At 28.9% G+C, this 115,343-nt stretch carries 119 protein-coding genes and 2 pseudogenes (2 of these 121 cut by a window edge); 66 read left to right on the top strand and 55 right to left on the bottom strand.

Going from position 1 to position 115,343, the window contains the following annotated elements:
- From BN2409_RS14115 to BN2409_RS14055, 13 genes are all read left to right on the top strand, one after another.
- Positions 1–1,947, top strand: the 3' portion of a protein-coding gene (locus BN2409_RS14115) for a toprim domain-containing protein (protein WP_053957253.1). 42 nt of this gene lie to the left of the window's left edge; only the last 1,947 of its 1,989 coding nucleotides appear in the window; its start codon lies beyond the left edge, outside the window; it ends in the stop codon at positions 1,945–1,947.
- A gap of 13 nt (positions 1,948–1,960) precedes the next feature.
- Positions 1,961–4,126, top strand: a complete 2,166-nt coding sequence (locus BN2409_RS14110; RefSeq protein WP_053957252.1) for a DNA gyrase/topoisomerase IV subunit A — start codon at positions 1,961–1,963, stop codon at positions 4,124–4,126.
- Positions 4,127–4,651: 525 nt separating this feature from the next.
- The gene (gene abc-f / locus BN2409_RS14105) at positions 4,652–6,292 is read left to right on the top strand and encodes a ribosomal protection-like ABC-F family protein (protein ID WP_053957251.1); all 1,641 of its coding nucleotides are present in this window, start codon (positions 4,652–4,654) and stop codon (positions 6,290–6,292) included.
- Positions 6,293–6,534: 242 nt separating this feature from the next.
- Positions 6,535–7,377 (top strand): TraX family protein, encoded by an 843-nt coding sequence (locus tag BN2409_RS14100; protein WP_053957250.1) that lies wholly within the window; start codon positions 6,535–6,537, stop codon positions 7,375–7,377.
- Between the two features lie 15 nt (positions 7,378–7,392).
- Complete coding sequence (locus tag BN2409_RS14095; RefSeq protein ID WP_053957249.1) at positions 7,393–8,076, top strand: response regulator transcription factor; 684 nt, start codon at positions 7,393–7,395, stop codon at positions 8,074–8,076.
- Positions 8,061–9,512, top strand: a complete 1,452-nt coding sequence (locus BN2409_RS14090) for a sensor histidine kinase (RefSeq protein WP_053957248.1) — start codon at positions 8,061–8,063, stop codon at positions 9,510–9,512. The genes BN2409_RS14095 and BN2409_RS14090 overlap by 16 nt, the downstream gene beginning before the upstream one ends.
- 79 nt (positions 9,513–9,591) lie before the next feature.
- Complete coding sequence (locus BN2409_RS14085) at positions 9,592–9,873, top strand: hypothetical protein (RefSeq protein WP_053957247.1); 282 nt, start codon at positions 9,592–9,594, stop codon at positions 9,871–9,873.
- A gap of 123 nt (positions 9,874–9,996) precedes the next feature.
- Complete coding sequence (locus BN2409_RS14080) at positions 9,997–10,629, top strand: DUF3841 domain-containing protein (RefSeq protein ID WP_199873043.1); 633 nt, start codon at positions 9,997–9,999, stop codon at positions 10,627–10,629.
- Positions 10,630–10,712: 83 nt separating this feature from the next.
- Positions 10,713–11,684 (top strand): hypothetical protein, encoded by a 972-nt coding sequence (locus BN2409_RS14075; RefSeq protein ID WP_053957245.1) that lies wholly within the window; start codon positions 10,713–10,715, stop codon positions 11,682–11,684.
- 40 nt (positions 11,685–11,724) lie between these two features.
- The gene (locus BN2409_RS14070; RefSeq protein WP_053957244.1) at positions 11,725–12,123 is read left to right on the top strand and encodes a bacteriohemerythrin; all 399 of its coding nucleotides are present in this window, start codon (positions 11,725–11,727) and stop codon (positions 12,121–12,123) included.
- A 395-nt stretch (positions 12,124–12,518) separates the two neighbouring features.
- Positions 12,519–14,528: a methyl-accepting chemotaxis protein gene (locus tag BN2409_RS14065; RefSeq protein WP_053957243.1), complete on the top strand. Its 2,010-nt coding sequence runs from the start codon at positions 12,519–12,521 to the stop codon at positions 14,526–14,528.
- Between the two features lie 210 nt (positions 14,529–14,738).
- Positions 14,739–14,933 (top strand): hypothetical protein, encoded by a 195-nt coding sequence (locus tag BN2409_RS14060; protein ID WP_053957242.1) that lies wholly within the window; start codon positions 14,739–14,741, stop codon positions 14,931–14,933.
- Between the two features lie 238 nt (positions 14,934–15,171).
- On the top strand, positions 15,172–15,369 hold the full coding sequence (locus BN2409_RS14055) for a cold shock domain-containing protein (RefSeq protein WP_053957241.1): 198 nt from the start codon (positions 15,172–15,174) through the stop codon (positions 15,367–15,369).
- Positions 15,370–15,430: 61 nt separating this feature from the next.
- Here the strand turns inward: BN2409_RS14055 and BN2409_RS17340 are convergent, their stop codons facing one another.
- Positions 15,431–15,589, bottom strand: a complete 159-nt coding sequence (locus BN2409_RS17340; RefSeq protein WP_199873042.1) for a hypothetical protein — start codon at positions 15,587–15,589, stop codon at positions 15,431–15,433.
- Between the two features lie 240 nt (positions 15,590–15,829).
- On the opposite strand from BN2409_RS17340, the gene BN2409_RS14050 reads away from it, so the two are divergent.
- From BN2409_RS14050 to BN2409_RS13970, 17 genes are all read left to right on the top strand, one after another.
- Positions 15,830–17,773 (top strand): sigma-54-dependent Fis family transcriptional regulator, encoded by a 1,944-nt coding sequence (locus BN2409_RS14050; RefSeq protein ID WP_110943150.1) that lies wholly within the window; start codon positions 15,830–15,832, stop codon positions 17,771–17,773.
- A 291-nt stretch (positions 17,774–18,064) separates the two neighbouring features.
- On the top strand, positions 18,065–19,051 hold the full coding sequence (gene pdhA, locus BN2409_RS14045) for a pyruvate dehydrogenase (acetyl-transferring) E1 component subunit alpha (RefSeq protein ID WP_330375469.1): 987 nt from the start codon (positions 18,065–18,067) through the stop codon (positions 19,049–19,051).
- The gene (locus BN2409_RS14040; protein ID WP_053957239.1) at positions 19,048–20,016 is read left to right on the top strand and encodes an alpha-ketoacid dehydrogenase subunit beta; all 969 of its coding nucleotides are present in this window, start codon (positions 19,048–19,050) and stop codon (positions 20,014–20,016) included. The genes pdhA and BN2409_RS14040 overlap by 4 nt, the downstream gene beginning before the upstream one ends.
- 55 nt (positions 20,017–20,071) lie before the next feature.
- Positions 20,072–21,373 (top strand): dihydrolipoamide acetyltransferase family protein, encoded by a 1,302-nt coding sequence (locus BN2409_RS14035; RefSeq protein ID WP_053957238.1) that lies wholly within the window; start codon positions 20,072–20,074, stop codon positions 21,371–21,373.
- A gap of 14 nt (positions 21,374–21,387) precedes the next feature.
- Entirely contained in the window at positions 21,388–22,779 is a 1,392-nt protein-coding gene (gene lpdA, locus BN2409_RS14030) for a dihydrolipoyl dehydrogenase (RefSeq protein WP_053957237.1), read from the top strand.
- A gap of 84 nt (positions 22,780–22,863) precedes the next feature.
- A complete protein-coding gene (locus BN2409_RS14025) occupies positions 22,864–23,859 on the top strand; it encodes a lipoate--protein ligase (RefSeq protein WP_053957236.1) in 996 nt (331 codons plus the stop codon).
- Between the two features lie 160 nt (positions 23,860–24,019).
- Positions 24,020–25,003 carry a helix-turn-helix domain-containing protein gene (locus BN2409_RS14020; RefSeq protein ID WP_053957235.1) on the top strand — a complete coding sequence of 328 codons (984 nt, stop codon included), beginning with the start codon at positions 24,020–24,022 and terminating at the stop codon, positions 25,001–25,003.
- Positions 25,004–25,216: 213 nt separating this feature from the next.
- Positions 25,217–26,962: an ABC transporter ATP-binding protein gene (locus tag BN2409_RS14015; RefSeq protein ID WP_053957234.1), complete on the top strand. Its 1,746-nt coding sequence runs from the start codon at positions 25,217–25,219 to the stop codon at positions 26,960–26,962.
- A 1-nt stretch (position 26,963) separates the two neighbouring features.
- Entirely contained in the window at positions 26,964–28,688 is a 1,725-nt protein-coding gene (locus BN2409_RS14010) for an ABC transporter ATP-binding protein (RefSeq protein ID WP_053957233.1), read from the top strand.
- 92 nt (positions 28,689–28,780) lie between these two features.
- Positions 28,781–30,133: an MATE family efflux transporter gene (locus tag BN2409_RS14005; RefSeq protein WP_053957232.1), complete on the top strand. Its 1,353-nt coding sequence runs from the start codon at positions 28,781–28,783 to the stop codon at positions 30,131–30,133.
- 159 nt (positions 30,134–30,292) lie between these two features.
- Positions 30,293–31,270 (top strand): glycosyltransferase family 2 protein, encoded by a 978-nt coding sequence (locus BN2409_RS14000; protein ID WP_053957231.1) that lies wholly within the window; start codon positions 30,293–30,295, stop codon positions 31,268–31,270.
- The gene (locus BN2409_RS13995) at positions 31,212–31,616 is read left to right on the top strand and encodes a GtrA family protein (RefSeq protein WP_207642569.1); all 405 of its coding nucleotides are present in this window, start codon (positions 31,212–31,214) and stop codon (positions 31,614–31,616) included. Before BN2409_RS14000 ends, BN2409_RS13995 begins: the two co-directional genes overlap by 59 nt.
- Positions 31,613–33,061 carry a glycan biosynthesis hexose transferase WsfD gene (gene wsfD / locus BN2409_RS13990; protein ID WP_053957229.1) on the top strand — a complete coding sequence of 483 codons (1,449 nt, stop codon included), beginning with the start codon at positions 31,613–31,615 and terminating at the stop codon, positions 33,059–33,061. The genes BN2409_RS13995 and wsfD overlap by 4 nt, the downstream gene beginning before the upstream one ends.
- A gap of 16 nt (positions 33,062–33,077) precedes the next feature.
- Complete coding sequence (locus BN2409_RS13985; protein WP_053957228.1) at positions 33,078–33,941, top strand: diguanylate cyclase domain-containing protein; 864 nt, start codon at positions 33,078–33,080, stop codon at positions 33,939–33,941.
- A 46-nt stretch (positions 33,942–33,987) separates the two neighbouring features.
- Entirely contained in the window at positions 33,988–35,199 is a 1,212-nt protein-coding gene (locus tag BN2409_RS13980) for a DUF2334 domain-containing protein (RefSeq protein WP_207642568.1), read from the top strand.
- Between the two features lie 12 nt (positions 35,200–35,211).
- Positions 35,212–36,468: a glycosyltransferase family 2 protein gene (locus BN2409_RS13975; protein ID WP_053957226.1), complete on the top strand. Its 1,257-nt coding sequence runs from the start codon at positions 35,212–35,214 to the stop codon at positions 36,466–36,468.
- Between the two features lie 19 nt (positions 36,469–36,487).
- On the top strand, positions 36,488–38,593 hold the full coding sequence (locus BN2409_RS13970; RefSeq protein ID WP_053957225.1) for a cellulose biosynthesis cyclic di-GMP-binding regulatory protein BcsB: 2,106 nt from the start codon (positions 36,488–36,490) through the stop codon (positions 38,591–38,593).
- A gap of 37 nt (positions 38,594–38,630) precedes the next feature.
- On the opposite strand, the gene BN2409_RS13965 is transcribed toward BN2409_RS13970, so the two are convergent.
- Entirely contained in the window at positions 38,631–39,782 is a 1,152-nt protein-coding gene (locus tag BN2409_RS13965; protein ID WP_053957224.1) for a glycosyl hydrolase family 8, read from the bottom strand.
- A 287-nt stretch (positions 39,783–40,069) separates the two neighbouring features.
- Between BN2409_RS13965 and BN2409_RS13960 the strand changes: the two genes are divergently transcribed.
- The 3 genes from BN2409_RS13960 (at position 40,070) to BN2409_RS13950 (ending at position 43,001) form a co-directional block, all read left to right on the top strand.
- Entirely contained in the window at positions 40,070–41,242 is a 1,173-nt protein-coding gene (locus BN2409_RS13960) for an ATP-binding response regulator (RefSeq protein ID WP_199873040.1), read from the top strand.
- A 132-nt stretch (positions 41,243–41,374) separates the two neighbouring features.
- Positions 41,375–42,646 carry a PP2C family protein-serine/threonine phosphatase gene (locus BN2409_RS13955; protein WP_053957222.1) on the top strand — a complete coding sequence of 424 codons (1,272 nt, stop codon included), beginning with the start codon at positions 41,375–41,377 and terminating at the stop codon, positions 42,644–42,646.
- A gap of 136 nt (positions 42,647–42,782) precedes the next feature.
- Positions 42,783–43,001, top strand: a complete 219-nt coding sequence (locus BN2409_RS13950) for a hypothetical protein (protein WP_053957221.1) — start codon at positions 42,783–42,785, stop codon at positions 42,999–43,001.
- A 756-nt stretch (positions 43,002–43,757) separates the two neighbouring features.
- Here the strand turns inward: BN2409_RS13950 and BN2409_RS13945 are convergent.
- Positions 43,758–44,984 (bottom strand): IS110 family RNA-guided transposase, encoded by a 1,227-nt coding sequence (locus BN2409_RS13945; RefSeq protein WP_053957220.1) that lies wholly within the window; start codon positions 44,982–44,984, stop codon positions 43,758–43,760.
- Between the two features lie 745 nt (positions 44,985–45,729).
- Between BN2409_RS13945 and BN2409_RS13935 the strand changes: the two genes are divergently transcribed.
- The 9 genes and pseudogenes from BN2409_RS13935 to BN2409_RS13900 all read left to right on the top strand — a co-directional run bounded on the left by BN2409_RS13935 (position 45,730) and on the right by BN2409_RS13900 (position 50,077).
- On the top strand, positions 45,730–46,137 hold the full coding sequence (locus BN2409_RS13935) for a hypothetical protein (RefSeq protein WP_207642567.1): 408 nt from the start codon (positions 45,730–45,732) through the stop codon (positions 46,135–46,137).
- A 500-nt stretch (positions 46,138–46,637) separates the two neighbouring features.
- The gene (locus BN2409_RS13930) at positions 46,638–46,925 is read left to right on the top strand and encodes a hypothetical protein (protein WP_053957217.1); all 288 of its coding nucleotides are present in this window, start codon (positions 46,638–46,640) and stop codon (positions 46,923–46,925) included.
- 164 nt (positions 46,926–47,089) lie between these two features.
- Entirely contained in the window at positions 47,090–47,512 is a 423-nt protein-coding gene (locus tag BN2409_RS13925; protein WP_053957216.1) for a hypothetical protein, read from the top strand.
- Positions 47,513–47,547: 35 nt separating this feature from the next.
- Positions 47,548–47,973, top strand: a complete 426-nt coding sequence (locus BN2409_RS13920; RefSeq protein WP_053957215.1) for a hypothetical protein — start codon at positions 47,548–47,550, stop codon at positions 47,971–47,973.
- Between the two features lie 55 nt (positions 47,974–48,028).
- A pseudogene (locus BN2409_RS17855) lies at positions 48,029–48,313 on the top strand (RHS repeat-associated core domain-containing protein); the annotation flags it as partial.
- Positions 48,314–48,774: 461 nt separating this feature from the next.
- Positions 48,775–49,131: a hypothetical protein gene (locus tag BN2409_RS13910; protein WP_053957214.1), complete on the top strand. Its 357-nt coding sequence runs from the start codon at positions 48,775–48,777 to the stop codon at positions 49,129–49,131.
- Between the two features lie 13 nt (positions 49,132–49,144).
- Positions 49,145–49,402, top strand: a complete 258-nt coding sequence (locus tag BN2409_RS17735) for an RNA 2'-phosphotransferase (RefSeq protein ID WP_330375468.1) — start codon at positions 49,145–49,147, stop codon at positions 49,400–49,402.
- Complete coding sequence (locus tag BN2409_RS17730) at positions 49,371–49,688, top strand: RNA 2'-phosphotransferase (protein WP_330375506.1); 318 nt, start codon at positions 49,371–49,373, stop codon at positions 49,686–49,688. Before BN2409_RS17735 ends, BN2409_RS17730 begins: the two co-directional genes overlap by 32 nt.
- A 101-nt stretch (positions 49,689–49,789) precedes the next feature.
- Positions 49,790–50,077, top strand: a complete 288-nt coding sequence (locus BN2409_RS13900; RefSeq protein ID WP_053957213.1) for a transposase — start codon at positions 49,790–49,792, stop codon at positions 50,075–50,077.
- Here BN2409_RS13900 and BN2409_RS13895 read toward each other — a convergent pair.
- Together BN2409_RS13895 and BN2409_RS13890 are read right to left on the bottom strand one after the other, a co-directional pair.
- Positions 50,076–50,474 (bottom strand): annotated as a pseudogene (locus BN2409_RS13895) (transposase); the annotation flags it as partial. The gene BN2409_RS13900 and the pseudogene BN2409_RS13895 sit on opposite strands and share 2 nt — an antisense overlap.
- A gap of 94 nt (positions 50,475–50,568) precedes the next feature.
- Positions 50,569–50,991, bottom strand: a complete 423-nt coding sequence (locus BN2409_RS13890) for a COG1361 family protein (RefSeq protein ID WP_053957211.1) — start codon at positions 50,989–50,991, stop codon at positions 50,569–50,571.
- A 741-nt stretch (positions 50,992–51,732) separates the two neighbouring features.
- On the opposite strand from BN2409_RS13890, the gene BN2409_RS13885 reads away from it, so the two are divergent.
- Positions 51,733–53,058, top strand: a complete 1,326-nt coding sequence (locus BN2409_RS13885) for a hypothetical protein (protein ID WP_053957210.1) — start codon at positions 51,733–51,735, stop codon at positions 53,056–53,058.
- Between the two features lie 649 nt (positions 53,059–53,707).
- Entirely contained in the window at positions 53,708–55,720 is a 2,013-nt protein-coding gene (locus tag BN2409_RS13880; protein ID WP_053957209.1) for a methyl-accepting chemotaxis protein, read from the top strand.
- Between the two features lie 146 nt (positions 55,721–55,866).
- Here BN2409_RS13880 and lexA read toward each other — a convergent pair whose 3' ends face one another.
- Positions 55,867–56,475 carry a transcriptional repressor LexA gene (gene lexA, locus BN2409_RS13875; RefSeq protein ID WP_053957208.1) on the bottom strand — a complete coding sequence of 203 codons (609 nt, stop codon included), beginning with the start codon at positions 56,473–56,475 and terminating at the stop codon, positions 55,867–55,869.
- A gap of 147 nt (positions 56,476–56,622) precedes the next feature.
- Between lexA and yneA the strand changes: the two genes are divergently transcribed.
- Positions 56,623–56,922, top strand: coding sequence for a cell division suppressor protein YneA (yneA, locus tag BN2409_RS13870; protein WP_053957207.1), 300 nt, complete (start codon positions 56,623–56,625; stop codon positions 56,920–56,922).
- 107 nt (positions 56,923–57,029) lie between these two features.
- On the opposite strand, the gene BN2409_RS13865 is transcribed toward yneA, so the two are convergent.
- Positions 57,030–58,163 (bottom strand): tyrosine-type recombinase/integrase, encoded by a 1,134-nt coding sequence (locus BN2409_RS13865; protein ID WP_053957206.1) that lies wholly within the window; start codon positions 58,161–58,163, stop codon positions 57,030–57,032.
- A 183-nt stretch (positions 58,164–58,346) separates the two neighbouring features.
- Here BN2409_RS13865 and BN2409_RS13860 point away from each other — a divergent pair, with 183 nt between their 5' ends.
- Complete coding sequence (locus BN2409_RS13860; RefSeq protein ID WP_053957205.1) at positions 58,347–59,951, top strand: peptide chain release factor 3; 1,605 nt, start codon at positions 58,347–58,349, stop codon at positions 59,949–59,951.
- 64 nt (positions 59,952–60,015) lie between these two features.
- Here the strand turns inward: BN2409_RS13860 and BN2409_RS13855 are convergent, their stop codons facing one another.
- Positions 60,016–61,389: an FAD-dependent oxidoreductase gene (locus BN2409_RS13855; protein WP_053957204.1), complete on the bottom strand. Its 1,374-nt coding sequence runs from the start codon at positions 61,387–61,389 to the stop codon at positions 60,016–60,018.
- Between the two features lie 76 nt (positions 61,390–61,465).
- A complete protein-coding gene (locus BN2409_RS13850) occupies positions 61,466–61,750 on the bottom strand; it encodes an ArsR/SmtB family transcription factor (protein ID WP_053957203.1) in 285 nt (94 codons plus the stop codon).
- 276 nt (positions 61,751–62,026) lie between these two features.
- Here BN2409_RS13850 and BN2409_RS13845 point away from each other — a divergent pair, with 276 nt between their 5' ends.
- Entirely contained in the window at positions 62,027–63,415 is a 1,389-nt protein-coding gene (locus BN2409_RS13845; protein WP_053957202.1) for an MATE family efflux transporter, read from the top strand.
- Positions 63,416–63,475: 60 nt separating this feature from the next.
- Here the strand turns inward: BN2409_RS13845 and BN2409_RS13840 are convergent, their stop codons facing one another.
- Entirely contained in the window at positions 63,476–64,834 is a 1,359-nt protein-coding gene (locus BN2409_RS13840; protein WP_053957201.1) for an MATE family efflux transporter, read from the bottom strand.
- Positions 64,835–64,921: 87 nt separating this feature from the next.
- Between BN2409_RS13840 and BN2409_RS13835 the strand changes: the two genes are divergently transcribed.
- Positions 64,922–65,731: a MerR family transcriptional regulator gene (locus BN2409_RS13835; RefSeq protein WP_053957200.1), complete on the top strand. Its 810-nt coding sequence runs from the start codon at positions 64,922–64,924 to the stop codon at positions 65,729–65,731.
- A gap of 50 nt (positions 65,732–65,781) precedes the next feature.
- Here BN2409_RS13835 and BN2409_RS13830 read toward each other — a convergent pair whose 3' ends face one another.
- A complete protein-coding gene (locus BN2409_RS13830) occupies positions 65,782–65,994 on the bottom strand; it encodes a hypothetical protein (RefSeq protein ID WP_053957199.1) in 213 nt (70 codons plus the stop codon).
- Between the two features lie 196 nt (positions 65,995–66,190).
- On the opposite strand from BN2409_RS13830, the gene BN2409_RS17680 reads away from it, so the two are divergent.
- The gene (locus tag BN2409_RS17680; protein WP_278320229.1) at positions 66,191–66,322 is read left to right on the top strand and encodes a hypothetical protein; all 132 of its coding nucleotides are present in this window, start codon (positions 66,191–66,193) and stop codon (positions 66,320–66,322) included.
- A gap of 47 nt (positions 66,323–66,369) precedes the next feature.
- On the opposite strand, the gene BN2409_RS13825 is transcribed toward BN2409_RS17680, so the two are convergent.
- A complete protein-coding gene (locus BN2409_RS13825) occupies positions 66,370–67,635 on the bottom strand; it encodes a hypothetical protein (protein WP_053957198.1) in 1,266 nt (421 codons plus the stop codon).
- Between the two features lie 316 nt (positions 67,636–67,951).
- On the opposite strand from BN2409_RS13825, the gene BN2409_RS13820 reads away from it, so the two are divergent.
- From BN2409_RS13820 to BN2409_RS13775, 10 genes are all read left to right on the top strand, one after another.
- Positions 67,952–68,824, top strand: coding sequence for an STM4015 family protein (locus BN2409_RS13820; RefSeq protein ID WP_053957197.1), 873 nt, complete (start codon positions 67,952–67,954; stop codon positions 68,822–68,824).
- Between the two features lie 8 nt (positions 68,825–68,832).
- The gene (locus tag BN2409_RS13815) at positions 68,833–69,834 is read left to right on the top strand and encodes an STM4014 family protein (protein WP_053957196.1); all 1,002 of its coding nucleotides are present in this window, start codon (positions 68,833–68,835) and stop codon (positions 69,832–69,834) included.
- Positions 69,835–69,851: 17 nt separating this feature from the next.
- Positions 69,852–70,727 (top strand): STM4013/SEN3800 family hydrolase, encoded by an 876-nt coding sequence (locus tag BN2409_RS13810; RefSeq protein ID WP_242847968.1) that lies wholly within the window; start codon positions 69,852–69,854, stop codon positions 70,725–70,727.
- Positions 70,720–72,024 (top strand): STM4012 family radical SAM protein, encoded by a 1,305-nt coding sequence (locus tag BN2409_RS13805; protein WP_053957195.1) that lies wholly within the window; start codon positions 70,720–70,722, stop codon positions 72,022–72,024. Before BN2409_RS13810 ends, BN2409_RS13805 begins: the two co-directional genes overlap by 8 nt.
- Positions 71,993–73,528, top strand: coding sequence for an STM4011 family radical SAM protein (locus tag BN2409_RS13800; RefSeq protein ID WP_053957194.1), 1,536 nt, complete (start codon positions 71,993–71,995; stop codon positions 73,526–73,528). Before BN2409_RS13805 ends, BN2409_RS13800 begins: the two co-directional genes overlap by 32 nt.
- 60 nt (positions 73,529–73,588) lie before the next feature.
- Positions 73,589–73,876, top strand: coding sequence for a DUF5713 family protein (locus BN2409_RS13795; protein ID WP_053957193.1), 288 nt, complete (start codon positions 73,589–73,591; stop codon positions 73,874–73,876).
- Between the two features lie 302 nt (positions 73,877–74,178).
- Positions 74,179–74,625 (top strand): GNAT family N-acetyltransferase, encoded by a 447-nt coding sequence (locus tag BN2409_RS13790; RefSeq protein ID WP_053957192.1) that lies wholly within the window; start codon positions 74,179–74,181, stop codon positions 74,623–74,625.
- Positions 74,626–74,862: 237 nt separating this feature from the next.
- On the top strand, positions 74,863–75,699 hold the full coding sequence (locus tag BN2409_RS13785; RefSeq protein ID WP_053957191.1) for an MBL fold metallo-hydrolase: 837 nt from the start codon (positions 74,863–74,865) through the stop codon (positions 75,697–75,699).
- A 72-nt stretch (positions 75,700–75,771) separates the two neighbouring features.
- A complete protein-coding gene (locus BN2409_RS13780; RefSeq protein ID WP_053957190.1) occupies positions 75,772–76,065 on the top strand; it encodes a stalk domain-containing protein in 294 nt (97 codons plus the stop codon).
- A gap of 280 nt (positions 76,066–76,345) precedes the next feature.
- Entirely contained in the window at positions 76,346–77,500 is a 1,155-nt protein-coding gene (locus BN2409_RS13775; protein WP_053957189.1) for a DUF362 domain-containing protein, read from the top strand.
- 121 nt (positions 77,501–77,621) lie between these two features.
- Here BN2409_RS13775 and BN2409_RS13770 read toward each other — a convergent pair whose 3' ends face one another.
- The 3 genes from BN2409_RS13770 to BN2409_RS13760 form a co-directional block, all read right to left on the bottom strand.
- Positions 77,622–77,846 (bottom strand): hypothetical protein, encoded by a 225-nt coding sequence (locus tag BN2409_RS13770; protein ID WP_053957188.1) that lies wholly within the window; start codon positions 77,844–77,846, stop codon positions 77,622–77,624.
- Between the two features lie 150 nt (positions 77,847–77,996).
- Complete coding sequence (locus tag BN2409_RS13765; protein WP_053957187.1) at positions 77,997–79,316, bottom strand: YjiH family protein; 1,320 nt, start codon at positions 79,314–79,316, stop codon at positions 77,997–77,999.
- A gap of 47 nt (positions 79,317–79,363) precedes the next feature.
- On the bottom strand, positions 79,364–80,038 hold the full coding sequence (locus BN2409_RS13760; RefSeq protein ID WP_053957186.1) for a class I SAM-dependent methyltransferase: 675 nt from the start codon (positions 80,036–80,038) through the stop codon (positions 79,364–79,366).
- Positions 80,039–80,307: 269 nt separating this feature from the next.
- Between BN2409_RS13760 and BN2409_RS13755 the strand changes: the two genes are divergently transcribed.
- From BN2409_RS13755 to BN2409_RS13735, 7 genes are all read left to right on the top strand, one after another.
- A complete protein-coding gene (locus BN2409_RS13755) occupies positions 80,308–80,598 on the top strand; it encodes a hypothetical protein (protein ID WP_053957185.1) in 291 nt (96 codons plus the stop codon).
- A 4-nt stretch (positions 80,599–80,602) separates the two neighbouring features.
- Positions 80,603–80,737: a hypothetical protein gene (locus BN2409_RS17675; protein WP_278320227.1), complete on the top strand. Its 135-nt coding sequence runs from the start codon at positions 80,603–80,605 to the stop codon at positions 80,735–80,737.
- A gap of 496 nt (positions 80,738–81,233) precedes the next feature.
- Positions 81,234–81,554, top strand: coding sequence for a CD3324 family protein (locus BN2409_RS13750; protein ID WP_053957184.1), 321 nt, complete (start codon positions 81,234–81,236; stop codon positions 81,552–81,554).
- Positions 81,547–83,454: an endonuclease MutS2 gene (locus BN2409_RS13745; protein ID WP_053957183.1), complete on the top strand. Its 1,908-nt coding sequence runs from the start codon at positions 81,547–81,549 to the stop codon at positions 83,452–83,454. Before BN2409_RS13750 ends, BN2409_RS13745 begins: the two co-directional genes overlap by 8 nt.
- Before the next feature lie 158 nt (positions 83,455–83,612).
- Entirely contained in the window at positions 83,613–83,768 is a 156-nt protein-coding gene (locus BN2409_RS17330) for a hypothetical protein (protein ID WP_199873038.1), read from the top strand.
- A 690-nt stretch (positions 83,769–84,458) separates the two neighbouring features.
- Positions 84,459–84,803, top strand: a complete 345-nt coding sequence (locus tag BN2409_RS13740; RefSeq protein WP_053957182.1) for a PadR family transcriptional regulator — start codon at positions 84,459–84,461, stop codon at positions 84,801–84,803.
- The gene (locus BN2409_RS13735) at positions 84,791–86,098 is read left to right on the top strand and encodes an FtsW/RodA/SpoVE family cell cycle protein (RefSeq protein ID WP_053957181.1); all 1,308 of its coding nucleotides are present in this window, start codon (positions 84,791–84,793) and stop codon (positions 86,096–86,098) included. Before BN2409_RS13740 ends, BN2409_RS13735 begins: the two co-directional genes overlap by 13 nt.
- A gap of 252 nt (positions 86,099–86,350) precedes the next feature.
- Here the strand turns inward: BN2409_RS13735 and BN2409_RS13730 are convergent, their stop codons facing one another.
- The 40 genes from BN2409_RS13730 to BN2409_RS13560 all read right to left on the bottom strand — a co-directional run.
- Complete coding sequence (locus tag BN2409_RS13730; RefSeq protein ID WP_053957180.1) at positions 86,351–86,896, bottom strand: site-specific integrase; 546 nt, start codon at positions 86,894–86,896, stop codon at positions 86,351–86,353.
- A gap of 417 nt (positions 86,897–87,313) precedes the next feature.
- Positions 87,314–88,729, bottom strand: coding sequence for a potassium/proton antiporter (locus BN2409_RS13725; RefSeq protein ID WP_053957179.1), 1,416 nt, complete (start codon positions 88,727–88,729; stop codon positions 87,314–87,316).
- An 86-nt stretch (positions 88,730–88,815) separates the two neighbouring features.
- Entirely contained in the window at positions 88,816–89,700 is an 885-nt protein-coding gene (locus BN2409_RS13720; RefSeq protein WP_053957178.1) for a tyrosine-type recombinase/integrase, read from the bottom strand.
- 92 nt (positions 89,701–89,792) lie between these two features.
- Positions 89,793–89,963, bottom strand: coding sequence for a hypothetical protein (locus BN2409_RS17325; protein ID WP_199873037.1), 171 nt, complete (start codon positions 89,961–89,963; stop codon positions 89,793–89,795).
- Positions 89,964–90,097: 134 nt separating this feature from the next.
- Entirely contained in the window at positions 90,098–90,706 is a 609-nt protein-coding gene (locus tag BN2409_RS13715; RefSeq protein ID WP_053957177.1) for a DUF998 domain-containing protein, read from the bottom strand.
- A 966-nt stretch (positions 90,707–91,672) separates the two neighbouring features.
- Positions 91,673–92,380 carry an endonuclease domain-containing protein gene (locus BN2409_RS17320; protein WP_053957176.1) on the bottom strand — a complete coding sequence of 236 codons (708 nt, stop codon included), beginning with the start codon at positions 92,378–92,380 and terminating at the stop codon, positions 91,673–91,675.
- Positions 92,381–92,676: 296 nt separating this feature from the next.
- Positions 92,677–93,297: a peptidoglycan recognition protein family protein gene (locus tag BN2409_RS13705; protein WP_053957175.1), complete on the bottom strand. Its 621-nt coding sequence runs from the start codon at positions 93,295–93,297 to the stop codon at positions 92,677–92,679.
- 1 nt (position 93,298) lies between these two features.
- Complete coding sequence (locus BN2409_RS13700; RefSeq protein WP_053957174.1) at positions 93,299–93,721, bottom strand: phage holin family protein; 423 nt, start codon at positions 93,719–93,721, stop codon at positions 93,299–93,301.
- 203 nt (positions 93,722–93,924) lie between these two features.
- Complete coding sequence (locus BN2409_RS16970; RefSeq protein ID WP_110943141.1) at positions 93,925–94,056, bottom strand: XkdX family protein; 132 nt, start codon at positions 94,054–94,056, stop codon at positions 93,925–93,927.
- A gap of 1 nt (position 94,057) precedes the next feature.
- Positions 94,058–94,234: a hypothetical protein gene (locus BN2409_RS17315; protein WP_199873036.1), complete on the bottom strand. Its 177-nt coding sequence runs from the start codon at positions 94,232–94,234 to the stop codon at positions 94,058–94,060.
- A 1-nt stretch (position 94,235) separates the two neighbouring features.
- Positions 94,236–94,691: a hypothetical protein gene (locus BN2409_RS13695; RefSeq protein ID WP_053957173.1), complete on the bottom strand. Its 456-nt coding sequence runs from the start codon at positions 94,689–94,691 to the stop codon at positions 94,236–94,238.
- A gap of 11 nt (positions 94,692–94,702) precedes the next feature.
- Positions 94,703–97,375, bottom strand: coding sequence for a BppU family phage baseplate upper protein (locus tag BN2409_RS13690; protein WP_053957172.1), 2,673 nt, complete (start codon positions 97,373–97,375; stop codon positions 94,703–94,705).
- A gap of 17 nt (positions 97,376–97,392) precedes the next feature.
- Positions 97,393–97,578 (bottom strand): hypothetical protein, encoded by a 186-nt coding sequence (locus tag BN2409_RS13685; protein WP_053957171.1) that lies wholly within the window; start codon positions 97,576–97,578, stop codon positions 97,393–97,395.
- Positions 97,578–98,681: a hypothetical protein gene (locus BN2409_RS13680; RefSeq protein WP_053957170.1), complete on the bottom strand. Its 1,104-nt coding sequence runs from the start codon at positions 98,679–98,681 to the stop codon at positions 97,578–97,580. Before BN2409_RS13680 ends, BN2409_RS13685 begins: the two co-directional genes overlap by 1 nt.
- On the bottom strand, positions 98,681–100,630 hold the full coding sequence (locus BN2409_RS13675) for a fibronectin type III domain-containing protein (RefSeq protein WP_053957169.1): 1,950 nt from the start codon (positions 100,628–100,630) through the stop codon (positions 98,681–98,683). Before BN2409_RS13675 ends, BN2409_RS13680 begins: the two co-directional genes overlap by 1 nt.
- Before the next feature lie 20 nt (positions 100,631–100,650).
- Complete coding sequence (locus BN2409_RS13670) at positions 100,651–102,669, bottom strand: phage tail tape measure protein (RefSeq protein WP_053957168.1); 2,019 nt, start codon at positions 102,667–102,669, stop codon at positions 100,651–100,653.
- Positions 102,670–102,714: 45 nt separating this feature from the next.
- Positions 102,715–102,897 carry a hypothetical protein gene (locus BN2409_RS13665; RefSeq protein WP_053957167.1) on the bottom strand — a complete coding sequence of 61 codons (183 nt, stop codon included), beginning with the start codon at positions 102,895–102,897 and terminating at the stop codon, positions 102,715–102,717.
- Positions 102,898–102,908: 11 nt separating this feature from the next.
- Positions 102,909–103,298, bottom strand: coding sequence for a hypothetical protein (locus BN2409_RS13660; RefSeq protein ID WP_053957166.1), 390 nt, complete (start codon positions 103,296–103,298; stop codon positions 102,909–102,911).
- A gap of 51 nt (positions 103,299–103,349) precedes the next feature.
- A complete protein-coding gene (locus BN2409_RS13655) occupies positions 103,350–103,919 on the bottom strand; it encodes a major tail protein (protein WP_053957165.1) in 570 nt (189 codons plus the stop codon).
- On the bottom strand, positions 103,919–104,272 hold the full coding sequence (locus tag BN2409_RS13650; RefSeq protein ID WP_207642566.1) for a hypothetical protein: 354 nt from the start codon (positions 104,270–104,272) through the stop codon (positions 103,919–103,921). Before BN2409_RS13650 ends, BN2409_RS13655 begins: the two co-directional genes overlap by 1 nt.
- Before the next feature lie 3 nt (positions 104,273–104,275).
- Entirely contained in the window at positions 104,276–104,674 is a 399-nt protein-coding gene (locus tag BN2409_RS13645; RefSeq protein ID WP_053957163.1) for an HK97-gp10 family putative phage morphogenesis protein, read from the bottom strand.
- Positions 104,667–105,011, bottom strand: a complete 345-nt coding sequence (locus tag BN2409_RS13640) for a phage head closure protein (RefSeq protein ID WP_053957162.1) — start codon at positions 105,009–105,011, stop codon at positions 104,667–104,669. Before BN2409_RS13640 ends, BN2409_RS13645 begins: the two co-directional genes overlap by 8 nt.
- Positions 105,008–105,325 (bottom strand): head-tail connector protein, encoded by a 318-nt coding sequence (locus BN2409_RS13635; protein WP_242847967.1) that lies wholly within the window; start codon positions 105,323–105,325, stop codon positions 105,008–105,010. Before BN2409_RS13635 ends, BN2409_RS13640 begins: the two co-directional genes overlap by 4 nt.
- A gap of 60 nt (positions 105,326–105,385) precedes the next feature.
- Positions 105,386–106,612, bottom strand: a complete 1,227-nt coding sequence (locus BN2409_RS13630) for a phage major capsid protein (RefSeq protein WP_053957160.1) — start codon at positions 106,610–106,612, stop codon at positions 105,386–105,388.
- Between the two features lie 94 nt (positions 106,613–106,706).
- Entirely contained in the window at positions 106,707–107,342 is a 636-nt protein-coding gene (locus BN2409_RS13625) for an HK97 family phage prohead protease (RefSeq protein ID WP_242847989.1), read from the bottom strand.
- Positions 107,329–108,588, bottom strand: coding sequence for a phage portal protein (locus tag BN2409_RS13620; RefSeq protein ID WP_053957159.1), 1,260 nt, complete (start codon positions 108,586–108,588; stop codon positions 107,329–107,331). The genes BN2409_RS13625 and BN2409_RS13620 overlap by 14 nt, the downstream gene beginning before the upstream one ends.
- Before the next feature lie 22 nt (positions 108,589–108,610).
- Positions 108,611–108,817, bottom strand: a complete 207-nt coding sequence (locus BN2409_RS13615; protein ID WP_199873100.1) for a hypothetical protein — start codon at positions 108,815–108,817, stop codon at positions 108,611–108,613.
- Positions 108,818–108,843: 26 nt separating this feature from the next.
- Complete coding sequence (locus BN2409_RS13610; RefSeq protein ID WP_053957158.1) at positions 108,844–110,544, bottom strand: terminase large subunit; 1,701 nt, start codon at positions 110,542–110,544, stop codon at positions 108,844–108,846.
- The gene (locus BN2409_RS13605) at positions 110,537–110,998 is read right to left on the bottom strand and encodes a phage terminase small subunit P27 family (RefSeq protein WP_053957157.1); all 462 of its coding nucleotides are present in this window, start codon (positions 110,996–110,998) and stop codon (positions 110,537–110,539) included. Before BN2409_RS13605 ends, BN2409_RS13610 begins: the two co-directional genes overlap by 8 nt.
- Before the next feature lie 154 nt (positions 110,999–111,152).
- On the bottom strand, positions 111,153–111,638 hold the full coding sequence (locus tag BN2409_RS13600; protein ID WP_053957156.1) for a hypothetical protein: 486 nt from the start codon (positions 111,636–111,638) through the stop codon (positions 111,153–111,155).
- A 67-nt stretch (positions 111,639–111,705) separates the two neighbouring features.
- Entirely contained in the window at positions 111,706–112,065 is a 360-nt protein-coding gene (locus tag BN2409_RS13595; protein ID WP_053957155.1) for a hypothetical protein, read from the bottom strand.
- Between the two features lie 5 nt (positions 112,066–112,070).
- On the bottom strand, positions 112,071–112,520 hold the full coding sequence (locus tag BN2409_RS13590; RefSeq protein WP_053957154.1) for a hypothetical protein: 450 nt from the start codon (positions 112,518–112,520) through the stop codon (positions 112,071–112,073).
- Positions 112,521–112,524: 4 nt separating this feature from the next.
- The gene (locus BN2409_RS13585; protein ID WP_199873034.1) at positions 112,525–112,737 is read right to left on the bottom strand and encodes a hypothetical protein; all 213 of its coding nucleotides are present in this window, start codon (positions 112,735–112,737) and stop codon (positions 112,525–112,527) included.
- Positions 112,738–112,762: 25 nt separating this feature from the next.
- Complete coding sequence (locus tag BN2409_RS13580; protein ID WP_053957152.1) at positions 112,763–113,116, bottom strand: hypothetical protein; 354 nt, start codon at positions 113,114–113,116, stop codon at positions 112,763–112,765.
- A gap of 65 nt (positions 113,117–113,181) precedes the next feature.
- A complete protein-coding gene (locus tag BN2409_RS13575; RefSeq protein WP_053957151.1) occupies positions 113,182–113,376 on the bottom strand; it encodes a hypothetical protein in 195 nt (64 codons plus the stop codon).
- Complete coding sequence (locus BN2409_RS13570; protein ID WP_053957150.1) at positions 113,366–113,692, bottom strand: hypothetical protein; 327 nt, start codon at positions 113,690–113,692, stop codon at positions 113,366–113,368. The genes BN2409_RS13575 and BN2409_RS13570 overlap by 11 nt, the downstream gene beginning before the upstream one ends.
- 22 nt (positions 113,693–113,714) lie before the next feature.
- Positions 113,715–113,873 (bottom strand): hypothetical protein, encoded by a 159-nt coding sequence (locus BN2409_RS17310; RefSeq protein ID WP_199873033.1) that lies wholly within the window; start codon positions 113,871–113,873, stop codon positions 113,715–113,717.
- Positions 113,874–113,973: 100 nt separating this feature from the next.
- On the bottom strand, positions 113,974–114,642 hold the full coding sequence (locus tag BN2409_RS13565) for a GIY-YIG nuclease family protein (protein WP_053957149.1): 669 nt from the start codon (positions 114,640–114,642) through the stop codon (positions 113,974–113,976).
- 120 nt (positions 114,643–114,762) lie between these two features.
- A complete protein-coding gene (locus BN2409_RS17305; protein ID WP_199873032.1) occupies positions 114,763–114,906 on the bottom strand; it encodes a hypothetical protein in 144 nt (47 codons plus the stop codon).
- A 68-nt stretch (positions 114,907–114,974) separates the two neighbouring features.
- Positions 114,975–115,343, bottom strand: partial view of a hypothetical protein gene (locus tag BN2409_RS13560; RefSeq protein ID WP_053957148.1) — the 3' portion only. The gene runs 63 nt beyond the window's last position; the window shows 369 of its 432 coding nt (coding positions 64–432); its start codon lies off the right edge, out of view; the stop codon is at positions 114,975–114,977.

Genomic DNA, 115,343 nt, shown 5'->3' with positions numbered 1-115,343 from the left:
CTTGAAGAAAAGGATAAAGTGAGACTACGACCAGGGGTAATATTTGGTAGTGATGGGATTGAAGGGTGTCAGCATACAGTAATGGAAATCGTGGGAAACAGTAGGGATGAAGCAGCAGAAAAATTTGGGGATCAAATAGAGATAAAAAGATTTAAAGATGGGTCAATAGAAGTTAGAGATTATGGCCGTGGAATTCCTATTGAATGGAATTCAAAAGAGCAGAAATATAATTGGGAGATTGTATTTTGTATTCTCTACGGTGGTGGTAAATATGATAAAAATGATGGTAGCAATTATCAGTTTAGTATAGGATTAAACGGATTGGGTACAGCTGCAACTCAATTTGCATCTGAATATATGGACGTTACAGTATTAAGAGATGGTTATCAATATGATCTTCACTTTTATAAGGGCGAGAATGTAACAAAAAATAAAGAAGGATACATAAAGTCTAAGTCTGATCATAATTATACAGGAACGAGGATTAAGTGGAAACCAGATTTAGAGGTTTTTAATGATATTGATATTCCTCTTGTATTTTTTCAAGAAACTCTAAAAAGACAAGCCATTGTAAACAAGGGGATTACCTTTACTCTTTATGATGAGGAAAGTGGAGAAGAATTTACATATTTTTATGAAGATGGGATTGCAGATTATGTAAAAGAATTTAACCAAGATATAGGATTTACAGATTTAGCCTATTTTGAATTAGAAACTATGGGTAAAGATCGGGAAGATAAACCTGAATATAAGGTGAAAATGGAGATTGCCTTTTGCTTTAATAATGAAAAAAATCTTCTAGAGTATTACCACAATTCTTCTTTTTTGGAACATGGAGGCTCTCCAGATAAAGCTGTCAAAAATTCTTTTGTTTATGCCATAGATAAACAGTTAAATCAGGAAGGGAAATACAAAAAGGGAGAAAAAAAGATTACATTTCAAGATATAGAAGATAGCTTAGTACTAGTTGTGAATACATACAGTACAATAACCTCTTATGAAAATCAAACTAAAAAGGCAATTACAAATGTATTTATCAAAGAAGCGATGAACGAGTTTTTGAAACAAAAGCTAGAAATATATTTTATTGAAAATAGATTAGAAGCAGAAAAAATTCTAGAACAAATTCTAGTAAACAAGAGAAGTAGAGAAAAAGCTGAAAAGACACGTATTGACGTAAGAAAGAAACTAAGTAAAAAGATAGACAATATTAGTAATAGAGTAAAAAAGTTTGTGGATTGTAGAAGTAAGGATATCTCTAAAAGAGAACTATTTATCGTGGAAGGAGACTCTGCTCTTGGAAGTACAAAAATGGGTAGAGATGCAAACTTCCAAGCCATTATTCCTGTTCGTGGTAAGATTTTAAATTGTCTTAAATCTGATTATGAAAAGATTTTTAAAAATGATATTATTATGGATCTATTAAAAGTTATTGGTTGTGGAGTAGAAGTAAAATCAAAACATTTAAAAGAATTAGCAGATTTTGATATGAGTAAAATGTCATGGAATAAATTGATTATATGTACAGATGCAGATGTAGATGGATATCAAATCAGATGCTTGATTATTACTATGCTATATGTCCTCATACCTACAATGATCGAAAATGGATATGTGTATATAGCGGAATCTCCTTTGTATGAGATTACAAGTACACAAGGAAAAACATATTTTGCATATACAGAAAAAGAAAAAATAAAAATTACAAATAGATTAAGAGGAAAATATAAACTTCAAAGATCAAAAGGATTAGGAGAAAATGAACCAGAAATGATGTGGGAGACGACTATGTGTCCTGAAACAAGAAGACTGATCCAGGTTACTCCATCAGAGGCACAAGCTACGAAGGAAGCATTTGAACTATTTTTAGGAGATGATCTTACAGGAAGAAAGCAATTCATCGAAGAATATGGACACACATATTTAGATAGATCTGATATAAGTTAAGGAAGGAGAAACCATGGATAATAATGTTACACAAATGAATGTAATCGACACTATAGAAAGCAACTATATGCCTTACTCTATGTCGGTTATTGTATCAAGAGCACTACCAGAGATTGATGGATTAAAACCATCTCATAGAAAACTATTATATACAATGTATAAAATGGGACTATTAAAAGGACAAAAAACAAAGTCAGCAAATATTGTTGGACAAACTATGAGACTAAATCCTCATGGAGATCAAGCCATCTATCAAACAATGGTAAGGTTAACAAGAGGGAATGAGACATTGCTACATCCGTATATAGACAGTAAGGGAAACTTTGGTAAGAACTACTCAAGAGATATGGCTTGCGCTGCTCCTAGGTATACAGAGGCAAAATTAGAAAAAATATGTGAAGAATTTTTTAGTGAAATAGGAAAAAATACAGTAGAATTTATACCAAACTATGACAACACAATGGATGAACCTATATTGCTACCAACTACATTTCCAAATATTTTAGTAAATCCAAACTTAGGTATCGCTGTAGGTATGGCAAGTAATATCTGTAGCTTTAATTTAAAAGAAATATGTGATACAACCATTCAGTTAATGAAAAATGAAAATATAGATATTATGACATATTTAAAAGGTCCTGACTTTTCCACTGGAGGAGAACTAATCTACAATGAAAAAGATATAAAAAAAATATATGATGAGGGAAAAGGTAGCTTTTACATAAGGGGCAAGTATAATTATGATCGGAAGAATCGGTGTATTGATATTATAGAGATTCCTTATACTACAAATCTGGAAACAATCATTGATCAAATTACAGAATTAGTAAAGGCAGGTAAAATTAAAGACATTACAGATATAAGAGACGAAACAGATAAGAATGGACTAAAAATTACTATAGATATTAAAAAATCTACAGATGTAGAACAATTAATGTTAAGGCTATTTAAATACACAAAGTTACAAGATAGCTTCAGTTGCAATTTTAACATTTTAGTAAAAGGGCAGCCTAAGGTTTTAGGTGTTAAGAGTATATTATTAGAGTGGATTAATTTTAGAATGGAATGTATTAAAAAAGGACTACAATACGATTATGATAGAAAATCAGAAAAGCTGCATTTATTAAAAGGATTAGAAAAAATACTACTTGATTTAGATAAAGCAGTACAAATTGTAAGAGATACTAAAAAAGATAAAGATGTAATTCCAAACCTAATGAAAGGGTTTGAAGTAGATGAGCTTCAAGCTGAATTTATTGCTGAAATCAAATTAAGAAACTTCAATCAAGAATATATCCTAACGAAAACTAAAGATAGTAAAAATCTTCAAAAAGAGTTAGAGGAATTAGAAGAAACCCTAAATAGTGATGAAAAGATCAAAAAAATAATCATAAAGCAGTTATCAAATGTATCAAAAAAGTATGGACAAGATAGAAAGACTATGATTATTGGGCAGAATAAGATAGAAGAAATCAAGGAAGAAGACCTTATTGAAGACTATGATTTAAAGTTATTTCTTACAAATGAAGGGTATCTTAAGAAAATCTCTTTAGCGAGTTTGAGGGGTTTTAATGAACAAAAATTAAAAGAAGAAGATTTTATTGTACAAGAAGTGGATGCAACAAATAAATCTGAGATCCTTCTATTTACAAATAAGCATAGAGTATATAAAAAGAAAGCTTATGAACTTGAAGATTGTAAAAGTAGCAGCCTAGGGCAATATCTTCAAAATCTATTGGGCTTTGATGAAGATGAGAAGATTATACATATAGTTGCAACCATCGATTATAGTGGATACATGCTATTTTTCTTTAAAAATGGAAAATGTACGAAAATATTATTATCAAGCTATGAAACAAAAACAAACAGAACACAGCTTGTGAATGCTTACTCAGATCGTAATGAATTGGTATGCATGATGAAAATGGAAGAGGAATCAGAATTGGTCGCAATTAGTAATACAAACAAGATACTTATATTTAACACAGATGAAATAGAGGTAAAAACAAATAGAAAATCCTCAGGGGTACAGGTACTCATGTCACAAAAAAGAAGTACCTTAAAAGAAATTAAATCTTTTGAGGAAGTGAATTATAAAAATCCAAATGATTATAGAGAAAGCATTCCTTCTATAGGAAACTCTTTAAGGAAAAAGGACAAAGAAAGGGAAGTTAGGTAAACTGTAAAATACATGATACTGTAGATATTATAAAGGTAATTAGGCCTATATATAATTTTAAAGCTGGAGTATAAAATCAATTAAAGAGTCAGATGAGGATTGAGATTTTTTCAATTCTAAGATCACAGTGTATATCTTTTGTTAAGTGAGGGCTCAAGTAATATTGACAGTAAAGAAAGCAGTCTGTATAATTAAAATGAATATTAAGAAATTTTATTTTAAGAAAGGGCAAGGTATTTGCAGAAATGAAAATATAATTCGCTTTAGAGATTGATGTAAGATGAGAACAGATACAAAGCCTTAGGTAAACCTTAAGTAAAGGTTTTGTTGTCATGCATTTTATTTTAATTTATGAGTGGATAGTATTTTTATAGCTGTGGATAGCTTGTTTTATGTGAATGAAGCATGCAAATTTTGACCTTATATGATCAATTGGATTATAAATGGTTCAAAGTTTTATTAATCGTGCATTAGTTATCGTATAAGCAAAATGCTATCCTCTCCAAAAATAGGGAGGATTTTTTTATGTTATTAATTGAGTGCAATAAGATCAAAAAATATTTTGGGGATCGGTTGATACTAAATGTAGATCACTTAAAAATTGATTCGGAAGACCGAATAGGGATAGTAGGTAAAAATGGAGTAGGGAAAACTACTTTGATGAATATATTAAGTCAAAGGTTAGAGCCTGATGAAGGTAGTCTGAAGTTATATGGAAAATTTGAGTATATATCGCAGCTCGAACCACCCAATAGAAAAAATATAAGTGATGAGATGGCTTCGAAATTCGATGTTGAATCTACTTGGGATGAGAATATGAGTGGGGGAGAAAAGGCAAGATTTAAGTTTGCACAGGCGTTAGATAGTCATAGTATGATGGTATTTGCAGACGAACCCACTAGTAATGTGGACATGGAAGGGGTTGAGCTTATTGAGGAGAAATTTGGAGCATATCGAGGTGCTCTGATTGTTATTTCTCATGATCGAAGTTTTTTAGATAAGTTATGCAATCAGATTCTAGAGATAGAAAATGGCAAAATCAAAAGTTATAAAGGTAATTACAGCGATTATAGGGAGCAGAAGATTAAGGAAAGGGAAAGAGATCAATTTGAGTATGAAGAATATGTAAAAGAGAAGAAACGACTTGGCGAAGTTATGGATCAGATTAAACAAAAGTCTAAAAATATAAAAAGAGTTCCTAATAGGATGGGAAATTCTGAAGCTAGACTTCATAAGATGGGAGGGCAAAAGGCCAAGGCTAATCTTAATAGGGCAGTTAAAAATGCTCAAAAAAGAATTGAACACATGAAGGTAAAGGAAAAACCCAGAGAACAAGAAAAAATTAAGTTAGATATTATGGATTCCAATGGACTTCATAGTAAAATTATTATAGAAGGAAAAAATATAAATAAAGCTTTTGCTAATAAGATCATATTTAAAAATGCAGAATTCACCATTTATAATGGATCTAGAGTGGCATTGATCGGTCCTAATGGTAGTGGAAAAACTACCTTAATGAAGATGATTATGAATAATGAGGATGCCATAACAATTGCTCAAGGAGCAAAGATCGGGTACTTTAGTCAGGATATGAATTTACTCAATAAAAATGCAAGTATTATTGAAAATGTCATGGAGAGTAGTGCCTATCCTGAGAATTTTGCAAGATTATTACTAGCTAGACTTTTGTTTAAAGGAGAAATGATCTATAAGAAGGTTGATATACTTAGTGGTGGAGAGAGAGTAAAAGTTTCCTTTGCCAAGATATTATTACAAGATATTAACTTACTAATATTAGATGAACCTACGAATTATATGGATATTGATGCTATTGAAGTCATAGAAGAAACTCTTAAGGAATATGATCGAACATTATTGTTTGTTTCTCATGATCGAAGTTTTGTAGATCATGTTGCAAATCAAATTATGACAATTAAAGATCAAAAAATAGAAATATTTATAGGAAACTATACGGAATATTTGGCTAGAAACAATAAGTCTACGGATTATCATAAAGAAAAAATTCAAAACCAAGAGATGATATTAAGAAATCGTCTTTCAGAAGTTATAGGAAGATTATCTATGCCATCTAAAAAGGATGATACAGAAGTATTAGATAAGGAATATTATAAAATATTAGGTGCACTAAAGAGACTGAAAGGGTAGATGAATATTTAGAAAGTACTAATTGGAGGTGTTTTACAAAGTAATGGCAATAGATAAATAGAATGTATGATGGGAAACTTAATAAAAAAACGATAAAACCCTCAAGTAATTTCACTTGAGGGTTTTGATATAGAAGGTGGATCATTATAGAACCTTAATTTTAATCTTTTTTTTATAAAACTTTATAAATTCTTTATAATTAGATGCTAGAGTAGATAAAGAATTTATAAGGAGGAATGAAAATGATTTTAGGAAAAAGCAAAGAAGGACTTACAGGATTTCAAATTAAATTTTTAGCTCTTATATTTATGCTCTGTGACCATATTCATTATTTTTTTGAATTTACAGGTAAAGTGCCTATTATATTTTCGTGGATTGGTAGATTAGCAGGAGATTTGTTTTTATTTACAATGATAGAAGGGTACACCCATACTTCTAATAAAAAGAAATATTTTACAAGAATTTATTTAATGGCTGTATTTATGGGATTTATAAAATATGTCATTCAATTTTCACATCAATTTCAAAGAGGGGATGGATTTTACCCTGAGAATGGTATATTTTCAACCTTTGTAATCTTAATCATTATATTTCAGGGAATAGATTATATAAAAGAGAAAAAAAGATTAAAAGGTATGGGATTTATAGTATCTCCATTTATAATATCTTATATATTTCAATTGTGGATTTTGCCAATTATATCAATGCCAATAGCTACATATGTTTATATCGTAGTAAATACATTACTTCCTTCTCCTTTTTTAGTAGAGGGTGGTATATATGTAATTTTGACAGGTGTGATATTGTATATATGTAAGGAAAATAGAAAACTACAATTTATCTCTTATGGGATATTTGTATTAACCTGGATGATAGGCATACCTCTATTATATATTAGACCTATTAGTTTAAAACTTATGTTTACAGATTATTATGAGTGGATGGGTGTTTTTGCTTTAATTTTTATGTTTTTATATAATGGAGAGAAAGGCAAATCTATGAAGAAGTTATTTTATATATTCTATCCTGCCCACATATATATACTATATATTTTATCTTTTTTATTATATGGACTGAAATATTAAAATTTGGAGGTATTTATGGAGACGATTCTCATTATCGATGATGAATTAGATATGGTTATGATCATAAAAGATGTATTAGAGAATAATGGATACAATGTATTAACAGCATATAATGGTTTTGATGGGATTGAATTATCTAAAAAAAGACCAGATTTAATCATTTTAGATATTATGATGCCAGATATAGATGGTTTTCATGTATGTCATACAATTCGTGATTATGTAACTTGTCCGATTTTATTTTTATCTGCCAAAGATTCGGAAACAGATAAAATAAAGGGATTAGCTATTGGTGGAGATGATTACATCACAAAACCCTTTAGCTTAAAAGAGTTGGTTATGAGAGTGAAAGTTCATTTAAGACGAGAAAAAAGATATTTAAATAGAGAGGCTGAAGATTTTTTACAATTTAAAAATTTAAAGATAGACCTTAAAGGGATGATTGTTACAGTCAATGGTAAAGATTTAAATCTTACTAAAAAAGAGTTTGAAATAGTTGAACTCTTATCCCTTTATCCTGGACAAGTCTTTTCAAAAGAGCAGATATATGAAAAAATATGGGGATTTGATGGTATGGGATGTACTTGGACTGTTACGGAACATATTAAAAACATTAGATCTAAAATTTTAACCATGGAAGACAACAATCAATATATCGTTACGGTTTGGGGTGTTGGGTATAAATGGGACTTAAAATAATAAAAGATAAGAGTTTAAAATATCAATTTATAGTAAATTTTATAAAGATCATATTTTTAAGTTTTATTTTATCCATCATAAGCTTTATCATTTATTTTAAAACCTTTGATTATATTTATTACCCAGCAAATTATTATGAAAATCAATTGCCCAGTATTATAGATAAAATTAATGAAAAAAATGAAGAGGTTTTAAATAGAAGTTTTGAAGGTGAAATGAATAAAATTGTACCAAGTCAAGGAATGTTATATCAGGTTTTAGATCGTGAAGGGAATTTAATATATGGAAATATGAAAAAGCCTTTAGTGAAAAACAAAAGGGAATTATATGAAAATTTAAATTCTATTTTAAGATTGGGAAACAATAACTTTGCTAAAGTTATACCTATCTTTAACAAAGATAATGATATGAAGGGTGCTATCATATTAAAGTATCAATTGAAAAGCACTCAGAAAACAAAAAATTATTTAATGCTTAGATTGTATAATTTAATCATATTGATACCTTTTGTATATATAATTATCTTTACAATATTATATGCTAAGCAATTAAGCAAAAAATTAAATAAACCTATAAATATGCTATTAGATGGAGCTGAAAAAATAAAAAATAAGAATTTGGATTTTTATATAAATTACAAAGAGAATAATGAAATTGGAAAGCTTTGTAATGCTTTTGAAGAGATGAGAATTCATCTTAAAGATTCTTTAATCAAACAATGGGATTTAGAAGAAAAGAGACGAGAAAATATAGAAAATATTGCTCATGATTTAAAAACTCCTCTTACTATAGTCAATACTTATTCGGAAGCTTTAATAGATGGCATAGTTCAGAAAGATAAGTTTAAAGACTATATAGAGGTAATCAAAAGAAATAACGAAAGAGCCTTAGTATTATTAGAAGATATGAATAAAATATCTAATATTGAAAATCCTAATTTTATTTTGGAGCCTAGAGAAATTAATATGGTAGAATTTCTAAAGATCAAAGAGAAGGACTACAGATTCTTATGCGAAGGAAAAGGAATAAATTTTAAAATAGATATAATAGATTTAAGAGAAAAAAGCTTTGTGGATCAATTTGATACCAAATCTTTAGAAGAAGTTTTAGATAATATGATGTCTAATAGCATTAGATATACAGAAAAAGGAGACTCTATAAAAATTAATGTCCTATGTAAAGATGATGAGATAGAATTTTGTATTGTAGATACAGGAAGGGGTTTTAGTGATCAGGATTTAAAAAATATTTTTAATAAATTTTATAAAGGAGACAAATCTCGTTCATTTAAAACAGGACATTCTGGTTTAGGTATGTATATTTCAAAGACTCTAGTTGAAAAACATGGAGGAGCAATTACAGCGAAAAATAATAATCCAAAGGGAGCTATTATTGAGTTTCATATAAGGCCTATAAAAAGAAAAATACTCATATAAGTTTTAATATAATAAAAGTAATTTAATCCATCTATAAAATATGATATAATTTTTAAAAAGGTACAAGGTGGTGACACTTATGGATAAAGAGATTTTAGATATTTTAAAATCGATGCAAAATGATATGAAATCGATGCAAAATGATATAAAAAATATCAAAACAACACAAGATGAGCATACTCAAATTTTAAGAGTGTTAGAACATAAGACAAACATTATAGCTGCTGAACAAGAAAATTTAAAGCATGAAGTTGTTGAAATTAATGGAGAAGTAAAGAATATCAGAAAAGATTTAAGTAATGTTGAATTGATTACAGCAAGTAATTGGTCTGATATTGCAAAATTAAAAGCTATAAAATAGAAAGTAAAGCATAACAAAAAATATCTGAGTATAATAAAAGCATTTGATCTTATTAGATTAAATGCTTTTTTAAAATAACTAGGATATGGTTTGAGATTAGAGAAAAGCTGTATGTGTTACTGTATGAAGGCGGTGAGGTTTATAATACTTTGGACGATTCAAGATATAACTGGATATAATCAATTGAAAGAAAATAAGATTTTACGTGGTACAGAAGAATATATTGAGGAAGATTTTAAACGAGCATATAATTGGATGGTTGAAAAAATGAAAGAAAGATTGAAGGCACAAATGCCTGATTTATCAGCATATCCAGTCTGGGCATGGTATCAGTGGATGAATGCTAGTAAAAGAAAGCCTGATTTAAGATATAGTGGTTATGGAGAAAGAGGAACAAAATTATATAGAATTGAATTTGAAATTGAAGATGATAAAGTATTATTATCTGATTTCGATTTATATCATTATGTACTGAATGATTGGTATATACCTAAAAATGAAGAAGATCATAATTTATTCTATAAAGAAATGGAGAAAAATAATATAACACTATTTGATTTACAGGATATGAATAAAAATTCAAAAATACTAGATGAACTGAGATTTAAAGTAGAAAACAGTTGGGATCGAATATTTAATTTAGATAGATATGATGAATATATAGATAATCCTCAAGGTCAAAAATCAATACAAGCTACATTTTGGGAACTACCATGGGAAGAAGTAACTGATGTAAAAGAATTTATTGCTAGATAGGTATCAGAAATGTTTTTCTCAAGCACATATAAAAAACACCCACGTATAATAACTTTATAATAGAAAAGAAGAGAGGTTATAATATGTGGGATAGTAGATATTTAATAGATATCATTACACCGTTTCTACCATCTATGGCTAGAATCATTGTATTAGAGACACCATTTAAAAGACCAGCAGTAGGAATGGTAGATTTAGATGGAGATGGTATCTTAGAATTAATTGGTGCGTATAATTGGCAAGGAGAAAATTATATTATTGTATTAAAATATTATTGTGGCGCTTGGGGTGTAGCAGATATTGTAAAAGGAAAAAATGGAATATATGAACTAGTGTTATGGATTCATGATACTGGAGACGCTTATAAGGACTCAACTACGTATTGGTATTATCTAACAGATGCTCAAATAAAAACAGGTGATATTCAGGAAGCGTTGAAGTCTATTGATAGGGCACTAGAATTTGAATATCCTTATCCATCTAGAGAAGAACTATTAAGGCTAAGAAGACAACTTTGTCAGTATAATCCATTCAAAAACCAAGATGGAATAGATTTTTCATCTGTAAAATATGTTTGTTCTGAAAAAGAAAAAGATATAAAACTTGAAAAGGCTTTAGTAAAAGAATTTGATTTAGACCAATGTAAAGATCATATAAGATATTATTATAACAAAGTAGATCTTAACGGGGATGAAAATCTTGAAGTATTCGCCTATCTCGTAGGCTTTGAGGTATGTGGTACTGGTGGATGTAGTGCTGCTATTTTTAAAAAGAAAAATGAAGAGTATGAGTTATTATCAAGATTTAGTCTTGTAAATAATCCTGTTATTATAAGCAATAGCAAAACAAAAGGATATCGAGATATTATTATGAATGTTTATGGAGGAGGTATAGAAAGCTTTTTTGCCTTAATGAAATACGATGGAACAACATACCCAAGCAATCCATCCATTCAACCTAAAGTAGAACATGGTGCAAAAGTAGAGGGGATAGCTATTATTGCTGATGATATCGCTAAAAATCCTGGCATAGAATTGCAAATGCCTAAAAATTAATTATTACTTAATTAAAATTCAAACAATAGGGAGAGATTAGATGCTGATATGGAAAGATGAATATTCAATAGGAGTAGATCTAATAGATACACAACATAAATATCTATTTACACTTTGGAATAATACATATGATCTATTAGGAAATGAGAGTTGCATGAATAAATATGATAAAGTCTTTGAAATGATAGATGATTTACGTCAATACGCGAGATTTCATTTTCAATCAGAGGAAAATTATATGTTGAAAATTAAATATGATCAATTATTTAGTCAAAAGATAGAACACGCTGAGTTTATGAAAAAGATTGAGAAAATGGATTATAAACTTTTAGATAAAAATCCTAAAAAATATTTAGAAGATTGGTTAGGCTTTATTTTAAACTGGATATTAGATCATGTACTGCATAAGGATAAATTAATTACATCAGGAAATAGATAGAAGAAAATAGTATGTTTATAGAGCCATAATAAGGCTCTTTTTTTAATATAGAGAGATTCATAAAAAAATATTGTTATATTTTAATAATAAGAATAAAATATAAGTATAGTATAAGGAAAATAAAGGAAAATTACGCAAAAGTATTCGCAATATTTTGTATATACTAAGGTGATTTTATATAAATAAAAGCAAACTAAGCACTAGGTACAAAAAGTATCTAGTGTCTTAAATTTAAAAAGAAAGCTGAGGTTGATGACTTTTAATGAAGTATGATTTTATAATAAGTATATTGAATATAGAATAGGGAGAAATTTTATGTTTGAAAGTTTCAATATGGGATATAAAAAAATATAATTCATTTTTTAGTGAGAAAAAATAAGATAGGGGGTTGTAATGTGAAATCTTTAAAAATTAGATTAATAGCTATATTTACTTTGATGATATTTATCTTAACAGTAGGACTAGGATTTATATCTATCAATATAGTAAGTAACAATTTAATAGAAAATGCTCATGGTGAATTAGAAAATATAGCACAGGCAAATACCAAGTATATAGGAGCAAAAAGAGATGCTGAGCTTAAATATATTGATGGCTTAGCTCAAAATGCGATTATTTTAGATACAAATATTTCGTTAGAGCAAAAGATTGCATTTTGTGAAGCAGAAGCGAAAAGAACAGGATATTTGGCGTTTGCTTTTGCTGATAAAGATGGAAATAGTACTGTTTTAAATTCAGAGAGAGAAAAAACGAATGTTGGTGATAGAGATTATTTTAAAAGAGCTATGAAAGGAGAAAGTGTAGCATCAGATGTGATTATTAGCAAAGTTACAGGAAAACCAGTAGTGATTTTTGCTACCCCCATATCTTTCAATGGTCAACAGATTGGAGTGTTCTATGGAAGAAAAGAAGGAACATTCTTAAGTGATATTGTTAGTAAAGTAAGTTATAAAAAAACAGGATTCAGTTATTTGATCAATAATCAAGGAGTGACAGTAGGAGATATAAATAAAGAGCTTGTTATGAAGAGAGATAATGATATAGAAAATGCGAAAACTGACAAATCACTTCAAGCATTAGCTGAGCTTACAAAAAAAATGATTAAACGAGAAGTTGGAAGTGGGAAGTATACTTATGAAGGCAAGAATAAAATCGTAGGTTTTGCTCCAGTAGAAGGTAGCCCTTGGATTGCAGTAGTAGGGGTAGAAGAGGATGAAATATTAAGTGCAGTGAATAAACTTAGAAATATTCTCATTATATTATGTGGAGCTGTAATAATAATAGGTGCTTTAATTACTTATTTTGTGAGTGGTACGATTACAAAACCTATTATAGATATTACGGAGAGACTCACAGAAATATCAAATTATGATCTTACATATAGTAAAGATACAAAAGCTATAAAATATTTAAATAGAAAAGACGAAATTGGTCAGATGACAAAATCTTTACGATTGATGAGAGATAACATTGTACAGTTACTAACGAATATTACACAAACATCAGAGACAGTAGCGGCAACTTCTGAAGAACTTACAGCCACCTCTCAGCAAACAGCTATTGCTTCAGAGGAAGTAGCAAAAACTATTGAGGAAATAGCAAGAGGGGCTAGTGACCAAGCCATTGATACAACAAACTCAGTTTTAAGTGTAGATGAAATGGGAAAATTGCTTGAAGAAGATGAACAGTATATGCAAGAGCTTAATGTGGCATCTCAAGAAATACAAAAACAGAAAGAAGAAGGTTTTTCTATATTAAAAGAGTTAATTGAAAAAACAAATAGGGGTAATCATGCATCAAAAATAGTTTACGAAATTATTATTAGTAATAATGAAAGTGCAGAAAAGATAGAAAGTGCTAGTACAATGATTCAAAGTATTGCAGAACAAACGAATCTATTAGCTTTAAATGCAGCTATAGAAGCTGCGAGAGCAGGAGATGCAGGAAAAGGCTTTGCAGTAGTTGCAGAGGAGATTAGGAAATTAGCAGAACAATCTAATAATTTTACACACGAGATTAAAAAGGTTATAGAAGAATTAAAAACAAAATCTCAAGGTGCTGTAAATGAAATGAATGAAGTAAAAAATATTATTGAGTCTCAAACAGAAAGCGTAAAAGCAACTGAGAAAAAATTTGATATGATTGCATCTTCTATAGAAACAGCAAATGATGTTATTGAAAAGCTTAATGCATCGGTAGATATGATGCTTACTAATAAAAACAAACTTGTAGATGCAATGCAAAATTTATCTGCTATTGCAGAAGAAAATGCAGCAGGAACAGAAGAAGCTTCAGCATCTATAGAAGAACAAGCAGCAAGTATACAAGAGATTGCGCACGCTAGTGAAGGATTAGCTCATATTGCTGAAGATCTTCAATCCCTTATCCATAATTTTAAATTTTAGATATTATAGAATGATTAAAAAGAATCGACGTTGATATGCTCCCCTTATGGTAGACAGTCATATTATTTTAACTGTCTACCATAAGGGGAGCATATCAAAAAGGAGTAGTTTTTATTATAAAAATTCATACTAATTTATAAAAAGAAGGGTATTTATAATAAAAATAGAATATATAGAATAACACAGAAATTATAGGAGGCATCATGATAGATGAAATTAATTAGTGATATGAATGATATTTCCGTATTAATATTAATCAATGAATTTATTGTATCTGTAGATGTAAGATCAAAGGAATATGTTCCAATAGAATTAATGAGATTTTTAAGAGAAAGAGAAATGAAAATTGAGGATTCTCAACTATTTGACCAAGTGTGTACAATCATAGAAAATAAGCTTTTTTAGAGTGAGTAAATATGAAAGATTTTAGTACAATAAAATTTTTTTTAAAAAAAGCCTTGACTTATTTTGAAATTAGTATATTCTTAAAGAGAACCTTAATTCCAAAGTAAATAATTTATTGTAAGAAAATTTTTCGATCGATCTAAAATGAAGCATATTTTAAGCATAGATTTCGAAATTTTTATGGATAACTTATATTTACAAAGAATTAAAGGAATAAAAATTTCGGAGGTAAGAAAACATGACAGGTACAGTAAAATGGTTTAACGCAGACAAAGGATTTGGATTTATTACAACAGAAGAAGGAAATGACGTATTTGCTCACTTCTCACAAATCAACAAAGAAGGATTCAAAACTTTAGAAGAAGGACAAAACGTATCTTTTGATGTTGTTGAAGGAGCTAAAGGTCCTCAAGCTGAAAATATTACAATCATTTAATAAAATTAAAAATGTAAAGTAATGATTAAAACCTGAAGATTGATCTTCAGGTTTTTTATTGCTATTTTAAATCTTGTTTTTTCTTTTCAATTACAGCTTCAATCTCTTTGGAATTGGAGATGTGCTGATCAGTAAAGCTTATACCTATTCCTACATCTTGTCTATTTTCTGTAGTCGGTGTTTTTTTCCCCACAATACCTTTTCGTGTTTTTTGAGTCATAAGAATCCTCCTTATATTTAGAAATTCATAAATTATATGACAGTATTATTATATGTGAAGCTGTTAAAATCATTCATTTTATAGTATTGAATGTAGAATTTGTGATAAGAAAAAATTTTTACTTTTCTAAATTGAATTGAAAAATAGTTTTTACTAGTATAAGATGTTACTTAACACAAGAGAATAGGTGTAATATTTCAAATGTAATCTAACTTTTAAATGCTTGGGAGGTGATGGATTTTGCTAGGTATTCCTAATATGGAAGAACAGTGGGAAAATTTTGTGAAAAAAAATCAAATTCCAAAAAATATAAGAAGAGAGATATTAGACTCTTGGATTCGGTGTAAGAATTACAAAGTTGATCCATATGAAGGAAGTGGCAAAGAGATAGAAAAAGAAGAATTTGATCAAATCCTTCAAAATAAAAAAGAGCTCATTGAAATAGCAAAACCTATTATGTTAAGTTTATATAATGTAGTGAAAGAATCAAATTATTCCATTATCTTGACAGATGAAAATGCAGTAATTCTTGAAGTGATTGGAAATAAAACAATTATGGAGAGAAATACTCATTTATATTTTTTAAAGGGCTGTCAGTGGACAGAGGAAAATGTGGGAACAAATGCCATTGGAACATGTATTTATCTAGATCAACCAATTCAAACTTTAGGAGCAGAACATTATGGAAAAAAACAACATGGATGGACTTGTTCTGCCGCACCTATACATGATAATAATGGAAAAATTATTGGAGCCATTGATTTGTCTGGAGATTTTCATGGATATCACTCCCATACCCTTGGAATAGTCGTTGAAGCTGCTAATTCAATACAAGAGCAATTTTTAATAGCGGAACATAGAAAATGGGTAAAAGTGGCCTTTGAATCTATAGAAGACGGAATATTGATTATAGACAGTAATTTTATTGTAAAAGATTTTAATTTAAAAATGTGTGAAATATTAAAGGTTAAAAAAGAAGAGATTTATACATTAGATATAAAAGTTTTATTAAATGATATTATAAAGGATATTTGTAATTTTAATAAAAGCAATATTATTTGGTATAGAGAAGTAAGTTTATATGTAGATCATCATAGAGTAGAATGTAATATAAACGTTACTCCAGTTCAAAAAGGGGAAAAATATATAGGTTTTGTCATTGTTGCAAAAAAAGTCGATAGTTTCAGACATGCAGTCAATAAAATAGCTGGTTTTTCTTCAAGATATACTTTTGAGGATATTATAACGGATAATTTTAAAATGAAAAATATAGTAGAAGAAGCAAAGAATATTGCTGAAAATGAATGTTCTGTATTGATTACAGGGGAAAGTGGAACTGGAAAAGAACTATTTGCACATGCTATTCATAATGAAAGCAAGAGACAAAATGGACCTTTTGTTGCCATTAATTGTGCAGCATTACCAAAAGATTTAGTAGAAAGTGAACTTTTTGGCTATGAAAAAGGTTCTTTTACAGGAGCTTTGAAGGAGGGACAGCCAGGCAAGTTTGAGCTAGCAAATAAAGGAACAATCTTTCTAGATGAAATTGGTGAGCTACCCCTTGAAATGCAATCAAAGCTACTTAGAATTTTAGACAATCATACAGTAACAAGGATTGGGGGAACATACGAAAGAAATTTAGATGTGAGAGTGATTGCAGCTACAAATAGAAATTTGTATCAAGAGATTCAGACCAATAATTTTAGAAGTGATCTATATTATAGATTGAATGTATTTAATCTAAAGTTGCTTCCGCTGAGAGAAAGACGTGAAGATATTGTACTTTGTACGGAATTTTTTTTAGATAAGTTAAATCAAAAAAATCCAAGATGTCCAAAAAAAATAGATGAAAATTTTATTCAATCTATTATAAATTATCATTGGCCTGGGAATGTGAGAGAATTAGAAAATATGGTTCAAAGAGCCTATTATCTATCGAAGAATAGCATCATATCTTCTACATTAATTCCAGACTATATTAGCAAAAATATAAAAGAAAATGCAAATTACAATTCTGATATTTTGCCAGTTTGTCATTCAAAATCTAATATATTAGAAGAGATTGAGAAAAAATTGATTATTGATTCATTAAAGAAGTGCAATGGAAATGTAGTGGATGCAAGTAAAATGATAGGTATTGGAAAATCTACATTATATAGAAAAATTAAGAAATATGAATTATGAAAAGTACCAAAGTGAGAATTATTTATAAATTCCCACTTTGGTACTTTTTTTCCCATAATGATTCTAAATGAGATTTTTTGGGAAAATAGTTTTTCAAAATGGCTATTTTACTAGTATTTATTTTGGTATAACTTTTGCTTTAATATATATCCAAGAACGTGAAAAATCAAGAGGAGGTTGGAAATTCTAGAGTTATTAGATTGTTTAAACATTTATTTGATAGGGGGTGTTCTATACTTTTAGGTTTGAAGATGTGAAGGATAGAATAAAAAATAAGGGGAGGTAATGAGTTTGGCTATATCCAATATGAACGTGATTGATATGTATAAAACCATGTTAAAGATTAGAAAGTTTGAAACCAAAGCTATGAATTTTTTTTCAGAGGGGAAAATTCCAGGTTTTGTTCACTTGTATATAGGTGAAGAAGCAGTTGCAACAGGTGTATGTGCAAACTTAAATGATGATGATTATATTACAAGTACTCATAGAGGACATGGACATATACTTGCTAAAGGTGGAGATTTGAAATTTATGATGGCAGAGCTTTTTGGCAGAGCTACAGGATATGGTAAAGGAAAAGGGGGATCTATGCATATTGCCGATGCAACAAAAGGTATATTAGGTGCAAATGGTATAGTAGGTGCAGGTCATAATATATCTGTAGGCGCAGCTTTAAGTGCACAGTATAGAGGGACGAAGCAAGTTTGTGTGTGTTTCTTTGGAGATGCTTCTACCAATCAAGGAACTTTTCATGAATCTTTAAATATGGCGAGCCTTTGGAAACTGCCTGTTATATTTGTATGTGAGAATAATTTATATGGAATATCTATACACCAAAGTAGACATCAGACCATAAAAGATATATCAGAAAGAGCGATTTCATATAATATGCCTGGTATTACGGTAGATGGAAATGATGTGTTTGCAGTCTATGATGCTGCTAACGAAGCTATAAAAAGAGCTAGAGAAGGGCAAGGACCGACTTTAATAGAGTGTAAAACTTATAGACAAAGAGGACATTTTGAAGGAGATCCAGGAACGTATAAACCAGTTAAAGAACAAGAAGAATGGTTTCAAAAAGATCCTATCCCTAGAATGGAGAACTTTATGTTAGATAAGAAAATATTAAATGAAAATCAATTAAAAGATATTCAAGAAAAAATAGACATTCAAATTGAAGATGCAGTAGAATTCGCTAGTAATAGTCCGTATCCATCTGTAGATTCAGTAGTAGAAGATGTTTATTCTGATATGAAAGAGGAGGTTCGAGTAAGATGAAAATGACATTTTTAGAGGCAATCAAAACGGGCATGGAAAATGAAATGAAGAAAAATGAAAATGTATATATCTTAGGAGAAGATGTAGGTCCTTTTGGAGGTTGTTTTGGTGTTACAGCAGGACTTTATGATAAATATGGAGATAAAAGAGTAAGAGATACTCCTATATCTGAAGGAGCGATTGTAGGTTGTGCGGTAGGCTCGGCTGCTACAGGATTAAGGCCAATTGCAGAATTGATGTTTGGAGATTTTGTAACGGTTGCTATGGATATGATCGTAAATCAAGCAGCAAAAATGAGATATATGTTTGGTGGAAAAATAAATCTTCCGCTAGTAATTAGAATGCCTATTGGAGCTGGAGTACAAGCATCTGCTCAACATTCACAATCCCTTGAAGCGTGGTTTACTCATGTGCCGGGACTTAAGGTAGTGTATCCATCTACGCCTGAGGATGCATTAGGGCTTATGATGACTTCTATAGAAGATGATAATCCTGTTATTTTCTTTGAACATAAATTGTTATATGGAATAAGTACAGAGGTATCTGATGATATAAAGCCTATACCTTTAGGCGTAGCAAAGGTACAAAGAGAGGGGAATGATGTTACTGTAATAGCTACTGGGAAAATGGTTTATAATGCTTTGGAAGCTTCGGAAAGACTTTCAAAAGAAGGAATTTCGGTAGAAGTCATAGATCCAAGAACTTTATATCCACTTGATAAAAAAACTATATTTGCATCTGTTGAAAAAACCCATAAAGTACTTGTTATTACAGAAGAACATAAAAGAGGAGGATATGGAGGAGAAATATCAGCAATGATTAGCGAAGAATGCTTTGATGATCTTGATGCACCAGTTGTTAGAATAGGAGCATTAAATGTACCTATGCCATATGCACCAATTCTTGAAAATACTGTGATTCCAAATACAGAAGATATTATAAATGGCATTAAAGGAATGTTTTAATATGAGGGGGATCCTCCCCTCCATACAATTTATTTAAAGAATAGGGGGATTATGGATGGCAAAAATTGTAGTCATGCCCAAACTAGGGTTAACTATGAAAGAAGGAACTATTGGAAAGTGGCTAAAAAAAGAAGGGGACACAATAAATGCTGGAGAAGTCTTGTTTGAAGTATCAACGGATAAGTTGACAAATGATATAGAAGCTAATGAAAGCGGAATCATAAGGAAAATTCTTAGTAAAGAAGGAGACTCTGTAGAATGTCTAAAACCAGTGGCTATTATTGCGGATATAGATGAGGATATTTCCTCTTTACTAAAAGAATGTAATACACAAGAGACTGTAGAAGATACTGAAAGAAAAATCGAAGAACAAGATAGGATTGTAAAGAATGAAAATAAATCTAAAAACAGGATAAAAATATCCCCTGTTGCTAAAAAGTTAGCAATAGAAAATAATATAGATATAAAAAGCTTGATTGGATCGGGGCCAGAAGGAAGAATTATTTTAAAAGATGTAGAAGAATTTATTCAAAATCAAAAAAATAAACCTAAAATTTCTCCTGTAGCAGAAAAAATGTCAAAAGATTTCAATGTAGATTTATCTCAGATCAATAAAGATGGAAGAATTATGAAAGAAGATATTCTAGCTTTTGTAAATAAAAGCATGGGTTATGAAGAGAAATTTGAAGAGAAACGGATTTCCATGACTCAAATGAGAAAGATAATTGCTTCAAGAATGTATGAAAGTTGGAGTATCGCACCTGTGGTCAATTATAATATGAGAGCAGATATAACCAATTTAAAAAGCGTAAAAAATGCATTAAAAGATATTTGTAAAGTAACATATACAGATTTTTTAGTAAAGATTGTATCTAAAGCATTGATGCAATTTCCATTGGTAAATTGCTCTGTTGCTGGTGAGGAATTAATTCTAAGAAATTATGTGAATATTGGTGTGGCAGTAGCTATAGATGGAGGTTTAGTAGTACCCGTAATAAAACATGCACAAAGGAAAGGTTTGCAAGAAATTTCACATGAAGTAAAAGATTTAGCTTCAAAAGCCAAAACCAATGAATTGACTTCGGATAATATGGAGGGTGGAACTTTTACAATTACAAACTTAGGAATGTTTGGTATAGAGTCTTTTTCACCAATTATCAATCAACCTGAAGTTGCCATTCTTGGAGTGAATAAAATAGAGGAAACTCCCATCGTCGAAAATGGAGAAGTTGTTATTAAACCTTTAATGAATTTATCACTTACAGCAGATCATAGAGCTGTAGATGGGGCAGTAGCAGCAGAATTTCTTGAAAAAGTCAAAGAACTCATAGAAAAACCAGAAATATTGATGCTATAAGGATGGTGATAAAGATGAAAATAGCAGTTTTAGGTGGAGGACCAGGAGGATATGTAGCTGCAATCAGAGCAGCTCAATTAGGTTGCCAAGTAACTCTTATTGAAAAATCTGTTCTTGGAGGAACTTGCTTAAATGTAGGATGTATACCAACTAAAGTATTATTGCACAGTGCTGAATTGTTTCATGAAATAAAAAATATCAATCAATTTGGAATTGAAGTGAGTGGGGAAACTAAAGTTAATTGGAATCAATTACAAAATAGAAAAAAAACTGTAGTCAATACATTGGTTTCAGGAGTAAAAAGTTTATTAGCTTTTAATAAAGTAAAAGTTATTAATGGTATTGGAAGTTTTGAATCAAATAATATGATTTCTGTTATCAAAGAAGATGGAGAGGTAGAAAAAGTAGAATTTGATAAAGCTGTTATATCTACAGGTTCTATACCATTTGTACCTCCAATAGAAGGAAAAGAGCTCAAAGGAGTCATAGATAGTACAGATGCTTTAAGTTTAGATTATATACCAAAAAGTATAGTGATTATTGGTGGAGGAGTTATAGGTGTAGAGTTTGCAAGTATTTATAATGCTTTTGGATGTGAAGTAACGATTATTGAAATGATGCCATATATATTGCCTCCAGTGGACCGGGAAATTTCGGAATTGATGAAAGGAAAGCTAATAAAGGAAGGCATTAAAATTTATAACAACTGTAAGGTTATGAAAATAGAAGAAAATACAGAAGGTCTTAATGTTATTTTTGCCAATGGACATGAGCAACTAAAAATACATGCTCAGAAAGTGTTGATGGCTGTTGGAAGAAAACCTTATATAAATGGATTGAATTTAGAAAGAGTAGGTGTAAGAACAGAAAAGGGATGTATTGTTGTAAATAATAAGATGCAAACCAATGTAGAACAAATATATGCAATAGGAGATTGTATTGGGAAAAATATGTTAGCTCATGTGGCATCAGAACAAGGAATTGTTGCTGCAGAAAATATAATGGATAAAAATGTAAAGATGGATGATAAGACAGTTCCTTCTTGTGTATATACAAAACCTGAGTTAGCATCTGTGGGGCTTACAGAAGAACAGGTTAAGGAAAAAGGAATAGATTACAAAGTAGGGAAATTCCCTTTAAGGGCAAATGGGAAATCTCTTATTATGAATGAAACATTAGGAATGATAAAGATTATTGCGGATAAAAAGTATGATGAAATTTTAGGAGTACATATACTAGGCTTAAGAGCTACAGATTTAATCACAGAAGGAGCGTTGGCGTTAAGATTAGAAGCTACCTTATCAGAGATTGCATCTACGATACATGCTCATCCCACTATAGGAGAAGCTATGAAAGAAGCTGTACTCGCAGTAAATAAAGAAGCTATTCATATGATTAATAAATAAGGAATATACCCTAGCTTTATAGCTAGGGTATACTTGATAGTGTTGATATAAAAGGACCCTTTTACTATTTTTGGAGGTGAAAAAATGAAATTTTTAATCAATTTATCTGTAAATCCTTTCTTCAATTTAGCACTAGAGGAATATCTTCTTAAAAATGTGGACATAGATGAAGATTATTTTATACTTTGGCAAAATGAGCCTACTATTGTGATTGGAAAACATCAAAATGCTTTAAATGAAATCAATATGGATTTTGTTAAAAATAATAATATCCATGTGGTTAGAAGAAATTCAGGGGGAGGAAGTGTCTATCATGATTTGGGAAATATTAACTTTACTTTTCTAGCAAAGTATGAGGAAAAGTTTTTACTAGATTTTAAGACTTTTACAATTCCAGTCATTGATTCCTTAAGAAAACTAAAAGTGAATGCACAACTATCAGGAAGAAATGATATTTTAATAGGAGGAAAAAAGATATCTGGGAATTCTCAGTATCTTTATAAAGACAGACTCTTGCATCATGGAACTTTGTTATTTGATTCTGAACTAGAAAATTTAGTAAAAGCATTAAGTATAGATCATGATAAAATCATGGGAAAAGGGATACAGTCCATAAAAAGTAGAGTAACTAATATAAAAGATCATTTAGAAAAAAATATTTCAATAGAAGATTTTAAAAATATTTTAATTACAAATATACTTCAGTTTAATAAAAGTATGATAAAAGAGTATGAATTACAGACCAAAGATATTGAAGCAGTTGAAAAATTAATGAAAGAAAAGTATATGACTTGGGAATGGAACTATGGAAAATCACCAGAGTTTAATTATGAAAATTCAAAGCGGTTTGAAGGAGGAAAGATACAAGTATTTTTAAATATTATAGATGGGCTTATTTATGAATGTAGAATATATGGTGATTTTTTAGGTTTATTAGATTTATCACAAATAGAAAAAAAGATGATAGGAATAAGATATGAAGAAGAATATATAGAAGACTTTCTAAGAAGCATTGATCTAAAAAAATATTTTGGTAGTTTATCTATTAATGAAATAAAATCATGTTTTATAGGATTTTAAAGTTTCACGAAATGGAAATATTATGTATAATATTTATAGACAAAATAAAATGAAGAGCAAGGTAAAATATGTAAGTTATTTAGTTTTTAAAATAATTCATTCTTATGATTACGGCAAAATAAAAAAGAGTAGGTAAATATCAAAGGAGGAAACTTTGAATATGGAAATGAAAAAAAGTATATTAGATAATTATTACAAATATATTGAAGATAAATATTGCTGTAAAACATGGGATGAATTGTTGGGAAAAAAATATGTTATAGGAGAAGAATTTGGTATAGGAAATTTTTTAGTCCTTAAAATAGAAGAAGGATTAGAGATGGCAAGACTAAATCTTGATAAAATGAAAATGGATTTTGATAATAGATATCGTAATGAGGATGTTTTAGAGGTAGGATATTGCTATAGTGGAGATAATAAAGTTTTATCATTTCCAGATGGGAAAGAATATACATTAAAAGAGGGTGAAATTTTTGTCTATACCACATTAAATGATGTGAAATACTTTCAATTTATATATAAAAATTGTAAAACAATATCTATTCATCTAAACTTTAATACCATTAGAAATGTAGTCAATCCTATATGGGAAGATCAAGTCATATTAGATTGGAAGAAAAATATTCATAGTATATTTAAGGAAAATATATTAATCATAGAAAAAGCCAGCTATGAGTTAAAGCAAATTGCAGAGCAAATAGATGATATTTCCACAGATGATATGATGGGGTATATGAAACTTAAATTAAAAACGATTGAGTTTTTAACTACTTTCCTAGAAGAAAAATCAAAAGAAAAAATGAAATATTTAAATGGTGAAGAAAATGAAAAAATAAGCCAGGCAAAAGAGATTATTCATAAAAATATTGATAAAGTACCTTCTGTAAAAGAATTGGCTATGATTTTAAATACAAGTATATATAAACTACAAAAATGGTTTAAAAATATTACAGGAGATACAGTATACGAGTATATAAAAAAAGTAAGAATAGAAAAGGCGAGGTATTTACTAGAAAATACGAATATGTCTATTTTACAAATTACAAATGAAGTAGGTTATGAGAATCCAAGTAAATTTGCCAGCTTATTTAAAAATTATCATCATATGACACCTTTACAATATAGAAAATGTAAAAATCAATGAGAATTATTTTCAAAATGAATAGGCCTTTTATGAAATGCTTCAAATAAAATAAAAATCAAAAGAATGGTTTTTATTTTTTGGAGCATTTTTTTGTTTGTTTTGGAGTAGAAAATGATAATCATTATCATTTATACTATAAATGGTATGAGAGGAGGCATGAATAGATAAAGAAATGATTACAATAAATAAATTTTATAGAAGGAGGAGATTAAAATGAAAACAGAATCAAATTTGAGTTTTTTACTGAGAGTATCTGGTCAAGAAAAGATCAAATTATATATGGCGGCTATATTTAGTGTAATAAGCTCAATATTGGGAATTGCACCATATATTTTAATGTACAATATCATATTAGAGCTTTTTAATACTTCTGTAAATTATGAAAAAATAAAATCTATGGCCATTCTGGTAGGTGTGGTGGTAGCAGTTAGAATGGTGATATTTTTGGCATCTGGAGTATTTTCACATATTGCTGCATATACAATACTTTATGAGATTAGAATGAAGGCAATCAATCATATGTCAAAATTGAATATGGGATTTTTTACAGGACATACAATTGGAGAAGTGAAAAAAACAATTAATGAAGATGTAGAAAAACTGGAAAATTTTATAGCTCATCAAATTCCAGATTTAGCTTCAGCAGTTGTCACTCCTATTGTAGTAATTTCTTATCTTTTCTATTTAAATTGGAAATTAGCTTTGGTTTTATTTATTCCGATTATTTTAGGCTTTGGACTTCAAATGTCCATGTTTAAAGATATGGAAGTAATGTCAAAACATTACCATACTTTGCTTCAAAAGCTTAATTCTACTATTATCCAATATATAAACGGAATGAATGTGATGAAAGCTTTTAATTTATCTGCAAAATCTTTTAAGAATTATAAAGACACTACAAAAGAATATGCAGACTATTGGATTGAAATGACAATGGACTATTCTTCAAGGTATGCTATATTCTTGGTGATTATTGATTCAGGACTTTTCTTCATGGTTCCTATTGGAGGAATTATGTTTTTAAATCAAACAATCAATGTTTCTACTTATATTATATTTTTAATTTTAAGTTCAAACTTTCTTCTTTCTTTTAAACAATTATTGGAATTTGGGGCTCAATTTTCATTATTGTTAGAAGGAGCTGGTAAAGTAAGAGATATTATGAAGCAAGAACAGCAAGTAAAAGGAAGCAAAAGGTTAGATGGAAGAATAAAAGGAAAAATAGAATTTAATAATGTTACATTTAAATATGATAAACAAGATGTTATAAAAAATCTATCCTTAACCATAGAGCCTAAGAATATTGTAGCACTAGTAGGGCCTTCAGGTTCAGGAAAAACTACTTTAGGTCAATTAGTCGGAAGATTTTGGGATATAGAAGAAGGTAATATTACAATTGATGGAGTCAATATAAAAGAAATTAAAATGGAAGATTTAATGAATCAAGTATCCTTTGTATTTCAAAATGTTTTTATGCTACATGATACCATAGCAGAAAATATAAGCATGGGTTCAAATAAAAGTATGGAAGAAATTATTGAAGCCAGTAAAAAAGCACAAATTCATGATTTTATAATGGGTCTGCCTGATGGATACAATACATTGCTTGGAGAAGAGGGAATTAAACTTAGTGGGGGAGAAAAACAAAGAATATCTATAGCAAGAGCAATTCTTAAAGATAGTCCTATTGTTATTTTAGATGAAGTAACTTCCTATTCAGATGTAGAAAATGAAAGTAAAATACAACAAGCACTTAGGACTTTATTAAAAGACAAAACGGCTATTATTATAGCTCATAGACTTTATACTATAAAAAATGCAGATAAAATCGTAGTATTAGAAGAAGGAGAAATTGTAGAAGAGGGAACTCATGATTTTCTTATGAATAAACAAGGACTCTATAGACATCTTTGGGATCTATATGATTATGAAGTTTTAAAAGTGGAAAGGGGTGCTTAAAATGTTTGCGGATATAAGAAAATTATTGGGTGAAGACAGCAAAAAACTTAAAAAACCTATTTTTTTATTGACACTAGATACCTTATTTCATATGTTTTTTTATGCAGTATTATATTTTGTATTGTTAGATTTAATGAATGAAAATTTAAGTTTTTCAAAAATAAAGATCTATTCATTTGTTATGGTAGTAGCTTTTATTGCTAGAGCGTTTGTAAACTCAAAAGGATATACAGGAATACAAGCCAGAGGAGCTAGGGCTATTGAAAAAATGCGTATTTCACTAGGAGATCATATTAGAAATATAAACTTAGGATTTTTTAATAAAAATAGTATAGGAATGTTATCTAATATTATGACTAATGATTTACAGGATTTTGAAAAGATATTGACTCATAATACAAGTGATTTAATCAAAACAATTTTTCTTAGTGTGTATCTTCTTGCCATAACGTTTTTGATTGATGTTTCTTTAGGAACAATTCAGCTAATAGTAGTACTTGTTGCAATTCCTATTATATTTATGGGAGGAGAGAGGGTAAGCGCTATAGGAAAGCATAAAAAACATGTAATGAATCAAGTTATTTCAAGAATGGTTGAGTATCTAAATGGTATACAGGAGTTTAGAGCTCACAATTTAATAGGAGAAAAATTTGAAAGGTTAGAAAAATCCTTTAGAGATTTAAGAAAAGAAAGTATCAGAACAGAAGTGGCGATTGCACCTTTTGTCCTTATATTTCAAATTATTGTAGATGTAAGTTTTCCAATATTACTGATGATTTCTATTACAAAGTTTGGAATAGGAAGTATCGGGAAAAAAGAATTATTAACTTTTATTATTATTAATATAGCTCTTACAAATGTATTAAGAGCATTCGGTGCTCAGTATGGAATGTTTAGATATTGTAAATTAGCAGCACAAAAGTTAATGGAAACCTATGATACAAAAGAAATGAGTTATAAATATGAAGATGTAGATTTTGATCATTATAATATTGAGTTTAAAAATGTAAGTTTCGAATACGAAAAAGGAGAAAATATTATTAACAATTTAAGCTTTGAGGCAAAGGAAGGAACAATGACAGCTCTCATAGGCCCTTCTGGTTCAGGAAAAACTACAGTTACTAGTCTTATAGCTAGATTTTGGGATATACATGAAGGAGTAATAAAAATAGGAGGAAAAGATATAAAACATATTCATCCAGACTATTTACTAAAGCATATTAGTATGGTATTTCAAGATGTATATCTTTTAAATGATACCATCTATAACAACATTAAATTAGGAAACCCACAAGCAACTGAGGAAGAAGTCATAGAAGCGGCAAAGCTTGCCAATTGCCATGAATTTATAGAAAGGCTAGAAAATAAGTATGAAACAATAGTAAGTGAAGGCGGGACAACTTTATCTGGAGGAGAAAAACAAAGAATATCTATAGCAAGAGCAATCCTTAAAGATGCTTCTATTATATTATTAGATGAAGCGACTGCTTCTTTAGATGCAGATAATGAATTAGAAATTAGAAAATCTATTAAAAAGCTTACGGCTAATAAAACTGTAATTGTAATTGCCCATAGATTAAATACCATTAAAGATGCAGATCAAATTATTGTTTTAAATGAAGGGGCTTTAGAAGAAAGAGGAACCCATAAGGACTTAATGAAGAATAAGAAAAGGTACTATAATATGTATCATGAAATGGAAAAAGCTAAGAGCTGGGCAATATAACAGAAAAACTGATATTTTAAAACTAAGCTATCAGGTGATCTGATAGCTTAGTTATTTAAATCATGAAATGAATGGAGAAAGGAGAGTTTCATATGAATGAAAAGAGAGAACAGTTATTAAATGATAGTATTTTTAAATTAATGATTAAATTATCTGTGCCTGCAATTATTGGAATGCTTGTAATTGGTTTATATAGTTTTGTGGATGCCATATTTGTAGGTAGATTTGTTGGACCGCAGGCGTTAGCTGCTGTGTCAGTTACTTATCCACTTACACTTATAAATAATGGAATTGCTGTTTTGATAGGAATAGGTTCGGCTTCTGTATTATCTAGAGCAATTGGAAGTAAAGATACAAAAAAGATTGATGATATTATGAGTAATATGAGTATGTGTAATATTGTACTATCATTGATTGTTACATTTATAGGAGTAACTTTTACAGATTCTTTATTAGGAATTACAGGTTTAAGTGGAGATATATTTACATTAGCTGGGAGTTATTTAAGAATTATTTTTGTGGGATCATTATTTGTAAATTTCACACAAAGTGCAAATATGATTATTCGTGGAGAAGGTAAGATGAAAGAAGCTATGCTTATTATGGGAACTGGTGCAATACTTAATATCATTTTGGATCCAATTTTTATAAAGGGATTTAATTTAGGGATTAATGGGGCTGCATATGCAACCGTATTATCTCAAATTATACAAATGATTATGACTTTGATGTATTTTAAAAAACATAGTGATATGGTTAAGCTGAAAAAGCCTGCATTTAAAAAAGATATTCTTCCACAGGTTTTATCAGTTGGAGTTTCAGCAATGCTTATGCAGGTTATGACTTTAGTACAACAAACTATTTTATATAGAATGGTAACAATTTATGGAAATGATAAACAATTAGTTATTATGGGAATAACTATGAGAGTGATGATGTTTGCATTTATTCCTATTTGGGGAATGTCACAAGGATTACAGCCTATTGCAGGAATAAATTATGGAGCTAAAAAATTTGATAGAGTAAAAAGAAGTGTGCAGGCATTTTTAATAGGATCAACTGTATTATGTATGTTTTTTTGGATTCCTATGCAATTAGCACCAAAGTGGATTTTAAGCTTGTTTACAAAAGATCCAATGCTTGTAGAATATGGATTTGAATATTTTAAATTAGGAAACTTAGGATTTTTGGTATCAGGAATATTCATAATGAGTGTCACATTCTTTCAAGCAATTGGAAAAGCAGGAAATGCAGGTTTAATTATAATGTTAAGGCAAATTGCTTTATTTATACCACTCGCTTTATCATTAGCAAAATTTTTGGGTGGAATAGGAGTTTGGTATAGTCTACCTATTACAGATATTCTTGTATTTATTATAGCTATAGTTCTTGTGATAGTGGAATCAAAAAAAATATTACATAGAAAAGGACAATTGGTTAAATAAAATTAAATGTTTTAAATATAGTTTGTCAACATTCTGAGCTTCAGCATAGTGCTGAAGCTTTTTTGTGTAGATATATGAACAAGACTAGGACTATTGCTGTAAGATATGCTAAAATAATATAAAGGATATTATAAAAATTTGATTAAAGGGGTATATTTTATGGATCAAAAAATATCTATTCTTATACCTGTATATAACGAAGAGGAAACTTTATTTGTTTTATACGATAGATTAAAAGAAGTATTAAAGACAATTCATTATGATTATGAAATACTTTTTATTAATGATGGAAGTAAAGATGATTCTTTAAAGATGATGCATAAATTAAGAGAGCAAGATTTTCGTGTATCCTATTTAAATTTATCTAGAAATTATGGAAAAGAAATTGCTATGGCGGCAGGTTTTGACTATGCTATAGGAGATGCTGTCATTATTATGGATGCAGACCTTCAAGACCCACCTGAATTAATCCCTCAAATGATTCATTATTGGGAGCAGGGATATGATGATGTGTATGCCAAAAGAAGAAGTCGAGCAGGGGAGAGTTGGTTTAAGAAAAAAACTTCTTATTGGTTTTATCGAATACTACAAAGATTATCAAAAGTTGAGATTCAGGAGGATACAGGAGATTTTAGATTGCTAAGCAAAAGAGCTGTAGAAGCAATTAAAAAAATAAAAGAACATCATAGATATACCAAAGGATTTTTTAGCTGGATTGGATTTTATAAAAAAGAGATATTATTTGATAGAGATCCAAGAATAGCTGGAGAGACGAAATGGAATTATTATAAATTAATGGAGTTGGCTATAGAGGGGATTGTTTCTTTTAGTGCAGCACCACTTAGAGTGAGTACTATCATAGGTTTTATGATGGCTACCTTTTCATTTGTGTATATGATCTATATTATTATCAAAACTTTATTGTTTGGAGATCCTGTTGCAGGGTATCCATCATTAGTCAGTTTAATATTATTTTTAGGAGGTATACAATTTATTATTTTAGGTGTCATAGGAGAATATTTAGGGAGAGTGTTTAATGAATCAAAAAATAGACCGCTGTATTTTGTCGAAAGCTATAATGAAGAACAAAAAAATGATCAATTATTTAATATTAGGAATGATGACAACGGGTATTAATATTGTTGTTTATAGCTTGTGTATCAAAATAGGAATGTATTATTTATGGAGTAATGGAATTGCGTTTATTTTATCTGTATTATTTGCTTATATTACCAATAAAAGATGGGTATTTCAAGAGCAAAGTCAACAACAAAATATGCTAATCGAGTTTAGTAAATTTTTAGGATGTAGGATTTTTACATTAGTATTAGAAAGTATATTATTATTTGGTTTAATTGCACAAATAGGATTAAACCCATATGGAGTAAAGTTTTTTACAAATGTAATCGTTATCATACTCAACTATGGATTGAGTGAGTGGGTTGTTTTTCAAAAAAAGAAAGTAGGAGAAAAAGATTCATGATCAAAAAAATAATGAGACCTTCCATAGTGGCTGTTGTTCTGTTAATCATCATATCTGGATATGCTCTTTTTTTTGAACCGTTGATAGGAATTGCTGATAATGGAGATTTCTTTAGAATTATGGCTGCAAATGATCTAAAACATGAAGAAGATAGAGATGTTAATGTTTTTGGATATTTTACAAACCAATATGATAAGCTTCAATATTATAATGAATTAAAAGGAAAAATAAAATCTACTCATAGTATGATGATTCAATTAGCTATCAAAATAGATGATTTTTTTACACATGATAAAAAATTTGATATGAGATTTCAAGCATTTTTGTGCTTAATGGTTTTAGCTTTAAGCTTATATTGGATTGTAGAATTTGTAGAAAAAGTAATCTATAAAAAAAGAGCACAATATTTTTTAGCTTTCCTAGCAGTGATCATTTTTGGAGATATAGGATATACCTCGTATTTTAATAGTTTTTATGGGGAAGCCATAGCATATCCTTTTTATATGGTATCTATATCGTCTTTGCTTAAATTTTCTCTAGAAAAAGATATAAAAATTAGATATTTGGTGATTTATTTTTTAGGAAGTTTTATGTTTATGGGTTCTAAAAATCAATTTGCTGTGAATGGAATATTATCTTTTTTATTACTTGCAAGCTTATTATTTTTCAAAATGAAAAGATACAAAAAAATAGTATCCTTTGGATTAGCAGCAGGATTATTCATATCTACAGTACTAATGTATATGGTTATTGATGAAAATATTTATTTGATTAATAAATATCATATGATTACTAGAGGAGTCATGTTATTTGAACCAAATGTAGAAGAAGTTACCCAAAGAGTGGGGCTTAATAAACAATATTCTTTGTTAGCGGAAACTATATATTTTGATGCTACACCTATGATTCATCCAAAGGATGAAAAATTGATGGATGATTTTTATAAGAATTACAACTTGGCTACTGTCACATTATATTACTTTACAAATCCTAGTGCTTTTATGAAAATTATAAAGCTTGGATGTAAAAATAGCTTTACAATTCGTCCAGAGGTTTTGGGTAATTTTGAAAAAAGTGCAGGAAGAGAATTTGGAGAAAAAACCAGTTTTTTTTCTCTTTGGAGTGAATGGAAAGAAAATTATATCCCTCATTCACCAGGATTGATTTTTATGTTTTTGGTAGTTTGTATAAGCTTAAATGTATATCGTATTTTTCAATATAAAGTAAATAGTACTTCTAAAATAATGTATTATTATGAAATAGTGATGATTTATGTATTTTTTACAGGTTTTTCACAAATATTAGTATCTTTAATTGGTGCAGGAGATACAGATTTAAAAAAGCATTTATTTATGACTACTGTATCTTTAGATATATTATTTTATTGTAATTTGATAGTTCTTTTATCCATATTCAATTTATCAGATGAGCATGGTTTTGAATAGAGAGCAGGAGGGAAAAATGGAAAAAAAATTTAATTCTAATTTAGGAAAAAAGATTGATTTATTAGATACCATTATGATTACTATGTTTTTTATATTGATTATAATTTTTTCATATGGAGGATTAAACCAAAATCCTATTAATATATTTGTATTATTATTTGTTATGATCGGAATGTTGATTGGATACTATACAAATATGACAGCAGCAATATTGTATGCTATTTTGTTTGATTTTTTTTATGCCAGTGCTTATATATTTTTAAATATATACAAGTCATTTTCTATTGAATCGAGTATCTATTTTTGGAGTGTATTTCTTCCAATAAGTACTATATTCTTTGCTTATAAGGGGAAGCTTATAAAAGAAATACAAGATGAAAATTATAAGCTAAAAAAAGAAAACCAAGATCTTGTAATGATTGACCGAGAAACAGGGTTAAGAAGTTCTCAATCTTTTTTCAATGATATACAAGCATATATGAATATTAGTAAGAGATATAAAGTAAAGACTTATTTAATGCTTATTCAAATCAAATATGAAAAAGAGGTTATAAAAATATTAGGAGAAAGTCAATACAATAAAATCATTCATCAATTATCTAAGCTTATTGATCATATTTTAAGAGAAGAGGATAAAAAATATATATTAAGGGATATGAATTTATTTGGCATTTTATTTTTATCCAATCAAGATGGAGATAGACAAGTTGAAAATCGATTAAGAGAGCAAATAAAGAAAATAGATTTTAAAGAAGAAACGTTCATTAACAAAATTAACCTTGAAGTTATAATAGGAACAGCTTCATATGATGAAGAGATCATTCATAATCCATATGAATTTTTTAAAATGGCCCAAAAGGATATGGAATACGATGTTTAAAAATAGAAGGATTTTTTTAAAGGGAATTATTTTCTGCATGATATATATGTTTTTATTTACTTCAATAGGGGTATGTTATGAAACAGACCCATCAAGGATGATTATTATCTATAAAAATTTATATCTTTATGGACAAGAGAAGAGTCCTATACTTTCAGAATATATACAGTTGAAATCTTGTGAAAAAAATGTTTTATTGGTTCAAGCCAATCAATACAAAGAGGTAAGCATACACCAAGGAGATCAACTTTATATCAAAAAATCAGAATTTTCAAAAGAAGAATTTGGAAAAATTACAAATTATTTCAAAGAAAAAGGTGTTTTTATCAAAGAAAACATCTTAGATGATCATCAATTAGAAAATAGTAGTATATGGATTATGATTGATAAGGTATATCCATTTTCAGATTTAAATGAGTTGATGAAGGTAGCAAAAAATTTACATGATAAAGGAATTCGATTTATTTGCACGATTATGCCTGTTTATGAAAATTATCAATTTGAATCATATGATAAATTTATTGAAGTCTTAAAGTATGTTGAAAAACAAGGAGGTAGCTTTTTTATTCATTATCCTATTTTTCATGAAGAAGGAACTTATAACTTAGATCCTAGAGATGGATTTGAAAGAGCAGTAAAAGAGTATAGAAACAGAGGAATACAAATCATAGGAGTACGAATGAGTGAAGATCAGTTATTTTCCAATATACAGGTATTTCAAGGCCTGCAGTTACCTTTTATAATGATAACAGAGCGACAAACAAAAGTAAACAGCAGCTTGGATTTGCTAAAAATATCAAAGAAACTCAATCCATATATATTTATAAAGGGACAAGATATAAGAGAATTTGATATCTTTTCTTATAAAAATAAAAAGCAAAATCAATGTATGTATGTAGATGTGAATGACAATATCCAAGAACTTAATAGATTTTTAAAGGTTTTATATGTACAAGAGTTATGGGTTGAAGATTTTGAAATAAAGGCGTTTGATGATCAATTGAAGAAATTTAATTCTTTGAATGAAGAAAAGGTTGTAGACGATAAAAGTGATCAAACACTTCTTGAAAAATTTAAAGCAGAAGAAATGAAAAAAATACAAGGACAAAATTTAAATAAAGAAAAGAATATCAAAGGATATGATTTATCAAAATTTGTAAAGTTGGGTATCATAATAGCTTCTTTAATGATTGTTGTATTATTCATTCAAATATTCATAGGGAGAAGATTTGATATGAAGAAATTTTTTAAAAAATAAGGTTGGTGTAGAATGCTTCAAAATATATATGATTATTTATTAGTAGGATCTCTTTTTGCAATATGGATTGTTATTCTTGTGAATATGGTTTTGGTAACTAGTGGATTTGTACATTATTTAAAGCATTATCAGTATAAGAAGGAAAGAGTCCTTTGTGAATATCCTTTTGTATCTATATTGGTTCCAGCTCATAATGAAGGAAAGGTTATCAAAAAAACAGTTCAGTCTCTTTTGAATTTAGACTATCCTCATGATCGATATGAGATCATTATTATCAATGATAATTCTAATGATAATTCTGCCGATATTTTGACAAGGATTCAAGAAAAAAATTTGGACAGATTGTTGACCATTATCCATACAGACAATCAAATAGGAGGAAAAGGAAAGTCTAATGCACTCAATATAGGATTGAATCAAAGCAAGGGAGAATTTATTGCTATTTATGATGCAGATAATACTCCAGAAAAAAATGCGCTTAAAGAATTGGTATATGATATTACAAAAGATCATAAGGCTGGAGCTGTTATTGGAAAATTTAGATGTAGAAATAAGAATAGAAATTTATTAACAAGATTTATTAATTTAGAGGGAATTTATTTTCAGTGGATGGCTCAAGCTGGAAGATGGCAGTTATTTAAACTTTGTACCATACCAGGAACAAATTTTATCATTAGAAGAAGTATTTTAGAAGAAATAGGAGGATGGGATACAAAGGCTATTACAGAGGATACAGAAATTAGCTTTAGGATATATAAAATGGGATATTATATAAGATTTTGTCCGTATTCTACTTCATGGGAACAAGAGCCTGAAACTATATCTGTTTGGTTAAAGCAAAGGAAAAGATGGGTCAAGGGAAATTATTATGTAATGTTTAAAAACTTCAAATATTTATTTGATAGACAGGCAGGACCTATAAGATTTGACTTGTTGTATTTTTTATCTATTTATATTTTTTTCTTTGCAGCAGCAGTCATTTCAGATTTTATATTTATTTTAAGCCTAGGTGGCTTTATTCAAACTTATATTGTTGGATATAGTATGTTGTTATGGTTTATGGCTTATATTCTTTTTGTATTATCTGTACAAATTTCAAGTTCCATTGAAAAAGGAGAATTAAATTTTTTAAACTTTTTTGTGGTCTTGATCATGTATTTTACCTATTGTAAATTATGGACATTTGTTGCTTTAATAGGATTGATAAGCTTTATTAAAGATTTATTATTCAGTCGAGAAACAAAATGGTACAAAACAGAACGATTTTAAAATTTTGATGGAGGATCATATGAAAAAATACTTTTATAAAAATACAATGATTTTTATAGCAATATGTATATTTTTTATAAGCTGTATATCTGTAGGGGCACAAGAACAAAAACAGATTCAAATTATAAAAAATAATGAAGGTTTATTAGAATACACTTATAATTTACAAAAGGATATAGAACTTAGGGGTGTTTTGGGAGAAAGCAAGTGGTATTTTGATGTAGATGAGGAACTTGAAATACAAAATTTTCAATTTAATTTATTTACAAGGCTGAATCAATTTATTAGAAAAGATATTTCTTATATGACTATTTATATGAATGATGTTCCAGTTTATTCTGGCAAGCTTAAGGAAAAAGATAATGAACTTATAAAAAACTGGTCTATTCAAATTCCAAAGGAGCTTATTCATAAAGGATATAATGAGTTAAAGTTGCGTACCTATTCTAGGATATCTGATTTACCTTGTGCAGATGATAAAAATATAGCAAATTGGGTAGTGATTGATAAAAATACAAATTATGTAATGAATTATAGTATAAAAGAAATTCACAACGCTATTTCTGATTTTCCGAAACCTTTCATAGGAAAATATGAAGAGGAGTCTAGTGGAATAGGAGTGATTATTCCCAATGAATATACACAACAAGAGATGGCTTCTGCTTTAACATTGATAGCTTATATGAAAGAATATAAAAAAGGATACGATGTAAAAACAACTTTGTTAAGAAGTGCAGATGCACAAGGGACAGATTTTGAAAGTGTCATTTATATAGGAAATTTTCATGACATACCAGAGAATTTGAAGTATATGATCAATAATGGGAAAAACATTCATACAAATCATGCAAATATCTATAGAGACAATTTAACAGAAAGTAAAAAACCTGTGTTGATGATTGTATCAGATCATGGAGAAAGTCTTATAAATGCTGTAAAATCATTAAACAATCAAGAATTAAAAAACCAAATGAATAAAAGATATGTATCCACCTCACCAGACTTTCCTACAAATATAAAAGGAATAAAGAAAGATGATAGAATTGATTTGAAAGAACTAGGAATAAATGGAATTGAAATCAAAGGAATCAATCATCAAATTACAAATATTGGGGTACATATTCCATTTAATGAAGTACTGGCAGATAAAGCAAATATTCATTTAAAAATGAGTTATTCAGATAATATTGATTATGAAAAATCCATGGTTTCTATATATGTAAATGGGAAACCTGTAGGAAGTAAAAAGTTAGAAAAAGAAAAAAGAGAATTAGATGAAATAACAGTATATATTCCTAAAGAGCTCCGTCATAGTTATTATTATGATATTCAAGTTGCATTTGATTTAATTCCTAGTGGAATAATCACTTGTGAAAGATATTTACATAGTGTTCCATGGGCATATATTAAAGAAGATTCTAATTTATTTTTTCCAAAGCAAGAAAGAAGTCTTTTATTATTGGAAAATTTACCAAGTCCTTTTTCTAAAAATGATGATATAGATACAACCACAATAGTGGTAGGAGATGATCCTTCCAAAGAAGATATAGAAACAGCAGGAAAGATAGCAGAAATGATAGGTATAGGTGTAAAAAATAATAATGGAATCATTAGAATGATAAAAGGATCTGAGTTGAAGGAAAAATATTATAAAGACAATTTAATTTTATGGGGTACACCTTATCATAATTCTGCTATAAAAGAGGTTAATAAATATTTATGGTTTTCATATGATCCTGCTTACCAAAGAGTGCTTTCAAATGAAAAAATAGATCTTTTATCAGATGTGGGGAAAAATTCTACATTTATAGAGTTAAAGTCTTCACCTTATAACAAAGAAAAGGGATTGATGACAATCACATCTTTGAATGAGACTTCTCTTATAGATGCTATGATTTACTTTGAAGATGATAAAAGGGGAAAATTAATAGGAGATGCAGCAATAATTAGTCAAAATGGAGAAGTGACTTCTTTTAGATTTCAAAAAGAAGAGAAAAAGCCTATATTAGAATCTGAACCTATAAAAAATCAAAATCTTCGTCAATATGTATTATTTTCAGGAGCAGTTGTAATACTTATGTGTAGTTCACTCATTTTGTATTTGTATAAAAATAAGAGAAAGTAAAGATTGAATGGCTACAAAAGAATAGATTCATCACAGTCTATTCTTTTGTAGCATTTTTATAAATAGTAGAGGAAGACAAAAGATATTGTAAGTTGTCAAAAGAGTATACTTGATTGTTTTTAGGATTGCCAAAGCTTCCACAAATAGGAGAGTTATGATCTTTTACTTGGAATTTTTCACACTCTTTTAAAAATATTTGAGATTGATTGTTTTTACCTGCTAAATGAAATAACCTTGCAGTCAAAGCATAAAGTGCTGTAGATTCTGTCTGAGAGATAGGCTGTAAACTGATAGAGGAATAATCAGCATATAATACTCCATACTTTTTGTATTCTTTCCATAACCAATTGATCCCTTCTTTATCTATAGACCCTGCTTCTGCTAGATGAAGCATTGAATATACAGATTGTATTAAACTGATAGAATCAGGAGTCATATATTTTTTTTCATGGATATTATATTGATATTGATAAAGCCCTGTATTGTTCATTTTTCCTTTTGTTAAAATTTCATAAGAAGTATCATAAAAATCTTTCCATTTAGAATGAAGGGATATAGATTTTTTCATAGTGTATAAATCTATGTAAGATAAAGTGAGAATATTTCCTTTAGACTTGTTATGGATATCATAAAAATCTATAAGGTCGTTTCCTTTAGCATTGTAGGTTAAAATGCTTTTAGAAATACATTTGGCATAAGGCAAATAAGAATCTCCCCATTTTTCTGATGCCAATATAATAGATCTTAAAATACGCATATCATCAATGAGTGCATTGACATGTTCTTTTTGAGAAGATTTTCGTTGAACCCAAGAAAATATGCCTTCATCAAGATACAAATGATTATGTGTCCATTTAAGACAGGTGTCAAAATCATTTTGATTATTTCTATTGAATAAATATAATAAAAATAATCCTTGAGATTCAGATAATATATCTTTTCCAGTAGGAATGATTTTGTTATGACTTTCTTCATTTGTATAGTTTGTGTATATAGAAAATTCAGGTCCAGACATTTTTTTAATTAAAAATGACAAAGCTTTATCTTCAGGTTTTGGAATGATATCTTTTTGTTTTGTATCATAAGTATGATCAAAAAAAGATGGATTTTTAGGAATAGTAAATAAAAAATAACTAAGTAAAATAAAAAGTAATCCAACCCAAAATATTTTTTTATGATTAAGAGACATACAATCACTCCTTATTTTTATATTATTATATTAGCATGTTTATAAAGGACTGTCGAACAAAAGACTATAGGTATATTAGATTGTAAAATAAAATTTGTGTAATGAAGCATTTACATAGTATATAATATATTTATCTATAAAAAGATGATTTCAAGAGAAATGATTTCATTTTATACTATAGAGATAAGGGGGGTAGGGTGCAAAATACTAGATGATAAAATTTTGAGGTATCCATATATAATCATTATTTAGATTTATAGTTTAAGTGATTAGGATGTGAATGATTGATGATTAATAATATAAATCAACCTATCTATTCATTAGAAGAAAAAAGTAAAAAAGGTGTTTTTCACATTAAAACACAATGTATTCGTAATGTATCTCATGAAATCAGAACACCTATGAATGCAATTATTGGTTTTGCTCAAATGTTAGGAAATTCACCTTTAAATGAAGAACAAAGGGAATATGTTGAAATTATAAAAACATCTGCACAAAGTTTATTAAAAGTCATTGATGACATTGTAGATATTTCTAAAATTCAACAAGGAAACCTAAAATTAGAAGAAACTTATTTTCATACGATTGAATTAATAGAATCTACAATAAAACCTTTTTCTATAGAAGCAAAAAGAAAGGGAATTGAAATAGGCTTATTTATTCAATCAGATATACCATGTATTGTAAAAGGAGATCCTATAAGGCTTAAACAGATCATTTATAATCTTGTGAATAATGCTGTGAAATTTACAGAACAAGGAGAGGTATATGTAGATGTGAGTTTAAAAGATGAAAAAGAGGACATGGTATATATCAAATTTAAAATTGAAGATACTGGCATTGGTATTTCTAATAAAATTATGGATAAATTATTTGAACCTTTTGCCCAAGAAGATGAATCTTCTACACGAAGATTTGGGGGCAATGGATTAGGTCTTTTTATATGTAAAGAATTAACAGAAATGATGAATGGAAGCATTGAGGTAGAAAGTACAGAAGGTAAGGGTTCAAAGTTTGAATGTACTGTACCTTTTTATAAGTATATAGATGAAGATATATCAGATCATAAAGAGTATGTATTGCTTCAAAATAAAAGAATACTCATTGTAGATCATCATACTAGAAATAGTGAAATTGCTAAAATATATTTAGAAGAAGCAGGTTGTATTGTAGAAGAAGTGTATAGTATCACAGAGGCTTTAAACAAATTGATTTCTAATAATGATATGCATTGTATCTACGATGTAGTTTTGATGGATGATCAAATAGCTCATATGCATGAATATAATGTTTTGTCTGTATTGAAAGCACTATCTTTTACTAAAAATATCCACACGGTTTTGGCAAGCTCTATTCCAGTAGGAGTAGATATTCAAGATGAATTTGCAGGTTATGTGACAAAACCCTATAGAAGAAGTGAGCTGCTAGAAACTGTTTCAAAAGTAATCGATACTATATAAAAAGAAATAACTGAAAGATTGATCTTGTTTAGAAAAATAAAGTGGGGTAAAATATTATTAAATATCGAATGAAAAGAAAATTATAAATTGAAATAAAATTTTATAGAAGCTTAGTGGTGAAGGAGGGTAATAATGAATTATAATATATTGATCGTAGACGATGTGATGTTAAATAGAAAGCTGATGAGGAAAGTATTATCCAATACGACAGGACATTTTTCTTTTTATGATGCGGAAAATGGACAAGAGGCTATTGATATGTTAAAGAAGGAAGACATTGATTTGGTTATTTTGGATTTAATGATGCCTATTAAAGATGGGTATGAAGTTTTAGGAGAAATGAAAAAACAAGATAGATATAAAGATATTCCTGTCATTGTAAATTCAGCTATTACAGATATGGATAGTATTAAAAAAACCTTAGAATTAGGAGCTACGGATTATTTTACAAAACCTATAACTCCAGATCAAATGGAAGTCATTATACCCTTAAAAGCCATCAATGCACTTAAATATTATGAGCAGAAAAAGTCTTTGAAAAAAATAAATAAAAAAATACAAGAAGAATTAAAAATTGCTACCATGCTACAAAAATATTTAATAAAAGGAACGAAAAATTTTACTCTAATAGATACATACATTAATTATACATCTTGTGATGAAGTGGGTGGAGATTTATATGATTATGTTGAATTAGAAGATGAATTTTGGTTTGTTGTTGCAGATATAAAGGGGCGTGGAGTAGCAGCTGCTATGGTATCTACTATGGTGAAAGCATTATTTAATGGTATTGTAAAATATGGAAAAGATCCAAATCAAGTTTTAGAGGAAATGAATAGGACCTTTTGTAATATGACAGATGATCAAATTGATTTATCTTTTTCAGCTTTTATAGGAGTGATTAAAGATAATGTACTAACCTATGCTAATGCAGGACATCCATATCCTATAATTATTCATTCAAAGGATAAAGAATGCAAACTATTGAAATTAAATGGTAGATTGATGGGAATCTTTGATGATATTCAATACAATAAGGGACAGGTATCCATCCAAAAGGATGATGTACTATTAGTTTATACAGATGGTCTATATAATTTAGAGAAAAAAGAACAAAAAAATAATAATATTCTAGATATAGATCTAGATACAGAATATGTAGAAATCAATATGGAGAAGGAATATGTATTAGAACAGTATATGGATCATTTATGTAATTTTGAACAAGAAAAAGAAATGACTATAGGAGATTTTAATCTTGTATATGATTATGCATCTGAAAATGTAGATGATTTACTTAATGATCCAGATTTATTTATGACAAAATTATTAGAAAAATTTCAAAAACAGGATAAAACAAATAATGTAGATGATGTTACGATTATGATGATGAAAAAGAAATAATGGAGTAGTGCTTTAATCTTCCTTTATTGACAGTAGAAGATTAAAGCACTATTTTTTAAAATATATGTAGTATTATTCCATGAAATTGGGTTAAATAGGCTTTATTTTATATAGAAAAAAGAATGGACCACAAAAAATGTTTACGGGTAAATTAGATGGATATTTTCTTCGCCTAAAAGATGAAGAAGAGATTCCACCTATTACTTTTCATCTGTATCAATTTGAAAGAGGATTTGATAAGACGATAATCTTTTATCATAAATCCCAAGTTACTATTATGATTGGTACAAAAATAGTACCTCAAAATGTGAGATGTACACTTGAATATAAGACTAAAAATTTATATTACCTTTGAAGATGGTATATCTGAAATGGAGCTCCATTATAATAAATTTAAATCCAGTGTTTCAAGGATAGAAGATTGTTAAAAAGCCATGATATGTGTCATGGTTTTTTTTGTAACATAACAAATATATTTTGAATGGCTATATTCTTTATGACTTACTCATTCAGATAGAGTGGCTAAATTCTACAAACTATCTTAGAATCTACTATTCTTGATAAATGAAGAATACAGATAAAGTGGATTTATTTGGTATGGTTACTATATTTTGAGTACATTACAAGGTAGACATATTTATCTACGATAGAAGACACTCTATGATAATATTTACCATTTATTTTATGAAAAAAGTGTAAAATTATAAATGATTACACTAGTGTTCAATAAATGGATATAATATCCATTTTAAAATCATGAGTACGATGAAATTCATTAAAAAACAAATAAGCTAACGCTTCTAAGGATAAGTGCGCCTAATTTATATGGAAATATATACCTTATAGTAAAATACTATATCCTTTTATAAAAGATCCTAGATAATATAAAAGTCAATAGTAATATTATCTAAAATTTGAACACTAGTGACCTTAATTATATTTTAAAAAATAATTTAAATTTTTTATAAAGACTTGTGGTAATAAGTCAAGATAGAAAAAGATAGGTTTTGATTAAACTTACAATAATATTTTCTAAAAAAGTCAGCACTTAATAAACCTAAGGTAAATTAGGATTAAAACGAAAGGATTGCGCATCGAATATTATTCGATATTATACACTCCTTTCTGGTGTATAAAGTTGGTGATTGCGTAGCAGCACATCCACCATGCGCACAAATTTTCTTGCAGTAAGGACGAGAGCTCTTTTATGTTGATGCTTAGGAACTTCATGATATTTCTTGAGATAGTATTCTCTATAAACGGGTTCATTTCGCATAAGTGAATTGGCAGCTTCAATCAAGTAATAGCGAAGGTAATGATTTCCCGTTTTAGTCATTGTAGTTCTTTCAGATTCAAAATTACCAGATTGTTTTCGCTTCCAGTAAAGACCTGCATATTTGGCAATTTTGGCTTCATTTTCGAAGCGTTGAATTTGACCAATTTCGGCTATTATGCCAGCAGCATAAACAGGTCCAATGCCTGGAATGCTAAGCAATGATTTGGATTCAGGTAAAATTTCAAATAATTGCTGAATTGCTTTATCAAGTTCTTTGATCTGTTTTTTTATGGTTTTAATCATCATAGCATATGAAGCCAAAATAACATCGACTGAATTCTGCATGACTTTTCCTAGTCGATAAGAGTCTCTAATGGCTTTTGAAAGTGATTTCGCAAGCTTTTCAGGATTGCTAAATCGACCACGGCCTTTTTCTTGTAAAATAGCAGCTAAATCCTCTAAAGACATATTGGCGATGTCTTCAAGAGTCATAGAGTCGGTTACTAAGTCCATCATGGTTGCACCAAAGACAGATGTATCAATTTCTTTAGTGAGGGTATTACACTTGTAATAAATATTTTCTAAAAAATGTTGCTTCATTTCAGTCAATTGACCAATGAGCTGGTAACGTGATCTAGTTAATCTTTGTAAAGCCATATATTGCTCTTCTTTAATCAAGGAAGTATTGAAACGATCAAAGCGAAGAAAGTCAGCAATACGATAAGCATCTATTTTATCGGTTTTATCTTCTTCAAATAGGCCTTTAAACCGATGTATAGCCTTAGGATTCATAACAACAACTTCGACTCCTAAAGACTTAAGCTCAGAGTCTTCTGATAGGAAAGTTGAAGGATGAAAGCTGTAAATAGAAGTTGCTTCCATACCGATTATAATACGATCATACCGAATTAGATCAGCGAAATGGCTAATATGTTCTTTGATTTTACTAGCACCAACAACATTATTGGGTAGAGAAACTTCTAGTAAAATTTGATCTTCACTGGTGAGAAAACAAGTATCAAGTTTTTCAGAACTAACATCAATACCAACAAATAATTTCATGGAGAGGACCTCCTTTCTATGAATTTGGAACGGCTTGGATACTGAAACCTATCCCTAGTTACCAACCGGATGGCAACAACCTCGCGTATGAGTATTCAATATTTGTCAATCATAAGCTGCCCGAAGCTACTAACATTCGGTATGATAGGCAAGAGATACAGCTTGTGAGTTTGCAGTACACCTGTTGGCTGGGAGACAGTCTTTAAATGCAGTCTTGCTGCAGGAGAGAACAGCCTTAATCCAGATAGATCCTTATTCCATACTTCTATTATCTAGGAATAGGACTCAATATCCAAGTCGATAGATGAAAATTTTTAACTTTAAATATATTATACGAGGAGTATATAAATGTGAATATGAGCAGATGGAAACTCTATAGAAAATGTAATATAGTAGTTAATTATTATATGTTGACAGGAATAATACCTATTATGGTGTCAGTCTTCCTTGGATGTACAGTTACAGGGGATAGGATTGCAAAACTCTTAACATTAATAGTAGCAACAACTATAACGATAAGTTGGATTTATGCTGAGGGATATTACAAATATTTACATGATATCTTCTTTAAAAAATTGAGAAAGAAGTATTTTATATACTTTCTGTTTATCATTCAAAAAGAATATTCAATACAGAGGATTGGTTGATTGAGAAGATACGATTTTATAGAATTAAACGTGTAGAACTACGTTGTGATAATGAGTATAAGCAAAGCATAATCGAGCATAATCGTCGAATGGATGAAATGAAAGCACCTAAGAGAACAAGAAAAGGTATACCAAGAGGAGTTTGTGTATTTGAATGTTTTTATGTACCTATGTGTAAAGAGCTAAAAAAGGAAGATAGAATAGAAATATCTTATCTAAAGGGTACCAATACAGTAGTAGATTTGAAACTGCTTCCTAAAACAGAATTGAATGTTGAATTATGGCTAGAGAAAAAAAATAAAGATACAAGTGAGATAGATAAATATTATAAAAGGAAAAAAATAATAGGAACAGTTATTTTTACAAGCATTTGTGTATGCATATATTTATTTCTGTGTGCAATAGCTATTTTAGTGGCTATTGTAAATTCCGTTGAAGGATGGAATACTTTGACACTAGGGGATAAGCTTTATGAAATAATAAAATTAATTTTATCTTACTTATAATGTCTAAGTCCTCTTTTCTTTTTATGCATTATACATCTAGTATTAGTATTTGCTCAAAGAGCAATGAATAATAAAGAGCAAGAATTTAGTATGAAGATTTTTTAAAAATTAAGCATTAGTGAAGATATAAAGGCAGATTTGACATATGATATTTTAAAGTTTATATATGACAATCGATATGTATGTTGAGATTTATCTATATTCTTTAAATAAGGTAGTATTGAAAATTTAAAGGTAGTAGACATAGAAAAAATATTAGTGAATTATGATTTAAGATTGCAATAAATATAGGCAGTCTTTTTTACAAAAAAAAGCAAAAGAGATAGAAACTATCTTTCAAAGAAAATACTGGATTAGAACCACTGAATACATATAGTTATGATTATTTATATAAGGATAGTTATGTAGCATCTAAAATGAAGAAGGATAGTTATGATGAACTTTCAAATTCAGAACAGGTTATATAGAGTTTAGGAAATGCACAAAGTGAGACTCAAAAAATGCGTACAGTAGATCCTAGAATAGATGCTGTTAATTATGTAAGCAATTTTATTATAGATTATAATACACCGTCACCAGATGCTATAGGAAATATTGAATATATATTACCAGATTTTTCGGATGAAGTAGAGCAAAAACGAAATGTATCTAATGAGATAAGCGATTCACCATATAAATATCTTTTACATACTAAATCTGCACGAGAAAGATTTATTAAGAAATTAGATAAAATACAAGAAGAAATTTTATATATGGAAATTGAAAAAAATCTAAAAAAATTATGGTAGAGTATGTGAAGAATATAAAAGAAATGAATGTGAATTATGATAAATCATTGAAAGATATGCTAACTTATGTTGAGTATGTAAAAAAATACAAATAGAAAATAAAGGCTATATCATTTATTAAAAATTCGTATACATGTAATTGGTATATAACTTCAGGAGGAAAGATGAAAAAGAAAAGGTTCGCTATGATTTTATTAATAGTAATAGTGTTGATTTGTATAGTTTCACTTAAGCCTAATTATAATGAAGTCTATGAATATAAGGATTTAATCAAAGATTTTAAAGCAGATTATATAGAAATTGTAAGAGATATTGACTTTTCAGATACTCAAGCAGTTTTAGCAGAATTGAAAAAAGAGGAGAAAAAAGAGCAAATAGAAAAATTAGGTAAATTAATAGTTGAGATAAAAGAAAGGGCAAAATATGAGGATGAATATTCCTATTTGGCTGGAATATATGAAGACTTAAAGAAATTAAGTAAGATAGAAACTATTAAAACTGAAGAAGAAAAAGAGTTAGTGAGTTTATATATTTTTGATTTACGATCAATGAAAGATGATTGGATAGAAGAAATGGATCATAAATAATATTGATATAAATCTATATTTAAAAGAGGTGTTATATGAACAAAGAAATTATGAAAAAAAGTGCATACATACTTATGCTGTGGATTATTTTTCTAATTATTTTTGTGAGGGACAAATTTTTTTTTGGAGTATATGAATTTTATTTAGCAGATGTTACTTTAGCCTTTACGATTAGTGTATTTAGTATATTTGTTTATATTTGCATATCAATAAAATATAAACAAATAGCTATAAGTTCGATTCTTTTATATAGTATATGGGTTATGCATTGGAGAATTAATTACTATAAAGGAAGTTTAATATTTATGTTTTTAGCCCCAATGATACCTACATTAATAAATTATATTGGTTCAGAAGAAAGTGTGAAGTTTATTATTCTCTTAAGAAACTATTGTATTTCTTTATTTATAGGGATAGCTATTATAGTAGTAGCATATTTAAGTACTTTTTTAGGACCTTAGAAAATATAAAGCAAATGAAAAATTATTCTAAGAGGTATAGAATAAAACTTATTATTACCAACAAGATGAACAAGGAAGCACCGTTTATATAACAGACCAAGAAGAAAACGTACAAAATGAATACCAGTATGATGCCTTTGGCGCTATACTAAAAAAAGAAGAAAAAATTTCAAATCGAATTACTTACACAGGACAGCAATATGATCATGTAACCCAGCAGTATTACCTAAGAGCAAGATATTATAACCCTATCATAGGTAGATTTACACAAGAAGATACCTATAGAGGGGATGGACTAAACTTATATGCCTACTGTCGAAATAATCCAGTAAATTACTATGATCCAAGTGGATTTGCTACAAAATGTAGTCCAAATAAAGAAATTCAGTTTGCAAATAATGCTACTACTAAGGGGGTAAGTAATGCTGTTTCTGTAAATGCAAATGAAATTAGATTTAGTCAGAGTTCCGTAAATGGTGCAGAAGAAATAATTCAAAGTATGAAGACTAATGCTTGGAAGGGTGACCCGATTGATGTTATAAGGATGAGTGACGGAAAGTTAACTACGATAGACAATACAAGAGTAGTTGCTGCAAGAGAAGCTGGAATAAAAGTTTAGGCTAATATACATGATGCGAATGAACTTCTCCCAGAAAGTCTAATTGAGAGATTTACAACTAAAAAGGGTGTTCCAACTACGTGGGGAGAGGCAATTGAATTAAGAATTGGAAAGCAGAACGCATCATTTAGAAATAATAATCCTTTTGGTGCGGATACTATGGAAAGGATAGGTAAATAACAATGAGTATAATAATATCAAAAGAAAAGCTGGCAATAGAGGGGTTTCAATATCCTCAATCATTCATCAAAGCAGTTGAATTAAATTTAGTGGATTTTGACTTGTGGTATATGATGGATGAAAGTCAGGTATTGCGAAGGATTGAAGGACTTAAACAAAGATATCCAAATAGAAAACTAATACCATTTGCTAGAAGAGATGACAATGATGATATAGCTTGCTTTGAAATAGGTAAAGGAGAAAAAGTTCAAATAGTGCATGATTTTGCTTCAGAAGGCTATGAGCAAAGAAAAGAATTTGAAGATTTTTGGCAATGGTTAGAAGAAGCGGTTCATGAAATGATAGAATACAATAAATAGCATAAAAAGGAGGATGATTTCAATAAACTATTTGGAATTAAGTAAAGAGATATCATATGCACTACGACATGCACCATGGGAATATGAATTGGAACTTGATGAGAATGGATGGGTAGATGTTGAACAATTCCTAACTTCATTAAGGGAAGATAATCGAGGGAGTAATGTAACGGAAGCAGATTTGATGAAGGTTCAGAGAAAAAGCGTCATGAAATACTATCAGGAAGGATTAGAGCTCTATATGGTCACTCTGTGCCACAAAAGAGAATGAGGAGCCACCTGGGGTTCTGTACCATGGAACAGCTAGAAGATTTTTAGAATCAATAATAGAGAATGGACTACTACCAAGAAGCAGGCAATATGTTCATCTATCAATTGATGTTGATACAGCACTACAAGTAGGAAAGAGACATGATAACCAGCCTATACTTCTTGTAATCAATGCAAAACAAGCTTGGGGTGAAGGAGTAAAATTCTATCAAGGAAATGATAAGGTATGGTTAGCTGATTTTGTTCCTAGCAAATACATTAGTGAAAATGAATCAACAAAATTGTAATCTAGCTGCAAAGTATCAATTGGACTCCCCCTATGTTAGGATAGTTGTCGTGTGATATAAAAAAATCATATAGTTAAATATCAAATTTAGGAGCGATAACTATGAGTGAAAAAACAAACAAATATATGCCTTATCCGGAGGAACAAAAAGAAGCACTTATTAAAAGAATGTTGCCACCAGAAAATAAATCTATAGCTGAGTTGTCTCGAGAAACAGGGATTAATGGATCTACACTTAATAATTGGAAACGAAAAGCACAGAAAAACGCAGGTCTAACTGAAAATAACAATAAAAATTTTTCATCACAGCAAAAATTTTTAATCGTCATTGAAACTTACACAATGAATGAAGCGGAGCTTGCTGCCTACTGTAGATCAAATGGGCTATAATACCATAAATCTCATTGATCTGATTATGGATATCTCTTGTAGACATACCCCTAGCATAAAGAGATATGATTTTATCTTCGATACCAGATATATCTCTTTTGTTCTTAGGAACAACAACTGGTTCAAATTCTCCATTTCTATCTCTAGGAACATCTAATTCCATTTGCCCCAAACAAGTTTTAACAGTTTTTTGAGTGTATCCATTTCTACGATTATCCGTATCTTTATTTTTCATATCTCTTTTCGAATAACCTAGCTCCATATCAAGCTCAGCTTCTAGCATTTCTTGCAATGTATCTTTAAAAAGATCTTTTAGATACGATTGAAGATCTCCTGCTGTTTTAAGATTTCCATCTGTAATCATTTCTCTTAATAATTCTTTTCTCAAAGTACTCATAAAAAATCTCCTTCCTGGTTTGAATGTTATTGTTAATTCTTGCCAGAAAGGAGAATTTATTTTCACTTAAGCACAGATTTATTTACACTTTCTCTTATTTCCAAGTACATGTTCTATACTCTACATTATCACCAGTAAATTTTCCTTTTTCATTACTTGAAAAAACTTCAAATTTGATTTCTTTAGTACCTGGTTCGTTACCTATCACATCTACATCTACTTTTACACTTTCTCCCTCTTTTCCTATAGTTCCAATTTCTTTTCTTACAGTTTCAATTCCTTCTCCACTTACTACTATTCTACAACCATAAGCATCTTTCATTCCATAATTTCTTACAACTGCCCTAAATTCTACAGGTTCACCTACTTTAAAAGGCTCTGATGTATAGCATCTAATTCTTTGAATATATAAATCTGGAGAACCCTTAGTATACCCACTAGCAAAAGCAGGCATCACCATTGAACTAATTACTAATAACGCAGTTATTAGTACCTTTACAAATCTTTTGTGCATCATATTTCTTCTCCCCCTTAAAATTTTATAATAGAAATGTTTGTCATATATATTATATACATATTCATATGGTAAATAATGTAATATTATGTATTGTTACAAATTCTTAATATATTTTCCTCCATCACTGCAAAATCCATTTTGCTATAAAAATATAGGGTCTTAATAGAGTAGTATCTTTAAACTTTTTCTTTCTTAGCAATATTAAAATAAATGGAATAACACCTCTGAACATGATCGTCAGTATTATAATAATAAAAATACTTCTGGGATCTAGTTAATAACCTAATATAGTCATAAGTTTTATATCTCCTCTACCAATTTATAAACTAGATGATTGGGGAAGAATAGAAGAAATCATTAATCTAGAGGGTGGAGTAGAAAAATGTACCTATGATTATGCAGGAAATATTACAAGTACAACAGATCCTAATGGAAATATCATAACATATTTATATAATAGCTTTAGTAAAGTATGTGAAATCAAAGATCACGAAGGACATAGAGAATATTTCTATTATGATACACAAGGAAATCAAGTAGAACATATAGATAGAAATGAAAACAAAGTTTTCTATGGTTACAATATAGATAACAATCTAACCTTTAAAGTTTCTGGATTACTCAAGAGCTTTACTTTGCAAAAAGTAAATGGTAAAATTATACATATTGTTTTGTTACAAAAAACGACCTCTCAATGCCAGGTTGCTGTATAATTCTTTTATAAAAGAGAGGTGATTCATTTTGAAAAGAATATTTATATTTGCAGCTGTTGTGATATGTTTATTGCTTTTATATCCAAAATTGTCTCAATCGAATCAAATGGACAAACCATCTCCAATGCCTCAAATTCACAATAAAAATTTTGAAGGATATATCCTAAGTACATCTCCTAGTGGCTACAATAAAATAATTTGTACTTCTAACAATCAATTATTACTAATGGCAAGGAACAATAGTGACGTAGCCTTAAAAGAGATCTACGAAAACTATTCAGAGCTATCAACTGATCCATATTCAGTATATAATTTTGAAGACTATTTGATTCAATGGTCGGAAAATGAAAAGTATATTTTTATAAAAGATAGTATTTATGATGTAGATAATGATAAGTTAATACCTATAAAAGATAATATTATTTTTTCTTGGATAGGGAATAAAGGTATGTATATAGCTGATGGTTATTATTACACAATGGGATATGGTGAAAGTGACTTCAACTATATGGCTATAGGGAAACAAATTAAAGTTTTTGATAAAGGAAATATAACAACGTTATGTCAATTAAAAGATGATAGATATTTTATGCTAGATAATGTATATATGGGAAATATGTTTAAAATTACAGATCATTATTTAATTATAGATACAGTATCTTTAAAACATGATGCAAAAGAACTCCAAGAAATAATCTATAACAATTATTCAAAAATGTTAAATTCAATATATAAAAGAAAAAATATAAAACCATATGATGATCCAGAATATGCACAGTATATACATGGCAAATATTACTTGAAAAATATTCAATCTAACAAATTTGCAATCAACTTTTATACAGTAGATAATCAAGAAAAATCTTCTATATTTGAAAACAAAGAAGGAAAATACAAAGGAACAGTAAGTGGAATATTATTTCTACAAAGAGGGGAAATGAACACCAAAGAAAAAGTATTTATAATTCTTGATTTTCAAGGGGGCAATGCAGTTTTGAATGTTGAAAAAGACCTAGATGAAATATATGATTTATGTTCTGAAAATTATATAGGATTCACAACTTCTGGAAAATCAGTTGTTAGATACTCGACTTATGCCACTGCTAATGGATTGACTATAGAAGTTGGAAAAGATAAATATAGAATTACTACAATAGATGGTGCTTGTGAGGAGAAAATTGAAGGAGTTGAGTCTAAGTATTGGACAGAGAATAATGTAGAATACCTTACTTTAAAATTTCCAAAAGAAGTAAGAATGTATGGTTTAGATAATAATTTAATAACATATAAAAGGTATGCAAAAATATTACCAGACTCATTTTTAGTTTTTTGTATAAAAAATAGTACAAAATAGATGATTAGATCAAGGGAGAAAATTCCCTTGATTCTTTTATTATGAAAATTAGGCACCTTTAAAAAATTTATATTTAGAAAGATGGCTATTATAGTAGTAACATACTCAATTGTTTTTTAAAATACAAATGGATTTTTAGGGCAATAAGCTTGGATGAAATAAAAGAAAATAATAGAAATTATACATTTTATATATAGTATTGCTTTGAAAACGAGTTGTAAAACATTGTAGAAAATTGTATAATTTAACTATATGTAATAATTTTAATATAGCTGGTTGAATAATTAGTTTAGAGTTTTTTAGAAATATCTATTTTCTAGAATTGCTATTTATTCCAATGAAACTTGTAGGGTTATCAAGTATCTTGTGAATTGTTACTATCATTATAGTCGTTCTTTCTAGTGATTGTTTTGTGTGGTTTGTAACATGATGCTAGACATTGGGCGACTTTTTTACTGGTCATTTTAGTTATTCAACAACCTGCTAATATATTAAAATCTAATATTTATAAGAGTTGCAATATTTTCTAATTATATATTGAAAGGAGGGATTGCTTGTTTAAGAACTATGTGACTCTTAACATATGAAATTTTTAATTACAAAAGTAGTATTGTATTTGATACTACCTTATAAACAATGGAGGTATATTATGAAATCTTTAAAAACTAGGTTAATTGCTATTTTTACTTGTGTCATATTTATTTTAAGTATAGGACTATCCTTTGTATGTATGAATATCTTTAGTAAAGAGTTAGTAAAAGATGCTCATGAAAATTTAAAGAAGATAGCACAAGCTAATGCAAAATATATAGAAACAGAAATTGAAGTAGACCTAAGATATGTAGATTCTTTAGCTCAAAATCCAATTATACAAGATAAAAATATTCCTTTAGAACAAAAGATAGCTTTTTGTACAGAAGAAGCGAAAAGAACAGGGTATCTTCGGTTTGGTTTGGCGGATGAAAATGGATCTAGTACGCTTTTAGAAGATATACCAACTATAGTAGATATAAGTAGTAGAGAATATTTTCAAAAAGCTTTAAAAGGAGAGCTGAATGCATCAGATTTGATTATTAGTAAAAAAATAAATAAGCCTGTGATGACTTATACAGCTCCTATTATTTTAAGTGATAATACCAAAGGAGTATTTTATGGAGTGAAAGAAGCCAATACATTAAGTAAAATAGCAAGCAAAATAACTTATGGAAAAACTGGCTATACAAGTATTATCAATAATGAAGGAATTGTTGTAGGAAATCAAAATATAGAATTAGTTATGAAACAAGATAATATTGTAGAAAATGCTAAAGAAAATCCAAAGCTTCATCAATTTAGTGAACTGATGAAAAATAAAATATTAAAAAGAGAAGCTGGTAGTGGAGATTATTTTTATGACGGAGCAGATAGAATTGTAGGATTTTCTCCAATAGAAGGAACTCCTTGGATTATTATAGTAAGCGTAGATGCTAAAGAAGTTCTAAAAGAAGTAAATCATCTTCAAAATATTTTAATGATATTAACAGCAATTGCAATTCTTATAGGAGCAGTAATTACTTATTTTGTAAGTGGAACGATTTCAAAACCAATTGTAGATATTACAAAAGTCATTAATAAGCAAGCTGATTTAGATTTTCAAACGGATGAAAGTTTTAAAAAATTTAATTATGAAAATAGAAAAGATGAAATAGGTAGTATGGTTCATTCACTAAAAAGAATGGAGGATGCTGTTAAAGATTTTATTGTAAAAACTACGGAATCTTCTAAGTATATAGCGTCCTCATCGGAAGAATTGACAGCGACTACAGAGCAATCAGCCATAGCCTCAGAGGAAGTGGCAAAGACGATAGAAGAAATCGCAAAAGGGGCTAGTGATCAGGCAAGGGATACAGAAATTTCTGCTCATCATGTAGATCAAATGAATGATTTAATTGAACAAGACATGAAGTGTTTAAAAGAATTGAATCAAGCAACTCAAGTGATTGAAAAAGAAAAAGAAGAAGGATTTTCAATATTAAGCATTCTTGTAGATCATACAGATCAAAATAATCAAGCAGCACAAAATATATATGATATTATTTTAAGAAATAATGAAAATGCTGAAAAAATTGAAACAGCTAGTGAAATGATTCAAAGTATAGCAGATCAAACCAATTTATTAGCTTTAAATGCAGCTATTGAAGCTGCTCGTGCTGGAGAAGCAGGAAGAGGCTTTGCAGTAGTAGCAGATGAAATCAGAAAACTAGCTGAAGATTCTAATCGTTTTACAGAAGAAATTAAATCTGTAATCGATGAGTTAAAGGAACAATCAAAAAATGCAGTAGAAGGAATGAATCAAGTAAAAAAAATTGCAGATCAACAAAAGCAAAGTGTAGGAGAAACGCAAGTGAAATTTGATTCCATTGCACAGGCTATTGAATCTGTTAAAGATGTAATTATTAAATTGAATACCTCAGCAGGGCACATGACAGAGAATAAAAATAAATTAGTTGATCTTATGCAAAATTTATCTGCTATAGCAGAGGAGAATGCAGCAGGAACACAAGAAGCCTCAGCTTCTATAGAGGAACAGTCTGCATCTATTGAAGAAATTGCAAATTCTAGTGAAGGGTTAGCAAAAATTGCAGAAGAACTAGAAGTGCTGATCAAACAGTTTAGAATTTAAATATTGAACTTATTTATAAATGATTTTAGATTTATAAAATATTAAAAAAAGAGAATAGGATGAAAAGTCAAATATTAAAGGGGGACTAAAATATTTGTTCATCTTATTCTCATATTCAAAGTATGTCCACATTATTTTTTTCTATACTATAATTTTCTAAATACTCCTTTTACGATTCCTAATATAGTTACATCTTTAGTAAGAATAGGAGACATAGAAGGATTTTCAGGCTGCAGTCTTATGCAGTCTTTTTCTTTAAAAAATCTTTTTACAGTGGCTTCGTCTTCTAAGAGTGCTACTACAATTTCTCCATTTTCAGCTGTACTTTTTTGTTTGACTAAGACATAATCTCCATCTAATATTCCTGCATTAATCATACTTGTTCCCCTTACGGTTAACATAAAATAATTATGGTGATCTAAAAATTCTGCAGGAACAGGGAATGCATCTTCAATATTTTGTACAGCTAAGATGGGCTCTCCAGCAGTAACTTTTCCAACGATAGGAATATCTACAGTTTCTTTTCTATGGATTCCATCTTCTTCTAATATTTCAATGGTTCTAGGTTTTGTAGGATCTCTTCTAATATATCCGTTTTTTTCAAGATTAGATAAATGACTATGGACAGTAGAAGTAGATTTTAAACCTACAGCTGCACAAATTTCTCTTACTGAAGGGGGATATCCTTTTGTACTTACAATAGTTTTTATATAATTCAATATTTTTTCTTGTTGTTTTGTTAAATTTTGCGCCATAAAAAGCACCTCACAATGTTTTTTTTTATTATAACATACAACACTATGAATATCAAACGTCTGTTCGGAAATTTTGTAAATAGTATTTACAAAGAACATTTGTTCTGTTACAATGATAAAAAAGAACTAGTGTTCGAGGTGATAGATATGAGAACAAAAAATTTTTATGTGCAAAATCCATTACATAGTATGATGATTATTATCATAGTGATTTTTCTAGTGTCTTTAGTTTTTATGATCACAGTAAAAGCAAATATAGAAAAGGAGGAAGACATAAGGTATGTAGAGGTTCATATAAAATATGGAGATACTTTATGGAATTTGGCAAAACAATTTACTCCTAAGAATAAAGATGTTCGAAAAACTCTTCATGAAATTAGTATTATAAATGAAATGAATTCTTTAGAAATTTATCCTGGCCAAATTATAAAAATACCAATAGAGTAGAATAAATTCCGAGTAGTATATCAATATAGAATAAATTTAAATATTTTTAATCATATAAAACACATAATTACATACTATATCATAAAAAATAGTCCTATTTAAAAGGACTATTTTTTATGATCATATTCTTCTAACCATTCAAATTGATCTACAATTTCACGTTTTACATTCTTTTTATGAGCAGCATACAATTGAGTAGTTGTTACATTATCATGATCTAATAGATTTTGTACATCATAGATCGAAAAGCCATTTTGAATCAAAGAAGTAGCAGCAGTAGCTCTTAATTTATGGGGACTATATCCATTTGAAGGAGTTGTTCCTAAAGCAATGGAAGTATATTTTTTTACTAATTGACGAATGGCTTTTTCAGTTATTCTTGTTTTTTGAAGAGATAAAAAAAGTGCATCTTTATATTCTTCTGAGATTTGATCATCAGAAGCTCTTTCAAGAGAAATATAATCCTTAATTACTTTTTCAACAGAATGATTCAAAGGCATATTTACTTCTTTTCCACGTTTTCTATAGATCTTAAAATCTCCTCGATTAAAATTAAAAGAAGAAATATTTAGTTGTTGTAATTCTTTAAGTCTGAGTCCATATGTAACAAATAAAATCAATATAGCTTTGTCCCGAAGCTTTGTTTTTTCCCAATAAATAAGTTCTTTTTCTGTAAGACCTACTCCTGATTCCACTACATCTAACATTTTTGCCACTTCATCAATTTCTAGCTTTTTAATAGCATCTGGCTGAGGTTTTGGAAGACGAATGGGGTTGAGTCCATCTGTAATATTTTCTTTTATCATTTCATCCCTAAACAAATATTTGAATAATACAGTCAAAGAAGATTTCTTTCTTGCTAGGGCCCTATTATGATTTTCCATAATCGTAGGAGTTCCATTTTCTTCAATTGTATATCTTGTACAATAATCTCCTATAAATCTATTGATATCTCTTGCTTTAATATTATTAAAGTCATCTTGAGAGATTTCTTCTGTTTCTGAAGCTTTTGTAAGATTAGTTTCTAATATAAGGTATTTACAGAAAAAGAGGATATCTTGTAAATAAGCATGTCTAGTAGATAGTGCAACACCATTTTTAAGATAAATAAAAAAATCCTTCATAAAGTTAGGAAGTTTTTTTTCTATCTCTATACATTTTTCAATCAGTTGATTTTCTTTTTGAACAATATTATCAGGTCGATCTGATTTATTATGGACTTTTAGTATTTGTTTTGTCATGATCAGCACTCCTAAAATATAGTATTTCTATGACTATTTTAGCATAAATACAAAAAAGAAGGCAATTATTAATAAGATAGAAATATAATGATAGAGGATTGCTAAAAATAATAAAAATTGACATAAAACAAATAAAAAGATAAAATTTAAGAGTTAAAAATTTACTTAAAGAGGAATGAAAACATGGACAATAAACAATTCATAGATGAAGTGAAAAGAAGAAGAACTTTTGCAATTATATCCCATCCTGATGCTGGGAAAACTACTTTAACTGAAAAATTCTTATTATATGGTGGAGCGATCAGAACAGCAGGAACTGTAAAATCAAGAAAATCTCAAAAACATGCAGTTTCTGACTGGATGGAAATTGAGAAACAAAGAGGAATTTCTGTTACATCTAGTGTTCTCCAATTTAACTATGATGGATATTATATCAATATATTAGATACTCCAGGACATCAAGATTTTAGTGAAGATACTTATAGAACACTTATGGCAGCAGATAGTTCTGTCATGGTAGTAGATTCTGCAAAAGGGATTGAGGATCAAACAAAAAAATTATTTAAAGTTTGTAAAATGAGAGGAATTCCGATTTTTACTTTCATTAACAAATTAGATAGACAAGGAAGAGATCCATTTGAATTATTAGAAGATATTGAAACCAATCTAGGGATAAAATCTTATCCAGCCAATTGGCCTATAGGATCAGGAAGAAATTTTAAGGGTGTTTATAATAGATTTAAAAAACAAGTAGAAATTTTTTCAGAAGGAGATCGTGGACAGTCTATATCAGAGTTACAAACTATATCTTTAGATGATCCAAAGTTACCTACCATTTTAGGTGATGATTTATACGAACAATTGATGGAGGAATTAGAACTCATTGATATTGCAGGAGATGAGTTTAACTTGGATGAGATCTTGAAAGGGGATTTAACTCCTGTATTTTTTGGAAGTGCAATCACTAATTTTGGAGTGGAACCATTTTTAAAAGCTTTCTTGAATATGACAAGACCTCCTAGTCCTAGAAATAGCAATAAAGGACTTATTTCACCAGAAGAACAAAACTTTTCAGGATTTATTTTTAAAATTCAAGCCAATATGAATCCTACACATCGTGATCGTATTGCATTTTTGAGAATTTGTTCAGGAAAGTTTGAAAAGGGAATGGCTGTAAATCATGTGCAAGGAAATAAAAAAATCAAATTAGCACAACCACAACAATTTCTAGCACAAGATAGAGTGATTGTAGAATCAGCATTTCCAGGAGATATTATAGGAATTCATGACCCAGGGATTTTTAAAATAGGAGATACGGTGTGTGAAGATAAATTAAATGTAGAATATGAAGGTATTCCTATGTTTTCTCCAGAACATTTTGCAAAGGTGTATATTAAAAATGCTTTAAAGAGAAAGCAATTTGTAAAAGGGATCACACAATTAGCTGAAGAGGGTACGATACAAGTATTCAAAAGAGCAGACATAGGGATGGAAGAACTGATTATTGGTGTTGTAGGAGTACTACAATTTGAAGTGTTAGAATATAGATTAAAAAATGAATATGGTGTAGATCTTATTAGAGAAAATTTATCTTATCGTTATGCAAGATGGATTAAAGGTGAAGATGTAAAAGATAAAAAGTTTTCTCTTCCAATGGATACGCTTTTAGTATTTGATGAAGATGAAAATCCAGTTGTTTTATTCAACAATGAATGGGTTATTCAAACATTTGAAGATAGAAATAAGGATGTTCAATTAGAGTCCAGTATGATTAGTATAAGAAAGTAATAATACAAATTTAGAAGAAAACAAAAACTACTCCTTCAAAATGAAAAAGGAGTAGTTTTTATGTTTATATTTGAAAGTCTTCATTTAAGTATTTACAATTTTTAGAAAAGGCATCCATAGATGCTGCATTAATAGGATAAGCAATAGGTGATGCTGAAATCAAAGGATGTGTTGCTACTTGGAAAGTAGTTAGTTCAGACATTGTAAGTTCTTTTTGTATAGCCAGACTTATAATATTGATCATTTCACCGACTGAGTCTCCTCCTGAAATCTGAGCTCCTAAAATGATTCCTGAGGATTTCGAAAAAATTAGTTTGATGTTTATTTTTTGTGTATTTGGTAAAGAACCAGGGTGTTTGTCAAAAGTAGAAAAGTTTCCTACCACTAAACTAAATCCTTCTTCTTTGGCTTTTGATTCTGTCATTCCTGCTGCAGCATAAGTTCTACCAAAAATTTGAGTGGAAAATGCACTAATTGTCCCTTTGTTTTGTCTAATTAATCTTAATTCAAAAGCGTTATAACCAGCTATTTTTGCTTCAGTGGCAGCAGTAGAAGCCAAGAGTACTGGTATGTCTTTTCCTGTAAAGAAACATTTTTTATCTGCACAGTCTCCAACGGCAAATATATTTGGATCAGAAGTTTTAGTATATTGATCCACTAAAATGGCACCTTTTTCATTTAATTGAATTCCAGCGTCTTTAGCTAGTTTTGTATTTGGTTTTACACCCATGGATAATATGACTAAATCGGTTTTGATTTTTTCTCCACTATCTAATTGAACTTCCTCTACTTTACCATTACCTAATATTTTTTCTACTTTAGTATTTGTTTTTATTGTAATGCCATTTTCTTTTAGTACTCCTTCAATTTCATCTGTAAAGGATTTATCAAAAGCCTGCCATAAACATGCATCGGCTACTTCAATTAATGTTATATTTTTATCTAGATTTCTCATTTGTTCAGCAAATTCTACACCTATAAATCCTCCACCTACAATCACAATATCTTGGGCATTTTGTGTTTTTTCTAATATATTTTTTAAGTAAGATTGATTTTTTAAAATGGTGTAAACATTTTCTAAATCATGTCCGGGGATAAATGTTGGAATAACAGGAGTAGAGCCTGTAGCAATAATTAATTTTTTATATTGAATATATTCATCATTCTGTGTTTGAACTACCTGGTTTTCTCTATCAATTTTGATTACTTCATCAATGATCAAATCAATGTCATTGTTGGTTACCATTCCATCAGGAATCATATTTTTATTTGTATCTTTTAATGTTCCAAAAATATATGGGATGCCACAAGGTACCATTACTGTTGGGGTATTGCGGATTATAGTAATTTTAATATCTCCATAAGCCTTCCTAGCACTATTGGCACTTAATATTCCTCCTGCACTTCCACCTATAACTAATAAATCAGTTTTTTTCATATACATTCCCCTTTCATTTTTAGTATATATTTTAATATTCATATATTCGGATATTACGATATTATGAATAAAAAAATTAAAATAATGCTTGAAGAATTTTTTTCACTTCGTCATTTTTAATAGAATATAAGATTTCTGTACCTTTTCTTTCTCCAACAATAATATCTGCAGCTTTTAAAGTGGATATATGTTGAGATATAGTGGATTGTGGTTTATCTAAACAATTTTGCATATGAGTTACATTTATCGGTCCATTATGGTAGAGATTTAGCACGATACAAAGTCTAACAGGGTGTGCTAGTGCTTTTAGTATTTTTGATTTTTTTTCAAAAATTTCAGGATTTGTTTTATAAGTATGCATGGAAAATTCTCCTCTGCTGATTCAATATATTTTATCTTATTATCTATATATTATAATATACGGATATAAGATTTGCAATAAATTTTGATCGATTGAGATCTTCATAATTTAATTTGTCAAAAACAAAAGAACATGATATATTATCAAGTGGTTCCAAATTGTAGAACCTATAAAAATCAAAGCCTAGCATTATAATAAAAATTAAAAAATGAATATGTAAAATATGGAGGGAGGAATGTCTAAGCTTTTCTAGGCTTTCATTAGGCAAAAAAGAATATGCAAAACAAAATATCTACAACAGAAATGATGGAGAAAGAAAGTATATCAAAGGTGCTTTTAAAGTTATCTGTACCTGCAATTATAGCTATGTTAATTAATGCTATTTATAACATAGTAGATACTATGTTTGTAGGTATGCTAAACAATACGAGTGCTATTGCTGCTGTATCTATAGTATACCCACTATTTATGTTTATTGGAGCGATAGGGGTTATGTTTGGTGCAGGAGGTGCTTCTTATCTATCAAGATTGTTAGGAGAAAAGAAAAGAGAAGAAGCTGATAGAACACTAACATCTACTATAATCATTGGGTGTATATTCAGCTTAATTTTTACTGTGATTTCTATTATATTTTTAGATGAATTTTTACTTATGTACGGGGCAACTAAAACCATAATGCCTTATGCTAAAGCATATGGTTATACAATAGTCATGGGATCTATTTTTACCATTGGAACAGGAATCATGAGCAATACTATTCGAGCAGAAGGAAATTCAAAATATAGTATGCTTGCTACCTGTGTAGGAGGTATTATCAATATAATACTAGATCCTATATTTATGTTTCAACTTGGTATGGGTATAAAAGGTGCAGCAGTTGCTACAGTCATATCACAGTTTATATCTTGTATTTTTCTTTTAAGATATTATTATTCTAAGAAAAGCTATATAAAGTTAGGATTTAGATTTTTCAAACCAACCTTTCATATGTTTTTTGAAATACTCAAAATAGGTATTCCTATTTTTGTAACTCAAGTATTGGCAAGCTTTGCTTTAGGTTTTATGAATCTAGGAGCAAAACCTTATGGAGATGCAGCCGTAGCTGCTATGGGTATTGTCTTTAGAGTTATGTCTATAGGATTTTATATAGTATTTGGAATTGGGCAAGGATTTCAGCCTGTTGCAGGATATAGTTATGGAGCTAAAAATTTTACTAGATTAAAAGAAGCCGTCAAAATATCTATTCAGTGGAGTACTATAGCTGCTAGTGGTATATCTATTTTATTTATAGTTTTTGCAAGAGGATGTATGATTGTATTTACAAAAGATCAAGAAGTTATAGATATAGGAATAAAAGCGTTTAGAGCAGCAAGTTTATTATTCCCACTATTTGGATATGTCAATACTTATGCCGTATTGTATCAGGCTTTAGGAAAGGCTGTAGGAGCATTTATATTGTCAATTTCTAGGCAGGGAATCTTTTATATACCTTTAATGTATGTATTACCAAAGCTTATGGGATTAGAAGGAGTAATATTTTGTCAGACTGCAGCAGATGCATTGGCATTTATAGAAACTTTTATTATGGCTATTTGGTTAAATAAAAATTTAAAACAAGAAATTTTTTCAGAATCTAATTTAGGTTTTAAAAAGGAAGCTGCATAACTAAAGTGTAGTATAAATATTTAAAAAATACCTCTCTATCTTTCGATAGAGAGGTATTTTTTAGTTTTCTGCTAATTTAGATAATCGTGATTTTTTAAATTCTCCTCTGTGATCTAAATATAAGTAAATGGCAATACCTAATGTTAAAGCTTCATATACAAATGGGGCAATCCATATGCCTAAGTCTTGGAGCACCATTGGTAGTAAGAATAATGTTAATGTAATTAATAGGTACCCTCTCAAAATGGAAATAATTGTGGCTTTTTGTATTAACTTTAAAGCAGTAAAATATCCTGACAAAATAATTGGGAATCCACAAATTAAAAATCCAATACTAAAAATTTTAAGTCCATATACAGAAATTTTAAATTCAGTAACATCAGAAGGATTAATAAAGAAAGATACCAATTGATCTGTAAGAAATTGAGAAGATACAAAGAATATTAGTGCAAAAACAATAGCTGTTTTTAAAGCCAAATGTAATAATGTTTGAATATTTTTATATTCACCCTTTCCGTCATAATAACTAATTAATGGCTGAATTCCTTGATTAATTCCAATCATAGTCATCAATACAAGATTGTTGATGTACATAATTACTCCAAAACCTGAGATACCAGAAGGACCAATATGCTTTAATATGAAAAAATTAAAAATAAAAGTAGTAAATCCCGCGGATAATTCTGTAAGGGATTCAGGAAAGCCGATAATAATAATTCTTTTAAGGTAATGCCAATTCATCTTTATTTTAACAAATTTTAAATTGGATTTTCCTCTTATAAAATGTACTAAAAATGCAATACAAGAAATAAATTGAGAAAGTCCAGTGGCAACGGCTGCACCTTTTATTCCATAGTCAAATAGGATGACGAATATATAATCTAAGAAAATATTAATAAACGCAGCTAATACAACAAAAATAATAGCATATACTGGAAAACCATCTGCTTTTACCAATACCTCTAATGAATAAGCAACCATAAAAAAGGTACTAAATGCAATAATGATCATAAGATAATCTTTTACAAATGGCAAAGTTTCTGGTGTAGCTCCTAAAAATATAGAAATAGGATGAATAAACAGTATAGAAAAAATAGTGATGAGTACACCTAAAACACTTAGAAAAATAGTATTTAAAGTAAAAATCTCATTACTAATGTGTTTTTGATGTTTTCCAAAGTAAAAAGTAATTAAAGTAGATGCTCCTACTGATATCAAAAGTGATAATGCAAATATGCTGTTGATAAAGGGCATAGATAAATTTACTGCGGCTAAGGCCGTAGGTCCTACCCCTTTACCTACAAACATACCGTCAACCATAGTGTAGATAGAAAAAAACCACATGGCGCTAACGGATGGAATAAGATACTTAAAAAATTGTTTTGTCAAACTAGTCTGGTCAGTTGTAATGTCTTGCATAAAAATTCTCCTTTTCAAAAATTTAATAATTGTCTTGATTATTAGTATAAACCTTAGTACAATACTAATGTCAAGAGGGGGTTGAAAATGAAAAAAGAATATAGTATAGGTCAGATCTGTAAACTATATAATTTAGGACCAGATTCGTTGAGATATTATGAAAAAAAAGGATTAATTTCACCTAAGAGAAAAAAAAATGGTTATAGAGTCTATACACTTGATGATATTTGGAGATTAAATGTAATCAAGGATTTAAGAAAGCTTGATTTTTCAACTTATCAAATCAAAGAATACTTAGAAAAGAGAACTATTGACACTACCATTGAACTGATGAAAAAGGAAATGGAACTCATTGAAAAAGAGATTGAGCCTCTTAGAGATTTAAAAGAAAATATAGAAAAAAAATTAATTGTATTAAATGAGTTTGCTAAAATTGAAAAATTTGAAGAGGTAGTAGTAAAAAAAATAGGTCGTAGAAAGATTCTTTTTACAGAAGGGCCTATGTCCAAAGATGAAGAAGTAGATTTGGCTTTTAGAAAGCTAGAGGGTACAGATGATGAAAAATTATTTTTATTTGCGAATAAGGATATGGGTGTTTTAATTTCAGAAGAAGGAACAAAAAAAGGCAATTATAGTTTATATCAAAAGGCTTTCTTTTTTGTAGATGAAAAAGATAAAGATTATAATATGGTAATTCCAGAAGGTGATTTTGCAACTTTAACTTATAGAGGATCTTATAAGAGAAGTCAAAAATTATTTGAGAAAGTCATGGATTTTATCAAAGAAAACGGTTATAGGGTCAATGGTTATTCTATGGAAATTTATAGGCTAGATATACATGGAACTGCCGTTGAAGAAGAGTTTATTACAGAAATACAAATACCCATCATTAAATAGAACGTTAAGAATTATTCTTATCTTCAAATTTTATATCTCATGACAATGAACTACCAAGGAATATTGTCTATATCATCACCACGCAAAATGGGAAGTAATTTAGACTTTGTTTTTTCAGGTACTTCTTTTAATTTTAAATTGTCGATTTTTAAAATATTTAAAGTATCTATTTTAAGTTTAAAAGCCAGTTCTTGAGCGGTATGCCCTTGATTCTTTCTTAATTCTTTAATAGTTTTATTTCTATTTTTAAACTTGAAAAACACATTCAAACACTCCTATTTTAAATAATATATAATACCCAATTTCATTATAATATAATTTTGAACCCATGTATCTTAAAATATAATGTACATGGGTCTATTTTATCAAAAATATTTTGATTCTGTAAAAGTATTGAAGTGTATATCAAATAAATATATAATAAAGAAAATTAATTTTGAAAATATTGGAGGAAAATTTATGACAAGTTCAAAAAAATATTTCTATGATTATGAGGACTATGAAGATGATGAGAAATTATTTTTATTTGCAAATAAGGATATGGGTGTTTTAATTTCAGAAGAAGGACTAAAGAGAGGTAATATTAAATGAGGTTTTCTTTGTTCAATAGGTGCTGGTAGTAGTAAACATTTATAGGGTTAGTGGCTATGCTCGATATAAATATCAAGATTGGTGTTTCCAAAAATTTTATCTACTACTTGATCGATTTTAAATGATTCCCATCCTGTGAATGTTTGCTGCGTAATATTGCCTTCTTGTATATAATCATAAGGTTTGGATAATTGATATGAAAGTCTTAAACTTGTTCCTTCTTCCTCTGAAAGTATACACAATATTTTATAAGTTGCTGAATTTTTCCCTGCTTCAATCATTACCTCATCTTCTACTAAATGGGACCAATGAGGTACAAAAAATTCATAGACTGATATTTTTACTTCTAAGCCTTCTTTAGGAGCTACTTCTCCATCAGGAAGTATAATTTTTCCCTTAATATATTTTGAAACTCCTTTATGAAAGTTTATTTGATAATTGGGATCCATATTGTCGTCTTGATAATATTTAGAAAAGTCAGGACTTTCAATATAATAAGGTGTATCCTTCTTAAAATAAGTATAGTCTGTACAACTTGAAGGGTGATAAGATGTTTTATTTAATTTAGCATCATAAAAATTTGTTTGTTCATCTGACGATATACCTATTCCAGATGCATTAGGATATATTGTGAGAAAATAATATCCGTCTTCTTTTGGGATAAATTTAAATATGAATTTTTTTGTATTCTTTTGAATAGGAAATTTTGTAAACTTTCCATTGTCTACAATAATCATTTTATTTTTAACTTGTGTTGTTTCTTTATCCTTGTTGATTTGTGTTATATTTTCTATATTATATTCATATAAAGTTCCTAATACATTTGCTTTTTTCCATTTCAAATTTTCAACTTTTTTTAAATCTTTCAAGGAAACTAAAGAGTAACCACCTATATTGTAAGCTTTTATTGGTTTTTCATCTACATAGATTTTTATATCTGAATAAAGTACTGCTCCTTTGTACTTTTTATGATGGATATCTTTTTCATATTCTTCAAAGCCTTTCACTTTTTTGCTTACAAATTTTGTGATTCTTTTTTTGGGATCCCAATGCATATCATATCCACAATATACCAAATCTTCTATGCATATGGATAATTCTTCATTTACTATATAGGTAGGTAATACTGCCATAAAAGAATAAATTTCATTATCTATCTTATTTTCTTTTACGAGGATGATCTCTTCATCTCTCTTCTCAAAAGTACTCATTATGTCTCCAATTTTGTATGTTTTATTGGATTGTGCTTGTACAGATAGCCCCATTCCTATAAAAAAGCTACAAATTACAACTATGAAAAAAACTTTTTTCATAAAGTCTCCCTCATTTCTATTTTTAATTATTTACTTTATTACAATAATTTTACATTATGTTCTTTTCAAATACAAGGGACAGTTTCTCTGAGGATTTTTCATAATCAATATCATGCAATAAACTTACTGATGAATAAATATCCACATCTTGATTGTATTTTTTGCATATCCAATTATTTTAGCTGAAATATTTTAAAATATAATGTACATGGGTCTATTTTATCAAAAATATTTTGATTCTGTAAAAGTATTGAAGTGTATATCAAATAAATATATAATAAAGAAAATTAATTTTGAAAATATTGGAGGAAAATTTATGACAAGTTCAAAAAAATATTTCTATGATTATGAGGACTATGAAGATGGTGATAAAGATGCTAGTACTTTAATAGAAGAAATTTTAGAGGATGAAGATTTAGAAGATATTAAAGAATTAATCATTGGATGCTGGGGAGAGGTTTATGACGAGTCAGCACAACAAGTCATAGATGGTATAGTAGAAAACAAAGAAAAATTTCAACATATAGAATCTTTGTTTGTAGGTGATATGAGTTATGAAGAATGTGAAGTATCATGGATTATCCAGGGAAATTATAATAGTTTACTAAAAGCCCTTCCAAATCTAAAAAAATTGACTATAAAGGGAAGTAGTGAATTACAATTAGGTGAGCTTTCACATGAAAATTTAGAAGATTTAGAAATTATTTGTGGTGGATTGCCTCAAAATGTATTAAAGGAAATAGCTACATGTCATTTACCTAACATTAAAAAATTAAACTTGTATTTAGGTGTAGAAAATTATGGATTTGATGGAGACATCAAAGATATTCAAGAAATTGTAAAAAATCCATATTTACAAAAACTAGAATATTTAGGACTTGGAAATAGTGAAATACAAGATCAAGTGGTAGAAGCTGTTTTAAATAGTTCTATTATTAAAAATTTAAAAGTCTTAGATTTTTCAAATGGAACTTTATCTGATAAAGGAGCACAAATACTATTAGATCATGCAGATGAATTAAGTCATTTAGAACTCCTAGATTTACATTATCATTATATTAGTGATGACTACATAACAAAATTAAAAAAATTACCAATCAATATGGATTTAAGCGAACAAAATGAATGTGATTACTATGAATATAAGGGTGAAACTTATATGGAAATGTATCCGATGCTAACGGAGTAGGGGATATTATGAAAATACATCTTATTGGGCTAAAAGATACCAAAAGATATACTTACTTTTTAAAAGCTTGTAATACTATGGAAGCCAATCTAGAATTTTGGGATATTCATTCTAGCTTGGCCCCTTTTATAAAAGCTTATAGTTTAGAAGATGTGGTAAAGATTGATCCTCCACATTATAAAACAAGTAATGTAAACGAATTGAATAGTTTAGTTCAAAACTATAAAAGTCAATTAGATTTATTAGCATCTATCGATTCTTTAAAGTTTATGAATACACCACAAGCTATTTGGAATACGTTAGATAAAAAAACATGTAAAGAGATTTTGGAGAGGTCAAATATTCCTACTACTCCTAGAATACCTAAAGAATTTATAAGCTTAGAAGAATTGAAACAATATATGCTAGATCATAAAATATACAATGTATTTATTAAACCTAGATTTGGTTCAGGAGCAGCGGGAGTGATGGCTTATCGGCTACGGCCTAAATGGGGGGAGGAAATCCTTCAGACTTGTCTTACAAAAGTAGAAGAACATTATAATAATACAAAAAAAATTCGAAAAATTAAAGATAAAACTATCATCAAGGAACTGATTGATTTTATCCTGTCACAAGATGCTATTGTAGAAAGATGGATTCCAAAACCTAAAGTAGGAGATATAGTCTATGATTTAAGGGCTGTTTATCAGTTTGGAAAGCTTGATTATCTTTTAGCCAGAGGGGCTAAAGATTTAGCGATTACCAATTTACATCTTAATAATCATGCATTAGAATTAAAGGCATTAAACTTAAGTGATGAAAATTTATCAGATATGGAATCTATTTGTAAGGAGGCAATCTCTAAAATACCAGGACTTCATAGTGTGGGTATTGATCTGATCCTTAGTATAAAAAATAAAAAGCCTATGATTATTGAAATGAATGGTCAAGGAGATTTGCTGTACAAAGACATTTATAATGACAATAACATCTATAAAAATCAAGTGCAATATTTAAAAAACATATGAAATAAAGGATGATTAAAGTGACCAAAATAAGTAATGAAGTACCTAAAAAAGTAATTGGTGATCCCAAAAGAGCCCAATATACAGTAAACATGAATGAAATTGTTGGAAGTCATGATATCTTATTTGTTTGTCTTGATACATTAAGGTATGATGTGGCTTATGACCAGCAGGAAAAGGGAAATACACCTGTTCTCAATCAATATGGCAAGTGGATTAAATGTCATGCCCCAGGTAATTATACGTTTCCATCTCATGTAGCTATGTTTGCAGGAGCATTACCTACTCGTGCAGAGCCAATTCCTCTATTTGAAAGAGAAAAACTCTTTATGCCCAAAGATTTTTCAGCTAGTCTTAAAACGAATCCAAATGCTTTCTTATTTGAAGGGGCTAGTTTTGTAGAAGGGTTAGCCAATATAGGATATGAAACCATCTGTATTGGTGGAGTAGGTTTTTTCAACAAAAGAACTCCAATGAACTCTGTATTGCCAAATTTGTTTCAAAAAAGTTATTGGCATCCTTCTTTTAGCTGTCATATGCCCAAAAGTTTTGAAAACCAACTAGACTTTATAGAGAAGAAATTAATGAAATATGATGCTGATCAGAGGATTTTTATGTATGTAAACATTGACAGCATACATTATCCAAACAGTTTTTATTTAGAGGGGGCAAAGGAAGATAATATAGAAACTCATGGAGCAGCTCTGCGTTATGTAGATTCTCATTTGGGTAGATTGTTTAATATGTTTAAAAAGAGAGGGAAAACATTTGTTATAGCTTGCTCGGATCACGGTAGTTGCTATGGAGAAGATGGATACCACTTTCATTGTCTATCTCATGAGATTGTATACACAGTTCCTTATAAACATTTTTTCTTAGAGGAAGATAATGAATAATATTTATAAGCAATATATGTACAGTTATCCTCATAAAACTGCTTATGAGTATATAAAGAAATTGAATCTATCAGAATACAATTTTAACCTTAAAAATCAAAACATAGGACTATATTATCATATTCCATTTTGTGACAGCAAATGTGGGTATTGCAATCTATTTTCAATACCTTCAAAAAATGAGGATAGAATAGAGCAATATATAGAAGCTATCCTAAGACATAGCCAACAATTAAAGCAAACTTTAGATTTATCAGAAATCCATTTTGATTCTTTGGTTTTTGGTGGTGGGACTCCATTGATTTTAAGTATCAAACAGCTAGATAAGCTTTTTGAATTAGGGGTTAAGAGCTATGGAATCAAATTAAAAGAAGATTTTATTGGTATTGAAACTTCTCCTAACCAGACAACAACTGAAAAATTAAGTTATTTAAAACAAATGGAAATGAATCGCATTAGCATTGGTGTTCAGTCTTTTGTACAAAAGGAACTAGATATCCTTGAGCGTCATCATAGTGCTGTGATGGCAGAAAAGGCATTGAATTTTATTAAAAATGAAAAATTTCCTATTTTAAATATAGATTTGATTTACGGCATACCAGGACAAACCATTAAAACTTTACTTTATTCAGCTGAAAAAGCTCTACAATATAAACCAGAAGAAATATTTGTCTATCCCTTATATCAACAAACTAACACTAGAATCTATGGAAAATTCCATATAGATAGAAGACTTCAATATGAGCTCTATCAAGAGATTACATTATATTTAAAGGCCAATGGCTATCACCAAATTTCTATGAGAAGATTTGTAAAACAAAAGCCAGATCATGAAAAGAGTTGTGGTTTTGAAAATATGATTGCCCTAGGCTGTGGGGGTAGAACTTATTTAGATCATTTGCATTATTGTGAGCCCTATACAGCAGAATCAAAAGCTTGTATAAAATCTTTGGATAACTATATAAAAAAAGAGGACTTTTTTGAAAATTTATCTATATATGAGTTATCTAAAGAGGAAAGGCAAAGACGCTATGTAATTAAAAATCTTTTGCACTATAGGGGAATTCATAAAAGTGAATATGAAGAGTTATTTGGTACTCACCTTATTAAAGATTATCCTATGATTTTAGAATTTTGTAAAAAGGGATGGATCATACAAGACAAAGATTGTATTCATCTTACTCAAGACGGAATGGGATTATCCGATTATATAGGGCCTATGTTTATGTCTAGTGAAGTTATGGAGAAAATGGAGACATACTATCATGATAGAAAATGCAAAACATCTATATTATAGAGGCGTATTATCCTCTTGCAATTATACTTGTTATTATTGTCCTTTTGCCAAGAAAAAAGCTTCATCAGTGGAGATTGAAAGAGATCAAAAAGCACTTATGCGTTTTTGCAAAACTATAGAAAATATATTATTCAAAGAAAGAATCTCTATATTTTTTACTCCCTATGGAGAAGCCATGACTCATCCATATTATACGAAAGCTATGATTCAATTGGCTAAGCTTGAAAAAGTACGCTATATTAGTATTCAAACAAATTTAAGCTTTGATGTGAATGAATTTTTAGATGCTATTGAAAGATCAGGAGTAAAAAAAGAAAAAATAAAATTGTGGGGAAGTTATCATCCTACAATGGTTCGTGCTGAAGAGTTTGCTAAAAAGGCGAATCAATTATCTTTACAAATAGATATCTGTGTGGGTATGGTTGCACTATCGAAAAGGGCACAAGAAATTAGGGAGCTAAAAAAATATCTATCCCCTGATATTTATCTTTGGCTCAATGGTCAAGCAAAGCACAAAATTCACTATAGCTTAGAAGATCTATCTGAGTTCAAAGAGATTGATCCTTTTTTTCCTTTTGAGATGAATACGCGTACTTCTTTTGAGACATGCCGATCAGGTAGTCAGAGTTATTTTATAGAGGCAAATGGAGATATTTTACCATGTCATATGAACAAACGCCCTATTGGTGATTTTTATAGTTTAGAAAAAAATTTGAAGCCTTTTGAATGTCATAGAAAACTATGTGATTGTTATTTGGCGTATTCAAATATTAAAGATATTCGTATGATAAGATTTTTTGGAAACACATTACCTGTTCGTATACCACAAAAAAGAAAATACAAAGCTATTTTTTTTGATGTAGATGGGACACTGACAGACTCTAATGGAAAGATATCCTCTAGTACAGAGAAAGTATTAAAATACCTTCATGGTAAAGTAAAGCTCTATTTTGTTACAGCTTTACCTATAGAAAAGGTTAGAAAAAAATGCAAAAGTATTTGGCATCTTTTTCAAGGGGGTATCTTTTCGAATGGTACACACGTAGTAGACTTTCAACTAGAAAAAGATGAATTCCAGATGATTCCAGATAAAACTTTAGAGAAAATACCAGAAAAAATCTTAAAATGTAACAAACTTTTTTTTGATCGAAAACCTTCTGGTGAAACTCTTAGAGTAATACTGCCCAAAAAGTGGGCTACTTTATGGACAGAAGAAACTAAAACCTATTGGGTATTTGATGGAATCAAAGCTTATAGACAGAGTATAGATGCTAGCAAAACTAAAGGGGTAGATATGATTAGACAGTGGAAATTATTTAAAAAGGAAGAACTGTTAGTGGTAGGTAATAGCCATAACGATATTCCACTTTTTAGAGACTATCCTTATTCAGTAGCAGTTTTAAATGCATCAACTTCTGTGAGAAAAGAAGCCTATTATCAGCTAAACATAGATCATTTGCCTTATATTATTAGTTTAGAAATTGTAAAAGGAGAGAGAACGTGAACAAAAATTATGAATATCTAGTAGATATGTATAAAGACCCTTATTATCCAACATTTAGATATGTATAAAGACCCTTATTATCCAACATTTTTAGTAGATAAAATTAAAGTGCTAATTCAAGAAGTAGAACAATTTATAGAAAAAGGAAATAAATCATTAGAAGAAATTCAAGAAAAACTAGATGATATGACTTTAGGGATCAATGCATTAGAAGAAGAGTTTGACGAAAATAATAGTGAAATAGAAACTTGTGCAAGAGAAACTATTGCAGATACAGTCTACAATATGCTTCAATATTATAAAATAGGTATTGATATAGAAACAGCAATAAGAGAAAGATCTTGGTAATCAAAAAGGTGTCAAAAAAATGTTATTTCATATATAGAAATTTAAACACCGATATATACAGAAAAAATTTTGCATATATCGGTGTTTTGGTAATATATGTCTTAACATGGTAAATGTGCGCTTTGCGGTTATTACCCCGAATTGCAAAATATTTCATATTGCTATGATATAAAATCATCTTGTATAAAAGTACATATTATCGAACCGTGGTTCACCAATACTACCCTTGAAAGTATAAAAAACGAACTTTCGGTGGCGGTAATCAATCTTTAGATGAAAGATATAAACTAGGAGGTTTCATAATGAATATTAAACTTAGAATTGCAAAAGAATCCGATATAGAATGGATAAATGAAACATATAGAAAAATTGGTTTCAAGGAATCTGAATTCTCAAATGAAAAAATTGTTGTTGCTGAGTCAAATATTGGGATTGCTGGGCTGGGAAGATTACAAGAAATTGATTTCGAAAGTTCTGAATTAGGAGGAATATATGTCTTAGAAGACTACAGAGGTAAAGGTATAGCGACAAAAATAGTTTCCGAATTGGTAAGTATTTCAAATGAGTACAAATATGTTTATTGCATACCGTTTGAACACTTAGAGCATTTTTATAAAAGTTTCGGCTTTGAAGATATTAATGATAGAGAAAGTGTACCAGAAAAGATTGTTAAAAAACATAGGTGGTGCAATGAGTATTATGAAGAAAAAACTTTACTCTTAGTGAAAATGAATAAGTCCTTTACCTAACAGCGTGTTCCCAACAACAAGTATTATAATGATCTATCACCCATTGGTAAAATATTATCAATAGGATTGGCTATCACTGTAATAGCAAGAATGCCATATATAATAGGGAAGTAAGACGGTAGCTGTCATAGAGTGCAAACTCATTTACATTGAAAGGACGCAGGGTCGATGTTTATCTATTTGGGTATATTTAGTATAATCCCAGTATACGTAATAACATATTAAGGAGTGTTTATTATGATGAAACAATATTTTGATATAAAAAAAGTTATGGATGGAATATATCATATTAATGATCCTATTAATGATTCTGCTACGGTTTATAGCACATTAATTGTAGGTAACGAAAAGGCACTATTACTTGATACAGGTTATGGTATAGGAAATTTAAAACAATTAGTTAATTCTATTACGAATTTACCAATTCTAGTTGTAAATAGTCATGGACATATTGATCATGTAAGTGGTAATTATCAATTTAATGAAGTCTATATTCATAAAGAAGATATTCAGGTGAAAAAGAAATATCTGATAGCAGACGTAAAAAATTATATTATAGAGTATTTCAAACAACAAAATTTGATATTTCCTGAGTTTTTTTTGAAAGAAGAGTATGTAAACAGAAACGATAATGCAGTTTTAATTCCTGTAGAAGAAGGATATGTGTTTGATTTGGGTGGGAGAGAACTTGAAGTAATTCATTTACCTGGTCATACCAATGGATCTATTGCACTTTTAGATAGAAGAAATAAAGTATTATTTAGTGGAGATTCAATATCATCACATGTACTGATGTTTCTTGAAGAAAGTACATCAATTAGCACTTATATTAAAAGTCTAAAAAAGTTAAATCAATTAGATTTTGATAAAATTATTGCTTCTCATTTTATTGAACCATATAATAAAGACATAATTAACAAATTAATTAACTGTGCCAGTCATATAGACATTTCTAAAAGCACCACTTACTCTAATCCAATGATTCCAATAGAAGGTCTAATGTATGCTGAAGGTGGAGAACCCTTTGTGAGTCCAGATTTTGTTTCTATTGTTTATGCAAAAGATAAATTATAAAATTGAATTGTAACATTCTTAAATTATGAAGCAACCATTTTAAAAGCAAGCTCATCTAATGATCCTGTTGTTATGGTCCCATTTAAAAGGGTATCAGAATATGTAGAATGTAATTTTCTATTTGATAAAAGCAATAAAATGATTACCTTATTAAAAGATGAAAATAAAGTACAAATATTCTTGCCAGAAAAAAAGATCATCGATAATACTGTAGATTTTAATATGAATAACACAAGTAATATAGAAACTGATGTTAAAGATGATGTGATTTTTATAGAGTTTAATGTTTTAACACATTTTTTAGATGGTATATATTATTATTGGAAAACTCCTTCTAATAAAATAAACTCTTATATCAGCTTTTAAAAAGGCTTTACAGAGTAATGCAAAGCATTTTTAAGCTTGAATTGTATGTTTTATTTTGTACGTTAGTAAACAAGATAAAAACATATGGATTGCAGTAATTCCTCTAGTACATGTAGCAACTACTTTCCTCATATTAATAATGAGTTAGTATAGATATACAGAGAGGAAGTATTGTTGCATATAGAGTAGTTTTTATCTAGTGATTAGAGATTTTTTCCATTATAATAGAAGAAAAGACGTTAATTTTTCTTAAAATAACATATTATAGCAGGAGAGAAGAATGAAAAAAGAAACGGTATCTTTAGTAGAATGTAGAGAGTATGAGTATGAGCTTGTAAAAAAGTCAATTATAGAAAGCTTTCATCATCTTGGAGGAATAGAAAAATATATAGATAAAGGAGATAGAGTTTTATTAAAGCTCAATCTTTTAATGAAAAAGAAACCTGAGGATGCTACAACAACGCACCCTATATTTGCGAAAGCATTAGCGAAAGTACTGATAGATTATGGAGCAGAAGTTATTATTGGAGACAGTCCAGGAGGACCTTTTAATACTAGAGTGCTAAAGGGTGTGTATAGAGCTTGTGGAATAGAAGAAATATCTAATGAAGTGAGCGTTCAGTTAAATTACAATACAAATACAGTAAATATAAAAAATGAAGATGGATTTATTTTGAAAAATATCACTACAATAGAAGTTCTAAAAGAAGTAGATAAAGTAATATCTGTATCAAAATTAAAAACTCATGGAATGATGATGTTTACAGGTGCAGTTAAAAATATGTTTGGAATGGTAGCAGGTCTTGAAAAAGCTGAATATCATGTACGAATGCCTAATAATAAAGATTTTTCAAATGCTTTAGTAGATATATGTTTAGTAGCAAAGCCTATACTGTCTTTTATGGATGGAATTGTAGGAATGGAAGGGGAGGGACCAAGTGGAGGAGATCCTAGAAAAATAGGAGTGGTGATTGCTTCAACAAGTCCATATCATTTGGATGTGGTAGCAACTTCTATTATCGGATTGTCTCCTGCAAGAGTACCCACTATTCAAAGATGTATAGAAAGAAAATTATGTAAAGGAAATTTTGATGATATAGAGCTTAAAGGAGATGAACTAGATCAATTTATAATCAATGACTTTGTTGTTCCAGAAATAAGAAGCTTGGATTTATTAGAGGGTAAATTACCCAAATTCTTAAGAGATATATTGAACGAGTTATTACAACCCAAACCAGTATTTACACATGAAGTATGTGTTGGATGTGGTGATTGCGCAAAGAATTGTCCACCACAAGTTATTCAAATGGTCAATAATAAACCCGTTATAAGTTTGGATGATTGTATAAGATGTTTTTGTTGTCAGGAATTATGTCCTGTAAGGGCAGTAAATATTCATAGACCAATACTTATGAAATTATTATCAAAATTATAATACTTAAGTTTATCAGTAGTTTTTTGCTATGATTTAAATAGTTGAATCTATATTTTTGTAGAACATGAAGAAGGAGTGTTTCAAAACACTCCGTTTTAGTGTATTTAGTATTACGATGAAATTAGTAAGTCCATGCTGGACTATAACAAGGTGGAAATGGATGGATATCCTGGATAGAGTTAAAGGGATAATGCTTTGTTGCGAATTGAGAATGATATAAATACTCAAGTAAGTATATTTCTCCGTTAGAAACGCTGCAAAGTATACCTGAAACACCTTGACCATTAATGAGAGAAACACCTACTGGCTGGTTTATCAAAAACGGAAGTTTTGTCTGCCAAGGCATAAAGAACCACCTCCTATAATAGTTTATTTAAAGCATCATAAAATGTTACTATTATGAGAGTATTTCTTATTTGTAAAATGATGGTAATTACTTTAGGTAACTGGGATCTCAAACGTATTGAATTATTATATTAAGAAAAACATATGCTAACTAGATAATAAATAAGTGAACAAAGGGTGTTGCCAAAAGTAATGATAAAATAATTCTTTCTATCCATATAATCATAAGATCTTTCATATTAATTTTAATCTCTGTTGATAAAATACAGGGGATAGAAGCGGAGAAAAACAGGATTTCAGAAACACAAACTATAGCGATAACTCCTTGAACAGATAACGAAGCAGAAGCAACTATGCTAGCAGGAAGAAACATTTCAGCAAGGCTTATTGCACAACCTTTAGCAACCAAGGTAGCTTCAGCTCCAAAACCTAAAAGCATGGTAAATGGAAGGAAGATATATCCTATCATATCAAATACAGGGGTAAATTCAGCCAGTACAAGGCCAAAAAATCCAATGGACATAAGTGTTGGGCCTATAGAAAGAGCAAGACCTATCCCATCTTTAAAATTTTTTATAATTCCTTCTATTATTCCAGGAGCCATTTCACAAGCTTTAAGGCCTTCTTTTAAAGCAGTAGAAAACAACTTTCCTTTTTCAGCTATGGGTTCGGGTATAATTTTCTGATTATTATAACCCTTATCCGATTTTTTTGACAAAGGATAAATTCTGGTAGTTATTGCTGTTACAATAAAAGTTATCATAAGAGTACCCCAAAAATATGCATTCCATTTGCCCATTAATCCTAATGTTTTAGCTACAACAACCATGAAGGTTGCAGAAACTGTAGAAAAGCCAGTTGCTATAATACATGCTTCTTTGATAGAATAATATCCTTCTTTGTGTACTCTATTGGTAATAAGTAGTCCTACAGAATAACTTCCTACAAAAGATGCTACTGCATCGACGGCTGAGCGGCCTGGAGTTTTCCATACAGGACGCATAATAGGTCGCATAAAAACTCCAACAAATTCCATAAAACCATAATTCATTAAAAATGCTAAAAACACTGCTCCCACAGGAACTAGCATTGTCACTGGAATAACTACCTTATTAAAAACAAATGGCAGCATTCCTGGAGTTTGTATTGTCTTTGGTCCTAGTTTAAATATTGCTGTAAAATATACAAAGATCCCCAACACTTTAAAAATTGAAAAAATCATAGTAACGATATCTTTATTCCAGGTTTTTTTATTAAATGGTAATATTGCTCCTACAATAATTATGATTCCAGTATAAACTATCCCAAAGTAAGGAATTTGGCGAATAAAGGTTACAATATGGTCAATGGGTATGGAAGTGGTTTTACCAATAGTTATTGGAATGAAAAACATAAAGATTCCTAAAAGGTTTAAGAAAATAAATCTAGTCATGGTTTTAGATTTTTTAGATTTTTTTATTTTCTCTGTCATATTTGATCCTCCTCAAATTAATTTATAATTTATGTTCATTTTTTAGTCTATTTTTTATGAATAATGAGAAACACACTTGACTCATCTATCTCTTGAATTTGGTATTCATACCCAGATAAACATCCAATGGCTTCCAAATCTTTTGAAGTATGAGTAATTGCTTTAAAACCATCTTTGCAAATGATAATCCCATCTTTTGTTTGATCTAGATCAAGCTCACCTAGTAATCCTTTGTCAGCCTGCTCTTTAAACCACATGAGCCTATACTCCCAAAAATTTTCACTATAAGTACTAAAATAGACTTTTCCACCACTTACGACCATTTCTAAAATATTTTTAATTAAATCCGAAGATGTAACTTTCATTGCAGACAAACCATTTTGTAAACAAAGGACTACATCGAATTTTTCTGGGAATGTAAGATCATGTACGTCCATGGCTATCATTTCTGCATTGGGAATATCTTTTAAGTATTCTTTGCCTAATGAAACACTTTCATCTGAAATATCAATACCAACAATGGATTTACAATTACCTGCCAATTCTTTTACAATACGCCCATAACCTGCACCTAATTCCAAAACCCTTTCATTGCCTGTTAGATTGTCTCTAATAAAAGAGATTTCTGCATCCAAATATTGTTTTACTCTAGGGATTTTAGTCTCGTACACTTTAAACAATTTTTGTGAATTTAGTTTTTGTGCATAATAATTATTTTCCATTATTAATAAACCTCCTCGTTTTTTAGTACAGCATAACCAAACAATAATTGACATGATTACCTCATTTTATATAAATATTATTTACTTTACTTATAGATTAGAACTATAGTTTTGAATGGAGATATGCAGATCTTTTGATTTGAGGATGGAAAATGTTGTATAATAGTAAAATGTTATAAAATAATAATTACTTAATACATAACAAAGTGATACTGTGAAAAAAGCATATTATCAATATGTATTTATGTGAATTTGAAAGGAGCGGTGTTATGAATTACTTGATTATTTTAGAAGTGATAGGAACAGGATTATTAATAGGTGTAATAAGTAGTATGAGTCAGATGAGAAAGGATATTTCACGTATCAATATGAATTTAAATAAAATCGCTAAACAAGTGGGAGTACCTGATACAATTACAGATGAACTAAGGAGTCTTCTTTTAGAAGGTAAAAGGATAGAAGCAATAAAAAAGTATAGAAAGTATAGAATGGTTACTGGATTAGGATTAATTGAAGCCAAAGAATATGTGGATTCCCTTAATGAACAAAAAGTGAAATAATGGAATGATATTTTGGTTTCAAAGGTATGCTAGGCAATTAGAATGTATTCGAGAAATAATACCAAAGGAGTTTGATTTACAGTTATTTAAAGAAGGTGAAGGTATTACAGATATACAGCTAGAATTTGATAACTATTAAACTGATTAGACTGGAGATGATAAAAATCAGTAAAATATTTAAAGTAGATAAAAATTCTTTGATTGCTTTTTTTCTTGGATTTTTGACATGCTTTGCTGTAAAAGCCATAATGAATTTATTGAACCTAGACATAGACATGATCATTCCTGTTTATACTAGTGTTATATTTTTAATAGTTTTTTTACGATATATATATATTAAAATGAAGAGATAAAACTAAAGTAGATTGATCAAATCTTACAATGAGTATAAAGCATTGTAGCTTTATTATAATTGGAAAACTTAAATATAATAGTTTTCTGTATTGAGAAAGTCTACAATCTATGAAATAATAAATATGACATAAAAATAAAAAGGAGAGTTGATGTATGAACAAAAACAATTATAAAGAGCTGGGGATTGAACTTCTTGATAAATAAGGAGTTTAATTACAGGCAATAACTCCTTATTTATCAAGTCTCATAAAAAAGACTTATAAATAAAAGGAGATATAAAATTGAAATATAAAAATGCAAAAGGTATATTACCTACAAATTTATTAAAAGAAATTCAACAATATATTCAAGGTGAGTTTATATATATCCCTATTACTGGAAAAAGTAAAGTAGGCTGGGGACAAAAGAATGGAACTAAGGAAACTATGTATTATAGAAATAAAGAAATATTTGACTTATATAAAAATGGATATTCTATAGACTATCTAGTAAATGACTACAACTTATCAGAGTCTAGTATAAGAAAGATAGTATCAAAAATGAAAAAAGAAGATGAGATAGGGGATGTAAGCGTAAATTTAGGAGGACAATCCAATGAATAAGTACACGTTTGAAAAACTTCAGCTAAATGAAGTAAAGGAATTGGTAAAAGTACAGTGTGTAAGTTCCCTTGGAAAAGATCTCATAGATAAGCTAAATCCCAGTGGAAATATAAACATCGTGAAACGAAGACTAAATGAAAACAAAGAAGCTAGAAGTCTAATAGAAAATAGTAATCATATACCTTTAGAAGGATTATTTAATGTAAGTACAATGATAGATAAAATTGAAAAGGGAATGATTCTAGATCCATATGAACTTATAAAAATACAAGACTTTTTGAGAGGTAGTAGAAAGATAAAGTCTTTTATGCTTCAGAAAGAAGTTTATGCCCCTACCTTAAGTGCATATGCATTAAATATAACAGCGTGTGAAAATATTGAAAATGAAATAGAGTACTGCATAAAAGGAAATAAGGTAGATGCTCAAGCTAGTAAAGAACTAAAAAAGATAAGAAGAAATATAGAAGTAACGGAAAGTAAAATAAAAGAGCGACTAAATAAGTTCTTAACAGCTAGTAGGAATAAAAAGTATATCCAAGAATGTATAGTAAGTAAAAGAGAGGATCGATATGTGATTCCAATAAAAGCGTCCTATAAAAATGAAGTAGATGGGGTTTTATTGGGGACATCATCAAAAGGAAATACAGTGTTTATAGAACCAAAGGATGTATCAAAGTTTAGCTTGGAACTTATTCGTTTAAAAAGTGAAGAAACCCTAGAAGAATATAAGATATTAGCTTATTTAACAGAGCTTATATTTGAAAGAATAGTAGATATCAAATTAAATATAGAAATCATAGCAGAGTATGATATGGTGTTTGCAAAGGCTAAATATAGCCAAAGTATAAATGGTATTACACCTAAAATAAATGATAGAGGATATATAAAAATAGTTGATGGAAAACATCCTCTTTTAAAAGGCCATGCTGTACCACTTAATTTAGAAATAGGGAAGAATTATAGAAGTCTGCTAATTACAGGCCCAAATGCAGGAGGAAAAACTGTTGCCCTAAAAACCGTAGGGCTTTTAAGTTTGATGGTTCAATGTGGATTAGATATATGTGCAAGTGAAGATACAATAATAAATGTATTTGAAAATATATTTGTGGATATAGGTGACAATCAAAGCATAGAAAATGCTCTTAGCACTTTTTCTTCACATATAAAAAATATTGCACAAATTATAAATGAATCTAATCATGCTACACTGGTTTTATTGGATGAAATTGGTAGTGGTACAGAACCAAACGAAGGCGCTGGACTTGCTATAGCTATTCTTGAAGAATTTTATCAAAAAGGATGTATTACTATAGCATCTACTCATTATGGAGAACTCAAAAAATATGCAACACATCATCCTGAGTTTGAAAATGCAGGGATGATGTTTAATAAAGAGACATTGCAGCCATTATATAAGTTAACCATAGGAATATCAGAAAACAGTAATGCGCTATTCATTTCTAAAAAGATGGGGATAAAAGATAAGGTATTAAAAAGAGCGAAAGAATATATTGGTGATAAAAACTATAATTTTGATTTAGTGAAAAGAAGTAAAATACAATCATCTAAAAAAGAATCTGAAGAGAAAATAGCAACAGAAGTACCTATGTACCAGGTAGGAGATAAAGTAAAATTATTAGACAAAGATGATTTTGGAATAGTATATAAGCCTATGAATAAATTTAATAATTTACAAGTTTTATATAATGGTGAATTTATAGAAGTAAATGTAAAGAGGATAGAATTGTATTTAAAGGCTACAGAGCTATATCCAAATGATTATGATTTAGATAGTTTGTTTATAAGTTATAAAGAAAGAAAATTAGATAGAGACATTGAACGAGGATCTAAAAAAGCTTTGAAGAAAATTCAAAAGGAAATGAAACAAAATATCAATTGAATTGTATAAGTGTTACGTTTAAAGTCCAAAGAAGTATAAGTTTGTCATATCGGCAAATTTATACTTCTAATAAATTTCTAATGAATTTGCAATAACTTGTCTTATGATTTTTATGTAGCTAAAGATCATTATGTATAAATTTGTAGAAGGTGATGAATTTGACAGATAACACAAATAAAAAAATCTATGATCAGAAAAAAATACAAATGAATCAAGACTATCATAAAGAATATGATAAAAATGGAAAGAACAATAAAGAAAAAATCAAAGAATGGCTTAAAGAAATAAAAAAATCAAAAGAGCAAGGAATTTGATTTACATATATTTAAGGAAAATGAATGTATCACAGATACATACCTAGAATATAAGTATTAATTGTACATAGGAATATTTGTACCTTTGATTTAAATACATTCTTGATATAATAATATTTATAAATGAATAAGGATATTAATTATTACAATCATTCATTATATATTCTTATAATCTATAATTTAAAAGAAATAGCTAATCATATAGATAAAAATAGAAGAAGTAGCTGTTTCTTTTTTTATTCATATCAACTATTCCCTAAATATACATTTAAAGAATAGTTAGATTTTTAAATATTATGTCCTTTTATGCCTCTTCTTCTTTTAAATCCTTATTATATATTCATTCTATAATATATACATAAAACTTACTTCAATGATCACTAATTGTACATAAAAACTATATAAAACCAAATTTTATATAACACTTAGATATAACAATTTCTGTAGAATTTATATATGATGCTTTAAGTTAATCATTTAAATGCTTATACTACATCTGTTTTAATAATTTCATTAAATGATAATATATTTCATTTATATTTTGTATCAGAACTTAGTATATATCTGCTACTATATACTAAGTTTTTATTACCTATACTTGTAAATTCAGAAACACTATGTTATTATAATGCATAGGAAATCTATGCATTTGTATTCTAGGTATTGATATTTTACTACAAGGAGGTTTTTATGAATATTAATAAAGAATTGATTAAAGGTAGTACAGCTACTTTGATTTTAAAGCTTTTGGATCAGAGTCCTATGTATGGCTATGAAATGATTAAAGCCATTGAACAAAAATCTGATGGAATTTTTTCATTTAAAGAAGGTACCCTCTACCCTATTTTGCATACTTTAGAGCAAAAAGGTTTGGTGGAAAGTTATTGGTCTGATGGAAACGGCAAGAGAAAAAGAAAATATTATAAACTTACAAAGGATGGGAAATTATCACTTAAGGAAAAGCAAAAGGAATGGACGGTATTTCGTTCTGCTGTAGAAAAAATTTTATGGGAGGGAAATTTATGTCAACAATAGAAAATTCTCAAATCAATAAATACCTCTCAGATGTGTGCTCCTATATAAAATATAAAGAGTGTCATAAAGAAATTAAAGAAGAGCTTAGTTCTCATATTTATGAAATGTCAGATGAATATATAGAAGAAGGTTTATCTGAAGAGGAAGCTATAAAAATTTCCATTGATCATATGGGAACCCCTGAAGAAGTAGGAAAAAGATTAAATGTAGCACATAAAGGAACACCTGATTGGGTTACTCTTCTTTTAACCATATGTTGTATCAATATGGGCGTTATTTTAATGTATTTGATACAAAAGTATATGTACAATGATTTAAGTATTTTTCATAAAAGCATACAATACTCTATTTTAGGTACAGTTTCTATTGTATCTTTATATTACTTTGACTATAGGAAGATAAAAAAGTATTCAATACATATTTTTGCAGCTACTACCCTTTTATCTTTTTTTATTATCTTAAAGGGTGATACTATTTTGGGGGGATCTGTCCTTGAAGTTTTTGGATTTTCATTTAAATTTATGGAAATCACTCCTTTTTTATTTTTGATTGCTTTGGCTGGAATCTTTAGTAATTGGGACTGGAATGATAAAAGAAATTTATTTATTAGTATAATCTTTTTGGGTATTCCTCTATATATTCTAATGATTACTCCTTCTTTAGCATCTTGTATGATCTATTTTGTAGGTTTTATGATGATTGCTTTACAATCAGGACTTAAAAGGAAATATGCTTTATTTACGATAATGGGTATAGTTATCATAGGAATGATTCTAATATGGACTAAGCCGTATAGAATGCAAAGACTGTTAGCTTTCTTAAACTTTGCATCTGATCCATTAGGAGTAGGATTTTTAAATATGCAAATTCATAAAAATATGCATATGGCAAAATTATTTGGAAGAGGTTTTTCAGTTCCAAAGGGAACGTTTCCTTATGATCCTATAAATGAATTTATACTCAATTATATTCTTTATGCTTTTGGTTGGATTGGAATGATTTTTATAGTATCTCTTGTATCTACTTATTTAATTAGAATGATTTTTATGATAAAAAGAATTCATGATCCATATGGAAAATTGCTAATTAGCGGATTGATCAGTATATTTACGGTAGAATGTGTATGGAATATTTTAATGAATGTAAATTGCATAGGTCTTGCGGGAATACCCCTTCCTTTTATGAGTTATGGAGGATCATCTTCTTTATTTCATGCAATCTCTGTAGGTCTTATTTTAAGTGTATATAGAAGAAGAAGTTTATCTTTTCCAGTCTCTAATAAAATAAATGAATAAACAAATAAAAAGTATTTCTTATGAAATTCATAGGAAATACTTTTTTGTATGTTATGAAAAGGTTTCATTTACATCATTAAGGTTTATTATTAGAAAGTAAAATTTCAAAAAACGTACAATATACATCATCTAAAAGAAAAAGTTGGTAATTATGTTAAAAATATCGGGGATTATAATTTTAAAAACAATAAAACGTTCGCATATTATAATTAAAAACCAGTTAGATTAACATAAATTAATTATAGTCTACGATTATAAATAAAAATCCTCTATAGTCTTATCTTTGATATCTTGATTGATTCCTATGTATCTTAGTGTAACACTTGGTGATGAGTGATTAAAAATATCTTGTAATATGGCAACGTCTTTATAGATCTGATAATGCCAATAGCCAAAGGTTTTACGAAGAGTATGCGTACCTATTTCACTAAGGCCCACCCTACTTCCTGCTTCGTTTAAAATTCTATAAGCTTGCACTCTGGTGATCGGGTTATTTTTTCCTTTTCTACTTTGAAAAAGATACTCCTCTTCTTTCATGTTTTGTATGTACCTCTCAAAATCTTTTCTTAGTTGGTTGTTAATTAAAAACCTTTTTTCTTTTCCCGTCTTTTGTTCCTCAATCATAATATGGGTTCTATTTTTAACATCTGATACTTTTAAATGTAATAAGTCACCAACCCGAAGTCCAGTATTGATTCCTGTAACAAATAGTAGATAATTTTTATAGCCTGACTTTAAAAGCTCATGCTTCATATCTTCTATTTTATTTTTATCTCTTATAGGTTGAACGATATTCATGGTGATCCCCCTTTTTCTACCTATATTCTACAAGAATAATTATATTACATTTAATGTAACTATGCAATAAATTATGTTACATTACTATTTTTCACTTTTTTAAAAACGTTGATTTACCAATATGTATATACAAAACATGAATGTAACACAATTATACTTTTGTTACATTCATATACTCCATTTAAAGTATATAGCAAAAATAGTTGTAGTAATTTATCATATGATGTATTAATACCTTTTGTTAAAAAAAATCCCTTAGAATCGAAATATGGAGGTCAAAAAAAGTAAGCTAGTTAAAATGAACTAGCTTACTTTTTGGGATATATGTAGTAAAACAAAAAATTAAAATAGATAATATTTATAAGTAGTATTTATCTTATTTTTTATAATATCATCAAACTATTTATTCAAAAATATTTAAGTTATAATATTATCAAAGTTGTTACCACTAAGAATTAAAGTATCTCCTGTATGGATAATAGTTGAACCTTTTGGTGTAATAATTTCATATTTTCGCTTTATGATTACAACCAAGATATCTTCAGGAATATTAGCATCCATAATAGATTTTCCTGCCCAAGGATTATTTTCTGTAATAGGGAATTCAATAAGTTTTGTGTACACCTCATCTTGATAATCGTTAAAGGTTTTGTAAACAGAGACGGATTCTTCTACTAAATTTAGTTTTTTTGCTATTGTAGGAATCATAGTTCCTTGAATAAGAACAGAAAACAATGAAATGAAAAAAACTATATTAAATATTTGATTTGCAATAGGGAGATGATTAGCAAGGGCATATGTAGCAAAAACAATAGAAGCTGCGCCTCTAAGTCCAACCCAGGATACTAATATCTGTTGCTTTATTGGAGTTTTAAACCAGATTAATATACTCATCACTGCTATAGGTCTAGCTACTACTACTAAAAATATAGCAATCATCAGTCCTTGAATGAAAACAGATGGGATCTGAGATGGGAAAACCAATAATCCTAATGTAAAGAATAGAATAATCTGCATAAGCCAAGATAAACCATCAAAAAAATGAACTAAGCTTCTTTTATGAATAAATTTGCTATTCCCCATAATGATTCCAATAATATATACAGCAAGGAGTCCGTTGCCATCAATCCATTCACTTAGCGAGAAGCCAAGTAATACGATTCCTATTGTAAAAATGGGGTATAACCCATCTATTTCAAGATGGATTCGCTTAAGAATATATATAGCAATGAAAGCAACTCCGAAGCCAATAGTTAGCCCAAAAATGATTTGCTTTGATAATAATCGAATGATTGAGATTTGACCATTATTTGTAATCATAGCCAATACAATTATAGTTAACATATATGACATTGGATCATTACTTCCACTTTCCATTTCAAGCATAGAAGCTAACCCGCCTTTTAGATTTAACTTTTTAGATCGTAAAATAGAAAATACGGATGCTGCATCTGTAGAAGATATTACAGCTCCTAGCAACATTCCTTCAAGTAGTGTAATATTGAAAATTAAGCATGAAAATATTCCAACTAAAAATGCGGTTATGGCAACACCTATAGTTGCTAAAAGAATAGATTGAAGAGCCACAGGTTTTCCAGTATTCCAATTAAATCCAAATCCTCCATAAAACATAATAAACACAAGACCAATAGTAGATATCTGTTGAGTAAAAATAAAATTATCAAAATATATTCTACCTATACCATCAGAACCTAGTAACATACCTAAGCTCAAAAATATTAGTAGTGTAGGGATTCCAAATCGATATAATAACTTACTAGAAAGCACACATATAATCAATAGTGCTCCACATAAAAACAATATTTTAATCACTTAAAGATCCTCCTTACCATGTTTTAAATATTTTTAATTACATAGTAAGATAATTTTATGTTTACTCCAATATATCCCGAAAATATTTATTTTTCTTTCAAACTAAAATTTAAATAATCAATTGCATTGTCTTCTAATTGTTGGATGGTATATAAATAACGATCTGCTAAATTTTCATGACTCCATCCTAATTGTTCTTTGACTTGATGTGGAGCAGCACCTTTTTTTAATGCATAAGCAGCTAATGCATGTCGTAGATCTCTAGGTGTATAGGAATGACTTAAATTTGCTTCTTCACATGCTTTTTGTAAAATCATTCTTACCCATCTTCCAGTGATTCTTTTTCCTCTATTATTTAAAAATACATAATCATCTTTAGAAACAATTCCTTCTTGCTGTGATTGATAATTATTTAAAAGTTTCCATATATCCGGATGAACTTTAACATAGCGCTCTCCTTTTTTAGTCGTAAATATAATGCCAATATGACCTTTGTTATCCTCAAAAAATTGATTCCATTTAAGATGTACTGCTTCCTGTAATGTAAGACCAGATGTAAAGATAAGCATACAAATAGAAAAATCTCTTAGAGAATAAGTTTTTAAAACAGAAATCAACTGATCTAATTCCTCCCATTTTATAATTCTATCAGAGGATATATTTCTAGTTGCTGTAGGTTTATGTATATTTTTAAAGTGATTGTATTCTATATAGTTATTTTCCTCTAAGTAATTAAAAAAGCTATAAATTTCACTATAAAATTTTTCAGCTGTAGATAATGCCATTTTTTTAATTTCTATTAAATGATTGAGTTCCTCTATGTAATTTTTACAATCTTCTAAATTTGCATCTAAAAAGTCTTTCTCTATAAAATTTAAAAAAGTATAGATATCTCTTCGATAATCCCTTTTTGTTTTTTCTTTTTCTAACTTTGATAAAAAACTACTTAAAATTGTTTCACTTACATTCATCATTAAAACTCCTTCTTATATTATTTCCTATAATAATATTATGTAATCCCTTGAAGATTTTATCATAAATTGTTGCTTTTAAAAATTTATGATTATTTTTTTGATAATAAATTTTTCAAGGCATTTGCAATCATCTCATCAGATAAATTAGATATTTTATCTTGTTTTACATTTTTCTTTTCTATAATTTCAGCAATGTTTTGATTTTTATTAGAATCATTAGCTGATGTAGATATTTTCTTTTCTCTTTTTCTAAAAAACATAGTGTCCTCCTATAAAACTTATTATTATTTAAATATACTAGTGATATTGTTGTAAATATAAGCATTTTTCTTCTATAAAGATATTTTATCTTGTTCATCCTCTTATGTCTATACTTACAATATAAAGATTACACTCATAATCTTGCTATAATCCAAATAATAAAGGGAGCATATATCAGTGCACACATCGCTCTTTGCCACAGACCTGCCAAAGCAAATATCGTATTTTTAAATTTAGAATGTTCTCCTATAATGAAAAAAATAAATGCAATCAAACTTAGTATGAAAAATATAATACTGTAAATGCCAAATGTTACTTGATTGTTTTTGAATTGAAGGATACCCAAAATCATAGGTGCAAACTGAAGTGCTATAAATCCAACTACAGAACCAATTCCATGGATTTTGGATGAAAGTGTAACATCTTCTTTTTTCTCATTTAGAGGAAAAAAGCCAGATATGACTTCATCACCAATACCATATAAAATAAAGGACACCAAAAGCGTAACAGCTAACCCATATTGATTTTCATGGTAATAATCAAAAATAAAGTATCCAAATAAAGTGAGTGTACAACCAGAAACTACCATCCAAACATTATAAAACCTTCCTAAGGGGCTTGCTTTGCAACCTAAGACACTCATCACTGTTTGGGTATGGCTATATTTCTTATAGGGTATTGCAATAAAAAAAGGAATTAGCAAATCGACTAACATCACAGCTAATATAAGTGTTAAAAACATATCTTAAAATCCACCACCTATTCCATTATATAAATAATCTTTACTTATTCAAGTACACATAATTATACGATTTCACAATAACTTAATATTATGAATATGCCTATAACATATTTTTATATGGGAAATATTTTCTATACGTTTTGGTAATTATAAAGTTTAAAAGTGATTTTTTTCCATAGTCTTTTTTCATAAAAACAAACACCTCTATAAATATTGGATATAGTCCAATAAATAGAAGGTGTTTATAGGCTTTTTATAATTATTTAATAATATATATCAATTCTTACATACTATTATTTATACAGCAGTTCTTTCTATTCTTAATTTATCTGCAACCATAGCGATAAATTCACTATTTGTAGGTTTTCCTTTATCATTAAACCTTGTAAATATGCCATTTTCCTTAAAACTAAATCAATAAAAATTCTATTATTCATTGCTCTATTTTTAAAGTATTCGTTGGTTTATTATAAGTCTATATTATAACAAAAAATTGAACATAGCAAGTAAATATTCATCTAGTATCGATAATTAACAAGATTCTGTGTACCGAACACCCCATATAGCCAGAGAAATATTTCTCTCGCCTAAAATGTAAAATATGCCCCCTTTAAAGTGGTGCAAAATACTTTTTCAACGGTAAATTTGAGTGACCGTTTTCTTAACGTTTCAAACGTTATGACCGTTCAAATCTCTTATCACTGAAAATGATAAGACTTGTTTTCTTGCTGACGATGGTATCGGTAGTTACACTATTTTCATCGTTAGCAAGATTGTTGTACCATCGTGGTACAACTTGTGTACACCGTGTACAACTGTTTAAATTTCAACGGTTTTACGTTGAGTAAAACTTCGTTCAACACTTAAGGGAATTTTCCCATGAGTTAACCAAGGGACTTTTCTCTTGGTTGAGAATGTTGACATTGTGACTGAAAGTCACTCAGTCGCTACTCATTTAGCTATGAACTATGCACAAATCTTCTCTTCAATTATGTATTTTAACACTTTATTTAAGCCATCTTCTAAGTTAGCATTTTCATCAATCCTAATAAATTTACAACCTAGTTTGTTTTCTATATACTTTTGCCTTATTATATCTTCTTTTCGTTGGTATTTATGTTGTTTTTCATCATATTCAATTGCTAATTTGTATTGTGGTATGTATATATCAATTCTATATCCATCTACATAGTATTGTGGAATTATATCACAAATACCTTTTAATGTTTTTTCAACTGAATTTCTAAATAATATTTCTTTTCTACTTTCTAAAACTGCATAGCAATTTGAATTATAATTAAAATATTCTTTTAAAACTTTTTTACCTATTGTACCATCTTCAAATACATTTAACAATTTTATATATCCTGTTAATGATAATAAGTATATATTTTTACTTGCATTTATAGAATTTTGAGTATAAATTCCTTTTTTCTTCATTATAGAAACAGGTTCTTCAAATGAACTTGTTTTTAAATCGATAATATCAATATTATCTTTAAATCTATTTCTATTACGATTTATAGCTCTGTTTACCATATCTAAAGTTTTACCATGCAACTTTGAAATATCTTTAGCTAACATAGCTTTTTTACCTTCTCCAAACCCACCTTCAATACCTATAAACTCCATTCCACTTACATTTTGTTTTCCAATAATTTTTAATTTTACCATATAAAATCCCCCTCTAATTTTGAACATAAAAAAAGAACTGCAATTATACAGTTCTAGAAGTTTTCAACAACATTATTGAGTTTTGATGATTCACTAGATGAATTCTATTCAGTTTCGTCATTGAGGTTTAAAAGGAAAAACTCTTCTATATAACATTATTATACTTTTGTGTCTCTCCTTAGTAGAAAAATACAATAATCTTATATAGAAAAATTTGAGACTCTCCTTAGTAGAAAAAAGGATACACATTTACTGTGTACCCTAAAAAAGGTATGTCAAATATGATACCCCTTTTGCTACTTCACAATCTGATCTAATAAAGCAAATACCTCGGCTCTTGTAATTCCATCCTCAAATCTTTTTTCTCTTATAATCATACCTTTATTATTTAAATTTTTAAAATGTTTTTCTGCCCAATGTGGTTGTGGTTTATTCATTTCTTCTAGTTTTTTATGTACATCTTCCATAAATCTTTTCCACCCTTCCCAATTGTTATAATTTAAAATTCTTGGACAATTCTTCTTACTCCAATCATAGTGTCTTTTCAAGTTTGAAATATACCAATTTCTTTCGTGTAAAAGTTTTGTTACTAATTCTACTGCATTTGCTAAAGTCTTTTCTCTATTGCCACTTTCACAAATCTCTATACTAATAGAAGCCATATTCCCTTTTCCTCTGCCATCTCCTGCATGCCAAGCTACTTCATTTAAAGGAATACATTCAATAGCTTCTAAATCGTCTACAACGATATGGAAACTAGCTTGTCGAGTGTTTCCTACTCTTGCAAGATTATCACGTTCATTCTTAGCTGTAGAGTTTGGATTGCCTGTGCTATGTATAGTGATGTATTGTGGAATCATTGAAATACAAGGTCTTTTATTTGTATTCTTTGGTATGTGATCTACAATGTATTTCATATTATTTCACCTCATTCTTATTTTCATTAATACTTTCATTAGAAATCTTTAACCATCTTTTTATTATTTCTGGCACATCAACTTTCATATCTACTACATTTTCTAATATGCTGCCTAAATCTTTAAAACAAAAAGCACCTGTAAATACACTTCCTACAGGTACATTAATCCCATTAATTTGAGCTACCCTTTGACCTAAAATCAATGCAAATATTAAAAAGAACTCACCAGCTTTTTTATAAAGACCGTCTTTCATATCTTTACTTGAGAATTGTCCATCCTTCATAGCTTTAATGACCCCGGTTATAGTGTCGATTGTCATTAGAAAAAACCATATAAATATAATCTCCCAATTAAGCCCACAAAGATAAGCTCCTAACCCTCCTAAAGCACATGAAATTGTTTTTCCTATATTATTTTCCATAAATACACCTACTTTCTATTAAATTTTTAAAATAAAAAGAGAAATACAAGAAAAGTCTCATATTTCTCAAAAGTCAATTTTGAAACCTAGTAATTGCAACAGCTATAGTCGTCAAGAATACTGTAAAATTTGAATTTTAATTGGTTGTACAAATAGGAAGAAGGGCATTAAAAAAACACCCTTCTAGGTGCTTACAATAATTCTTATACTATATAATCTTCTCCAGTAATTGTCTTGTACTCTTCCTTGGATATAAAACTTACTTCACACATCAATTTTACATTATCAAGAGTGTAAAATCCACATTTATAGGCATCTCTGATTGTCTCAAACATCTTAGTTTCCCCCTTTCTTAATTTCTGCAAGTTCTAAAAGAAATTTCATATTTAATTCTTTTTGCTTCTGTAATTCTTTCTGGATAGTAGCATTTTGAAGTAATAGTCCTGCGTTTGTTCTTTCTTGCTGAGACATTTCTTTTACAATTTTAATTGGCTTTCTAATTTCAATTAACATATTATTCCTCCCTTATCTCTATCGCATTTATTTCTACATCATCAAGAGTATTAGTTCCTAATGGCACACTAAACCAAGCCAACCGATCAATAACATTATCTGGTACTTTATCAAATTGTGATTCTGGGTTATTCATCTCTTTTGTAAGAATCACAATTCCATCTTCACATATCCATACCTCGTATTCAAAACCTGCTTGAATTTCTACTTCTACGCCTTCTAACTGAATTCTCTTTCCAGTAGGTACTTGTTTTTCTATTTCTGTAAAGTCTTGTAATTCTTCATTCCAAACTTTTTCTTTAACAGTTGTCATTTCTTCTATATAATTTGTAAAAATTTCTTGGTTACCTGCTGTGTAATGAGTTCCATTAATTTGTAGTTTCATTCCTTTAGTTGTGATTTTAAAATCATGTAGAGTAGTAGATTTACTACCTTGTATTATAATTAAGTTTATCATTTTATCACCTCTTATTTTCCTATAACAACAATATAACCTTTGTATGGTTGATTTGTTTTTATAAAACTTTTATCCATAGTAATAAATGAAACAAAAGTATTTGTTAAAGTAGTTCCTCCTGATGATGAATTATACATAATAATTGTAGTTTTCACATCTGATGTGTTTTTTACCATGTTTTCTTCATTTAATAGATCCCCAAAACTAGTTAGACATCTATGTATAACTCTTGGCTTTTCACTAAATGCACGCTTAAAAGGTACTATTTTACCAATAGCATATTTCTCTGTGGATTCACTTATACCCTCAAATTCAACAACTTCTAGCCTGTAACCTTCTGGCACTTGTAATTTACTTAGCATCTCTTTATTTATCTGACTTACATCTCCACTTACTTCTCCAATTTTCTTTACTGCACTGTTAAGACTATCTCTTATATTTTCAGAGTAAATTATTTCGACATTGGTAGGCTGACATGTGTAAAGTTCTGGAATCATTTCGTAGAGAATGTAATATTCAGCTTGTGAGTCAAATAGGTTATCACTTATCACTTGATATAATCTCATTTTACCCCAACAGTCTTTCCCTGTACCTCCACTTCCTTTATCAAAAACCCAATTTTGATTATCTATGCTTAATGAATTTGCTTTATTTTTGTATATACTCATTATATTTTCTGCTTTATACATAAATTGTGTTTCTGGAACTAGGGTTGTATTTATTTCATAAAATGTTGTATATTGTCCTACAGTAGCTTTTTCATAAACTAAACCTATTCCAACTTCTACTGTGTTTACCCCTTCTTCTAAGGAAAAACTATCTCCTATAATATTCATTTCTATTTCTTCTGTTCTAGGAGTCTCTAGCACATAAAATAGTTCATATGGTGTCCATTCTGGGTAGGATTCTGTAGGGGGATTATCAAGAAATTCTCTTGAAGGATCGTATGGTTTTGTTAGTTCTGTAATACGATACCATGCTTTTCTACCAGTTCCATTGTATGTGTCTAGTCTGCTAGTTCCAGCAGGGTACATCTTCCACCCCATAAAATAGGCTTTAATTTCCTCTGAGGCTGAGGTAGGTGTGTAAGAGTCTCCCCAGCCTGTGTCGGTGTTGGAAACTGAAATGTAGCATTGACCTTTATATGAACTAGTAGCACCAAATAATATAAATTGATCGGCTTTTGTTGGAGTAGAATCATATTGTTCTAATATACTTCCATTATGTTTTTTCATTATTTGTAAGATGGTAGAATTTATTGTATAAGGAAATATATTTGTAACGCATATCCTTTTCCATCCAGTTCCTTTTTCTGGTTCAATACTATAATCCAAACTTTCATCTAATTTAATTCTTTTATTTTTTCTATCCACAATAGCTTTTGTTCCTTTTATTCCAATAACTCTGTCTTTTACATCTCCTACCTTTGCTAGGTGTGTAGGTATGATTCCTATGGATTCTCTGTATGGTTCGTAGTCTGTTGCAGTTGTTCCTTCTTCAAGTTGAATATTTGAAAATTTGCTTTTAAATACATCTTCTGTATCTTTATGGTATAGGTAAATTGTTTTTACTTCTTTTATTGGGGTTAGGCTTTTTCCTATCTTCGTTCCTCCTGATAAAGTACCATCTGCATATTCAATCCTCCAAAAAACAGCTGGGGTTATGATTCCTAATTCTGTTAATTGTTCATACTCACAAAAAAGTGTATAAGGAATATTAAGCTTTAAATTATATGCTTTCAATTCAAAATAGTATGAGTCATTTAAAATTACTCCGTTGTCTATTAATTCCAAAGTTCCTTTAGAGTCATTTCTTTTTTTTGATGTTTTAAAATCTATCAAATTCTTCCCTTGTACTCTCACATAAGGATTTTGAACAGGTTGTTTGGTTACTACACCAGTATCCAAAGTTACATCTTCCATATTCCCATCAATTTTTACATCTATATTTCCTCCAATTTTGGAGTTGATGGTTTCTATGTTGTTAGGGTAGCCTAGTGGTACTGTAGCTTTTTTTTCGTTGGATATTTCATCATTCAATTTCGCTAAATCAGCAGTTTGCGAATTATTCGCTTCTTCTAAAATGCTGATTTTATCGTGATTTAATTTTGTATCTTGCTCTACATCATCTAGTCTTTCTTTCAATGTATTAAATTGCTTATTTTTTGGTGTAGAATGTCTAGCATTAATAATCTCTGGAATATTTGTACTTCCTTCTGCAATAATTTTATTTACTTCTTCTTGTAGTTTTGAAACTTCTTCTCTGAATTCTACTATTATAGTTTCTAAAGCTGAGTATTGACTACTACTCTTTATAGCATTTTTATTTTCTAGATCTCTTTCAACTTCAAACTTAAATTTAGATGTAGCAAGACGTTCATTATTACTACCATATAAATGTATAATAGTTAATACTTCACCATTACAAGCTATTTCATTTGTTCCCATTTGATATGTAAATCCATCACTAACTTTTGTCAAATCTCCTTGTATAACTTCTTTATCTCTCTTTTCAAAGAATATTCTTGCATGATCTACTTGTGTATAATCTATTTCACTATCTCCATCAAATACTTTTATTTTTAACACATTTGTGTCTTTATCATTTTGAGTAACTACCATATTACTTGTCAATGTATTAAGAATTTTAGTATTTAATATAATATCAAACTGTCTAGTAATCAATTTATATCACATCCTTTCTATGATTTTTTCCCTAAAATAAAATAAGTTCCACTCGTTTTCATAAGTGAAACTACATCTCCAATATTAGGGCTACTATAACTATCCATTTTTTCATATGCTTTATTACTTTTCTTCGTTTCACCATAAAATTTAACCTTTAATTTATTCCCTACAATTTCCTCTACTGTTGCAAATTTCAGCACTATATATTCACTACCTTTCTTACAGTATGTCTCATTTTACTTCCTGCTTTACAATCAATTTCCCAACTTGTTTCTATATATTTATCATTTATTCCAAGTCGATTATATCTAAGGTATAAACAATCTAAATACTCATGAAAAGGCATTATTGCAGTTTCAAACGTTACATGACCGTATACTTGACTAGCATTATATGCATCTCTTCTTGTCAAATCATCTAGATCCGATTGACTTGCTATATCATTTATAGCTTTCATATCTACTATCCTCATGCCTCTAGATACTGTAGATGTGATAGAACTTTTATTGTCATTAATATATTCACTTCTCATATCTGGTCTTTCTGGATTATTTACATATCTTACAAACACATTTGGAACATTAAATAAATCTAATTCCTCTGTTGCACCTTCACCAATTACACTCAATTCATTATCTACATATTCATATTCAATGGTACGATCAACAGGTAGCACATAAGGATTTGATACAAAATAACCTTCTTCATCCACCCTAAGAGAATAATAATTGATTTCTTTCAATAATTCATTTACAATCTCTAGTTTAGATTTTTCTATATCAAACTCTTTGTCTGTTTGTAATACAGCATTTTTAGGCACTAAATTTATCTTTGTTTCTCCTGTAGATGCAATTATTTGAGCAATTGCAGTTATATAATTAGTTCCCTTTGGGATAAAATATCTTTCTCCAAACTTATCTTGTATTAATATTTGCAATTTTGAATAACATTCAATTTCACGATATATTGTATTATTTTCATCTTTTCTTTTAGGACTATTTAAAAGAAATATTCCTAATGGAAATTTTATTTTCTTCTTACCTCTCAAAAAAACAACAAACGGCTGAATTCTATCACTTAAATAGTCAACCGTTTGGTCTTCTTTCATTTTTATACTTGCACTAGATTTTAATTGTCCTAAACTACTATATGATACTCTACAACTTTTTACAGTATCCAATGTTTTCTTATATATATCATTCTTGTCAAGCAGATTATATTCAAACTTTATATTTCTGTTTGAACTATGTAGTATTTTTTTCACTTCATCTTCTGTAAACCCATCTCTTGCTAAAGCTAACATTATATCACTTCCTCAAAGTCAACTTCATTGACCGAAAAACTTACATTGTATTTGTTCCTTTGCCAATCTTCTTGTATTTGCAAATTATCAATACTACAATATATTTTTCTTTTCCTGCTATCTCTTAAAAGCAATGTTTCTCCACTCTTAATAAGATTAATTAATTTCATTAAATTATTATACTCTCTTATTGTAAAACTTAATGCTAATGATGTATCTTCAAATTCTCCACGCTCTACTACAGCTTTTTTTCTTCCTACAAAATGTGTTAAATGTTCATCAAGGCTATAAGTTAAAGTCCTTTTAGGATTATATTTCAATTCTACATAATCTGTATAATCTTCTGTATTTGCTAGTTGAGTATTTCTTACTTTTACTTTTGCAATATTGCTATCGCTATCTATTACACCACCATTTATACCAATTGCACGTATTTTATATTCATATACTTCATCAGAAATAATTGTATAATCAATATAAGTTTTATTTTTGCTTATAGTTCCTATGATATTCCAATCTTCATTGATTTTTCTCCTCATTACTTGATTTTCTTTAATATCTATTCCTATATTCATATTAATAACTTTTATTTCAACACTTCCACGTTTTTCATTACTATTTACAAACACCTGTGGCGTTGTAGGCAACTCAAAATTTACTGAAATTGTTTGAATATCCCAATCTGACCATAATCCAAATTGATTTTTAATCCTTATTTGCACATTTAATGTTTTATTATTTGCAGATGTATATTCATAATTCTTTTGTGTAGAACTAGTTACCTCATTTGTAGATACTACCTCTGTGCTACCATCTAATATTTTAAATTCATATGCTACCTGTTCGTTAGATACCCACTCAACTTTTATATATGCAACGTTGAAGTGATTTGTAGAAATAATTTGTGGTGTTTTTGGCTTTCCTGCATATATAAAAGTTGTAATATTAGTCCAATTTGACCATATTCCTTGCTTATCTTTGCATCTAATCTGCCAAAATACTGTTCCTGTCTCAAATTCAGATTTAGGAATTGTTAGAGAAGTATCTGCTGTAGTATCTGCTGTATTTTTTGATATTGTTTTAAACGTACTTCCATCATTACTATATTTTAACTCAAATCCCGTAACAGGTATTTGATATTGCCAACTAAATGTAATATCATGATCTTTTTCTATACTTCCTCCTGGCATTAAATTGGTAGGATATGGGGGAGTATATTCTTGTAATGTAAAATGTACTTCATCACTCCACTCACTAACTGCATTATCAATAGAATATGTTCTAACTTTCCATACAATAGAATCCTTACTTTTAAATGTGAAGGGGGCGAACTCTTTGAAATTATTTTCTGTACTCTCTGTGATGGTTTTCCATATGCCACCATTTACACTATACATTAAGTCGAATTTCGTTTGATGATCTTGTTCTGCACCTTTTTCATAGTCCCAACTCAATTTAATAGTATCGTAAATTTTATCTGATGAATTTTTTAGATTTGTCGGTTTAGTTTGTGCAATTGATTCTAGTTCTATTTCTAATATCGGGGAACTCTGACTACCAAAACCCATAAACTTAGCAGAAGAAAAATAAGAAGTAACACCATGTTTAAGGACAAAGTATGTGTCATCTACTTTAAAATTTTCATTTAGTGGAATATCTATATAATGGTTTATATAACTATCATCTACTACAATTTCAGAAGAAAGCATTGTAGTTTCTTTTCTATCATATGCCCTTAATCTTGCAGAGTTTTCCATTCCCTCTTGATATTTTGTTGCCGAAGTGCAAAACAACTTAATTTTTGCACTTTTTACGTTTCTACCTCCAAATGTGCTTGTATCAACGTTAAAACTAACATAAGAATCAATATACTCTTCAAATTTCTTATTACTATATATTGCAATCTCTCCTGGAGAACTACCACTATTAAATGTTTTAATAATAGCCAAGTTATCACCTCCTGTCCTTTCTAATAAGCTACGCCCATTTCTCTATCATATCTTCTTTTATCTTTTATAGTTCTGTTCACATCTTCAACAGCTTTTGTCATTGTTTCAAACTTTTCTAGTAATTTATCCATCTTATCGTTGCTATTAGATTGTTTATTTACATTATTATTTCTTGCCATTTCCATAGAAATGTCATGTGGGACTATTACTGTTCCATCAGGATAATATTTTAATTCTCCACCTTCTTCATCGGTGATTGCATAACCTCCACTGTGTACTCCACCTTTTGCATAGCGTGGAATTCTAGGTTGTCTAATATTACTATGATCTCCACCACTACTCATTCCAGATATTGCTCTTGCAGTTCTCTCAACATCTGCTGTTTTTCCTGTTAAAACTGCGATAATAGCCGCCAATGCCGTAAGTGCCGCAACAACCAATAATACAATACCTACTGTTTTCAGCATTGCTGGATTAAAACCTCCAGAAACTAAATTTGTAATATTATTAATACTCATTGCTACACTACCAAAAGTCCTTAAAAATGTTCCCACCGTCAACAATACAACTCCTAAAATTGCTCCGATTTGAACAATTGGGGCAGGAATTTTACCTAATACAATTGCGATGGGAGTAATAATATTTAATATTGCATTTAGCAAAGGTAATAAACTCTCACCTAATTCAGCTCCAGAGTTTTTAATTTGTTCTAGTGTTTGTCTAAATTTAGCACCTGAAGTACTATTTACTTTCTCAAAAGCTTCATCAGTGGCTCCTGTGCTATTTTCTAATTCTTTTAATATCTCTACAAAATCTTCACTTGCTTTTCCTGTTAACCCCATTACACCATTTAATGCTCTTACATTCCCAAATAAAGATGCCATATCTTCACTATTTCCTTTAGTGCGTTGTTGAATTTCTTCAAGAAATTTTGGTAATCCAACATTTTTCAAATGCACTGTATTAAAACTAATGCCCAATTCTTTTGCTCTTTTAGATGCTTCAGCCGTAGGACTTAATACACTTGTAAGTACACCTTTTACTGCTGTAATAGATTTATCTGCTTGTACCCCTTGTCTTGTTAGTGATGCTATACTTGCAAATAAAGATTGCGTAGAAATATCCATTTGACTAGCGATCGGAATTACATTACCTAAACTATCCCCTAATTCTCCAATTGTAAATTTTCCTAATTTCTGAGCTTTTACAAGTTGATCACTAATGGTAGTTGCTTCATTAGCTTCTAATTTATAAGCATTAAGAGTAGTTGTTAGAATATCCACTGCTGTAGTTGTTTCTGTAAATCCTGCTTTAGCTAATTTGGATGAATCAAATACAAACTTTAAAGAATCAGATGTTTTGATATTAGATGAAATAGTTTGATATTCTGCTTCTGCAATTTTTTCTGCACTTTCTCCAAATGTATTTGATAACATAACTACTCCATCACTTAAATCATCTAAACCTTCTTTTGATACATCAGCAATTGTATCTACTTTTGCCATAGAGTCTTCGAAGTCCATTGCCATTTTTCCCATAACTACATTTGCACCAGTTATCACCGCCCCAACTTTTTGCATATCTGCACCAACAGTTTTCATTTGACTACCAACTTCACCAAGACTATTACCATAATCAACTATTTTTTGTTGAGTTTCACTTAGTTCATTTTTTTGCTTATCTAATTCTTGTGTAACATTATTCAATTGTCCTTTCATTTTATTTAAAGCTTCAACACTTCGATTATATGCAATAGCTAGTTTCTCTGTTGCTTTACTGTTTTCTCCAGTTTCAGTTTTACTACGTTCATATTTTTCTCTTAATTGATTTACTTTTCCTATTTGTAATGCAATCTTACCAGTCAATGCTACCTGTTTTTGCTTTAATGTTTCTGTAGTTTCCCCAAAAGCTTTAGCTTGTTGACTAACTGCCTTAAAACTACTATCCAATACTCTTATTTTTCTGTTTATTTCAGATGTACCTGCTTGAAATCCTGTTGAATTCATCCCAACTTTAATTATAGTTCCATTTTCTGACATATTCTCACCTACCTTTCAATAAAAAAATAGCACCCCAACTGAGTGTTATAATCCTGGAACATTATCTATATAATCTTCTTGTACAACTTCTTTTCCATTAGTTATATTTGCTTTTTTCTGTAATTCTTCAATATATTTATCAATCAAATAATATGTTTTTACTGGTGTAGAATTAAACCAAAACTCTTCCTCAGTCCTATGTAATTTAGAACAGTATAAATAATTCAAGTAATCCCAATCTATGCTTTTATCATCTGCATCATCATCTGACTGATCATTTTCTCCTGCTCCTTCGTCAACTTTTTTCCGTCACCTTTTTCTGCTGAGAATACTTTCAAAGCTTTTTCAATTATTGTTTTTATAGATTCATAAGGCAATTTTGTAGTTATCTCCTCAGCTTCTTTTAAGGTGATGTTGTTGTCTATAGATTTCATACCTCCATAAAGAAGCATAGCCCCAAATTTATAAGGCTTCATTATTGCATTTACAAGAATTTTTATACTACCTTCTTCAAACTCTTCATCTAAGATTGCAAACGCATAATTACAAAACTTAATACTTCTTGTAACTCCATCCTCAAATTCCAATGTAATATTTTCAATTGGCATTGTTTTTACTTTCATTTTCATATTTTAGCTTCCTCCTATTTTAATTTTAAAATAAAAAAGGCTTAGAATTAACTAAGCCACTGTTGATCCATGCACTTGTGTAAAGAAACTCTCTGCTATTGTTTTGTCAAAGCCTTCTTCATCTTCATCTAATTTGTAAATATAATCTCCATTATGTTCGGTTGCTACAAAAGTAGCCTTCAATTTTGGAGTAACTGATTCAATTTTGTTTGTTTGTGTATTATATTCCTCACCAATCAACTCAAACTTTCCTTTATACAATAATACATATCTATATTTGTTATTAGATTTTTTGGACATAAACATAAGAGATACATAAGGTGCTATGTCATTCTTGTTTTGAATCATACCACCTTTTCCATCTAGCTTATGCCCCAACAACATTGCTTGTTGTTTTAAAGTCAATGCATTAACCTCTATCTCTACATCTACACTATCAAATTCATTTATTACATCTTCTACTGCATCATCACTATACCATGTTTCAGAATTGGATTTAGCTTTTACACTTGCTTTTATTGCACGAGCAAATTTTACTGGCTTCTCATATGTTAATGCATTTGTATCATCTTGTGTATTTATTGCAATATGTATATTTTTTATTCCTATTTTTCTTGCCATTAAATATCATCCTCACTTTCATTATCTTCATAATAATTAAACTTTAAAATTTTATGATAAATTTGTGTTTCTTCTTCATAATCATCCATTTCCATAGTTCTATAAAAACCTATTTCTTTTAATTTTTCTTTTACTTGTGCTGTTAATTCAGAATAGTCATTTTTACTCCAAATATCTACATGTAAAATATATTTCGTTACAGTCTCTTCGTCATCTGAAAATTCTTCTCCTGTCTGCAAAGGAAATTGAAAAGTTATTGAAGGGAATTTTTTTGGTCTTGACTGCCATTGTACTTTATAACCCAATTCACTCAATTTATTACTAACTAAGTCAATCATATTCAATTCTATCACCCACTATAATTTCAATTCTTTCTTAATTTCTTGATCTATAATTTCTTTTACTTCATCTTTAGTTTCTTCAACCGTTTTGGTTAAAAAATGGGTAGGTTTCATTTTACTTGTACCATCATTTAGCCAATTAGCTTTATATTGTAATTTTCCAAACCCTACCCCTCTATATTTATCTAAATTTTCATCTTCTTTTAGTCCAGATATTTTAATGTTATCTTGCATATGTTTATATCCTTCTTTATCTACTGTACTTCGATTTGTATTGTCTTTTAATTTATTTGCTACAGCCTTACTAGCTTTCAACGTACCTGTTTTTTCAACTTTTTCCATGTCTTTTCCCATACGTTCAAATTCTTTTAAAATACCAGAAAAATCCCATTCAAAACTTATATTATCACTCATGTTCTACACCTTCCCCAACAATAAGAAGATACATTTTTTTAGAATCAAGTGGTCTAGGTTTGCCTTTAATTTCATAAATATCATCGTTAAATTTGATTCTCATATCAGATTTAATATCTCTTCTATACCTTATTATAAACTTAATAGTATCCAATACATTTACTGCTTTTGCACTATATATTTCTGTAGTTTTCCAATATTCCACTTTAGCCCAAACAGGTTTTTTATATGGTTCATAATTATCATCGGATAGATCAACTACTGCACTTTTCTTTTCTTCTTTCTGTTCTTTTTTCTTTAGGAATGTAATTCTATCTTTCATTTCTCCTATTTTCATGATTCATCACTTCCATAACAATATTGCAATTGAGTCATCAGACCTTGAATTGAAGATCTTACTTTTTCAGATATTTTACCTGTTAATTCTCTATTTTCATACCAATCTGAAATAAGAACTAGACATATTAATTTAGCTTTATTCAATTGTTTAATATTTAAAGGATCAAAATTATCTACAGTATCAAAAATATATCCTTCTGCATTATCTATAAGTAATTGTAAAATACTATCTTCTTCAACATAATCGTCTTCTCGTTTTATCCATTCTTTCACTAATCCTAAATCAACTATCATATCGCCACCTACTTTCATGAAAAAGGGCAATAAAAAAGAACATATCTTTTCTATGCCCTTGTATTGATTATTTAATTATTAAGCCAATGGAGCATATACAACATATAATGCTTTCTTATCTACGTGTCTTACGTCTCCTCTAGTAATAACTCTTACTTTAGTAGAGTCATTTTCAAAGCCTGCTTCTTTACTTGAAGCCATAGACATTTTTTCTCTATCAAAATATGTAATACCTTCTTTAGCATTACCGAAAATGAATGGTACTTTTCCATCTGCGTCAGCTTTTAAAGTCTCATCATCGAATTTAATAATAGTTAATGTTTTCTTATCTAATTTGTATCTATTATCACCTAACTCTTCTAGTAAATCTCTCTTTTGTCCATCTTCTAATCCATCTAAATAATCAAAACCACTTTGATTAGTATACAATACTGCATTTTTAGAGATACCTGAAGGCAATTTAACATTTAAAATATTTTTGATTTTCTTTTTATCAAGTGGGTTATTTGCTTTTTCTATTGTAAAGCCATCAGTTTCAACACCTAGTATACCTTCAGTTCCATTTATACCATTTGCATAGAAAATAAGTGTATTATGAGTTGCAACCATTTTCTTAGCAATCCATTTTGCCAAATGTCCCATTAAATCTCCTGTTTCATCTTTTAAAAGTGAGTTAGGAATTTCAATTAATCCTTTAAAATCTTTTACATTAAATTCAATCTTAGAGAATTTTGGAGAACCTGCATCTGGAATACTTGTTAATTCAGCAACACCTTCAAATGGAGTATGAATTGCATCTGTTTCGATTGGTCTGTGTCCACTAACTGTTCCAACTGGTTCAACATTAACATGATCATACATATCCATATATTCTCTTTTTAATTCCATTACTTTTGTACTTAAATCTTGCGGAATTAATAATTTTCCACTTTCATCTCTATTACTTGATAAAGCTCTCTTTTCTTCTTCTGAAAATGGTTTCTTTTGATCTTCATCTAAACACATATTTCTTACATATTTACAAAATACATCACTATATCTTACCTCTGTTTTATTTTCCTTTTTCATATCTTTCACTACCTCTCTATTCTCTGTATTATTTAAATTTCTTTCTTCTTCATCTAAAGCACTTGCTAATAATTCTTCTTGCATAGTAATTTGTTTATTGATATTTCTTACTTCTTTCATTTTTTCTTCTGCTTTGTCAATTTCATTTTTCATAAGACATCTTACTTCTGTTTCTAAAGCTTCTTTTTGTCCTCTTAACTCTGTAATTACTTGTTTAATTTCATCAGATTTTTTCATATAATATCACCTATACCTTTCATATTTTAAATAATTATTTTTATTTGATATTTACTTTTGATTAAATTCGAACATAAAAAAAGAACTATTAATTTTATTTTAATAATTCTAACTCTAATTTTATTTTACGTTGTCTTAATTCTAAATCTTTTACTTTTTGCAACTCTTGTTTTTGTTCTAAACATCTATTACTTACGACACTTTCAGTATCATTATATGCAGGTTGAACTACAATACTAATATCAGATATCTTTGCAATTTTATTGATTCTACGCTTATCGTAATCTAATCCTGTATCATAATCCCACTCCCATTCTTGTGCTGCATCGTCTCTATAATCTAATTGAAAAGCAAAAGAACACTTATCTACTATTTTTGCCCTCATATTTTCCTTTAAATCTCTTGCATAACTCGTACCTGTTGGTATAAATTTAAATTTTAGTCCTATTTCATCAACTTCAAGTGATAAACTACCCACTCCACTTTCAATCGAATTTCGTGCTAATGGTTTATTCATATCGTGGTTAAAGAATGCTACTACATCTGAAAAATCAGTATTATCTAATGCACCACGACTAATTATTTCTTTAAAACCCCAACCTAACAACTCACTCCATCGTTCAAATTTCAATGCATATCCAGTAATATATTCCTGTTCTTTATCACCTTCTTTTACTGATCTTAATTCTACATTTGTATTAATTAATCTGATTTCTTTATTCATCCTCATTTTCACATCCTCCTGTGTGTAAATTATTTGCATTAGCTTTTGCAAGCTGATATTTATCTGCAATTTCAATATCTACATAATTAAGACTTCTATAGTGTCTATCTCCTAATTCGCCTATATCATTCATATCTTCAAATCTTCTTACATCATTAATAGAGTACACACCTTGATTCATCATCTTTTCATAAAAATTTGCACGACTTTCATTATTTGCTCTCATTGCACTAGCCAAATTAAATTTAATATAATATCTACTATTTTTAGAAAATAACTTATACGTAAATTCTTCTTCCCATTGTGTCACTACCGGTTGAATGCTATCTCCTATATATTCCATAGATTGTTGTTCTATATTTGAGAATGTAGCCCTATCAAGTAAACCAATCTTATGTGGGGGAATATTAAAAATCATGCCTATTTCTTCTTTATTAAATTTCATGCTTTCTATAAATTCAGCATCTTTCAATGGCATGCCTAATTCTTTGTAATTCAATCCTTTATCTAATAAAGCTATTTTTCCAGCTTGATCTAAACCACTATGGCTTTTCTGCCACTCATCTTTTATTCTTTCTTTAGTTTCTTTTCCTAATTGTTCAGGATAAGTTAATATTCCACCACTCATAGTTCCTTGTGCATAGAATTTTCCAATAAATTTACTTGTAGCCTTCATGTTTCCAAGTGTTTCCCTTGCTACTTCTATTCTACTTTTACCAACCAATCCATCTACACTTAGTCCTTTTAGATGTATTATTTCATCATTATCAAATGTATATAATTTATTATTTATTAAAGCACCATATGTGATTACCCCTGTATTAATTTCTTTATATATTACAGTTGTACTTGGGTCTAATATCCATAGTGCTTTTGGATAACCTGTAATTTTATCAGACTCAATCCAAATATAAGCATTGCCCCATATATCTTCATGAACAGATAAAGTAGATTTAAAAACAGATGGTGTTAAATATGGATTAGGTCTATTCTCCAGTAGTTTTACCACTGGATGTTTATATTCTCTCTCTTTACTATTATTTTTTATTTTATATGTATGTAAAGATAGTTTTGATATAGTATTTGCTCGCCTTTCAGCACAAGCGAACACAGAACCTATATTAAAAGAATCTGTATTGCTTATTTTTTCACCACTTGATGTAATACTTCCATTAAATAAACTATTAAACCAACTTGCTGGATTACTCAATGTTGTTTCTTCATTTCTTTTTTCAAATATTCTTTCAAACAATCACAATCACCTCCCTTCGAGGTTATTTCTTAACTTTAATTTTAGAAAAAATTAGTCCTAAAATAATAAAAACAATGCTCATACTCAAATATCCAGCAAATTTAGATACATAAGTAAACATTGTATAAATTAAAAAAGATATTCCTATTAAAATTAGAATATCGTTTATATTATCTATAATTAATTTTGTAAATAATAAAAAATATTCTTTTATAGTTTTTTCTATCACTTCCTCACCATCCTTTTTTACATTGACTATTCCTCAGATGTGAAATATTCATCTGCTGATTGCTTATTTTCATTTCTCATACTCATTTTATGTGCATCTACCCAACAAGCTATAGGATCAATTCTTTTAAATCTGCTGTTTTTATCTAACATAACTTTTCCTTGCTTTGGCGGGGTTAATTCTGCATTATTCATTGCCCATGTTAATAACTCATCTTCTTTGTTATATTCTATATTTCCACCTTCTACACTATATTTAATATCCATTACACTATCATTTAAGCTTTTAGAGTTTTGATATATATCTAAACAATCTACATTAAATTCTTCTAAATCAGCTAAAAATGCACTTACATTAGCTTGATCATAACATATCATTTGTAATTTTAAATCATATTCTTTTATTTTGTCTCTTATATATTTCAATATTTCTTTATAGTCTGTTTTAATTCCACCACAAGCATAAGTTTCTGTTAATAGTTTTTTCTTAATCCACAATTTATATGGTGCATTGTCTGTTTGTTCATGTTCTTTAATCCTATTGGCAGGAATAAATGAATGGTGATGTACGAAATAATGTTTTTCTCCCTTATCATCAAACCATGTAAATTCAAAACATATTGATGTTAAATCTCCACCACTACTTGCATCTAATCCTAAAATACAAGGTTGTCCTCTAAAATCCTCTAATGTTTTACTACTAGCACATTTATGCCATGCTGTCATGTTCATATACTTTTTTTCAGTAAATTCAACCCATATATTAAGCTGTTTTGTCAAAAAGTTATTCCAATCCTTGCCACCCATTTTTTTAGATTGTGCATAATCAACCTTCAAAACTTCCAAACTATCTAAATCATATTGCATAGTAGGGTTTGCTTTAAACCAATTGTTATAATCATTTATATCGTCTTCTTCATCTAATTCAGCTATAAAAACAAATTGTGCATCATTTTGTTCTCTACCTTCTAAAACATCTTTGCAATATTTGTAAAGTTTATGACAAGCACCATCTATTGTAAATCCTGCTGTGGTTATAACACTTAACAAACATTCTTTTAGTTTCTTTTGCCCATCTTTGAATAATGAATATATTTGATTATCCTTATGTAAATGATATTCGTCGACACTTCCGTAAATACATCTAAATCCATCAAGTGTTTTTGTATCTCGCCCTATTGCTCTTATTGTACTATTAGTTAATTTGCATTCTATTTCACTTTTATAGTCTTTTACATTAAATAACTCTTGTAAATCACTATCACTTTCTATAAATTTAACTGCTTCATTAAATACAATCTTTGCTTGATCTTTCTTAGTAGCCCCTAACATTATCAGAACATAATTATAATTAATAAAATTACCATTATATGTAGTTAATACCCCATTTAATAATGATTTGCCTTGTTGTCTTGCAACTTGTGTATAGCTTTGTCTATATTTTCTATATCCTTTATCTTTTGTAACCCAACCATATAAACTACCTAAAATAAAAGCCTGAAACGGATATAATCTTAATGGTTTTGGTTCTCCACCTTCTGCAAGTGTTAATGTTTCTGCAAAATCAATTATTTTATTTGCACTATCTACATCAAACCTATATCTATAAGGTTCAAATTTACTTTGTTCTAAGTCATCCAAGTGTCTTTTACACGCTAATTTTACACTTTCACCTGCAATAATTTTTTCATCTAATACATCTAGTGCATATTGTGTAACTCTATCCATTTTTAGCACCAAATTTTTCAAACTTATTTTTCGGCTTTTCTTCTACTTTTGGTATTACTAATTTACACCTGGATGATATTGTTAAACCTAAATCAGATGATCCTTGCCTGCAAATCTTATATAATTTATCAAATTTAACAAGCAACTTATCATAATCATCATTTAATATATCAGTTGTTCTTATTTTTTTAGCAACTTTTTTAAATTGTTCTTCTGCAACAACATATCTTGCAAGACATTCAACGTCTATATTTCCTATAATGTCAATTTTCTTTAATTCACAAACATACCATTCAAATGTTTCTTTTTGTTTTTTAGTTAAGTAAGAAGGTGCAACAACATTGTCACTCCCTGCTTTGACTTCACTATTCTTCCTATCTTCAATTTCTTGTTTTGTTAAATGTTTTTTTCCTTTTGCTTCTATTAAACTTATTGGTTGTTTTGATCTTGCCACCTTCTACACCTCACTTTCATCTTCAAAAATATTTATTTAGGGAGTTTTTGCTACAAAACACAGGGACAACGGTATTTCAGAATTACCTTTTTAGGAATTAAAGAGGGGGGGGTTGATTGCAATAAAAAAGAGAGTAGACTAAATGTTTACTCTCTTACTTCTCATATCTTTTATAATTAATTATTTTTTTAAATTCATTATCACTTATTTTATTCCAATCAATTTTTTTAAGGCTGCTTACATCAATTTTTGTACTACAAAACATTTTGCCATCTTCTTCTCCGAACATATGCAATCCACACATTAATTCAATTGTTTTAAATTCTTTGTTATCATTTCTATATCCTGCAATCTCATTTAAAAATTTCCTAGTGTTTTCTAAAAATTTCTTCTCTTGCAACTCATCCGTAGGATATTTGTTTTGCATCATCATCATTATTAATCCATTGTTTGTATTGTTTACATGAACTCCAAGCAATGTCTTCTGCTCATAATCCAAGTATTCTCCATATGCTTCATTAAATTCATCATGTAGATTTTTTGACAAACTTGTTAATTCATTTGCTACAAACACAACACATATCAATATAATTACTATACAAAAACTTATCGTCTTATGTGTAAGTATCCATTTTTTCAAACCAATCACACCTTTTGTTTTTTCTAATATTATAACATTATATTAGAAATTTTGGTAATAATTAGTTCTAGTTCATTCTTTCAATAGCATTTTCCAATTCTGTAGTATCTACATTTATTGTTAAATTAACCACAGTATCTTTTAACTTTGTTTCTCCCTCGCATTCATCTATAGCTTTTATTATACAATTAGACACTTGCATAAACTGTGTAGCATTTACTATATCTGTATGTATACAATCTGCTGTATATAATTCTAATGCTCTCTTAACTATATCACATTTATTATTCATCTCTTTATTCTTCATTGTTACTTCATCATCATTCCAACAAATCACAAGTTTACAATCTTTATTCTCTAACACATGATCATATTTCATCATTTCTTTTACATATATATGTTGATCCCAACTATCTACTAACATCATATTAATCAACCTCCAAACTCTAATTTCCATCGTTTCAACAATCCAAACAATAATTCCTGCATTGCTTTCTTATTACTTTTATGCACCTTACTATGCACATCATTAGACAAAGGAATAAGATTCTTTTCGTCTAATCTCCTATCCCAATTATCTTTCAAAAATTCTATATGATGTACACAATCAGCAAATACAATCTTCTTATCTATATAATAAGAATACAAGCATAATCTATTATATCTTTGCATTATTCTATTTCTAGCCTGTATCCAAGATTTATCATGATAGAAGTTATCATATTTTTTATTGCCTTCACTTTTTCTTACATATTTATCATATTGCTTATTTCGTTCCCTTTTTTCTTGCTCTACTTTGTTATTACACTCATCGCAGTATTTCATTCCATGATCAATAATTTTACCACACCGACATTGTTTTTTTAATGCAATCCTAATCACCTACTTATATCTTAATCTCGATCACATTATCTAAATTAAAATGCATTTTCTTATATTCTTTAAAACCAAAACCACTTTTACTATTTAAAATATCTGTAAATGTAACATCATACAATTCCACAAACCCATTTTTTAAAACTAAATTACTACATTTAAATCTACTTTCAAATTTATTCGTTATAATAAATCCTTCTAACATAACATTAGATACCTCCACTAAAAAAGACATCCTTTCGGATGCCTTAATACGATTTATATTGAATTGAAGGGTTTTTTTCATATAATCCAACAAATTCAATTTTATTATATTCTTTTTTAACATCATTTAAACTATAAATATGTCCTGGTACTTCCCCTGTTTCTAAACTGTTAATTCTATATTTTAATATATCCATAGCTTGTTGTCCTAAATACAGACCTTCATAGTTTTTAAATTCTTTTTTAAAATTATCATTGAAAAACAAAATTCTTCGGAACGATAATTCCATATACGCATTTACTAATGTTATTTTTTTCTCTGCATCAGATATTCTGGTAACTACATAATAATTGTCATATTCATCTTTAATTAAATCTCTCATTGGTAAAATTTCCATATCCCTTATCCCCTTTCAATATTTTCTAACAATTACAATATTCTACATTATATATGTATTTCCTTCTAATATTTTACATTTCTTCTATTTTTAATAATCTGAATAAAAGAACAATTTATTTTAGTCCCATCCTTATCTACTAAAATTGTACCTGAAGGCAATCTTAAATATAAATCATCATCTTCGATGAGTGGTATTAATCCTGTATCTTTTATTTTTTTAAGTTCTTTTCTCCATGCTTCTCTAATATTATTTTTCATTACCTAACCTCATTTCTGCTATAAGTTTATCTAATGTTTGCATTGCTCTAAATTCTCTACTTCTTCTCTTCAACTCTGTTATAGCTACATTATATCTATGTACACTTTTAATATAGAAATCCTTTTTATTAATTTTGCAATAGTCATATGCTTTTTTATTTCTATCAATCCTATCTGTTCTTTCTATAATATATACAACTCTATCTTTATTATATTTATTCTTTTCTAGCTTAACATCTTCTAACTCTATACAGTAATTAGCATACAAAGCAGAAATAAACGATGTAGATTCTGTATAGATATCTCTATCTTCCATCTCTTTTTCGCTCCTCCTATTCTTAATTGTATATTGTTATTTCATTTCCACATTCACAAAATATTTGGAAATACCCATCTGACACGTAGACATTAATTTTTCCGTTTTTATTACTTTCGTCTTGTATTCCTTCTATCAAATCAATTTCTTTATTACATTTGTTACACTTTAATTTAAACATAACTTCTTCATCTCCTTCGTAGTAATATAAAAGGGTATCGTGAAATACGACACCCTTGAATTTTTCTAATATGTATAATATAATTACTTTAATCTAATAATTAAAGTGCTATTACAGTAGCACCAGAAGTGTCTTTTGCAGAAGATACTTCTTTTTGTTTGTCTATAAAATTTGGTTTAGTAGGCTCTAAATGTATCCACTTACTAACTCCTATCGAAGCTATATAATTAGCCTTAATCCCAATATTTTTATACATTTCTTCAATTTGTTTTGGTTTATAATCATTCATTTTTAACCATAAAATTTCAGCAATTATTCTCTCATCATATTTTAAATTAGGATTTTTTGAGCCTGTATTGGCTTTTCTTCTTTTATATGTACTCATCCTATTTGGACTTGTACTCCATTTTGAAATCTTTCTAAATTTATTACATATAGTATTTTTATACATATTTACATAAAATTGCTCTAAAACTTCTAAAGCTTCTTGTACTGCTTGTCTTTGTTTATCATTTCCATTTAAATATTCACTATTATTTTCGCTATAATGCAATACTTCAAAAATTAAATTACTACAATTATATGTATGTTGTAGCACCTTTTTATTTGTATTCTCATATAATCCTCGTTTTAAATTATAAAGGTGTGTTTGTAGTCGATCATTCATCATCCCACTACCCACATATAGAACTTTTCCTTCTACATCTTTAAAACAATAAACTCCCATTCCATAGATATTTCCTTTTACTTCTTTTAATAAATTTTTCATATAAATTCCTCCTATTTGCTTTTAAGGATTAAGCATAACCTTATATTTTAATTGGACAGTTTTGTCCGTTCAATTTCAGAATAATCGTTTGACTGACTTTGATTTTCAAAAAAATTAACATTAATCTAATTTAAAAAAGTGTTTAGCAAAATAAAATTCTGCTATACTCAATATCAGTGCATCTCCTACATTTGCAAGTAATTTACAGTTCAAAAAGACAACTAATGCTACCCCTAAGAAGTTAACAATACTTTTGTTCAACATAATCAATCACCCCTTCACTATTTTTGTACTACTCAGAATTAAAATATAAATAAAAAAGCAAATAGATATTACCCTACTTGCTTTTCTAAGTATTCTGCATTATTTCTAACATAATATAAAGCTGATACAAACATTTTATAAAATTGTACTTCACTTTTTTGCTCTTGGACTATCTTATATTGCTTAATCATATCTCTATTAATTTCTTCTACTTTCTCTGTATTCTCAGTTCTCATATATTTATCTAACTGTACAATCTTTCTATTACAGAAAGTTTTAAATCCTCGAACTATCTTATTTCTCCAGTTTATTTCTTCATCATATATAAATGAGATTAACTGTTTGCACAATTCTTCTACATCATCAGCTTTATTTTCTGTACAAAACTCTAGTATTTCTTTTACTTCGTCACCTTCATCAATATAAAATTTTAAATC

The organism is Inediibacterium massiliense, assembly GCF_001282725.1.
GTDB lineage: Bacteria > Bacillota > Clostridia > Peptostreptococcales > Thermotaleaceae > Anaerophilus > Anaerophilus massiliensis.
This window is presented reverse-complemented; position numbering and strand designations above follow the sequence as displayed.

Bases quoted from the DNA above. Each gene is read 5' to 3' on its own strand.
- BN2409_RS14110 (WP_053957252.1), top strand. From the start codon at position 1,961: ATGGATAATAATGTTACACAAATGAATGTAATCGACACTATAGAAAGC.
- abc-f (WP_053957251.1), top strand. From the start codon at position 4,652: ATGTTATTAATTGAGTGCAATAAGATCAAAAAATATTTTGGGGATCGG.
- BN2409_RS14100 (WP_053957250.1), top strand. From the start codon at position 6,535: ATGATTTTAGGAAAAAGCAAAGAAGGACTTACAGGATTTCAAATTAAA.
- BN2409_RS14095 (WP_053957249.1), top strand. From the start codon at position 7,393: ATGGAGACGATTCTCATTATCGATGATGAATTAGATATGGTTATGATC.
- BN2409_RS14090 (WP_053957248.1), top strand. From the start codon at position 8,061: ATGGGACTTAAAATAATAAAAGATAAGAGTTTAAAATATCAATTTATA.
- BN2409_RS14085 (WP_053957247.1), top strand. From the start codon at position 9,592: ATGGATAAAGAGATTTTAGATATTTTAAAATCGATGCAAAATGATATG.
- BN2409_RS14080 (WP_199873043.1), top strand. From the start codon at position 9,997: ATGAAGGCGGTGAGGTTTATAATACTTTGGACGATTCAAGATATAACT.
- BN2409_RS14075 (WP_053957245.1), top strand. From the start codon at position 10,713: ATGTGGGATAGTAGATATTTAATAGATATCATTACACCGTTTCTACCA.
- BN2409_RS14070 (WP_053957244.1), top strand. From the start codon at position 11,725: ATGCTGATATGGAAAGATGAATATTCAATAGGAGTAGATCTAATAGAT.
- BN2409_RS14060 (WP_053957242.1), top strand. From the start codon at position 14,739: ATGAAATTAATTAGTGATATGAATGATATTTCCGTATTAATATTAATC.
- BN2409_RS14055 (WP_053957241.1), top strand. From the start codon at position 15,172: ATGACAGGTACAGTAAAATGGTTTAACGCAGACAAAGGATTTGGATTT.
- BN2409_RS17340 (WP_199873042.1), bottom strand. From the start codon at position 15,589: ATGACTCAAAAAACACGAAAAGGTATTGTGGGGAAAAAAACACCGACT.
- BN2409_RS14040 (WP_053957239.1), top strand. From the start codon at position 19,048: ATGAAAATGACATTTTTAGAGGCAATCAAAACGGGCATGGAAAATGAA.
- BN2409_RS14035 (WP_053957238.1), top strand. From the start codon at position 20,072: ATGGCAAAAATTGTAGTCATGCCCAAACTAGGGTTAACTATGAAAGAA.
- lpdA (WP_053957237.1), top strand. From the start codon at position 21,388: ATGAAAATAGCAGTTTTAGGTGGAGGACCAGGAGGATATGTAGCTGCA.
- BN2409_RS14025 (WP_053957236.1), top strand. From the start codon at position 22,864: ATGAAATTTTTAATCAATTTATCTGTAAATCCTTTCTTCAATTTAGCA.
- BN2409_RS14020 (WP_053957235.1), top strand. From the start codon at position 24,020: ATGGAAATGAAAAAAAGTATATTAGATAATTATTACAAATATATTGAA.
- BN2409_RS14015 (WP_053957234.1), top strand. From the start codon at position 25,217: ATGAAAACAGAATCAAATTTGAGTTTTTTACTGAGAGTATCTGGTCAA.
- BN2409_RS14010 (WP_053957233.1), top strand. From the start codon at position 26,964: ATGTTTGCGGATATAAGAAAATTATTGGGTGAAGACAGCAAAAAACTT.
- BN2409_RS14005 (WP_053957232.1), top strand. From the start codon at position 28,781: ATGAATGAAAAGAGAGAACAGTTATTAAATGATAGTATTTTTAAATTA.
- BN2409_RS14000 (WP_053957231.1), top strand. From the start codon at position 30,293: ATGGATCAAAAAATATCTATTCTTATACCTGTATATAACGAAGAGGAA.
- BN2409_RS13995 (WP_207642569.1), top strand. From the start codon at position 31,212: ATGAAGAACAAAAAAATGATCAATTATTTAATATTAGGAATGATGACA.
- wsfD (WP_053957229.1), top strand. From the start codon at position 31,613: ATGATCAAAAAAATAATGAGACCTTCCATAGTGGCTGTTGTTCTGTTA.
- BN2409_RS13985 (WP_053957228.1), top strand. From the start codon at position 33,078: ATGGAAAAAAAATTTAATTCTAATTTAGGAAAAAAGATTGATTTATTA.
- BN2409_RS13980 (WP_207642568.1), top strand. From the start codon at position 33,988: ATGTTTTTATTTACTTCAATAGGGGTATGTTATGAAACAGACCCATCA.
- BN2409_RS13975 (WP_053957226.1), top strand. From the start codon at position 35,212: ATGCTTCAAAATATATATGATTATTTATTAGTAGGATCTCTTTTTGCA.
- BN2409_RS13970 (WP_053957225.1), top strand. From the start codon at position 36,488: ATGAAAAAATACTTTTATAAAAATACAATGATTTTTATAGCAATATGT.
- BN2409_RS13965 (WP_053957224.1), bottom strand. From the start codon at position 39,782: ATGTCTCTTAATCATAAAAAAATATTTTGGGTTGGATTACTTTTTATT.
- BN2409_RS13960 (WP_199873040.1), top strand. From the start codon at position 40,070: ATGATTAATAATATAAATCAACCTATCTATTCATTAGAAGAAAAAAGT.
- BN2409_RS13955 (WP_053957222.1), top strand. From the start codon at position 41,375: ATGAATTATAATATATTGATCGTAGACGATGTGATGTTAAATAGAAAG.
- BN2409_RS13950 (WP_053957221.1), top strand. From the start codon at position 42,783: ATGTTTACGGGTAAATTAGATGGATATTTTCTTCGCCTAAAAGATGAA.
- BN2409_RS13945 (WP_053957220.1), bottom strand. From the start codon at position 44,984: ATGAAATTATTTGTTGGTATTGATGTTAGTTCTGAAAAACTTGATACT.
- BN2409_RS13935 (WP_207642567.1), top strand. From the start codon at position 45,730: ATGAAAGCACCTAAGAGAACAAGAAAAGGTATACCAAGAGGAGTTTGT.
- BN2409_RS13930 (WP_053957217.1), top strand. From the start codon at position 46,638: ATGCGTACAGTAGATCCTAGAATAGATGCTGTTAATTATGTAAGCAAT.
- BN2409_RS13925 (WP_053957216.1), top strand. From the start codon at position 47,090: ATGAAAAAGAAAAGGTTCGCTATGATTTTATTAATAGTAATAGTGTTG.
- BN2409_RS13920 (WP_053957215.1), top strand. From the start codon at position 47,548: ATGAACAAAGAAATTATGAAAAAAAGTGCATACATACTTATGCTGTGG.
- BN2409_RS13910 (WP_053957214.1), top strand. From the start codon at position 48,775: ATGAGTATAATAATATCAAAAGAAAAGCTGGCAATAGAGGGGTTTCAA.
- BN2409_RS17735 (WP_330375468.1), top strand. From the start codon at position 49,145: ATGATTTCAATAAACTATTTGGAATTAAGTAAAGAGATATCATATGCA.
- BN2409_RS13900 (WP_053957213.1), top strand. From the start codon at position 49,790: ATGAGTGAAAAAACAAACAAATATATGCCTTATCCGGAGGAACAAAAA.
- BN2409_RS13890 (WP_053957211.1), bottom strand. From the start codon at position 50,991: ATGATGCACAAAAGATTTGTAAAGGTACTAATAACTGCGTTATTAGTA.
- BN2409_RS13880 (WP_053957209.1), top strand. From the start codon at position 53,708: ATGAAATCTTTAAAAACTAGGTTAATTGCTATTTTTACTTGTGTCATA.
- lexA (WP_053957208.1), bottom strand. From the start codon at position 56,475: ATGGCGCAAAATTTAACAAAACAACAAGAAAAAATATTGAATTATATA.
- yneA (WP_053957207.1), top strand. From the start codon at position 56,623: ATGAGAACAAAAAATTTTTATGTGCAAAATCCATTACATAGTATGATG.
- BN2409_RS13865 (WP_053957206.1), bottom strand. From the start codon at position 58,163: ATGACAAAACAAATACTAAAAGTCCATAATAAATCAGATCGACCTGAT.
- BN2409_RS13860 (WP_053957205.1), top strand. From the start codon at position 58,347: ATGGACAATAAACAATTCATAGATGAAGTGAAAAGAAGAAGAACTTTT.
- BN2409_RS13855 (WP_053957204.1), bottom strand. From the start codon at position 61,389: ATGAAAAAAACTGATTTATTAGTTATAGGTGGAAGTGCAGGAGGAATA.
- BN2409_RS13850 (WP_053957203.1), bottom strand. From the start codon at position 61,750: ATGCATACTTATAAAACAAATCCTGAAATTTTTGAAAAAAAATCAAAA.
- BN2409_RS13845 (WP_053957202.1), top strand. From the start codon at position 62,027: ATGCAAAACAAAATATCTACAACAGAAATGATGGAGAAAGAAAGTATA.
- BN2409_RS13840 (WP_053957201.1), bottom strand. From the start codon at position 64,834: ATGCAAGACATTACAACTGACCAGACTAGTTTGACAAAACAATTTTTT.
- BN2409_RS13835 (WP_053957200.1), top strand. From the start codon at position 64,922: ATGAAAAAAGAATATAGTATAGGTCAGATCTGTAAACTATATAATTTA.
- BN2409_RS17680 (WP_278320229.1), top strand. From the start codon at position 66,191: ATGACAAGTTCAAAAAAATATTTCTATGATTATGAGGACTATGAAGAT.
- BN2409_RS13825 (WP_053957198.1), bottom strand. From the start codon at position 67,635: ATGAAAAAAGTTTTTTTCATAGTTGTAATTTGTAGCTTTTTTATAGGA.
- BN2409_RS13820 (WP_053957197.1), top strand. From the start codon at position 67,952: ATGACAAGTTCAAAAAAATATTTCTATGATTATGAGGACTATGAAGAT.
- BN2409_RS13815 (WP_053957196.1), top strand. From the start codon at position 68,833: ATGAAAATACATCTTATTGGGCTAAAAGATACCAAAAGATATACTTAC.
- BN2409_RS13805 (WP_053957195.1), top strand. From the start codon at position 70,720: ATGAATAATATTTATAAGCAATATATGTACAGTTATCCTCATAAAACT.
- BN2409_RS13800 (WP_053957194.1), top strand. From the start codon at position 71,993: ATGATAGAAAATGCAAAACATCTATATTATAGAGGCGTATTATCCTCT.
- BN2409_RS13795 (WP_053957193.1), top strand. From the start codon at position 73,589: ATGTATAAAGACCCTTATTATCCAACATTTTTAGTAGATAAAATTAAA.
- BN2409_RS13790 (WP_053957192.1), top strand. From the start codon at position 74,179: ATGAATATTAAACTTAGAATTGCAAAAGAATCCGATATAGAATGGATA.
- BN2409_RS13785 (WP_053957191.1), top strand. From the start codon at position 74,863: ATGATGAAACAATATTTTGATATAAAAAAAGTTATGGATGGAATATAT.
- BN2409_RS13780 (WP_053957190.1), top strand. From the start codon at position 75,772: ATGGTCCCATTTAAAAGGGTATCAGAATATGTAGAATGTAATTTTCTA.
- BN2409_RS13775 (WP_053957189.1), top strand. From the start codon at position 76,346: ATGAAAAAAGAAACGGTATCTTTAGTAGAATGTAGAGAGTATGAGTAT.
- BN2409_RS13770 (WP_053957188.1), bottom strand. From the start codon at position 77,846: ATGCCTTGGCAGACAAAACTTCCGTTTTTGATAAACCAGCCAGTAGGT.
- BN2409_RS13765 (WP_053957187.1), bottom strand. From the start codon at position 79,316: ATGACAGAGAAAATAAAAAAATCTAAAAAATCTAAAACCATGACTAGA.
- BN2409_RS13760 (WP_053957186.1), bottom strand. From the start codon at position 80,038: ATGGAAAATAATTATTATGCACAAAAACTAAATTCACAAAAATTGTTT.
- BN2409_RS13755 (WP_053957185.1), top strand. From the start codon at position 80,308: ATGAATTACTTGATTATTTTAGAAGTGATAGGAACAGGATTATTAATA.
- BN2409_RS17675 (WP_278320227.1), top strand. From the start codon at position 80,603: ATGATATTTTGGTTTCAAAGGTATGCTAGGCAATTAGAATGTATTCGA.
- BN2409_RS13745 (WP_053957183.1), top strand. From the start codon at position 81,547: ATGAATAAGTACACGTTTGAAAAACTTCAGCTAAATGAAGTAAAGGAA.
- BN2409_RS13740 (WP_053957182.1), top strand. From the start codon at position 84,459: ATGAATATTAATAAAGAATTGATTAAAGGTAGTACAGCTACTTTGATT.
- BN2409_RS13735 (WP_053957181.1), top strand. From the start codon at position 84,791: ATGTCAACAATAGAAAATTCTCAAATCAATAAATACCTCTCAGATGTG.
- BN2409_RS13730 (WP_053957180.1), bottom strand. From the start codon at position 86,896: ATGAATATCGTTCAACCTATAAGAGATAAAAATAAAATAGAAGATATG.
- BN2409_RS13720 (WP_053957178.1), bottom strand. From the start codon at position 89,700: ATGAATGTAAGTGAAACAATTTTAAGTAGTTTTTTATCAAAGTTAGAA.
- BN2409_RS17325 (WP_199873037.1), bottom strand. From the start codon at position 89,963: ATGTTTTTTAGAAAAAGAGAAAAGAAAATATCTACATCAGCTAATGAT.
- BN2409_RS13715 (WP_053957177.1), bottom strand. From the start codon at position 90,706: ATGTTTTTAACACTTATATTAGCTGTGATGTTAGTCGATTTGCTAATT.
- BN2409_RS17320 (WP_053957176.1), bottom strand. From the start codon at position 92,380: ATGGTAAAATTAAAAATTATTGGAAAACAAAATGTAAGTGGAATGGAG.
- BN2409_RS13705 (WP_053957175.1), bottom strand. From the start codon at position 93,297: ATGAAATACATTGTAGATCACATACCAAAGAATACAAATAAAAGACCT.
- BN2409_RS13700 (WP_053957174.1), bottom strand. From the start codon at position 93,721: ATGGAAAATAATATAGGAAAAACAATTTCATGTGCTTTAGGAGGGTTA.
- BN2409_RS16970 (WP_110943141.1), bottom strand. From the start codon at position 94,056: ATGTTTGAGACAATCAGAGATGCCTATAAATGTGGATTTTACACTCTT.
- BN2409_RS17315 (WP_199873036.1), bottom strand. From the start codon at position 94,234: ATGTTAATTGAAATTAGAAAGCCAATTAAAATTGTAAAAGAAATGTCT.
- BN2409_RS13695 (WP_053957173.1), bottom strand. From the start codon at position 94,691: ATGATAAACTTAATTATAATACAAGGTAGTAAATCTACTACTCTACAT.
- BN2409_RS13680 (WP_053957170.1), bottom strand. From the start codon at position 98,681: ATGTTAGCTTTAGCAAGAGATGGGTTTACAGAAGATGAAGTGAAAAAA.
- BN2409_RS13670 (WP_053957168.1), bottom strand. From the start codon at position 102,669: ATGTCAGAAAATGGAACTATAATTAAAGTTGGGATGAATTCAACAGGA.
- BN2409_RS13660 (WP_053957166.1), bottom strand. From the start codon at position 103,298: ATGAAAATGAAAGTAAAAACAATGCCAATTGAAAATATTACATTGGAA.
- BN2409_RS13655 (WP_053957165.1), bottom strand. From the start codon at position 103,919: ATGGCAAGAAAAATAGGAATAAAAAATATACATATTGCAATAAATACA.
- BN2409_RS13645 (WP_053957163.1), bottom strand. From the start codon at position 104,674: ATGAGTGATAATATAAGTTTTGAATGGGATTTTTCTGGTATTTTAAAA.
- BN2409_RS13640 (WP_053957162.1), bottom strand. From the start codon at position 105,011: ATGAAAATAGGAGAAATGAAAGATAGAATTACATTCCTAAAGAAAAAA.
- BN2409_RS13635 (WP_242847967.1), bottom strand. From the start codon at position 105,325: ATGAAAGTAGGTGGCGATATGATAGTTGATTTAGGATTAGTGAAAGAA.
- BN2409_RS13630 (WP_053957160.1), bottom strand. From the start codon at position 106,612: ATGAAAAAATCTGATGAAATTAAACAAGTAATTACAGAGTTAAGAGGA.
- BN2409_RS13625 (WP_242847989.1), bottom strand. From the start codon at position 107,342: ATGAGGATGAATAAAGAAATCAGATTAATTAATACAAATGTAGAATTA.
- BN2409_RS13610 (WP_053957158.1), bottom strand. From the start codon at position 110,544: ATGGATAGAGTTACACAATATGCACTAGATGTATTAGATGAAAAAATT.
- BN2409_RS13595 (WP_053957155.1), bottom strand. From the start codon at position 112,065: ATGATGTTAGTAGATAGTTGGGATCAACATATATATGTAAAAGAAATG.
- BN2409_RS13580 (WP_053957152.1), bottom strand. From the start codon at position 113,116: ATGGAAATTTTACCAATGAGAGATTTAATTAAAGATGAATATGACAAT.
- BN2409_RS13575 (WP_053957151.1), bottom strand. From the start codon at position 113,376: ATGAAAAATAATATTAGAGAAGCATGGAGAAAAGAACTTAAAAAAATA.
- BN2409_RS13570 (WP_053957150.1), bottom strand. From the start codon at position 113,692: ATGGAAGATAGAGATATCTATACAGAATCTACATCGTTTATTTCTGCT.
- BN2409_RS17310 (WP_199873033.1), bottom strand. From the start codon at position 113,873: ATGTTTAAATTAAAGTGTAACAAATGTAATAAAGAAATTGATTTGATA.
- BN2409_RS13565 (WP_053957149.1), bottom strand. From the start codon at position 114,642: ATGAAAAATTTATTAAAAGAAGTAAAAGGAAATATCTATGGAATGGGA.
- BN2409_RS17305 (WP_199873032.1), bottom strand. From the start codon at position 114,906: ATGTTGAACAAAAGTATTGTTAACTTCTTAGGGGTAGCATTAGTTGTC.